125 protein-coding genes, 1 other RNA gene and 4 pseudogenes (2 of these 130 running past the window's edge) are annotated in these 115,343 nt (G+C 40.4%); 43 read left to right on the plus strand and 87 right to left on the minus strand.

Annotated features, from left to right (window positions below; translation table 11 throughout):
* Positions 1-159, plus strand: partial view of a hypothetical protein gene (locus P9989_RS11155; protein WP_283074999.1) — the 3' portion only. It extends 150 nt beyond the left edge of the window; 159 of the gene's 309 nt are visible here — the last part of the coding sequence; the start codon falls outside the window, past its left edge; its stop codon occupies positions 157-159.
* Between the two features lie 24 nt (positions 160-183).
* Here P9989_RS11155 and P9989_RS11160 read toward each other — a convergent pair whose 3' ends face one another.
* The 4 genes from P9989_RS11160 to plsY form a co-directional block, all read right to left on the minus strand.
* Positions 184-474, minus strand: coding sequence for a HesB/YadR/YfhF family protein (locus P9989_RS11160; protein ID WP_283075000.1), 291 nt, complete (start codon positions 472-474; stop codon positions 184-186).
* An 88-nt stretch (positions 475-562) separates the two neighbouring features.
* Positions 563-808 carry a membrane protein insertion efficiency factor YidD gene (gene yidD / locus P9989_RS11165; RefSeq protein WP_283075001.1) on the minus strand — a complete coding sequence of 82 codons (246 nt, stop codon included), beginning with the start codon at positions 806-808 and terminating at the stop codon, positions 563-565.
* Positions 809-822: 14 nt separating this feature from the next.
* Positions 823-1,758 carry a GTP cyclohydrolase FolE2 gene (folE2, locus tag P9989_RS11170; RefSeq protein ID WP_283075002.1) on the minus strand — a complete coding sequence of 312 codons (936 nt, stop codon included), beginning with the start codon at positions 1,756-1,758 and terminating at the stop codon, positions 823-825.
* Between the two features lie 149 nt (positions 1,759-1,907).
* Complete coding sequence (plsY, locus tag P9989_RS11175) at positions 1,908-2,489, minus strand: glycerol-3-phosphate 1-O-acyltransferase PlsY (protein ID WP_283075003.1); 582 nt, start codon at positions 2,487-2,489, stop codon at positions 1,908-1,910.
* A gap of 182 nt (positions 2,490-2,671) precedes the next feature.
* Here plsY and P9989_RS11180 point away from each other — a divergent pair, with 182 nt between their 5' ends.
* The 15 genes from P9989_RS11180 (at position 2,672) to P9989_RS11250 (ending at position 20,291) form a co-directional block, all read left to right on the plus strand.
* On the plus strand, positions 2,672-3,289 hold the full coding sequence (locus tag P9989_RS11180) for a stalk domain-containing protein (protein ID WP_283075004.1): 618 nt from the start codon (positions 2,672-2,674) through the stop codon (positions 3,287-3,289).
* A 38-nt stretch (positions 3,290-3,327) separates the two neighbouring features.
* The gene (locus P9989_RS11185) at positions 3,328-4,008 is read left to right on the plus strand and encodes a glycosyl hydrolase family 18 protein (protein WP_283075005.1); all 681 of its coding nucleotides are present in this window, start codon (positions 3,328-3,330) and stop codon (positions 4,006-4,008) included.
* A 96-nt stretch (positions 4,009-4,104) separates the two neighbouring features.
* Positions 4,105-5,172, plus strand: coding sequence for an ABC transporter ATP-binding protein (locus P9989_RS11190; RefSeq protein WP_283075006.1), 1,068 nt, complete (start codon positions 4,105-4,107; stop codon positions 5,170-5,172).
* Positions 5,169-6,695, plus strand: a complete 1,527-nt coding sequence (locus tag P9989_RS11195) for an ABC transporter permease/substrate-binding protein (protein WP_283075007.1) — start codon at positions 5,169-5,171, stop codon at positions 6,693-6,695. Before P9989_RS11190 ends, P9989_RS11195 begins: the two co-directional genes overlap by 4 nt.
* A 12-nt stretch (positions 6,696-6,707) precedes the next feature.
* Complete coding sequence (locus P9989_RS11200) at positions 6,708-7,124, plus strand: CoA-binding protein (RefSeq protein WP_283075008.1); 417 nt, start codon at positions 6,708-6,710, stop codon at positions 7,122-7,124.
* A 282-nt stretch (positions 7,125-7,406) separates the two neighbouring features.
* On the plus strand, positions 7,407-9,359 hold the full coding sequence (parE, locus tag P9989_RS11205; RefSeq protein ID WP_283075009.1) for a DNA topoisomerase IV subunit B: 1,953 nt from the start codon (positions 7,407-7,409) through the stop codon (positions 9,357-9,359).
* Between the two features lie 15 nt (positions 9,360-9,374).
* Complete coding sequence (gene parC / locus P9989_RS11210; protein ID WP_283075010.1) at positions 9,375-11,828, plus strand: DNA topoisomerase IV subunit A; 2,454 nt, start codon at positions 9,375-9,377, stop codon at positions 11,826-11,828.
* A gap of 100 nt (positions 11,829-11,928) precedes the next feature.
* Entirely contained in the window at positions 11,929-12,561 is a 633-nt protein-coding gene (locus P9989_RS11215; RefSeq protein ID WP_283075011.1) for a TetR/AcrR family transcriptional regulator, read from the plus strand.
* Between the two features lie 70 nt (positions 12,562-12,631).
* Positions 12,632-13,774 (plus strand): acyl-CoA dehydrogenase, encoded by a 1,143-nt coding sequence (locus P9989_RS11220; RefSeq protein ID WP_283075012.1) that lies wholly within the window; start codon positions 12,632-12,634, stop codon positions 13,772-13,774.
* Positions 13,775-13,795: 21 nt separating this feature from the next.
* Positions 13,796-15,439 (plus strand): AMP-binding protein, encoded by a 1,644-nt coding sequence (locus P9989_RS11225; protein WP_283075013.1) that lies wholly within the window; start codon positions 13,796-13,798, stop codon positions 15,437-15,439.
* An 11-nt stretch (positions 15,440-15,450) separates the two neighbouring features.
* The gene (locus P9989_RS11230; RefSeq protein ID WP_283075014.1) at positions 15,451-16,806 is read left to right on the plus strand and encodes an acetyl-CoA carboxylase biotin carboxylase subunit; all 1,356 of its coding nucleotides are present in this window, start codon (positions 15,451-15,453) and stop codon (positions 16,804-16,806) included.
* 12 nt (positions 16,807-16,818) lie between these two features.
* On the plus strand, positions 16,819-17,031 hold the full coding sequence (locus P9989_RS11235) for an acetyl-CoA carboxylase biotin carboxyl carrier protein subunit (protein ID WP_283075015.1): 213 nt from the start codon (positions 16,819-16,821) through the stop codon (positions 17,029-17,031).
* Between the two features lie 15 nt (positions 17,032-17,046).
* Complete coding sequence (locus P9989_RS11240; protein ID WP_283075016.1) at positions 17,047-17,943, plus strand: hydroxymethylglutaryl-CoA lyase; 897 nt, start codon at positions 17,047-17,049, stop codon at positions 17,941-17,943.
* 24 nt (positions 17,944-17,967) lie between these two features.
* Entirely contained in the window at positions 17,968-18,747 is a 780-nt protein-coding gene (locus P9989_RS11245; protein WP_283075017.1) for an enoyl-CoA hydratase-related protein, read from the plus strand.
* A 20-nt stretch (positions 18,748-18,767) separates the two neighbouring features.
* Complete coding sequence (locus P9989_RS11250) at positions 18,768-20,291, plus strand: acyl-CoA carboxylase subunit beta (RefSeq protein ID WP_283075018.1); 1,524 nt, start codon at positions 18,768-18,770, stop codon at positions 20,289-20,291.
* A gap of 49 nt (positions 20,292-20,340) precedes the next feature.
* Here the strand turns inward: P9989_RS11250 and P9989_RS11255 are convergent, their stop codons facing one another.
* Positions 20,341-22,296: an AMP-binding protein gene (locus P9989_RS11255; protein ID WP_283075019.1), complete on the minus strand. Its 1,956-nt coding sequence runs from the start codon at positions 22,294-22,296 to the stop codon at positions 20,341-20,343.
* Positions 22,297-22,613: 317 nt separating this feature from the next.
* Between P9989_RS11255 and P9989_RS11260 the strand changes: the two genes are divergently transcribed.
* From P9989_RS11260 to P9989_RS11270, 3 genes are all read left to right on the plus strand, one after another.
* A complete protein-coding gene (locus P9989_RS11260; protein ID WP_283075020.1) occupies positions 22,614-23,762 on the plus strand; it encodes an NAD-dependent epimerase/dehydratase family protein in 1,149 nt (382 codons plus the stop codon).
* A gap of 13 nt (positions 23,763-23,775) precedes the next feature.
* The gene (locus P9989_RS11265; RefSeq protein WP_283075021.1) at positions 23,776-24,939 is read left to right on the plus strand and encodes a glycosyltransferase family 4 protein; all 1,164 of its coding nucleotides are present in this window, start codon (positions 23,776-23,778) and stop codon (positions 24,937-24,939) included.
* A 411-nt stretch (positions 24,940-25,350) separates the two neighbouring features.
* Entirely contained in the window at positions 25,351-26,571 is a 1,221-nt protein-coding gene (locus P9989_RS11270) for a cytochrome P450 family protein (protein ID WP_283075022.1), read from the plus strand.
* A 65-nt stretch (positions 26,572-26,636) separates the two neighbouring features.
* Here the strand turns inward: P9989_RS11270 and P9989_RS11275 are convergent, their stop codons facing one another.
* Positions 26,637-27,032: a DUF2512 family protein gene (locus tag P9989_RS11275; protein WP_283075023.1), complete on the minus strand. Its 396-nt coding sequence runs from the start codon at positions 27,030-27,032 to the stop codon at positions 26,637-26,639.
* Positions 27,033-27,264: 232 nt separating this feature from the next.
* Between P9989_RS11275 and P9989_RS11280 the strand changes: the two genes are divergently transcribed.
* The 3 genes from P9989_RS11280 (at position 27,265) to P9989_RS11290 (ending at position 29,467) form a co-directional block, all read left to right on the plus strand.
* Positions 27,265-27,495 carry a hypothetical protein gene (locus P9989_RS11280; protein ID WP_283075024.1) on the plus strand — a complete coding sequence of 77 codons (231 nt, stop codon included), beginning with the start codon at positions 27,265-27,267 and terminating at the stop codon, positions 27,493-27,495.
* 315 nt (positions 27,496-27,810) lie between these two features.
* Positions 27,811-28,716 carry an endonuclease I family protein gene (locus P9989_RS11285; RefSeq protein ID WP_283075025.1) on the plus strand — a complete coding sequence of 302 codons (906 nt, stop codon included), beginning with the start codon at positions 27,811-27,813 and terminating at the stop codon, positions 28,714-28,716.
* A gap of 109 nt (positions 28,717-28,825) precedes the next feature.
* Positions 28,826-29,467 (plus strand): DUF3889 domain-containing protein, encoded by a 642-nt coding sequence (locus tag P9989_RS11290; protein WP_283075026.1) that lies wholly within the window; start codon positions 28,826-28,828, stop codon positions 29,465-29,467.
* Positions 29,468-29,556: 89 nt separating this feature from the next.
* On the opposite strand, the gene tlp is transcribed toward P9989_RS11290, so the two are convergent.
* A complete protein-coding gene (tlp, locus tag P9989_RS11295; RefSeq protein WP_283075027.1) occupies positions 29,557-29,772 on the minus strand; it encodes a small acid-soluble spore protein Tlp in 216 nt (71 codons plus the stop codon).
* Positions 29,773-29,903: 131 nt separating this feature from the next.
* Between tlp and P9989_RS11300 the strand changes: the two genes are divergently transcribed.
* From P9989_RS11300 to P9989_RS11325, 6 genes are all read left to right on the plus strand, one after another.
* Positions 29,904-30,263 (plus strand): CHY zinc finger protein, encoded by a 360-nt coding sequence (locus P9989_RS11300; protein ID WP_283075028.1) that lies wholly within the window; start codon positions 29,904-29,906, stop codon positions 30,261-30,263.
* An 86-nt stretch (positions 30,264-30,349) separates the two neighbouring features.
* Positions 30,350-31,165: an RNA polymerase sigma factor gene (locus P9989_RS11305; RefSeq protein ID WP_283075029.1), complete on the plus strand. Its 816-nt coding sequence runs from the start codon at positions 30,350-30,352 to the stop codon at positions 31,163-31,165.
* Positions 31,166-31,177: 12 nt separating this feature from the next.
* Entirely contained in the window at positions 31,178-31,768 is a 591-nt protein-coding gene (clpP, locus tag P9989_RS11310; RefSeq protein ID WP_283075030.1) for an ATP-dependent Clp endopeptidase proteolytic subunit ClpP, read from the plus strand.
* Between the two features lie 222 nt (positions 31,769-31,990).
* On the plus strand, positions 31,991-32,500 hold the full coding sequence (locus P9989_RS11315; RefSeq protein WP_283075031.1) for a hypothetical protein: 510 nt from the start codon (positions 31,991-31,993) through the stop codon (positions 32,498-32,500).
* A gap of 100 nt (positions 32,501-32,600) precedes the next feature.
* Positions 32,601-33,401, plus strand: a complete 801-nt coding sequence (locus P9989_RS11320) for an N-acetyltransferase (protein ID WP_283075032.1) — start codon at positions 32,601-32,603, stop codon at positions 33,399-33,401.
* 152 nt (positions 33,402-33,553) lie between these two features.
* The gene (locus P9989_RS11325) at positions 33,554-34,516 is read left to right on the plus strand and encodes a nucleoside hydrolase (RefSeq protein ID WP_283075033.1); all 963 of its coding nucleotides are present in this window, start codon (positions 33,554-33,556) and stop codon (positions 34,514-34,516) included.
* Here the strand turns inward: P9989_RS11325 and P9989_RS11330 are convergent.
* Complete coding sequence (locus P9989_RS11330; RefSeq protein ID WP_283075034.1) at positions 34,513-35,394, minus strand: LysR family transcriptional regulator; 882 nt, start codon at positions 35,392-35,394, stop codon at positions 34,513-34,515. The genes P9989_RS11325 and P9989_RS11330 overlap by 4 nt on opposite strands.
* Before the next feature lie 99 nt (positions 35,395-35,493).
* Between P9989_RS11330 and P9989_RS21700 the strand changes: the two are divergent.
* A pseudogene (locus P9989_RS21700) lies at positions 35,494-35,832 on the plus strand (citrate/2-methylcitrate synthase); the annotation flags it as partial.
* A 75-nt stretch (positions 35,833-35,907) separates the two neighbouring features.
* Positions 35,908-36,102, plus strand: a pseudogene (locus P9989_RS21705) (citrate/2-methylcitrate synthase); the annotation flags it as partial.
* A 95-nt stretch (positions 36,103-36,197) separates the two neighbouring features.
* On the opposite strand, the gene P9989_RS11340 reads toward P9989_RS21705, so the two are convergent.
* Positions 36,198-36,707, minus strand: coding sequence for a hypothetical protein (locus P9989_RS11340; protein WP_283075036.1), 510 nt, complete (start codon positions 36,705-36,707; stop codon positions 36,198-36,200).
* A gap of 158 nt (positions 36,708-36,865) precedes the next feature.
* Between P9989_RS11340 and P9989_RS11345 the strand changes: the two genes are divergently transcribed.
* Both P9989_RS11345 and P9989_RS11350 read left to right on the plus strand, forming a co-directional pair.
* Positions 36,866-37,357 carry an ABC transporter substrate-binding protein gene (locus P9989_RS11345; RefSeq protein ID WP_283075037.1) on the plus strand — a complete coding sequence of 164 codons (492 nt, stop codon included), beginning with the start codon at positions 36,866-36,868 and terminating at the stop codon, positions 37,355-37,357.
* Between the two features lie 359 nt (positions 37,358-37,716).
* Positions 37,717-38,475 carry an ABC transporter substrate-binding protein gene (locus P9989_RS11350; RefSeq protein WP_283075038.1) on the plus strand — a complete coding sequence of 253 codons (759 nt, stop codon included), beginning with the start codon at positions 37,717-37,719 and terminating at the stop codon, positions 38,473-38,475.
* Between the two features lie 50 nt (positions 38,476-38,525).
* Here the strand turns inward: P9989_RS11350 and P9989_RS11355 are convergent, their stop codons facing one another.
* From P9989_RS11355 to P9989_RS11370, 4 genes are all read right to left on the minus strand, one after another.
* The gene (locus P9989_RS11355) at positions 38,526-39,122 is read right to left on the minus strand and encodes a nitroreductase family protein (RefSeq protein ID WP_283075039.1); all 597 of its coding nucleotides are present in this window, start codon (positions 39,120-39,122) and stop codon (positions 38,526-38,528) included.
* 119 nt (positions 39,123-39,241) lie between these two features.
* Entirely contained in the window at positions 39,242-39,448 is a 207-nt protein-coding gene (gene copZ / locus P9989_RS11360; protein ID WP_283075040.1) for a copper chaperone CopZ, read from the minus strand.
* 26 nt (positions 39,449-39,474) lie between these two features.
* The gene (locus P9989_RS11365) at positions 39,475-41,859 is read right to left on the minus strand and encodes a heavy metal translocating P-type ATPase (RefSeq protein WP_283075041.1); all 2,385 of its coding nucleotides are present in this window, start codon (positions 41,857-41,859) and stop codon (positions 39,475-39,477) included.
* A gap of 14 nt (positions 41,860-41,873) precedes the next feature.
* Positions 41,874-42,191, minus strand: coding sequence for a metal-sensing transcriptional repressor (locus P9989_RS11370; protein WP_079530046.1), 318 nt, complete (start codon positions 42,189-42,191; stop codon positions 41,874-41,876).
* 151 nt (positions 42,192-42,342) lie between these two features.
* Here P9989_RS11370 and P9989_RS11375 point away from each other — a divergent pair, with 151 nt between their 5' ends.
* Positions 42,343-42,999: a DUF4396 domain-containing protein gene (locus P9989_RS11375; protein WP_283075042.1), complete on the plus strand. Its 657-nt coding sequence runs from the start codon at positions 42,343-42,345 to the stop codon at positions 42,997-42,999.
* 58 nt (positions 43,000-43,057) lie between these two features.
* Entirely contained in the window at positions 43,058-43,387 is a 330-nt protein-coding gene (locus tag P9989_RS11380; protein WP_283075043.1) for a four-helix bundle copper-binding protein, read from the plus strand.
* Positions 43,388-43,452: 65 nt separating this feature from the next.
* Here P9989_RS11380 and P9989_RS11385 read toward each other — a convergent pair.
* From P9989_RS11385 to P9989_RS11445, 13 genes and pseudogenes are all read right to left on the minus strand, one after another.
* Positions 43,453-44,645, minus strand: a pseudogene (locus P9989_RS11385) (HAD-IC family P-type ATPase); the annotation flags it as partial.
* 158 nt (positions 44,646-44,803) lie between these two features.
* Positions 44,804-45,160, minus strand: a pseudogene (locus P9989_RS11390) (ArsR/SmtB family transcription factor); the annotation flags it as partial.
* 141 nt (positions 45,161-45,301) lie between these two features.
* Positions 45,302-45,916, minus strand: coding sequence for an NAD(P)H:quinone oxidoreductase (gene wrbA / locus P9989_RS11395; protein ID WP_283078895.1), 615 nt, complete (start codon positions 45,914-45,916; stop codon positions 45,302-45,304).
* Positions 45,917-46,191: 275 nt separating this feature from the next.
* Positions 46,192-47,055 carry a CvfB family protein gene (locus tag P9989_RS11400; protein WP_283075044.1) on the minus strand — a complete coding sequence of 288 codons (864 nt, stop codon included), beginning with the start codon at positions 47,053-47,055 and terminating at the stop codon, positions 46,192-46,194.
* A gap of 59 nt (positions 47,056-47,114) precedes the next feature.
* Positions 47,115-48,119, minus strand: a complete 1,005-nt coding sequence (locus P9989_RS11405) for an LLM class flavin-dependent oxidoreductase (RefSeq protein WP_283075045.1) — start codon at positions 48,117-48,119, stop codon at positions 47,115-47,117.
* Positions 48,120-48,170: 51 nt separating this feature from the next.
* Positions 48,171-48,512, minus strand: a complete 342-nt coding sequence (locus tag P9989_RS11410) for a PadR family transcriptional regulator (protein ID WP_283075046.1) — start codon at positions 48,510-48,512, stop codon at positions 48,171-48,173.
* A gap of 160 nt (positions 48,513-48,672) precedes the next feature.
* On the minus strand, positions 48,673-49,194 hold the full coding sequence (locus P9989_RS11415; RefSeq protein WP_283075047.1) for an NB-ARC domain-containing protein: 522 nt from the start codon (positions 49,192-49,194) through the stop codon (positions 48,673-48,675).
* A gap of 274 nt (positions 49,195-49,468) precedes the next feature.
* Positions 49,469-50,314 carry a 3D domain-containing protein gene (locus tag P9989_RS11420; protein WP_283075048.1) on the minus strand — a complete coding sequence of 282 codons (846 nt, stop codon included), beginning with the start codon at positions 50,312-50,314 and terminating at the stop codon, positions 49,469-49,471.
* A gap of 309 nt (positions 50,315-50,623) precedes the next feature.
* Entirely contained in the window at positions 50,624-52,243 is a 1,620-nt protein-coding gene (locus P9989_RS11425) for an ABC-F family ATP-binding cassette domain-containing protein (protein WP_283075049.1), read from the minus strand.
* Between the two features lie 73 nt (positions 52,244-52,316).
* Positions 52,317-53,654, minus strand: coding sequence for a DUF2252 family protein (locus tag P9989_RS11430; RefSeq protein WP_283075050.1), 1,338 nt, complete (start codon positions 53,652-53,654; stop codon positions 52,317-52,319).
* Between the two features lie 165 nt (positions 53,655-53,819).
* A complete protein-coding gene (locus P9989_RS11435; RefSeq protein WP_283075051.1) occupies positions 53,820-54,026 on the minus strand; it encodes a cold-shock protein in 207 nt (68 codons plus the stop codon).
* 78 nt (positions 54,027-54,104) lie between these two features.
* Positions 54,105-54,305, minus strand: coding sequence for a cold-shock protein (locus P9989_RS11440; RefSeq protein WP_079530056.1), 201 nt, complete (start codon positions 54,303-54,305; stop codon positions 54,105-54,107).
* 244 nt (positions 54,306-54,549) lie between these two features.
* A complete protein-coding gene (locus P9989_RS11445; RefSeq protein ID WP_283075052.1) occupies positions 54,550-55,050 on the minus strand; it encodes a superoxide dismutase family protein in 501 nt (166 codons plus the stop codon).
* Positions 55,051-55,173: 123 nt separating this feature from the next.
* On the opposite strand from P9989_RS11445, the gene P9989_RS11450 reads away from it, so the two are divergent.
* Complete coding sequence (locus tag P9989_RS11450; protein WP_283075053.1) at positions 55,174-55,863, plus strand: SurA N-terminal domain-containing protein; 690 nt, start codon at positions 55,174-55,176, stop codon at positions 55,861-55,863.
* 48 nt (positions 55,864-55,911) lie between these two features.
* Here the strand turns inward: P9989_RS11450 and P9989_RS11455 are convergent, their stop codons facing one another.
* The 3 genes from P9989_RS11455 to P9989_RS11465 all read right to left on the minus strand — a co-directional run bounded on the left by P9989_RS11455 (position 55,912) and on the right by P9989_RS11465 (position 61,502).
* Positions 55,912-59,532, minus strand: a complete 3,621-nt coding sequence (locus P9989_RS11455) for a dynamin family protein (RefSeq protein ID WP_283075054.1) — start codon at positions 59,530-59,532, stop codon at positions 55,912-55,914.
* Positions 59,533-59,649: 117 nt separating this feature from the next.
* Positions 59,650-60,522 (minus strand): gamma-glutamylcyclotransferase family protein, encoded by an 873-nt coding sequence (locus tag P9989_RS11460; protein WP_283075055.1) that lies wholly within the window; start codon positions 60,520-60,522, stop codon positions 59,650-59,652.
* A gap of 2 nt (positions 60,523-60,524) precedes the next feature.
* Positions 60,525-61,502 (minus strand): P1 family peptidase, encoded by a 978-nt coding sequence (locus P9989_RS11465; protein ID WP_283075056.1) that lies wholly within the window; start codon positions 61,500-61,502, stop codon positions 60,525-60,527.
* A 69-nt stretch (positions 61,503-61,571) separates the two neighbouring features.
* Between P9989_RS11465 and P9989_RS11470 the strand changes: the two genes are divergently transcribed.
* Entirely contained in the window at positions 61,572-61,847 is a 276-nt protein-coding gene (locus P9989_RS11470; RefSeq protein ID WP_283075057.1) for an acylphosphatase, read from the plus strand.
* A gap of 104 nt (positions 61,848-61,951) precedes the next feature.
* Here the strand turns inward: P9989_RS11470 and P9989_RS11475 are convergent, their stop codons facing one another.
* The 21 genes from P9989_RS11475 to P9989_RS11575 form a co-directional block, all read right to left on the minus strand.
* Positions 61,952-62,689: an SDR family oxidoreductase gene (locus P9989_RS11475; protein ID WP_283075058.1), complete on the minus strand. Its 738-nt coding sequence runs from the start codon at positions 62,687-62,689 to the stop codon at positions 61,952-61,954.
* 133 nt (positions 62,690-62,822) lie between these two features.
* Positions 62,823-63,062 carry a ferredoxin family protein gene (locus tag P9989_RS11480; RefSeq protein ID WP_079530064.1) on the minus strand — a complete coding sequence of 80 codons (240 nt, stop codon included), beginning with the start codon at positions 63,060-63,062 and terminating at the stop codon, positions 62,823-62,825.
* 156 nt (positions 63,063-63,218) lie between these two features.
* Positions 63,219-63,764, minus strand: a complete 546-nt coding sequence (locus tag P9989_RS11485; protein WP_283075059.1) for a histidine phosphatase family protein — start codon at positions 63,762-63,764, stop codon at positions 63,219-63,221.
* A gap of 154 nt (positions 63,765-63,918) precedes the next feature.
* On the minus strand, positions 63,919-64,131 hold the full coding sequence (locus tag P9989_RS11490) for a DUF6501 family protein (protein ID WP_283075060.1): 213 nt from the start codon (positions 64,129-64,131) through the stop codon (positions 63,919-63,921).
* A gap of 112 nt (positions 64,132-64,243) precedes the next feature.
* A complete protein-coding gene (locus tag P9989_RS11495) occupies positions 64,244-65,368 on the minus strand; it encodes an AbrB family transcriptional regulator (protein WP_283075061.1) in 1,125 nt (374 codons plus the stop codon).
* Positions 65,369-65,405: 37 nt separating this feature from the next.
* Positions 65,406-66,380: a peptide-methionine (R)-S-oxide reductase MsrB gene (gene msrB, locus P9989_RS11500; RefSeq protein ID WP_283075062.1), complete on the minus strand. Its 975-nt coding sequence runs from the start codon at positions 66,378-66,380 to the stop codon at positions 65,406-65,408.
* A gap of 84 nt (positions 66,381-66,464) precedes the next feature.
* Positions 66,465-66,944 carry a VrrA/YqfQ family protein gene (vrrA, locus tag P9989_RS11505; RefSeq protein ID WP_283075063.1) on the minus strand — a complete coding sequence of 160 codons (480 nt, stop codon included), beginning with the start codon at positions 66,942-66,944 and terminating at the stop codon, positions 66,465-66,467.
* A gap of 85 nt (positions 66,945-67,029) precedes the next feature.
* Complete coding sequence (locus P9989_RS11510) at positions 67,030-67,695, minus strand: uracil-DNA glycosylase (protein WP_283075064.1); 666 nt, start codon at positions 67,693-67,695, stop codon at positions 67,030-67,032.
* Between the two features lie 98 nt (positions 67,696-67,793).
* Positions 67,794-68,042, minus strand: coding sequence for a DUF2584 family protein (locus tag P9989_RS11515; RefSeq protein WP_283075065.1), 249 nt, complete (start codon positions 68,040-68,042; stop codon positions 67,794-67,796).
* Between the two features lie 39 nt (positions 68,043-68,081).
* Positions 68,082-71,198, minus strand: a complete 3,117-nt coding sequence (locus P9989_RS11520) for an SbcC/MukB-like Walker B domain-containing protein (protein ID WP_283075066.1) — start codon at positions 71,196-71,198, stop codon at positions 68,082-68,084.
* 3 nt (positions 71,199-71,201) lie between these two features.
* Positions 71,202-72,299, minus strand: coding sequence for an exonuclease SbcCD subunit D (locus P9989_RS11525; RefSeq protein ID WP_346274842.1), 1,098 nt, complete (start codon positions 72,297-72,299; stop codon positions 71,202-71,204).
* A gap of 171 nt (positions 72,300-72,470) precedes the next feature.
* A complete protein-coding gene (locus P9989_RS11530) occupies positions 72,471-72,692 on the minus strand; it encodes a YozE family protein (protein ID WP_283075068.1) in 222 nt (73 codons plus the stop codon).
* A gap of 70 nt (positions 72,693-72,762) precedes the next feature.
* Positions 72,763-73,515: a twin-arginine translocase subunit TatC gene (gene tatC / locus P9989_RS11535; protein WP_283075069.1), complete on the minus strand. Its 753-nt coding sequence runs from the start codon at positions 73,513-73,515 to the stop codon at positions 72,763-72,765.
* Positions 73,516-73,596: 81 nt separating this feature from the next.
* Positions 73,597-73,782, minus strand: a complete 186-nt coding sequence (locus tag P9989_RS11540; protein ID WP_283075070.1) for a twin-arginine translocase TatA/TatE family subunit — start codon at positions 73,780-73,782, stop codon at positions 73,597-73,599.
* A gap of 23 nt (positions 73,783-73,805) precedes the next feature.
* A complete protein-coding gene (gene tatA, locus P9989_RS11545) occupies positions 73,806-74,021 on the minus strand; it encodes a twin-arginine translocase TatA/TatE family subunit (protein ID WP_283078896.1) in 216 nt (71 codons plus the stop codon).
* A gap of 153 nt (positions 74,022-74,174) precedes the next feature.
* A complete protein-coding gene (gene mobA, locus P9989_RS11550) occupies positions 74,175-74,783 on the minus strand; it encodes a molybdenum cofactor guanylyltransferase (RefSeq protein ID WP_283075071.1) in 609 nt (202 codons plus the stop codon).
* Positions 74,783-75,277: a dihydrofolate reductase gene (locus P9989_RS11555; RefSeq protein WP_283075072.1), complete on the minus strand. Its 495-nt coding sequence runs from the start codon at positions 75,275-75,277 to the stop codon at positions 74,783-74,785. Before P9989_RS11555 ends, mobA begins: the two co-directional genes overlap by 1 nt.
* Before the next feature lie 83 nt (positions 75,278-75,360).
* A complete protein-coding gene (locus P9989_RS11560) occupies positions 75,361-76,320 on the minus strand; it encodes a thymidylate synthase (RefSeq protein WP_283075073.1) in 960 nt (319 codons plus the stop codon).
* Positions 76,321-76,331: 11 nt separating this feature from the next.
* The gene (locus P9989_RS11565) at positions 76,332-76,940 is read right to left on the minus strand and encodes an HD domain-containing protein (RefSeq protein ID WP_283075074.1); all 609 of its coding nucleotides are present in this window, start codon (positions 76,938-76,940) and stop codon (positions 76,332-76,334) included.
* A 10-nt stretch (positions 76,941-76,950) separates the two neighbouring features.
* Complete coding sequence (locus tag P9989_RS11570; protein ID WP_283075075.1) at positions 76,951-77,805, minus strand: DUF72 domain-containing protein; 855 nt, start codon at positions 77,803-77,805, stop codon at positions 76,951-76,953.
* Between the two features lie 116 nt (positions 77,806-77,921).
* Entirely contained in the window at positions 77,922-79,592 is a 1,671-nt protein-coding gene (locus P9989_RS11575; RefSeq protein ID WP_283075076.1) for a formate--tetrahydrofolate ligase, read from the minus strand.
* 304 nt (positions 79,593-79,896) lie between these two features.
* Here P9989_RS11575 and cspD point away from each other — a divergent pair, with 304 nt between their 5' ends.
* From cspD to P9989_RS11590, 3 genes are all read left to right on the plus strand, one after another.
* The gene (cspD, locus tag P9989_RS11580) at positions 79,897-80,097 is read left to right on the plus strand and encodes a cold-shock protein CspD (RefSeq protein WP_283075077.1); all 201 of its coding nucleotides are present in this window, start codon (positions 79,897-79,899) and stop codon (positions 80,095-80,097) included.
* Positions 80,098-80,226: 129 nt separating this feature from the next.
* Positions 80,227-80,901, plus strand: a complete 675-nt coding sequence (locus P9989_RS11585) for a queuosine precursor transporter (protein ID WP_283075078.1) — start codon at positions 80,227-80,229, stop codon at positions 80,899-80,901.
* 21 nt (positions 80,902-80,922) lie between these two features.
* The gene (locus P9989_RS11590; RefSeq protein WP_283075079.1) at positions 80,923-81,312 is read left to right on the plus strand and encodes a ribonuclease HI family protein; all 390 of its coding nucleotides are present in this window, start codon (positions 80,923-80,925) and stop codon (positions 81,310-81,312) included.
* 17 nt (positions 81,313-81,329) lie between these two features.
* Here P9989_RS11590 and P9989_RS11595 read toward each other — a convergent pair whose 3' ends face one another.
* From P9989_RS11595 to P9989_RS11610, 4 genes are all read right to left on the minus strand, one after another.
* Positions 81,330-81,617, minus strand: a complete 288-nt coding sequence (locus P9989_RS11595; protein ID WP_283075080.1) for a DUF6123 family protein — start codon at positions 81,615-81,617, stop codon at positions 81,330-81,332.
* Positions 81,618-81,737: 120 nt separating this feature from the next.
* On the minus strand, positions 81,738-81,893 hold the full coding sequence (locus tag P9989_RS11600) for a hypothetical protein (protein WP_283075081.1): 156 nt from the start codon (positions 81,891-81,893) through the stop codon (positions 81,738-81,740).
* 76 nt (positions 81,894-81,969) lie between these two features.
* Positions 81,970-82,482: an isoprenylcysteine carboxyl methyltransferase family protein gene (locus P9989_RS11605; protein ID WP_283075082.1), complete on the minus strand. Its 513-nt coding sequence runs from the start codon at positions 82,480-82,482 to the stop codon at positions 81,970-81,972.
* Positions 82,483-83,568 (minus strand): type III polyketide synthase, encoded by a 1,086-nt coding sequence (locus tag P9989_RS11610; RefSeq protein ID WP_283075083.1) that lies wholly within the window; start codon positions 83,566-83,568, stop codon positions 82,483-82,485. It abuts the gene before it with no gap.
* Positions 83,569-83,791: 223 nt separating this feature from the next.
* Here P9989_RS11610 and P9989_RS11615 point away from each other — a divergent pair, with 223 nt between their 5' ends.
* Entirely contained in the window at positions 83,792-84,337 is a 546-nt protein-coding gene (locus P9989_RS11615) for a hypothetical protein (protein ID WP_283075084.1), read from the plus strand.
* A 42-nt stretch (positions 84,338-84,379) separates the two neighbouring features.
* Here P9989_RS11615 and P9989_RS11620 read toward each other — a convergent pair whose 3' ends face one another.
* The 12 genes from P9989_RS11620 to P9989_RS11675 all read right to left on the minus strand — a co-directional run bounded on the left by P9989_RS11620 (position 84,380) and on the right by P9989_RS11675 (position 92,073).
* A complete protein-coding gene (locus P9989_RS11620) occupies positions 84,380-85,873 on the minus strand; it encodes a carboxypeptidase M32 (RefSeq protein ID WP_283075085.1) in 1,494 nt (497 codons plus the stop codon).
* Between the two features lie 248 nt (positions 85,874-86,121).
* Positions 86,122-86,364, minus strand: coding sequence for a hypothetical protein (locus P9989_RS11625; RefSeq protein WP_283075086.1), 243 nt, complete (start codon positions 86,362-86,364; stop codon positions 86,122-86,124).
* 90 nt (positions 86,365-86,454) lie between these two features.
* Positions 86,455-86,667, minus strand: a complete 213-nt coding sequence (locus P9989_RS11630) for a hypothetical protein (protein ID WP_283075087.1) — start codon at positions 86,665-86,667, stop codon at positions 86,455-86,457.
* A gap of 82 nt (positions 86,668-86,749) precedes the next feature.
* Complete coding sequence (locus P9989_RS11635) at positions 86,750-86,998, minus strand: hypothetical protein (RefSeq protein WP_283075088.1); 249 nt, start codon at positions 86,996-86,998, stop codon at positions 86,750-86,752.
* A gap of 610 nt (positions 86,999-87,608) precedes the next feature.
* Positions 87,609-88,745 carry a THUMP domain-containing class I SAM-dependent RNA methyltransferase gene (locus P9989_RS11640; protein ID WP_283075089.1) on the minus strand — a complete coding sequence of 379 codons (1,137 nt, stop codon included), beginning with the start codon at positions 88,743-88,745 and terminating at the stop codon, positions 87,609-87,611.
* A gap of 98 nt (positions 88,746-88,843) precedes the next feature.
* Positions 88,844-89,226, minus strand: an RNA gene (gene rnpB, locus P9989_RS11645) — RNase P RNA component class B.
* A 96-nt stretch (positions 89,227-89,322) separates the two neighbouring features.
* Positions 89,323-89,640, minus strand: a complete 318-nt coding sequence (gene gpsB / locus P9989_RS11650; RefSeq protein WP_283075090.1) for a cell division regulator GpsB — start codon at positions 89,638-89,640, stop codon at positions 89,323-89,325.
* A gap of 83 nt (positions 89,641-89,723) precedes the next feature.
* Complete coding sequence (locus P9989_RS11655; protein ID WP_283075091.1) at positions 89,724-90,287, minus strand: SLOG family protein; 564 nt, start codon at positions 90,285-90,287, stop codon at positions 89,724-89,726.
* A 140-nt stretch (positions 90,288-90,427) separates the two neighbouring features.
* Entirely contained in the window at positions 90,428-90,787 is a 360-nt protein-coding gene (locus P9989_RS11660; RefSeq protein ID WP_283075092.1) for a CotD family spore coat protein, read from the minus strand.
* Positions 90,788-90,913: 126 nt separating this feature from the next.
* On the minus strand, positions 90,914-91,312 hold the full coding sequence (gene cdd / locus P9989_RS11665; RefSeq protein WP_283075093.1) for a cytidine deaminase: 399 nt from the start codon (positions 91,310-91,312) through the stop codon (positions 90,914-90,916).
* 77 nt (positions 91,313-91,389) lie between these two features.
* Complete coding sequence (locus P9989_RS11670; RefSeq protein WP_283075094.1) at positions 91,390-91,746, minus strand: DUF1798 family protein; 357 nt, start codon at positions 91,744-91,746, stop codon at positions 91,390-91,392.
* A gap of 60 nt (positions 91,747-91,806) precedes the next feature.
* On the minus strand, positions 91,807-92,073 hold the full coding sequence (locus tag P9989_RS11675; protein WP_283075095.1) for a hypothetical protein: 267 nt from the start codon (positions 92,071-92,073) through the stop codon (positions 91,807-91,809).
* A gap of 602 nt (positions 92,074-92,675) precedes the next feature.
* Here P9989_RS11675 and recU point away from each other — a divergent pair.
* Both recU and P9989_RS11685 read left to right on the plus strand, forming a co-directional pair.
* Positions 92,676-93,266 carry a Holliday junction resolvase RecU gene (gene recU, locus P9989_RS11680; protein WP_283075096.1) on the plus strand — a complete coding sequence of 197 codons (591 nt, stop codon included), beginning with the start codon at positions 92,676-92,678 and terminating at the stop codon, positions 93,264-93,266.
* A 17-nt stretch (positions 93,267-93,283) separates the two neighbouring features.
* Positions 93,284-95,959 carry a PBP1A family penicillin-binding protein gene (locus P9989_RS11685; protein WP_283075097.1) on the plus strand — a complete coding sequence of 892 codons (2,676 nt, stop codon included), beginning with the start codon at positions 93,284-93,286 and terminating at the stop codon, positions 95,957-95,959.
* A gap of 45 nt (positions 95,960-96,004) precedes the next feature.
* Here P9989_RS11685 and nth read toward each other — a convergent pair whose 3' ends face one another.
* The 16 genes from nth to P9989_RS11765 form a co-directional block, all read right to left on the minus strand.
* Positions 96,005-96,664, minus strand: coding sequence for an endonuclease III (nth, locus tag P9989_RS11690; protein ID WP_283075098.1), 660 nt, complete (start codon positions 96,662-96,664; stop codon positions 96,005-96,007).
* A 10-nt stretch (positions 96,665-96,674) separates the two neighbouring features.
* Entirely contained in the window at positions 96,675-97,370 is a 696-nt protein-coding gene (locus P9989_RS11695) for a DnaD domain-containing protein (protein WP_283075099.1), read from the minus strand.
* Between the two features lie 85 nt (positions 97,371-97,455).
* Positions 97,456-98,748 carry an asparagine--tRNA ligase gene (asnS, locus tag P9989_RS11700; RefSeq protein WP_283075100.1) on the minus strand — a complete coding sequence of 431 codons (1,293 nt, stop codon included), beginning with the start codon at positions 98,746-98,748 and terminating at the stop codon, positions 97,456-97,458.
* A gap of 19 nt (positions 98,749-98,767) precedes the next feature.
* Positions 98,768-99,958 carry a pyridoxal phosphate-dependent aminotransferase gene (locus P9989_RS11705; RefSeq protein WP_283075101.1) on the minus strand — a complete coding sequence of 397 codons (1,191 nt, stop codon included), beginning with the start codon at positions 99,956-99,958 and terminating at the stop codon, positions 98,768-98,770.
* Positions 99,959-99,975: 17 nt separating this feature from the next.
* On the minus strand, positions 99,976-100,515 hold the full coding sequence (locus P9989_RS11710) for a cell wall elongation regulator TseB-like domain-containing protein (protein ID WP_283075102.1): 540 nt from the start codon (positions 100,513-100,515) through the stop codon (positions 99,976-99,978).
* Positions 100,469-100,639: a YpmA family protein gene (locus P9989_RS11715; protein WP_079530103.1), complete on the minus strand. Its 171-nt coding sequence runs from the start codon at positions 100,637-100,639 to the stop codon at positions 100,469-100,471. Before P9989_RS11715 ends, P9989_RS11710 begins: the two co-directional genes overlap by 47 nt.
* 104 nt (positions 100,640-100,743) lie before the next feature.
* Positions 100,744-103,539 carry an ATP-dependent DNA helicase DinG gene (gene dinG, locus P9989_RS11720; RefSeq protein ID WP_283075103.1) on the minus strand — a complete coding sequence of 932 codons (2,796 nt, stop codon included), beginning with the start codon at positions 103,537-103,539 and terminating at the stop codon, positions 100,744-100,746.
* A 208-nt stretch (positions 103,540-103,747) separates the two neighbouring features.
* Entirely contained in the window at positions 103,748-104,137 is a 390-nt protein-coding gene (panD, locus tag P9989_RS11725) for an aspartate 1-decarboxylase (protein ID WP_283075104.1), read from the minus strand.
* Positions 104,138-104,158: 21 nt separating this feature from the next.
* Entirely contained in the window at positions 104,159-105,025 is an 867-nt protein-coding gene (panC, locus tag P9989_RS11730) for a pantoate--beta-alanine ligase (protein ID WP_283075105.1), read from the minus strand.
* A gap of 11 nt (positions 105,026-105,036) precedes the next feature.
* Positions 105,037-105,858 carry a 3-methyl-2-oxobutanoate hydroxymethyltransferase gene (gene panB / locus P9989_RS11735; protein WP_283075106.1) on the minus strand — a complete coding sequence of 274 codons (822 nt, stop codon included), beginning with the start codon at positions 105,856-105,858 and terminating at the stop codon, positions 105,037-105,039.
* Positions 105,851-106,843: a biotin--[acetyl-CoA-carboxylase] ligase gene (locus P9989_RS11740; RefSeq protein WP_283075107.1), complete on the minus strand. Its 993-nt coding sequence runs from the start codon at positions 106,841-106,843 to the stop codon at positions 105,851-105,853. Before P9989_RS11740 ends, panB begins: the two co-directional genes overlap by 8 nt.
* Entirely contained in the window at positions 106,819-108,018 is a 1,200-nt protein-coding gene (locus tag P9989_RS11745) for a CCA tRNA nucleotidyltransferase (protein WP_283075108.1), read from the minus strand. Before P9989_RS11745 ends, P9989_RS11740 begins: the two co-directional genes overlap by 25 nt.
* Positions 108,011-109,138 (minus strand): N-acetyl-alpha-D-glucosaminyl L-malate synthase BshA, encoded by a 1,128-nt coding sequence (gene bshA, locus P9989_RS11750; protein WP_283075109.1) that lies wholly within the window; start codon positions 109,136-109,138, stop codon positions 108,011-108,013. Before bshA ends, P9989_RS11745 begins: the two co-directional genes overlap by 8 nt.
* Before the next feature lie 4 nt (positions 109,139-109,142).
* Positions 109,143-109,565: a methylglyoxal synthase gene (gene mgsA, locus P9989_RS11755; RefSeq protein WP_283075110.1), complete on the minus strand. Its 423-nt coding sequence runs from the start codon at positions 109,563-109,565 to the stop codon at positions 109,143-109,145.
* 14 nt (positions 109,566-109,579) lie between these two features.
* Positions 109,580-110,380, minus strand: coding sequence for a 4-hydroxy-tetrahydrodipicolinate reductase (gene dapB / locus P9989_RS11760; RefSeq protein WP_283075111.1), 801 nt, complete (start codon positions 110,378-110,380; stop codon positions 109,580-109,582).
* Entirely contained in the window at positions 110,377-110,718 is a 342-nt protein-coding gene (locus P9989_RS11765) for a nucleotide pyrophosphohydrolase (protein ID WP_283075112.1), read from the minus strand. The genes dapB and P9989_RS11765 overlap by 4 nt, the downstream gene beginning before the upstream one ends.
* Before the next feature lie 148 nt (positions 110,719-110,866).
* Here P9989_RS11765 and P9989_RS11770 point away from each other — a divergent pair, with 148 nt between their 5' ends.
* Positions 110,867-111,742 (plus strand): YitT family protein, encoded by an 876-nt coding sequence (locus tag P9989_RS11770; RefSeq protein WP_283075113.1) that lies wholly within the window; start codon positions 110,867-110,869, stop codon positions 111,740-111,742.
* 58 nt (positions 111,743-111,800) lie between these two features.
* Here the strand turns inward: P9989_RS11770 and P9989_RS11775 are convergent, their stop codons facing one another.
* The 5 genes from P9989_RS11775 to qcrB all read right to left on the minus strand — a co-directional run.
* Positions 111,801-112,478 (minus strand): zinc metallopeptidase, encoded by a 678-nt coding sequence (locus P9989_RS11775; protein WP_283075114.1) that lies wholly within the window; start codon positions 112,476-112,478, stop codon positions 111,801-111,803.
* 67 nt (positions 112,479-112,545) lie between these two features.
* The gene (locus P9989_RS11780; protein WP_283075115.1) at positions 112,546-113,259 is read right to left on the minus strand and encodes a sporulation protein YpjB; all 714 of its coding nucleotides are present in this window, start codon (positions 113,257-113,259) and stop codon (positions 112,546-112,548) included.
* Between the two features lie 57 nt (positions 113,260-113,316).
* Entirely contained in the window at positions 113,317-113,907 is a 591-nt protein-coding gene (lhaT, locus tag P9989_RS11785; RefSeq protein WP_283075116.1) for a lipoprotein heptaprenylglyceryl N-acetyltransferase LhaT, read from the minus strand.
* A 65-nt stretch (positions 113,908-113,972) separates the two neighbouring features.
* Positions 113,973-114,776: a menaquinol-cytochrome c reductase cytochrome b/c subunit gene (locus tag P9989_RS11790; RefSeq protein WP_283075117.1), complete on the minus strand. Its 804-nt coding sequence runs from the start codon at positions 114,774-114,776 to the stop codon at positions 113,973-113,975.
* Positions 114,777-114,804: 28 nt separating this feature from the next.
* On the minus strand, positions 114,805-115,343 hold the 3' portion of the coding sequence (gene qcrB, locus P9989_RS11795) for a menaquinol-cytochrome c reductase cytochrome b subunit (protein ID WP_079530118.1). Its footprint extends 136 nt past the window's final position; the window shows 539 of its 675 coding nt (coding positions 137-675); its start codon lies beyond the right edge, outside the window — the gene reads right to left on this strand; its stop codon occupies positions 114,805-114,807.

The raw sequence follows: 115,343 nt of genomic DNA on the forward strand, positions 1-115,343 counted from the left end.
CTGATCGAGTGGGGCAAACAATATAAGCTTCAGAGGGAGTGGATTCATTATGATCTTTCCTATCCGCATTTTGATCTGTTTGGAAGCCGACAATATTCCATTTTAGAAAGTGAACATCAGTGGGAACAAATTAAGAGATTTTCGTTAGATAAAAAGTAAGACGCCGTCATGGGACGGCGTCAATTATTTTTCGTAACTAAATTTAGGTTCATCCCATTTTTCGTCTAAGGAAACTTTTAGTGAATGCTGATCAAAATACCATTCATCATCTTTTTCAATAAAGTATTCAATATGGTTCACTTTCGCCGTGGCGATAGGATCTTTCATGTCATCTTCGCGAATAGCCAATGAAAATCCTGGCTGTAAACCGCCAACTCCACCATAGCGAACATAAAAGCGTATGGATGTTTCCTCATTGATTTCTAATTCATCCTCATACCATTTGGCTGCATCTTCTGTTACAACTAAATTCATAAGCTCATCTCCTCATCAAAGCTTCGTATAATCTTGTCTATCCTTAAACAGGCTCGGATAAACCTCATAACAGAACACACGTCCAGACTTAACGTTCAGACTCTCTCTTACTGCGATGATCTTTGAGTGGAACTGGATCAAAGCCTCCTTTATGAAAGGGGTGGCATTTCAGCAAGCGCCGGAGCGTCAAGTAAGTACCTTTTAACAAACCAAATCGTCTTAGAGACTCAAGACTATATTCTGAACAAGTCGGTTGAAAACGGCAAGTAGGTGGTGTCATCGGACTGATAAACTTGCGGTAAAACGTGATGGGACCGATTAAGATATACTTCATAAAATGATCCTTTACTAACGAGTCTTTTCTTGTTTTTTATCATAACTTAAAGTGGCAACTGCGTCATGTAAATGAATGGATTCTTCATTACGACAGCTCACTTCAAAAGCCTCAACAAAGCTGTACTCATACAAATCAGCGGCAACAAGACGGACGATATCTTCAACAAAGCGAGGGTTCTCATAAGCTTGCTCTGTGACCATTTTCTCGTCCGGTCGTTTTAATACGGGGTGGATCCTCGCACTAGCATTGCTTTCAGCCGCTTCCAGTAAAGCAGCTTTCCAATCGATCTGCTGTTCATCAAAGTCTTCAGTAAGTTTTACACTCATCGACACATTGCCGCGCTGGTTATGAGCACTATATTCACTAATCTCTTTAGAGCAAGGGCATAGCGTAGTTATTTTACCAGTCAGTTCAACCGTCACATCATATCCAGTAGTGTGATCGTAGAGTACTTTGATCGTGGCATCGGCATGGTTCATTCCAGCTAAGTCAGAATAGGGTCCTTTTCTTTCAAAAAACCATGGGAAAGATACCTCAACTTCTGCATCTTCCTGTTTCAAGCGACCAGCCAGTTCTTTTGTAAACTTCTTCAATGTCTCAATATCAATAGCAAATCCTTCATGATGATACTTATCGAGCTGCTCAGTAAAGCGGCTCATATTGGTTCCTTTGCTTCCTTGAGCGATCGATGAGCCAAAGGTGAATGTTCCAATCGTCGTTTGAATTTGCGGGACAAGCTGACTCGGAATTTGAATGGGGTGCTTTACATTGGAAATACCTACCATGTCGATGTTAAATAAGAAATCTTTTTTGGAGTTTTGTAAATCAACCATCTTCTCTTTTTGTTCAGGTTTTGTACGGGGACCTGGATCCACAGAGCCGAAAAGTTTATGTCGTTCCTTCTTTGAAGGGAGTTGTTTGTTTTTATTCAATTCAGTTTGGTTCATAGCGATGACTCCTTTTTTGACCTTCGTTATACGTCAAAGTATACAATATGTAGCAACAATTATACAATTTAATGCTTTTGTGATGTGTGATCATTCTACACTTTTCACAAGAAAGAAGTCTACAACAGTTCACCTGTTATAGACTTCTTTCACATCCAAGTTATTTTTGGTTCTGTTTTGTTTATAATCCGTTTGATGTTTGCCAGGTGGCGATAGATTACGAACAATGTAAATAGAGCAATGAGAATGGTTAACCCATAGTCCTGAAATAAAATAGAAACGACCACCGAGACAATTCCAGTAATCATGGAAGATAGTGACACATACTTGCTAATATACAGGACGAGGAAGAATGTTGCTAACATAATAATAAAAATGAGCGGATTAATTCCTAATATGACTCCACCTGAAGTCGCGACTGCTTTCCCGCCTTTAAATCCTGCAAACAGTGGATACATATGACCTATTACAGCAAATATTCCAATTACCAGAGTGATAATATCGGCGCCCATAATAAAGGGGAGTGCCGTGGCAAATGTTCCTTTTAACATATCCGCACTGGTCACGAGCAAGCCTGCTTTAATGCCTAATACGCGAAAAGTATTAGTTCCTCCAAGATTGCCGCTTCCGTGTTCACGAATATCGATACCGAAGCCTAGTTTACCAACAAGCAGACCTGAGGGTATGGATCCAAGTAAATAGGCTATGATGATGTAAATGACGTACTCCATGCTGTACAACTCCTTAAGTCTTGAAGAATCGGGGTAAGGGAGACTCAGGCGGTACATCCCTTTTTTATATAGTTTATCATTATATACGTCGTGAAAGAACAACAAAATAACCGAGCTAACCTGCTTTTATTTTCTTTGCGATGAACATCCTTTATGATTAATCTAGAAAGGATCGTATAAATATGAATCGCAAAAGGAAAGTATGGCTCTGGTGTTTTGTTGGATGTTTGATGCTGCTCGGTGCCATCATTTGGTTATATCCCTTCCCTTCTCACGAAAAGGTTGAGTTTTCCTCTGATAAGCACTCTTTGTTTTATGAAGGAAAGCGCTCGGAAGTTCATGGGATAATGAAAGATGACCGCCTTTACATCCCTGTTGAATATATCCGGCAGGATTTGAATAAACCTGTCGTTTATGATCAGAAAAGTGAGTCAATGATCATGACCACCGCACAAAATGTTTATCAAATTACCGTTGAGGAGCCGTTTTATAAAAAGAATGATAGATTAATAGAACTTTCTTACCAAGCTGGTCTCGAAACGGATGGAGATCGCTGGATAGCTGCGGAATTTCTTCAAAATATATATGCTTTATCTGTTAGGACATATCCAAATGGCGCTGTCCATATCTTTCCTCAAGGGTTTGAAAAGAAATCTGCAGAGATTAAATCAGGTACAGAAGAGTATGGACTAGCTGTCAGAAGTGAACCTACTGTAACGTCATCCTATTATACCAGTCTGCAAGGATTAGACAAGGTTACCGTTCTCCAGGCTTCTCAAATGGTTTTGATCCTGACCTAACTTCCAAGGTATTGCCTTCATACGAGAAAAGGACGAAGATGATTCACCAGCTGTTGCGTCTGGCAAAAGAGAATAACCTGGATGGGATTAATTTGGATTTTGAAAATGTCTATGAGGAAGATGGGGAATGGTTTACACAATTTGTAAGGGAACTCACACCTCGAGCTCACAATCAAGGATTAGTTATATCAGTAGATATTACGTTCATTTCAAACAGCAATCAATGGTCAGAATTTTATGAGCGCGCTGAGCTCGCAGAAGCAGCTGACTTCTTAATCGTAATGGCTTATGACCAGCACTGGGCTACTTCCCCTCAAGCAGGCAGTGTAGCCAGTCTTCAATGGGTGGAACAAAATTTGCAAGAATTACTTGAGGTCGTGCCAAATGAACACCTTCTCTTAGGTATCCCTTTATATACTCGATTGTGGGAGGAAAACAATGGGGAAGTAAGTTCTACTGCTTTAACAATGGAAGAGGCTGAACGCTGGGTGAAAGAGAAAGGTCTAACACTTGAGTTAGCTGGGTCAACCGGTCAGGAATATGTACAGGCGACAATCGATGGTACCACTTATAAAATGTGGCTGGAGAATGAAACATCCTTGGGAAAACGGATAGGTCTCATGGAAAAATACAAGTTGGCGGGGATTGCCTCATGGAGCATTTATTTTGCTGATCAAGAGGCATGGGAATTTATTAACGAGCAATTATATAAAAAGTGAAGCTTGTTCATCTGTCGCAAAACCCCGAAATGTTTTGAATTATGTAAATGTGGGAAGATATAGTTGATGTTTTATAAAGAAAAGAGGGGGAAGGTCATGATTACGTTTAAGGATGTGACGAAAACATATCCTGATGGCACCACAGCCATTAAATCTATTCAATTAGAAGTACAGGAAGGAGAATTATTAGTCCTGATTGGGCCGAGCGGATGTGGTAAAACAACGACGATGAAAATGGTTAATCGTTTAATAGAACCTACAGAAGGGTCTATCATGATACATAACAAGGATATTAGGGAGTATAGTATTCACGAGCTCCGCTGGAATATTGGTTATGTACTTCAACAGATTGCTCTGTTTCCGCACATGACGATAGAGGAGAATATCTCCATCGTTCCCGAAATGAAAAAATGGAAGAAACAAGCCTTATCGGAGCGAATCGATGAATTATTAAATATGGTAGGATTAGACCCTGCCACCTATAGAAAGCGTAAGCCAAGTGAACTATCCGGCGGGCAGCAGCAGCGGATCGGTGTACTGCGCGCTTTAGCAGCCGATCCTGATATCATTCTGATGGACGAGCCGTTCAGTGCACTCGATCCGATCAGCAGGGAACAGCTGCAGAAAGACATTAGACAATTGCAGCAGGAGATTAAAAAAACGATTATTTTCGTCACCCATGACATTGACGAAGCGATGGCAATCGGGGATCGTGTTTGTTTAATGAGAGAGGGGGAGATCGTTCAGCTTGATCAGCCTCAGAACTTGATTTTACACCCAGCAAATTCGTTCGTTGAGGACTTTATAGGGGAAAAGAAATCTCCCTGGCAAACAGCGATTGATGTCATCATCGACCAAGCAAAGCCACAAGTATACACGGTAGACGACTATGTAACAGGGAAAATTCCGCAAGAAGGAACGTTTGCTATTAAATCCAACAAAGGCCAGTTTACATTTGGGCTTCATCATGGCGAGAAAGTAGATCTCCCTGTGCTAAGTCATGATATGTCACTGCGAGAAGCCACCCAAGCTTTTGAGGACGTGGATTACCCGCTGCTCCCTGTAGTCCAAAACGGGGAATTAATTGGAACGCTTTCTTATAAGGATATGGTGCTTCACCTCAAGAAACAAATTAAAGCAGACAACGGGGTGGTACGCACATGAATACTTTTATCGAAGTGTTTCAACAAAGACAAGATGTTTTATACGAGAAAATTTGGGAGCATTTGCAGATTTCTATTATTGCCCTGGTTATTGCTACTTTAATTTCGGTACCGCTAGGGTTGCTGTTAACAAGAAATCAGCGGGTTGCTGAGCCTATTATAGGGGTCACGGCCATCATGCAGACGATCCCGAGTCTGGCTGTATTAGCTTTTTTGATTCCTTTTTTCGGAATAGGTAAAACGCCAGCGATCATTGCTTTATCAGCTTATGGACTGTTACCGATTATAAGGAATACGTACACAGGAATTAAAGAGGTCAGTCCGGCCTTGAAAGAAGCCGCTACAGGGATGGGAATGAGCTCGTTTAGAAGGCTTTCGAAAGTAGAGCTCCCGTTAGCTATGCCTGTAATTATGGCAGGTATTCGAACATCAATGGTTTTGATTGTCGGAACCACTACGATTGCAGCATTGATCGGAGCTGGCGGATTGGGTGACTTGATTCTGCTCGGCCTTGACCGCGGCGGTGATATCAACTTAATTTTATTAGGTGCGATTCCAGCAGCATTACTTGCCATTTTATTAGATTTTATCCTGCGTTTATTTGAACGAACATCAGCTAAATCTGGCTTTAGGTCACTTGTGAGTTTACTTGTCATTGCAGCTTTAATTGCTGTAGGCCCGTTAGCCTTTGGAGGAAAAGCACAAAATGATTTAGTCGTCGGTGGAAAGCTCGGTTCAGAGCCTGCCATCCTGGCTAATATGTATAAATTATTGATTGAGGAAGAGACGGATTTAAACGTTGGGTTACAGACAAATTTAGGGAAAACGGATTTGGTCTTTAGTGCCTTGCAAGAAGGAAGTATTGATATTTATCCTGAATTTACAGGAACTGCGCTTGTTACTTTATTAGGTCAACAAGCGAAAAGTAATAACCCTGAGGAAGTCTATCAGCAGGCTAAAAAAGGTATGGCTGAAGAATTTAACATGGCCTATTTGAAGCCGATGCAATTTAATAACACGTATGCGGTCGCCACAACTCAAGAATTGGCTGAGCAATATAACCTTGAAACCATAGGTGATCTCAAGCCAATTGAAGAGCAAATCAGCGCTGGCTTTACCCTCGAATTTAAAGATAGGGAGGATGGCTACCAAGGAATGAAAGAAGTTTATAATCTTAACTTTGGCGAAGTGATTACTATGGACCCTGGTTTAAGACAAGGAGCCATTTCCAGCGGAGAAGTAGACATTATCGATGCTTACGCAACCGCTGGATATATGATCGATCTAAACTTAAAAGTCTTAGATGATCCTAAGAACTTATTTCCGCCATATCAAGGTGCGCCACTAATGAGGCAGGAAACACTTGATAAGTACCCACAGCTTGATGAAGTCCTGAACCAGTTAGCCGGTAAGATTACAGGTGATCAGATGCGCCAAATGAACTATGAGGTAAGTTTTGAAGATCGTGAACCTGAACAAGTGGCACGTGAATATCTTATCAGTGAAGGACTATTGGAAGAATAAGGAGGATCAATCATGCTTACAAATCCAGATCAAGAGCAGATTCGAAACCTGTTGGAAGACACCAAAACGATCGCAGTTGTTGGTTTATCTGATAAGCCTCATCGTACATCTTATCAAGTTAGTGAAGCCATGCAGCGTGCTGGATATAAGATCATCCCCGTAAACCCTGCCATAACGGATTCTTTGGGGGAAAAAGCTTACCAGCAACTTAGTGATGTAGAAGGACCGGTTGATATCGTCAACGTGTTCAGAAGATCTGAATTCCTTCTGGGTATCGCGAATGAAGTGGCAGAAATGGATGTTAAAGCTTTATGGGCTCAACAAGGGGTTATCCATCAGGATGCCCCTGAAATTCTAAACGATCATAAAGGGCTGTTGATTATGGATATGTGTATTAAAGTGGCTCATTCAATTCTATCCGTTAAATGAAAATTTTTAGGAAAATCCCTGCTATAGCAGGGATTTTTTCGCGGGGTTTTTGATAAATTTATTTGCGTCTTGAAATAAAACCGCTACAATATAACAAGTGATGTATTTATATAGAGAGTACAAAAGGGTCCTGTGACGATACGGGACGTAGCGTTCGTAGAAGCCCATTTTTATTCGGCAGCATTTTGTATTTTATGCATATGACGTTTACATATACGAACAATTGTTCTAATATGAACCTAGAAGATTGTGTCGTTTTTTTAGAAAGGAGCCGATGGAAAATTGTCGAAGCAAAATCAAACTTATTCAGATGATTCCATACAAGTATTAGAGGGGTTGGAGGCTGTCCGGAAGCGGCCAGGGATGTACATTGGTTCTACGGATCAGCGTGGTCTTCATCATTTAGTTTTTGAAATCGTAGATAATGCTGTGGATGAGGCGTTAGCTGGATTCGGACAGCAAATGACGGTCGTTCTTCATAAAGATGGGAGTGTGTCCGTTAAGGATGAAGCTCGTGGTATGCCTACTGGAATGCATAAGACAGGTAAGCCTACACCTGAGGTCATCCTGACTGTATTGCACGCAGGCGGCAAGTTTGGTCAAGCTGGATATAAATCAAGCGGAGGCTTACACGGTGTCGGTGCTTCGGTTGTTAATGCTTTATCGCAATGGCTGGAAGTCCATATTTGCCGAGATGGAGAGAAGTATTTCCAACGTTTCGAACGTGGCGGGATACCTGTTACGACCCTTGAACATAAAGGGAAAACGCGAAAAACAGGTACCACTATTCGGTTTAAGCCGGATGAAACCATTTTTTCCGTGAAAAAATTCAACTTTGAGACCCTTTCCGAGCGCTTGCGAGAAGCGGCATTTTTATTAAAAGGATTCCGCATTAATTTAGTGGATGAACGTGAAGGAATAGAAGAGTCCTATCAATATGATGATGGGATTGAATCGTTTGTAGCCTATTTGAATGAAGAAAAAGACACACTTCATCCGATCGTTTCTTTCGAAGGAAAACATTCAGAGATTGAAGTGGATTTTGCTTTTCAATTCAACGATGGATTTGCTGAAAGTATTCTTTCCTTCGTCAACAACGTACGAACGAAGGATGGCGGTACACACGAATCAGGTTCGAAATCTGCTATTACCCGGGTGTTTAACGACTATGCAAGACGGGCCCAGTTGTTGAAAGAAAAAGATAAAAATTTAGAAGGAAACGATATCCGCGAAGGATTCACAGCTATTATATCGGTCAGAATTCCGGAAGCCCTTCTCCAATTTGAAGGACAGACGAAGAGTAAGCTGGGTACATCGGAAGCCCGGTCTTCTGTGGATGCGGTTGTTGCTGAACAGCTTTCATACTTCCTTGAAGAAAATCCAGATGTTGCCTCGATGCTTATTAAAAAAGCCATCAGGGCTAAAGAGGCAAGAGAAGCAGCAAGAAAAGCACGTGAAGATGCTAGGTCAGGTAAGAAGCGGAAGCGGAAAGATGCATTGTTAAGTGGCAAGCTCACTCCTGCCCAATCCAAAAATGCAGCCAAAAATGAATTATATCTCGTTGAGGGGGATTCAGCCGGCGGGTCGGCCAAGCAAGGCCGTGACCGTAAATTTCAGGCAGTGCTCCCCTTACGAGGCAAGGTCATCAATACGGAAAAAGCAAAGATTGCCGATATTTTTAAAAATGAAGAAATCTCAACGATTATTAATACTATTGGTGCCGGTGTGGGCGGTGATTTTGCATTAGAGGATTGTAATTATGATAAAATTGTTATTATGACAGATGCCGATACGGACGGCGCCCATATCCAGGTACTGTTGTTAACTTTCTTTTATCGATATATGCGTCCCTTAGTAGAAGCAGGTAAAATATTTATCGCTCTTCCGCCTTTATTTAAAGTTTCAAAAGGAAAAGGGAAGAAAGAGAAAACCGAATATGCCTGGGATGAAGGTGGCATGCAGAAGCTATTGAAAGAATTTAAAAATGGCTACACGATTCAACGATATAAAGGATTAGGTGAGATGAACGCTGGTCAGCTGTGGGAAACGACGATGAATCCGGAGACGAGAACATTGATTCGAGTCACGATCGATGATCTGGCCCGAGTGGAACGTCGGGTCACTACGCTGATGGGGGACAAGGTAGAACCTCGCCGTAAATGGATTGAATCCCACGTTGCTTTTGGTCTTGAAGACGAAGCAAACATTCTAGAAAACGATAAAATCCAGACATAAAAGGGGGATTTTCTGTTGGCTGAGGCAGAAAAGTTTTTAGATTTACCATTAGAAGAAGTATTAGGCGACCGCTTTGGCCGCTATAGTAAGTATATTATTCAAGAACGCGCACTCCCAGATGCCCGTGACGGATTAAAGCCGGTTCAGCGTCGGATTTTGTATGCGATGCATCAAGAGAAAAATACGCATGATAAGCCCTATCGGAAGTCGGCTAAAACCGTTGGTACCGTTATCGGGAACTATCACCCGCACGGGGATTCATCTGTCTATGAGGCGATGGTCCGCCTGAGCCAGGACTGGAAAGTGCGCAAATCGCTGATTGAAATGCATGGGAATAACGGAAGTGTCGATGGAGACCCTCCCGCTGCTATGCGTTATACAGAAGCAAGGTTATCAAGTATCTCTTCAGAATTACTTAGAGACATTGAAAAAGACACGGTGGAACACATTCCAAACTTCGATGACACAATTCAAGAGCCCACTGTATTACCGGCTAAGTTTCCTAATTTATTAGTCAACGGATCGACAGGTATCTCTGCAGGCTACGCAACGGAAATCCCGCCTCATAACATTGGGGAAGTCATCGATGCCGTGATCATGAAGATTGATAAGCCTGATGCTGACGTAGAAAAGTTAATGACAAAGCTAAAAGGACCTGACTTTCCAACGGGTGGAACCATTCAGGGGATTGAGGGGCTAAGGAAAGCTTATGAGACTGGTAAGGGCAAAATTGTTCTGCGTGGGCGTGCAGCGATCCAGTCCTTACGTGGTGGTCGTGAGCAAATTGTCATTGACGAAATCCCTTATGAAGTAAATAAAGCTACTTTAGTGAAGAGGATGGATGAGCTTCGTATTGATCGAAAAGTAGAGGGTATTTCTGAAGTTCGTGATGAAACAGATCGAACTGGTATGAGGATCGTTATCGAACTAAAGAAAGATGCCAATAGTGAAGGCGTCCTCAATTACTTGTATAAGCATACAGATTTGCAAATCACCTACAATTTTAATATGGTTGCTATCCATGATCGCACACCTAAATTGCTAAGCTTACCGCTGATGTTAGATGCATACATTAAGCATCAGCGTGAAGTGGTGACGCGCCAGTCTTTGTATGATTTAAACAAGGCAAAGCGCCGTGCCCATATTGTGGAAGGTCTTATCAAAGCGATTTCGATACTGGATGATGTGATTGCCACGATCCGAAGTTCAAACGACAAACAGGATGCGAAGAAGCAATTGATAGCGGCCTATGACTTTACAGAAGAACAAGCTGAGGCTATTGTAACCTTGCAGCTTTACCGACTAACCAATACAGACATAACAGAGCTGCAAAATGAAGCAGAGGATCTTAGAAAAAGAATCAATTATTTAGAGAAATTGTTAGCGAGTGAACATGAACTCTTTAAAGTCATCAAGGCAGATCTCCGTGCAATGAAAAAGCAGTATAATGATAGTCGCTTGACACAAATCGAAGAAAAAATACAAGAATTGAAGGTCGATCTTGAGGTAACCGTCGCAAGCGAAGATGTGCTTGTTTCTGTTACAAAAGATGGCTATATTAAACGGACAAGCTTACGTTCTTATGCTGCCTCGAATGGCAAAGATTTTGCTATTAAGGATGGAGACCATATTCTCAGATTGTCTGAGGTCAACACGACAGACAACTTGCTGCTGTTTACGAACCTCGGGAAGTATTTATTTATACCTGTCCACAAGCTTCCAGACATTCGATGGAAAGATCTCGGTCAGCATATCGCAAATATTGTTTCGATTGAGAAGGAAGAATATATTGTAGAGGCATTGCCAATCCGGGAATTTAATGATGGCGAATACTTGATTTTCTTTACGAAAAACGGAATGGTCAAGAAAAGCGACCTGAATTTATATCAGGCACAGCGGCATTCCAAGCCATTAGTTGCGGTAAACTTAAAAGGAGCAGATGAAGTTGTAGATGTCCATGCCACTTCTGGAGATGCTCATTTGTTTATCGCCTCAAATAAGGCTTATGGACTCTGGTATCATGAGGAAGAAGTGAATCCGGTCGGACAGCGGGCAGCAGGGGTAAAAGCGATTCAACTTAAAGAAGGTGAACACATCGTTTCCGGACAAGCATTTGATGCTGCAAAAGACCCGTCTGTCGTCATTACCACCCATCGGGCTGCAGTCAAACGAATGCGGTTGAAGGAATTTGAACAAACTTCAAGAGCGAAACGTGGAGTTATTATGCTAAGGGAACTGAAAAAGAACCCGCATAGAGTCATCGATTTGCATGTCGTTTCAGCTCAGGATCAACTCGTTATAAAAACAGAGAAAGAAGAATTGATTACCGTAAACCCTATGGACTTTAAGGCCAATGACCGTTACAGTAATGGTTCGTATGTTTTAGATACGGAACAAAGCGGTCAAGTAACAGAGGCCTGGGTTCAGCCGGAATATGAAACACCTTTTGCTACAGAAGACGAAAAGTAGCCGCAAACCCTTCTCAATTGGAGGAGGGTTTTTTTCTAATATTGTTTTTTCTGAAAAATGTGATAAACTGAATGTATATTCATAAATGAGGGGATGGTGTATGGCTAAATTACGGGATACAATCATAGAAACGTCTCTCATATTATTTGAACAACATGGCTTCCATGGTGTAACGGTCAATCAAATTGTTAGAGCTTCTCATACATCAAAGGGAGGATTTTATCACCATTTCAAGTCTAAAGACGAGCTTCTTTTTGTCATCCACGATACCTTTATTACATATGTCCTGAAAGAGGCAAAAGCCGCCAACCATACACATACTTCACCTGTTGATAAGATCCAGTCGATCGTCCGTGCTTTCGTAAAAGTATTTGATTTATATAAACCGCATATTTCTGTTTTTTATCAGGAAAATCTGTATTTAAAGCCGAAATATGAAAATCAAATCAAGCAGAAACGCGATCAATTTAAGCAAATGGTGTTGCAAGTGGTGGAAGAGGGACAGCAGCTTGGTCACTTTAGAAAAGAATTACCGGCGATCATTACCAGTATGGCGATTTTAGGGATGGTGAACTGGATATATAAGTGGTATAAGGAAGATGGTGATAACAACATTGAGCAGATTGCCGATGTTTATGTGGACTTAATTCTTCATGCATTGCTGCCGACAGCAGAGGAGGAAGGGTATCGACAAACCATGATACAGGTTCCTTTTTTTTACTCTTCAAAGTAACCGCTTACAGGATTATTTTTTTGGCTAATACAGACCAACTGGTCGGTCTTTCACATTAAGGAGGAGCATTATGAATTTCGAATTAACGAAAGAACAGGAAATGACAAGGAAAATGGTCAGGGATTTTGCGGATGGGGTTATTCGGCCGCGAGCAATTGAAATTGATGTAAATGCAGAGTTTCCAAGGGACATTTTTGATGAAATGGGTAATTTGGGACTGCTCGGTATCCCATTCCCGGAAGAATATGGCGGATCCGGGGGGGATACTGTTTCGTATGCGCTTGCTGTGGAGGAAATTGGCAAGGTTTGCGGGTCAACAGGGCTAAGTTATGCAGCAGCTGTATCCCTCGGAGCGAGTCCTCTGTATTATTTCGGGACTGAGGAGCAAAAGCAACAATACTTAACGCCTCTGGCTAAAGGGGAAACACTTGGTTCTTTCGGCTTAACAGAACCAAATGCCGGATCAGATGCTGGTGGAACGAAAACCCGCGCCGTTCTAGAAGGTGATCAGTATGTTATCAACGGGGAAAAATGCTGGATTACGAATGCTGAGTATGCTGACACCATTACCGTGACAGCCGTTTCAGGAAAAAGGGATGACGGTAAAAATATCATCTCTGCCTTCATTATTCCAAGGGATACACCTGGCATGAAGATTTCCAGTCCCTATGAAAAAATGGGCGTTCGCGGCTCCAACACATGTGAAATTATTCTCGAGGATGTAAAAGTACCAAGAGAAAATATTCTTGGCGACCCTCAGGGTGGTTTTAAACAATTTCTTCATACCCTTGATGGAGGAAGGATTTCCATCGCTGCCTTAGCTGTAGGAATTGCGCAAGCATCATTAGATAAGGCGCTCTCTTATGCAAAAGAAAGAAAACAGTTTGGAAAATCAATATCTGATTTTCAAGCCATTCAATTTAAGCTTTCGGATATGGCTATGGAAGTGGAACTTGCACGAAATATGGTATTAAAGGCAGCCTGGCTTAAGGACCAGAAGAAACCATTTACGAAAGAATCGGCTTATGCCAAGCTATTTGCATCGGAAACGGCCTTCCGATCTGCCAACCAGGCGATCCAAATTCACGGTGGCTATGGGTACATGCGCGAGTACGAGGTGGAAAGATACTTAAGAGATGCGAAATTGCTTGAAATTGGGGAAGGTACATCTGAAATCCAACGCTTAGTAATTGCTCGTCAATTAGGCTGTTAATATATTTGAGGAGGTTATTCCATGTCGTCCCTTTTACAAATGACTGTAGGTGAATTGTTAGAGAAACAGGCGGAAATGTATCCGAATCATGAAGCGATGGTGTATCCGGAATTAAAACTGAGGAAAACGTATCGGGAATTTAATGATATGGCAGATAACGCTGCTAAAGGATTAATGGCTCTCGGGGTGGAGAAAGGAGAACATCTGGCTATTTGGTCTGATAATAAGCCCGAGTGGCTTGTCTCTCAATTTGCAACTGGAAAAATGGGAGCTGTACTCGTTACGGTGAATACGAATTACCGAGCACAGGAACTCGAGTACCTGCTGAAACAGTCTGACGCCACCACACTCATTCTGGCCGAAGAATTTAAAGGAACATCCTATGTCGATATTTTAAAAGAAATCTGCCCTGAACTGGATTCCTCGATCAAAGGAGATTTGCAGAGTGACCGGCTGCCACTTTTGAAAAATGTCATTGTCCTAAGTGACAAAGAATATCCAGGTTGCTTTTCCTGGCAGGATATCATTGATATGGGTCGTTCAATCTCCTCTGAACAGTTAGACCAGCGAAAGGCATCCTTATCCTATAAAGACGTTATCAATATGCAATATACCTCAGGAACGACAGGATTCCCTAAAGGGGTAATGCTCAGCCATTACAATATTGTCAATAACGGTAACCAGGTCGCGGATTCTATGAAACTGACAGAGGATGACCGGTTATGTATCCCGGTTCCTTTCTTCCATTGTTTCGGCTGTGTCTTGGGTACAATGGCAGCAGTAGCGAAGGGTACGACAATGGTTATTTTAGAGCAATTCAATGCAGAAAAAGTCTTGAAAGCTGTCAAGGAAGAGCGTTGTACAGGTCTCCATGGGGTACCTACGATGTTCATTGCTGAGTTAAATGATCCTAGTTTTGGAAAGTACAAACCTGACACTTTGAGAACAGGAATCATGGCAGGGTCTACATGTCCGATGGAAGTGATGAAAAATGTGATGAATAATATGGGTGCAGAAGAAATTACCATTGCTTACGGGCAGACAGAATCGTCTCCTGTAATTACTCAGACAAGGACGGATGATCCGATTGAACGCAAGGTAGGTTCCGTCGGGCGAGTTCATCCAAATGTGGAGCTAAAAGTAGTCGATCCAGCTACAGGAGAAGAAATCGAGCAAGGAATTCCTGGAGAATTGTGTACTCGAGGTTACTTAGTTATGGAAGGGTATTACAAAAATGAAGAAGCAACCGCGGCAGCGATTGATCAGGATGGCTGGCTTCATACGGGGGACATTGCTGTGATGGATGCGGAAGGCTATGTGGAAATTACCGGGAGAATGAAAGATATGATCATTCGTGGCGGTGAAAATATCTATCCGCGTGAAATCGAAGAGTTTTTATATCAATATCCAGACGTTCTTGATGTTCAGGTCATTGGCGTGCCTGACCAAAAATATGGTGAAGAAATCATGGCGTTTATCATAACGAAAGACAATTCAGAAGCCAGTGAACAAGACATCCGGACATTCTGTGACGGGCGAATTTCTATGCATAAAATTCCAAAGTATATCAGATTTACAGACGAATACCCGATGACAGCCAGTGGAAAAATCCAAAAGTTCAAACTGAGAGAAGATGCTATGGATTTCATTAATACTCATTCATAGGAGGGATTGTTTTGTTTTCTAAGATATTAATTGCAAACCGCGGTGAAATTGCTTCAAGAGTGATTCGCACTTGTGCCCGGTTAAATATTAAAACGGTAGCTGTTTACTCAGAAGCTGATCAGCACGCACCCTATGTGGAGGAGGCGGATGAGAGTTACTTAATTGGTAAACCGCGAGTGAATGAATCGTATTTGAACATCGATAAAATTTTACAAGTTGCTCAAAAATCAGGAGCTGAGGCTATCCACCCAGGTTACGGACTGTTAAGTGAAAATGCTGATTTCGCCAGAAGGATTCGTGAATCCGGAATCGCTTTTATCGGTCCTTCGGCTGATGTGATGGCTAAAATGGGTGATAAAATTGCTGCTCGAAACGAAATGAAGCAAGCGGGGGTTCCTATCGTTCCAGGCACCGATGAAGCTGTTGCTAATGCTGAAGCAGCGAAAGACATCGCTAAAGACTTTGGCTATCCGCTTATGCTTAAAGCAGCAGCAGGTGGTGGCGGAATCGGTATGCAGACTGTTCAAAGTGATGAAGAACTTGAGAAAGCTTTTGAAAGCAACCAGAAGCGTGCAGAAACGTTTTTCGGCGATGGCAAAATGTTTATCGAAAAGCAGATTATCGACCCAAGACACATCGAAATTCAAGTATTGGCTGATGAGTTCGGCAATGCTGTGCACTTATTTGAGCGGGAATGTTCGATTCAGCGTAGACACCAAAAAGTTGTTGAAGAAGCGCCATCTCCTTTTTTATCGAACGAAACGAGGCAGCGCATGGGAGAAAGTGCACTTAAAGCTGTAAATTCCCTGGGCTATACGAATGCGGGTACGATTGAATTTCTAGTAGATGAAGAAGAAAATTACTATTTTCTAGAAATGAATACACGTCTTCAGGTGGAGCATCCGGTTACGGAGGAAATCACTGGCTTGGACCTTGTAGAACAACAGCTGCGGATTGCTGCAAGAGAGAAGCTCACAATCAAACAGAGCGATCTTTCCATTCAAGGCCATGCGATTGAAGTACGTATCTATGCGGAAGATTCCAATACTTTTTTCCCGTCGCCAGGGCAAATAACCAACTTAGTGTTGCCGCAAGGAGAAGGAATTCGTCATGAATTGGCTGTCCATGGTGATTCACAAGTGACGCCTTTTTATGATCCCATGATTGCAAAGCTCGTCGTAAGAGGACCCTCTCGTGAGGAAGCGATTGATCGGCTGACCAAAGCCCTTCACCAATATGACGTGCAGGGGATTAAAAGTAATGTCATGATGTTAAAACGCATCATCACACATGAGAAATTCAAACAAGGTGACACGAAAACATCCTTTATTGAAAACTACTATTTACCAACACTTACAAATCACTAAGGAGGAAGAACAATGAACGAAGTAAAAGCATCTATGGCAGGTAGCGTATGGAAGATTGTAGCTCAAGCAGGAGATCAAGTGAAAAGCGGGGAAGACATCGCGATTTTAGAATCGATGAAAATGGAAATCCCGATCCCTTCGGAGGCTGATGGAACTGTAAAAGAATTGAAAGTATCTGAAGGCGATTTTGTCAATGAAGGTGACGTTATTGCGATTATCGAATAAATAGGAGCGGGTAAGATGTTAAAGTGGCCGGAAAAAGTCACCGTTAAAGAGGTGGGCCCTCGTGATGGGCTGCAAAACGAAAAGGTGAGTATCGCTACAGAGGACAAGATCGAATGGATCAATCAATTATCTGAGGCAGGCTATGATTATATTGAAATTAGCTCGTTCGTCCATCCGAAATGGATTCCTCAGCTGAAGGATGCAAGAGAAGTTGCGAAAGGAATTACCCGTGAAAAAGGGATTACTTATGCGGCGCTTGTGCCCAACATGAAAGGTCTTGAAACAGCTCTTGCAACCAATGTAGATGAAATATCTGTGTTCATGTCTGCAAGTGAATCTCATAACAAAAACAATATTAATAAATCTATTGAAGAAACATATCCAGTACTTGAAGAAGTCGTCAAAGAAGCTAAGGTGAATAACAAACGAGTACGGGGATATGTATCGACAGTGTTTGGGTGTCCTTATGAAGGGGATATTTCACTAAATCAGGTGTTGAGTGTATCCAACCGGCTGTTTGACATGGGAATTAACGAGCTGTCGCTTGGAGACACGATTGGTGTTGCTAACCCACATCAAGTTGATGAGACACTTCAATTTTTAAATGGAAAACTAGATTTATCAAAGATAGCCATGCATTTTCATAATACGCAAGGTATGGCTTTGGCCAATGTCCTCATTTCCTTACAGCATGATATTCGTATCTTTGACGGCTCCTTAGGAGGGCTAGGCGGCTGTCCATATGCGAAAGGAGCGTCTGGAAATTTAGCGACAGATGATTTAGTTCATATGCTTGAATCGATGGGAATTAAAACGGGAATTGACCAAGCTAATTTGCTGGAAGCGGCGAGCTACATTCAAGATAAACTTGGCAAATCCCTGCCGAGTCATCAGATGCATGTGAATAAATGAATTTAGTAACGGAGGTGTATTTCTTTGAGTTCATTAGTTAATCTTGACATCACGGATGAACGAATTGGATATCTTACGTTAAATAGACCTGGGGCTGCGAATAGTCTGTCTACTGCTTTATTAGACGAGCTTGCCAGCGCCCTGGAAGAAGTAAAACGTTCTGACGCCAATGTATTAGTTGTGACGGGGAGCGGTGAGAAAGCCTTCTGTGCAGGGGCTGACTTAAAGGAAAGGGCTGGGATGTCAGAGTATAAAGTCGTTCGAACCGTGGAGAAAATCGGTGATACGATCCGTAAGCTGGAGCAAGTTGAGATCCCAACCATTGCTATGATTAACGGAGCGGCGTATGGAGGAGGGCTGGAGCTTGCTCTTGCCTGTGACCTTCGAGTGATGACCTCACATGCTAAGATTGGTCTAACCGAAACGTCATTAGCAATTATTCCAGGCGCGGGCGGTACCCAGCGGCTAACTCGCTTAATCGGCTTAGGCAGAGCGAAAGAAATGATTTTTACCGCGAAACCGATCCAGGCTGATAAAGCCCTAACTATTGGTTTAGTTGAGGGAGTTTACACAGGTGGTGAGCTAAGAGATGAAACTTATGCTCTTGCTGCCCAAATAGCCAAAAATGGCCCAATTGCGCTAAAACAAGCTAAGAGAGCGATCCAAAATGGCAGTCAAACGGATCTGGCAACGGGACTTGAAATTGAGCGGATGTGTTACCAGCGAACCATTCCGACTGAAGACAGGATCGAAGGACTGCAAGCTTTTAAAGAGAAACGAAAACCTCAATATACAGGTAAATAATCAATAAGGCGGTGGACAAAATGAGTCAAACATTAGAACATATGAAGGAAAAAGTGTCTTCAGGCGGTTCGCCAAAATATCACGAAAAGAATCATGAAAAGGGAAAGATGTTTGTTCGGGAACGGCTTAGACAATTATTTGATGATAATTTAAATATTGAGGATGCTTTTTTTGCCAATTGTACAGACGGTTCTCTGCCGGCAGACGGTGTCGTAACGGGAATCGGTAAAATCAACGGGGAACAAGTTTGTGTGATGGCCAATGATTCAACTGTGAAGGCGGGTTCTTGGGGAGCTCGCACCGTTGAAAAGATTATCCGTATTCAAGAGACGGCGATGAAACTAGAGGTTCCCATGCTTTACTTAGTGGATTCAGCTGGGGCGAGAATAACTGATCAGGTTGATATGTTCCCTAACCGCAGAGGCGCTGGACGTATTTTCCATAACCAAATCAAACTATCCGGGCGCGTACCGCAAATTTGCTTGCTTTTTGGGCCTTCAGCTGCAGGAGGAGCATACATACCTGCTTTCTGTGACATTGTCGTCATGGTGGATGGCAATGCCTCGATGTATTTAGGTTCACCACGAATGGCAGAGAAAGTTATCGGCGAGAAGGTAACACTTGAGGAAATGGGCGGGGCTAACATGCATTGTTCTATTTCTGGCTGTGGAGATGTGCTCGCTAAAGACGAACCGGAAGCCATTGCTTATGCAAGGAACTATTTATCCTATTTTCCTTCAAATTTCCGCAATTCAGCAAAACGGCAAGAACCTGTTAAACCAGCTTCGTTAGAAAAGACAATTTCAGAAATTATTCCAGAGAATCAAAATGCTCCCTTTAATATGTACGACCTTATCGATCGATTAATTGACGAAGGGTCATTTTGTGAAATTAAAAAGAAATTTGCTCCTGAAATTATTACAGGGTTGTCGCGAATTGACGGGCGCCCTGTCGGAATCATTGCCAATCAGCCGAGAGCAAAAGGCGGGGTTTTATTCCCTGATTCTGCCGACAAATCGGCTAAATTCATGCAGCTTTGCGATGCTTTCAATATTCCGCTGCTCTTCCTTGTAGATATTCCAGGGTTCATGATCGGAACGAAAGTAGAACGGGCAGGCATCATCCGTCATGGGGCAAAAATGTTGTCAGCGATGAGTGAAGCAACGGTACCGAAGATTTCCGTGATTGTGCGGAAAGCATATGGAGCGGGACTTTATGCAATGGCTGGACCAGCCTTTGAACCAGATGCTTGTATAGCACTTCCTTCCGCGCAGATTGCTGTTATGGGGCCGGAGGCAGCTGTTAACGCCGTTTACGCTAATAAAATTGCTGAACTAGATGAAGCAGATCGTCCTGCTTTTATTAAAGAAAAACAAGAGGAATACAAAGAAAATATTGATATCTATCGCTTAGCTTCAGAATTAGTTGTTGATGATATTGTTCAACCGGACCGACTGAGAGATGATTTATCATTAAGGTTTGAAGCCTATTCCAACAAAAACGTTACGTTTACGGAGCGTAAACATGGTGTTTATCCTGTATAAAGAAACAGAAAATCCACTACCCATTGAAGGTAGTGGATTTTTAATGCTGTTATTTTTTTATAGGGTGATTTTGTCCGATTGATCTGATTTTATTTACGGCATCAGGATTCTCAAGAGCACTTAAGTCTCCAGATGGTTCATTTAAATAAGCTGATTTAATCGCCCGTCTCATGACTTTAGCATTTCGGGTTTTAGGTAAGTCCTGCACAGCAAATACTTTTTTCGGTGCAAGAGCTTTTCCCAGCTTATGGGCTAAATAATCTTTGAGTTCGTCGAGCAATGATGTCGTCTGTTCCTGTTTTAATACAACAAAAGCTACTGCTTCTTCGCCTTTGACTTCATGCGGAACGCCAATTACCCCGGCCTCAATTATAGCATCATGGGACACGAGAACGGATTCAACTTCCGCTGGTCCTAAACGCTTTCCCGCTACGTTTAATACGTCATCGGAACGGCCGGTGATCGTGTAGTAACCTTCTTCATCAACTGTGACCCAGTCCCCATGGACCCAAGTGTCTTCAAATCTGTTCCAGTAGGATTGTTCATATCGTTGATTATCTTTATAGAATCCTTTAGTCATTCCCACCCATGGTTGTTTTAAAACGAGCTCGCCAACTTCATTGACAAGCGATTGACCATTGTCGTCATATACATCAACGTCCATGCCTGGCAAAGCTGCATTAAAGGTAACGGGCTGAATAGGCTTAACGAGGACATTTCCAAATATCCCGCCGGAAACCTCAGTTCCACCAGAGTAGTTAAAAATAGGGACATGGGAATGACCAACATTTTTAAATAACCAATGCCACGGTTCAGGATTCCAAGGTTCTCCCGTTGATCCGATTAGCTTTAATGAGGATAAGTCATGTTTTTCTATCCAATCCAGCCCATGCTTGATCATGGATCGAATTAGAGTTGGAGAAATACCAAGATGTGTCACCTGATAACGCTCGACCAGTTCCCACAAACGGTCTGGCTGTGGGTAGTCAGGAGTTCCTTCAAACATAACAATTGAGGCACCATTCATTAAGCCCCCATAGACGAGAAAAGGCCCCATCATCCATCCCATATCGGTATACCAGAAAATCGTATCCTCTGAAGTAACGTCCATACACATCCCTGCATCAAAAGCAGATTTGATGGGGAAACCGGCATGTGTATGAAGCACTCCCTTAGGCTTTCCTGTTGTTCCAGAAGTATAAATGAGCATGTAAGGATCATCAGCTGAGGTTGATTTCGTCTCATAAGTTTTATTGTGATCTTTCACTTGATTAAATGTCAGATCACGCTTGTCCTTCCAGGTAACATTCTGTTGGGTACGCTCAACTACGATTACGTGCTCGAGCGTTTCACAAGCATCGGCAGCCTGGTCAGCTTCGTCTTTCATATTAATAGATTTGCCCCTGCGATAAAAACCGTCGGCAGTAATTAATACTTTTGACTCGGCAGCCTGGATTCGTGTCGCTATAGCTTCAGATTTGTATCCAGAAAAGGTCGGGCAAAATATCGCGCCGATTTTCGAAACCGCCAGCATGGAAATCAGCGTTTCAGGAAGCATTGGCAAGTAGATGGTCACAACATCGCCTTTTCCTAAGCCTAGTTTCTCTAATCCGTTTGAAAACGCATTCACTTCCTCGTAGAGTTCAGCATACGTGAATGAACGTTTTGCCCCATCGTCACCTTCCCAATATAGGGCGATATCATTTTTTTTCTCGTCTTTGCGGGCCCATTTATCCAGGGCATTGTGAACCACATTCATCTTTCCGTTTACAAACCAATCAGGATATTTAATTCCAGAGGAGAGATCAAGTGTTTTTGAATAGTGCTGATCCCACTCGATACCAAGTTCTGATACCGCTTGGTCCCAAAACCATCCTATATCTTCGGTCGATTTTTTTTGAAAAGCATCATAATCTTCATAACCGTGTTTTTTCATCCATTTGTAGAGTCGCGTGTTTCGTATTTGTTCATTTGTAGGAACCCATGCAGCTTCATATGTAGACATAATAAACCTCCTAGTAACATGCTCATTATCAGAAATATCCTAATTATAGTATAACTGAAAACGTTTCATAAATGAATGATACTTCAGGTGATTTTGAAAAATATCTGCTAAGACAGGGATAGATTTCTCCTAACGTGGTATAATTTAATTGTTTTGTCAGTCATTTAGTGATAAAGTCAAAATCGGATGAAAGTCGAGAGGGAATAACGAATATTTCCAAGATCATTAGAAACATTTATTATTACCATCGATTTTAAAAGAATGTTATTCTATAAGTGAAATAGCCACTTGTAGATATGGAATTTAGGAGGTAGATTATGAGAATTATTGTAGCAGGGGGAGATGGGTTCTGTGGTTGGCCAACCGCATTGTACCTATCCAAACAAGGACATGACGTCACCATTGTAGATAACTTGGTACGCAGAAAGATTGATGACGAGTTAAATTCTAATTCTGTAACACCAATTGCAACATTAGAAGAACGAGTAGAAAAGTGGGAAGAGTTGACCGGAAAAGAGATTCAAACGTTCACTGGGGATCTAAATCATTACGATTTTCTACGTGAAGTATTCCGCCAGACAAATCCTGATGCTTTCGTACATTTTGCTGAGCAGCGTTCAGCTCCATACTCTATGATTGATCGCGAACACGCAGTTTACACGCAGTCAAATAATGTGATCGGGAACTTAAACGTCCTTTATGCGATCAAAGAATTTGCTCCGGAATGTCACCTTATTAAATTAGGAACTATGGGAGAATATGGGACACCGAATATTGATATAGAAGAAGGGTATATTGAAATCGAACACAAAGGACGGAAAGATTTGCTTCCTTATCCGAAACAGCCTGGTTCGTTTTATCATTTATCAAAAGTACATGATAGCCATAATATTATGTTTGCATGTAAAATCTGGGGTATCCGTGCAACTGACTTAAATCAAGGTGTTGTTTATGGATTACATACAGAGGAAACGAAAATGGACCCTGTACTCGCAAACCGTGTTGATTACGATGGGGTGTACGGAACTGCCTTGAATCGTTTTATCAATCAAGCTGCAATTGGTCATGATATTACGGTATATGGCAGCGGTGGACAGACACGTGCCTTTTTAAACATTGAAGATACAGTGCGTTGTGTGGAAATTGCCGCAGAAAATCCGGCAGACCAAGGCGAATTTCGCGTGTTCAACCAATTTACGGAGTGGTTCTCCGTAAATGATCTGGCTGAGAGAGTTCAGAAAATCGCTAAAGAAGAGGGACTTGACACACAAGTTAAGAAGATTGAAAACCCTCGCATTGAATCAGAAGAACATTATTATAATGCAGTAAACACGAAACTTCGTGATCTTGGTCTTGAACCACACCTGCTAACAGATGATGTGATTCGGGATATTTTACGGGTAGCTGTAGAGAATAAAGAACGAATTATTGAAGAGAATGTTTTACCATCTATAACTTGGAAGTAAGGGGTTAACTGCTTTGAAGATCGCCATCATAACAGAGACATTTTTGCCATCAACGGATGGAGTCGTAACAAGGCTGAAGGAAGCAATTAAATATTTGCGCAAACAAGATCATGACGTTATTGTTATTGCTCCAGACCTGGGTGTAACAGAATATGAGGGTGCGATTGTCGAAGGCGTGAAGACTACGACAATGCCTTTTTACCGTTCTAAAAAGTTTTCTATGCCTCAGAAAAAGGTGAAAAAGCTGCTTCAAAAGCATAACCCTGACTTGGTTCACGTCGTTAACCCTGCTTTTGTGGGAGCGGCGGGGGTTTATTATGCCAGCAAGCTGAATTTCCCTTTACTTGCTTCTTATCATACACATGTACCTAAATATTTAAATTATTATCGTCTATACCCATTTGTCCCTGCAGTATGGTGGTATTTTCGAAAGCTGCACAACTTCGCAGATCTGAATTTATGTACCTCGAAGGCTATTCAGGGCGAACTATTCGAGAAAAATTTCCACAATGTCCATGTATGGGACAGGGGAGTTGCCATTGATCATTACCATCCTCATCATAAAAATGAGGCAATGCGAGAACGACTTTCTGGTGGTGAACCTGGCAATAAACTTCTTGTTTTTGTTGGGAGACTGGCACCGGAGAAGGAAATTGAAAAGATAAAACCGCTTCTCGAAAAACGTGATGATCTGTCCCTGGCTATTGTAGGAGATGGACCGAATAAGGAAGCACTTGAGAATACATTTGCCGATACAAAGACCATCTTTACCGGTTTACTTCATGGAGATGAATTAGCTCAAGCCTTCGCTTCTTCTGATGCTTTAATTTTCCCGTCTGTAACGGAAACATTAGGACTTGTCATTTTAGAATCAATGGCTTCTGGATTGCCAGTAATTGCGGCGAAGAGCGGACCGACAATGGAACAGGTAGAAGATGGACGTACAGGTCTATTATTTGAAAATGAAAACACGGACAGCATGATTGAGGCTGTCGATCGTTTAGAAGATGAACAGCTATATCAGCACTTAAGCAAAAATGCCAGAGAAGAAGCAGAAAAACACAGTTGGCAGAAACCAGCCAAGCAAATTCTCGATTATTATCATCAAACTTTAGAGGTTTATCAACAAAACCAGGCAAAAACAACAAAAAAATCAAAGATTAAAGTCACAGAGTAAAGGCTCTGTGACTTTTTCTGTTTGCGATATAAACATTCTCACTTGAAACTTAGTAGCAACTCCGAAAGTAAAATAAAACAAACCAAAACATCATCAAGTTTTTTTTTATCTAAATAAATTTCAATAGTTAAAGCAAACAAGCATCATAGTAAAAGAATAGCAAGCGTTTGTACAAATGTACATTAGGTCACGTATCGTCATTTATATTCTGAAGAGTACAGGGTTGACGTGGCTACTTTAGTTGGCAGTAAAAGAAATCAAGTGCATAGAGCAGTGTGAAGTCTTTGTGAATAACCATTTTATTATTTGTATTAAATTAACGAATCAGTTATTTTAAGTAGTGAATGACCGCTCAGTCAACCTTTATTGTCATGGTAACGAAGACGAATGAATTAGAGAGGGGAAGAAAACATGTCATACAAAAATGGAAGCAATGAAACTTATGTAAAGCTATTTTCATCTGAGTTCAACCAAGACCCTTACCCAACTTTCAGTAAACTGAGACAGGAGGATCCAATCCATCAAACGTTATTGCCAAACGGCCAGTATTCTTGGATTATAACGCGCTATGAAGATGCTGTAGCCGTTCTAAAAGATCCCCGATTTATTAAGGACTATACTTCTTTTCCAGGGGAGGAAGAACAAGAGGAAGAGCAGGCAGTTTCGAATATATTTGTCAAAAACATGCTTTTTTCTGATCCACCTGATCACAGACGGCTGCGGGGGCTCGTTCAAAAGGCTTTTACACCCAAAATGATTGAAGGTCTAAGAGGAAGAATTGAAGAAATTACTAATGAATTGCTTAATAAGGTCCAGTCAAAAGGTGAAATGAATTTAATTGATGACTTCGCATTTCCCTTACCGATTATTATCATTTGTGAAATGCTAGGTGTTCCCAGTCAGGACCGTGACAAGTTTCGAACCTGGTCGAATACGCTTGTAGAAGCCTCTAATGATCCAGAAGAAGCTGCGCAACTCCAAACACATATGACAGAATTTGTGATGTATCTCAGACAGTTATGTGCTGCACGACGCCAGGAGCCTGAAGATGATATGATTAGTAAACTAATTCAATCTGAAGAAGAAGGAGACAGCCTTTCTGAGCAGGAACTTTATGGCGTAATCTCTTTATTAATCATAGCTGGACACGAGACAACCGTTAATCTAATTACAAATGGGGTATTTGCATTACTCGAAAATCCTGAACAAAAAGCACAGCTAATAAACGATCCGTCTTTAATAGAGTCCGCTCTGGAAGAATTCCTTCGTTACAATGGTCCAGTTGAATTCAGCACGGACAGATGGGCTGCTGATGCTGTGGAATTACGGGGTAAAACCATTGCAAAAGGAGACCACGTGATCGTCGCACTGGACTCCGCAAATCGCGATCCAGAACAGTTTTCGGATCCAGAAGTTTTTGATATTACCCGCGGTAAAAGCAAACACCTTTCTTTTGGAAAAGGAATTCACTTTTGTCTGGGGGCTCCACTTGCCAGATTAGAAGCAGAAGTGGCTGTGACAAATTTATTAAGACGTATGCCTGATCTCCAAATCAATTCTGCTCCTGAAACATTGGAGTGGCGCCCTGGTATTCTGATGCGTGGTTTAAAAGAATTGCCTGTAGCATTTTGATTGAAAAAACACTGCTGGATAATTGTTAATTGTTCAGCAGTGTTTTTCATTTTGTTATAAAAGGGTTATTTTTCTGCATAGAGATCTGTTGTTGTTTTTTCTCTTGAAGATAAACCTTTCAGAATCATTTTCTTCATGTAACCATGGAATAAAAACTCTCCGATGGTAATGGCTACGGCTAAAAAGAAAGATACGGTTCCTAACGGTACGGATTCTTCAAATAATAAGGATCCTAAAAGCCAGATCCCGAGAGACGCTACCCCCATATCAGCTATTGTCGCTATCATATTCCCTAACTTAGGTAAGATTAACAAATCACCTACTATAAACGAAACAATTGTTAAACCTATGCTTGTAATTAGGATATCCGCCAAGGAGATTCCAAAGAAGACCCCTAAAAAAAACCATAATATTGCCGTCATCATCACAAGTTTTATGAAAAATGCTTTAATATACCTCATGATTTCCTCCTTCGATTAACTTTAAATTATTTTGTCCTGTTTCTTAAGCTTTAATCGCATGAATAACTTGAATAAAATGCGCTTATTTATAGTTGTTTCCAGGAAGTCCGTAAATGTCATGTTCCAAGATAAGGTAATAAATCCTTCTCAACAAGACTGAATACAAGGCGAATGAAATGACAATACATACACACACTACTATGGATGTTTTAATTAGAAAGGAGAAATGAACATGGCACAGCAACAAGCTCAACAATCTCTTCAACAAATTGCTCAAATCGCTCAGCAACTTCAACAGCAAGAACAGCAAAATGCTCAACAGCTTCAGCAATCACAACAGCAAGGTGGAGCTAACATGAGCTCTCAACAGCCAATGGCTCAGCGCGAACAAAATGCTGCCCAGCAGCTTCAGCAAATTCAACAACTTGCACAGCAATGTCAGCAGCAAATGAACCAACAATAAGTAGTAAATACAGGTAAATAACTGTCATCTAGTCCCGTATCACTGTGATACGGGACTATTTATTTAGCTAAATAGGAGTTTCTCACACGATAAGTCATTTACTTTAGATAAACAACATAACCTAACTAAATCCAGGTTAAAGAGCTTACGGTCTTAAATAGAAAAAGTAACTGCAGTATTTTTATAGGTTTGGGCTATGGCAAATGGGGTAAAAAGTTAGCATAAGTATGAAATGTAAAATAAAAAGAGCAGGAAAGCTTTTTCTAAAGACCATTGGCTATGTGTTACACCCTTAATCATTGAGGAGGAATAACGGTGAACTTAACACCCGAACAAAAGAAAAAGATTCTCCCTGTGACCACTGATCAACATCGTATGAAAGAACTTATTTCTGAATTGACCAGGGATAAAGAGAAAATTAAAAAAGATGATAAGGTCTATTACGATGAGAAAAAGGATAAGAAAGTCATCGAGCAGTATTATAGCAAGATCGATTTTGACAATGAAGACGAAAATAAATTCATGCAGTCTTTAGGGATGCTCCTTAAGGAAACCCATACGAATCCTTTGTCATATGACCCAAGCGAGTATGTTTATCCGTGGGTAGATTTGAGACCAGATGGTGATCTGATTAGTATTTATTCCGGGAAACAAAGAAGGCCCGAGGATGTTATGCGTGAGGATCATGAAACTTCCTTACGACGCCAACAAGAAGTAAAAAACATAACTGAAACAGACGATGATCAGATGAAATCAGAACTTCACCGAATGGAAAAAGAGTTCAAATATAATTGTGAGCATGCTGTTCCCCAATCCTGGTTTAATGAACAGGAACCGATGCGTGGTGACCTGCACCACTTATTTACCTGTGAACCTGTATGCAATTCAATTAGATCTAATTATCCTTATTATGATTTTACAAATTATAATCCAGGAAATATAAGTGTGGAGCGCATAGAGGAGTCATGCGGGAAAGCAGAGGAGGAATTATTCGAACCAGAATTCGCAAAAGGAACTGTAGCCAGAGCAATGCTGTATTTCCTTTTAAGATACCCTAGCCAAATTGAGCAGAAATATCAGAAGAGGATTGATTCAGAACTGTTGCTAGATTGGCATCAAAAATTTCAGCCCTCTCTTTATGAAAAACACCGAAACCAGGCGATTTATCAGCTGCAGGGGAACCGCAATCCATATATTGATTTTCCTGACATGTTTGTATAGTCAGAGAAATAATAGGTAATCAAATTATAAATACTGGATTCCTGTCACGAGTCAACCTCCCAAAAACATATGCTACCAATGAGGTTTATGTTAAGACAGGAGGAAAACAATGTATTCTCATTACTCGAATAGGCACTGGGCCAATCCAATGGTATACACTCCATTTATAGCCTATCCTTTCCATAACTACAGAGGCTATGTGCCGTATTATTATCGTCAACAGACGGTGAGAGGCCAAGCGACTTGGACAGAAGGAGGACAGGTTACGCAGTGCGGGATTCCGTGGTCAGAAAATCAGTATATGACGGCAGCCATCGGAGAAAATTCTCCCTATCAATGTGGGCAGACTCTTAAGATTAAAAACTTAGCTTCACAGAGAGAAATAGTGGTAACCATCGTGGACAGAGTGCCAGGATATCCTCCAAATAAAATTAATCTGCATCGTCAAGCTTTTCAAACACTAGGGGGGAATTTAGACGCGGGTGTCATGAATATTGAAATTACCCCATCCCCTGAATTAGAGGAAGAGAAATGGGGGAAGTATTTATTAGAAGTTACCCAAGCTGCCTATCCAAGCTATAATGTAATTGAATATAATTCAATTGAAAAAACGCAACTATCTGCTACACAAGTGCAAGAAACATATGAATATATTTTAACGTCACCACAGGAGCGAATTAAGGTCCGGGGAAATGTTATTTATAATCCTGAGACAGACAGAGTAATTTCATTTGATATTAAGGAAGTGTGATCAGCATCATATCTTATCCAGTAAATAATGATTATAAAGCAGGCATGGAGCTTTTATGGAAGCATACCATGCCTGCTTTATGTGGGTAATTACCTTTTACCTTCATCCTTAAGTTCTTCGCGTAAACCTTCAATACTTTCTTCGCGTCGTTGATTCTTCTCCTGAATTTGATCCATTTCGTCTTTGCTCATTTCTTCAGAATGCGCTTTAACATAATCATTTGCTTCATCCATATTTTGCAAAGTGTGACCGATGTTTTTTTCAATTCTCTCTTTATTATTAGAACGATCGTCTGGTTTTGCCATGATTTATACCTCCTTTTTTGCCGGTATAAATAGTATGCACGGGAACAAGGAGGCTATGTAACCAATTACGGATGATAAAGGTGTGTTACTATAAGTTAAAGAATAAATCAATGGAACAGGAGGAAATTAGCATGTGCAAACGTCATCCTTTTGTCAAAGGAGTAAATGTTGATCATCATACAAGATGTGCTCATTACCATACCGAGGTAGATATTATCGCGATTAAATTTTACTGCTGCAATGAATATTATGCTTGCTATTTTTGCCATCAGGAGGTTTCAAACCACGCTGTCTCAAAGTGGCCTCGAAACCGCTGGAATGAACGAGCTATTCTTTGTGGAAACTGTGAAAATGACCTAACCATTTCTGAATATATGGCTTCATCATATTGTCCTCATTGCAAAAGCCGCTTTAATGAAAAATGCAGTAACCACTTCCATCTTTACTTTGACATGACTGATCCATCTTCAGACATCACTTGCAATTCGTAAAATAATTTAAAATTTAAGAAGTCCGTATCTTTTAGCAGTCTTTTTTCGTTTATACATATGAAAGACATTTTAAAGGAGGTAAAAACATGCGGCCGCTTGTTCATAACACTCCAATTGCAAAGGAAACAGATTTTGAGGCAGCTATAAAGAACTATATACCTGATTTACAGAAATATTGTCTCTCCCTGACTAAATCAAAGTGGGATGGGGGAGATCTTATGCAGGATACGTTAGCAAAGGCTTATAAAGACTGGATCAGGAGCCAGAAACCGATAGTTAAGGCATATTTATTTCGAATCGCTTCAAACACCTGGATTGACGGCCACCGTAAAACCAAAATTAAAGAGGAATTGGGCAAAGACTTATCAGTGTTTAGCCAAAAGGAGACCTCAATCTCTGATCCTGTTTACCGAGCCATAGAACTGCTTCTTAGAGAATTATCGCCTAAACAGCGAGTGGTCATGTTATTGGTAGAAGGACTTGGGCTTACTGCAAAAGAAACTGCTGAAATGCTCTCTGCTAGTGAAGGTTCAATTAAAGCTACCCTCCATCGCGCTCGTAAAAAGGTAAAAAAGATAAATTACTCTTACGAAAATTCAGACCGTGGGGGAGAGGATCCAATTCTTTATGTAACGGCGCTTCGCAATGGAAATCCGTCCACTTTTGTACAGTTTTATCACCAAGAAACACAAGGTTTACGCATGATAATGGGGGACCTTGAGTCAAGGCTTGCTACCTTGCCTGCAGCTCATACGATTAAAGGAGAAGCCTGTGCTTACCTGTTACTTTCCTTCGCCACAAAAAAAGGAGATATCTTGTTTATTCCTTTTTATCAAGAAGAGTTATTTGCTTTGTTGTTACAAATTAAAGAAGGAAGTAAAGGATTACTACTTGCGAGTTAGGAAGGTGTATACATGTCTAATGTGATTCCTTATGTAGTGGAGCAAACAACCAGAGGAGAACGCTCTTACGATATCTATTCCCGTTTATTAAAGGACCGAATAATTATTTTAGGGACACAAATTGATGATGCCGTTGCAAATTCAGTTGTTGCTCAGCTCCTATTCTTAACGGCGGAAGATAGTGAAAAGGATATTCATTTATATATTAACTCTCCAGGCGGATCGATTTCTGCTGGAATGGCGATTTATGATACCATGCAATTTATTAAGCCAGATGTGTCGACAATTTGCACAGGGTTAGCCGCATCCATGGGCGCATTCCTGCTTTTAGCAGGGGAAAAAGGGAAACGATACGCTCTTCCGAACGCTGAGATGATGTTACATCAGCCTTTAGGAGGAACAAAGGGGCAGGCAGCTGATATTAAAATTCATGCTGATCATATTATTAAAACGAGAAAAACCATTAACCATATAATCTCAGATCGTACAGGTCAGCCGCTTGAAAAAGTAGAAAAGGATACAGACCGTGATTATTTTCTTACCGCTGAGGAAGCAAAAGAATATGGAATGATCGACAAACTGATGGTCAACGGGGGTTCATAATTATTTACTGTAAATGATTTATGTTAACAATAAATAAATGTGCAAGCGCAAAACCGGTGTACCGGTTTTGCGCTTGGTTTTTGTGAAGAGCCACACTATTCATATGATTTTGGTACTTTTGTAGTTATTATTAAATAGTATGACTACTAAATAGAAACGTACATATTTATGTACTAGAGCAGTGAAAGTGAAAAGGGTAGTTGGTTAGCTGTGATAGTGTGTATGAACAAACTATTTGGAGTGGTTATGATGAAATTAATAAGAGAGGAAGTTAATAATAAAATAAGCAGAATTTTGAAGTTGGATGACACAGAAAAGTTTCTCCATGAGCTTCAAACTTACCTTTCCAGCAAATCTATAGAAAAGATAGATTTGAGTTTCTATAAAGATATACGAATGCTCAATATGGAGTTAAGCAAGTTAAGTCCAGACGAGAAAAGGTTATTACAAATTAAAGTAACCGCATTAATTACATATCTCGATGAAGTCAACAAAATTCATTTCCCATCACCTTTTATCATAGGGGTATTCACGGCTGTTATTTCTTTACTGCTCGGAGTTATGATCAAGGACATCGCAGCCTTTCCTGTGTGGACGGTTTCCTCAGTTGTCATTTGTTTCGTTTTGTTTATCCCTGGAATCTCCTGGATTAATTTGATTCAATCAGGAAAAGATGCAGAAATTAAACAAGTTCTTACAACGCTCTATAGTTTATTAGACATACAAAACTAAATTAAATGGATCGTATATTGTTTAAGAAAAAGTTGGATGAATAGTAGTGTTAACTACAGTTAAACGATTATTAGAGTAATGGAGGAAAGAGGGGAAACGTGTGAAAAGTAACCACGAAGAAATGAAGGAGAACCAGCTATTAGCCCTTTTTCAACGTGAGCTGCGTCTAGAAGCCAACACACCTGGTTATGTGAGGGAAGCTACAGATCACGTAGTGCGTCATGTCAGCAAACAAAAAAATGAAAAAGGATTCATTATATGCTCCCATTTAAACGAGGAAAATGCTTCTGAAATTATAGATTCTGAAATGTGTTATTTTAATAATCTTGGCCAGGAATTCGAATGGAAGGTTTATAGCTATGATCAACCGCATAACCTAAAGGCTCTTCTTATGCAAAAGGGATTTGATATGGAAGAAGAGGAGGCCCTTATGGTGTTGGAACTTAATGAGCAGCACCACCTGATAAATAGACCAGCTTCAGCTATTGTAAAAGAAATTAGAGATAAGGAAGGAATTGAAGACATCATTGCATTAGAGAACACGATTTGGGGAGAATCTCATACTGAATTAGGGGAAAGGCTCTGGAGAGATAAACAAAATAATCCAGATTCTTTATTCCTATATGGAATATATCAGGAAGGACTCCTTGTTAGCGCTGCCTGGATGTATATCGAATCAAATTCCTCATTTGCGAGTTTGTGGGGCGGATCTACATTGTCTTCTGAGCGTGGAAAAGGTTATTATACCGAACTATTAGCTGACAGGGCCAAAAAGGCATATGAATATGGGCGAAAACACCTTACCGTGGATGCTCGTCCGATGAGCCGCCCGATTCTTGAAAAGTATAGGTTTACTTGCCTGGCTTATACTTACGGCTGCCACTCTCCTTCATTTAAATAGAGCAATGTAAGGGATTACTAATAGACGGCTTAGTAATCCCTTTTGTTATCTGTAACCCCTTTCAGTTATATTGTTAAATAAAACACATAAAATCAATTGAGATAACATCAATAGTTAAAGGGGTTGTTAAAACTTAATCAGAGGTGGTCTAAATGGCACAAAAAGTTTTGCTTTTTGGAGATATAGGGATTGATGATGCTATTGCAATTATCTATTCGTTTTTTAACAAAGATATTGACATAGTAGGCATTGTTGCTGATTATGGGAATGTATCCAGAGAAACAGCTGTCAATAACGTTTATTATTTATATGATCTGCTTGGGATTGAAGATGGGCCTCCAATCATTGGCGGTGCTGAAGTACCTATGACTGCAGAGTATCCAATATATGCCCCCGAAGTACATGGTGAGTCTGGTCTAGGTCCGATTATACCGGATGATTATGGTGGAGAGAGTGAAAACTTTTTTGAAATTGTAAAGCTAATTGAAAAATATCAGGATGATCTCATTATCGTTAACATCGGAAGACTTACTTCTCTTGCAACGATGTTCATTTTGTACCGATCCCTTATGGAAAAAGTGGATGGGTTTTATATTATGGGCGGGGCCTTCTGGGTACCTGGAAATGTAACAGCTGTTTCTGAAGCTAATTTTTATTCAGACCCCGTTGCTGTTCAAATTGTACTCAGGTACGCTCATAACACAACTATAATCCCGTTAAACGTAACGCGACAAGCAATTGTAACCCCGGAAATGGTAGAGTATATTGACTATAAAGGTAAAACAAAGATAATAAAACCGATGTTAGATTACTACTATGATTTCTATAAAGAAAAAAATCCAGATATTCAGGGTAGTCCGGTTCATGATGTTCTTACTGTAATGGCATCAATTCGGGATAATATGTTCACATACCAAACTTTCCCAATCCATATCGTAGAAGCAACCGAACATGTACAGAGAGGGCAAAGCATTGCGAAATTTATGGCCAGTGAGATGTCTGAGTATGAAGAGACAGATAAACCCCACCGGATAGCTTTCGGGTTTGATTACTCCATATTTTTTAACGATTTTATGAGCATCATGACCGGCGAACCATTTAACTCGAGGACTTAAGTTAATAAAAAGTCGGTCACAAAGGCAGTGAATTCTTTTTCATATGAATGATCATATTTATGCAATGAATAAATGCTACACGATGGTAGGTCCAGAAATGGTGTATCAACTACAAGCATTCGCCCTTCTTGTATTTCCCTGTTAATGGCGAAAGTGGGAAGGAAAGAGATACCCATACCTTCCTGGATGAATCTTTTAGCAGCATGTGACTGAGAAACCTTAAGAAATCGAGGGGAGGGGACATGCCTTTGAATTTCACTTTTTAACCGTTCCCAGTACCCAGGATGATGATCTGTGAAAATAATGGATTGGCTCATAATTTCATAAGGGTCGAAAGCTGGAGCAGTTTCTAAATCGTATCCATCGTGAGGAATCGCCAATGTGATTGAATCACTAAACAGCTTTTCGCAAAATAAACCTTCACTGATACTGGGTAAACAAGAAAAACCAATATCAATTTGATCATCTTCAATCAATCCTTGTAATTGCGAGGATTCGGTAACTTGGATAGACAGTTCTACGCTCTGGTTTTTCTCTTGAAACCTACGAATTATACTTGGAAAAATACTATCAATTAGTAGTGGCGTCATCCCAATCATAAATGTTTGACGATAGCCTTGTTTAACACTTCTAACCTTTTTCAGCACATTCTCGTAATATTCCAAAAGGCCTGCTGCCTCACTGCGAAACATCCTGCCAAACTCCGTGAGCTGTATGTTTCTGCCTTGTTTCACAAATAATTCCTTCTGTAATTCCTCTTCTAGCTGCCTGATATGGAGGCTTACGGCAGGTTGAGTGATAAATAATTTCTCAGCAGTTTTCCTGTAATTCAGCTCTTCTGCAGCTATGGAAAAAGTTTTTACCCATTTTATTTCCATTTGATCCCTCCTATAAGTAATGCTTATTAAATCAATCATTATTACTTACTTTTTATTATGATACTACTATCTTACAATAAAAAGTAAGGAGGGAGTATCATGTTCAATCCTGGTTTAAAAGGTGTAACTGCTGTGGAAACGTGTTTGAGTCAAATTGATGGTAAAAAGGGAGATTTATATTATCGTGATCATTCTGTTCATGATTTAGCAGGGAGGTATAGCTTTGAAGAAGTTAGTTACTTCTTAATAAAAGGGGAGATGCCAGATGCAAACGAGTTGCGGTCGCTGAAAAAGTTCCTGTTAAAGGAACGCAGCATCAGTAGTGAAATAAAGCAATGGATTGAACACTTAGTAAAAAAACAATCGATTACAGCAACCATTCGTTCAGCCGTATCTTTCTTAGATGAATCAGAAGATCAATGGCCGATTCAAACTTATGAAGCTTTTCGACTGCTGGCTAAACTACCAACAATCGTTGCCTATAGTTATCGAAAGAAGTGGTTAAATGATTTAAAACCTGGCCGTAAACTATATGCGAACGTCGAATATTATGCTGCATCGCTAATGAAAGCAGTCAGAATTCCAGCAGAATTATTCACACCGATTTTTTGTTGCAGCCGAATCGTTGGATGGACAGCGCACATTATAGAACAGTCAAAAAATAATACGATATTCAGACCTGAAGCTAAATACTTGAATAACAGCTAATTTATTTCATTCTGTCTCACTATCATAAGTTTACTTAGATAATGAGACAGAAACTGTTTTAAATTATCGACTACCTATAATATATATTATGTCTACTAGTAAAAAATACTAAATAAGGGATATAACCATTTACTTTCCTTTTCTAAAAGTCTATTTTCAGTAAACCGGTTATATTTTCTTTTTAAATAAAGTCCTTTATCGTCGTATATCCATTGGTTAACAAGAATATCGAAAAGAGATTCCATGAAATTTAATGATCCCCCTACTATATTTACGAACTCTTTATGTTCATAAATACAGCCATCCCCAACGATATAACCCCTAACGAAATGTGAAAGGTATTGCTCCGGGACATGAGGAAACTTTAAGTCTAATGACTTCTTTGGTTTTATATTGGGTAATTCCATAACCATATAGCGGCGTTTCCAACTCCCATGAGGTCTCTTCAATATATTTTCCTTTTTTAGGATCATTCTAATGTATCTAGCGGAAACATTGGCTTTTTTTGCAATATCCTCCGTTCTTTCACCCGCATTATAAAGCCTTATAATCTCTTCATTAGACAATGTTCTTTTTGTTCTAGGCCTTTTAGACCGTTCGCTCATGAACTTCAGCTCCCTCCTTTGATTAATTATATTATACCGAATATATGTTCCCTTTGGAATATTAATATAAAACTTCTGAAAACTACCTTTAATACGATCACTACTTGAGGTATAACCATTAGCATATCGAGTATATATGGTAAACAGAGGTGATATTTATGGAAGAAGTCCAGAAAGATCGAGCCACGTCTAAAACACCTGAAGGTATGATTTATGTAGTTGATCCATCACCATTGAATTGGTTGTATGTCCTATTCAATACAATGGAAGAAGCAGTCAGAGCAGATCGTTCCGGCGCCATAATCCCTTCTCTTGCTACTTATCAGTGGGTTAGTGAAACCATTCTGGAACTAGAACTTAAACAAGGTGTTACGTTTCAGAATGGTGAAAAATTTTCGGCAGACATCGTGAATAAGAGCATCCACGAACTGCTGCGCTGGTTAGTCCCCCACCCTCCTGGATCCTTCCTTAATTTTTTCAAGCCTGCTTCTGTAGACATCATTGATTCTCACACTGTACAAATTAATTTTCCAAAACGGGATGGTCTAGCTGTTGCAAAGTTAAGAGCCACTCATTTCGCAAATTTCCTATTTTGGAATAAGATTGGATTCGGATATCAAAAGCTTGGTACAGGGGAAGGACACTGGTGAGTACTTGATGCTGCCGGCCCGTGGGGTACCGGCCCATTTGTTTTATCAGAAGGTCATTCCTCCATCGAAAATACGATTGCGTTTATTAATAAAGAGCCATTTGCCGCAACATGGCTCACTGAAAAAGAGTTGCGAACACCCTACGTCACTTTAGATGCTAACGTAAATTATCGTAATCCAAGCCGAGGACCACGATTAGACAGAGTCGTTTTTCGCAATCATCTTTCCAAAGCAGAGGCATTATACTTCTGTACAACAACTGAGGGATACGTAGATTTAGTAACTGAACTGACCCCTAAAGATATACAGCAAGTTGAACTTCTCCCTATGCTAAATTAGTCACTTCAGAAGGAAATGAAGTGGTTACAGGAATCTTTAATCGATTTCAATCTGATGTCGATTTTGACGAATACAATCTACGGATTTCCCTAAACAAAGCCATACGTCGGGATGAAATTGTCCAACAGGTTTACAGAGGTCATGCGAATCTCACTCCTGCGTTGATACCACCATGGGCCTATGATTTCCCTGAGGGGTTAGAGCCGATTATGTATAACAGAGACCAATCCCAAAAGTTATTCAGAAGCTCAGGTTATCCAAGAACAAGACCCTTAAAAATAGTCGCTTTCCAAAAACATGCAAGTCTATTGAAGGCTATAGCTGCACAAATAGAGGAGACTTTATCCATCAAGGTTGAAACAACGGTTATTCCAAAACAAGAGGAAACAAAATGGAAACGCGTGGTGGCTGAAAAGAAACTGATTCCTGGATGGGATATTTTAATAGCCAGTACTTCAACGCAATTCTATGAAGGAACCCCGGCTTTTTTTCATAGAGAATTTTTTGGTTTTGACGGAGCCCTCAGAACAGGACCAGAGCTGCCGGAGTTTGATCAGGTCTATAAAAAGATGGTAAATCAGATTCAGCGTAGGGAGCTGCTGGAGGCGGCAAAAGATGTGGATCGATTTGTATATAAAAACGCTTTATCCCTGTTTTTATGTGTGCCGCAAAAACTTTACGCAGTAAATAGACATGTTGATTTCAATCCTTATCGAACCACTTTTGAGCTGGCAGAAACAGAAGTCGAAGAAAGACATTGGTCTCGAAGATTGAGATAACAAATAACAAGGAGGCTGCCACTCTAAAGTAACAGCCTCCTTTTGTAAACTTACATTTTTCCTTTCAAACCATCTTCCGTTGAAATCCACTTCGTTACATCATTAAAATGTTTTCTAGCTCCAGCTGGTACTTCCTTCTCAGGAAATCCAATGTAAAGAAAGCCTAATACTTCTCCGTCTTCAGGTAATCCGAACAAGTCTTTCATCAGTGGATCATAGGTTGGCTTGCCGGTTCTCCAAAATCCGCCCAAATTTAATGAATGGGCAGTTAGAAGCATATTCTGTATGGATGAATACACGGCCCCATACTCTTCTTTAGCAATTACTTTCGGATCATCCGTCGGCTCAGCGGCTACCACGATCACGGCAGGTGCGCGGAATGGCTTCTTCAATCTTTTGGCTAATTTCTTTTGATTGGTCTCCGATGAAGGATCATCCATATCTTTTTCGGCAATTTTTGCTAACACTTCGCCTAATGGCTTTCTGCCTTCACCGGTTAAGACAAAAAAGCGCCAGGGCTCTGTTCTATGATGACATGGTGCCCAAGTCCCAGCCTCAAGAATTTGTTCTAATAGTTCTTGAGGAACAGGTTTATCTGACACAAGACCCACACTTCTTCTCGTTTTGATTGCTTCTAATACGTCCATTATGATATCCCCCTTAGAAGATAATTCTGTAAATTCCTACTGTATGATTAATTCAAATAAAAAAGGATCCACATATAGTTTACTATACATGAATCCTTTCAACTACTAATATTCATTTTTTAAGAAACGACATCGTAACCTTGCTCCTCAATCGCTTCATTCATTTCAGATTCACTGATCTCGCCTTCATACGTGATAGTCACTTTGCCTGTTTCAAGATTAACCTCAACACGATCGACCCCATTTAATTCTTGAAGTGCCCCTTTTACAGCTTTTTCACAATGACCGCACGTCATCCCCTCAACATGTATCGTTTTAGTTTGCATGATAAACTCCTTCTTTCTTGAAAGATTTAAATTTTCACTCGTTTTAAACGAAGTGAATTGCTGACAACACTCACAGAACTAAAAGCCATTGCTGCCCCTGCTAACCATGGAGCTAGTAAGCCGGCAGCTGCTATTGGGATACCAGCTGAATTATAGAACAAGGCCCAAAATAAGTTTTGCCTAATATTCTTCATTGTTTTCATGCTAAGCTCTATGGCTTTCGCAATTAAGTTTAGATCACCGCCTAAAATGGTGAGATCAGCTGTTTCAATAGCTACATCAGTTCCTGTTCCGATTGCGATTCCAATATCAGCAGTGGCTAACGCCGGTGCATCATTAATGCCATCCCCGACCATCGCTACACGCTTACCTTGTTGCTTAATTTGATCAATGTGATCAGCCTTTTCTTCCGGGATGACCCCAGCTATCACGCGGTCAATGCCCACTTCCGCGGCAATTGCCTGGGCTGTTCTCTTATTGTCACCAGTTAACATAATTAATTCCATCCCTAAGGCTTTTAAGGTAGCCAAGGCTTCTCTAGACTCTGGTTTAACTTGATCTGCAACAGCGATTACACCGGCTATTTCATCATTAACAGCAATCAACATAGCCGTTTTTCCTTGTGATTCCCATTCTTCCATGGTTATTTCATACTTGGAAAAATCAATACCTTCTTTCTCCAGTAATTTTCTTGTCCCTACGAGAATCCGTTCGTTTTGAATGTCAGCTTCAATACCATATCCAGGGATAGCTTCAAAATGATCTACTTGGAGCAGTTCACCATGTTTTGTTCGACCATATTTCACAATAGCATCTGCAAGCGGATGTTCTGATTGAGCTTCAGCACTCATTAACAAGTTAAGAACTCGTTCATTTTCCCCGAGAAACTCCGTTACTTCTGGTTCTCCTTTTGTAATGGTTCCCGTTTTATCAAAAACAATCGTATCCAACTTATGGGTCGTCTCGAGATACTCCCCGCCTTTATATAGGATTCCCATTTCAGCACCTTTGCCTGTACCTACCATGACAGAAGTTGGCGTGGCTAAGCCAAGAGCGCACGGACAAGCGATTACTAACACAGCAATGGAAGCTTCCAGAGCAAGAGCTAATTCACCCGAGTTGATCACAGTGATCCAAAGAAGAAATGTCACCACAGCAATTCCAACTACAATCGGGACAAAATACCCTGAAATGATATCAGCTAATCGCTGAATTGGCGCTTTAGAGCCCTGGGCCTCCTCCACAACTTTAATAATGTGGGACAGTGCCGTATCTTTACCTACCTTGGTCGCCCTCATCCTGACCGATCCATTTTTGTTAATGGTTGATCCGATAACCTGGTCATGTAATGACTTTTCTACGGGAAGAGATTCCCCCGTAATCATAGATTCATCTGCAGTAGTACGCCCTTCCGTAATCACTCCGTCAACAGGGAACTTCTCTCCTGGTTTAACGAGTACAAGATCGTCAACCTCAACTTGATCAACTGGAATCCTAGTTTCTTCTCCATTTTTTAGTACCGTGGCTTCCTTAGCCTGAAGATTTAATAATCCTGAAATTGCCTGGGTAGTTCGCCCTTTTGCTACCGTTTCAAAATATTTACCTAACAAGATTAATGTAATTAAGACAGCACTTGTTTCAAAGTAAAGATTAGGTACAACAGGCTGAATTATGGATCTAATCAACTCAGCTACGCTGTAGAAATAAGCAGCGCTTGTACCTAGGGCAACTAGAACGTCCATATTGGCTGTCTTGTTGGTAAGGTTTTTATACGCCCCTTCATAAAACTGCCAGCCGATGACAAATTGTACGGGTGTAGCTAATGTCAGCTGAATCCAAGGATTCATTAAAATGTGTGGCAATGGCAATCCGAACAAGTGATTCGCCATCATGATTAAGAGCGGAAATGAGAGTACCGCCGATATCAGCAGTTTCACTCTTTGTTGTTTGATCTGCTGGTCTTTCTGTGATTGTTTATTTTCACGATCTCCCCTAAGCTCCGCATCATATCCTAACTTTTGAATTCGTGCAATAATTTCTTCTACCTCTAATAGTCCTGGGCGGTATTCCACTTGCCCTGTTTCATTAGCCAAGTTAACAGAAGCCTGCTCGACTCCATCCATTTTGTTTAAAACTTTCTCAATTCTTGTGGAACATGCCGCACAGGTCATGCCAAGAATATCGAGTTCAGCGGTTTCTTTCTCCACACCATAACCTAGTTTATTTATTCGTTCTTCAATTCCTTCAGTATTAATCTTCATGGGGTCATATTGAATGCGAGCACTTTCCATTGCTAAATTGACTTGCGCCTCGACCCCATCTATTTTGTTAAGTACCTTTTCGATTCTTGTAGAACAGGCAGCACAGGTCATGCCAGTAATACCAAGATTGATTTTCTTTTGTTCACTCACAAGCCACCCTCCTTTTATTTGGAGAACTGCTGAATAACTTTCATTAATTCATCAATAGCCTCTTCGCCTTCCCCTTTTTTTATGGCACCGGCAACGCAGTGATGGGTATGTCTTTCTAACAAAGAATACCCTACTTTATTTAATGCATTATTTATAGCTGAAATTTGTACAAGGACATCTACACAATAGCGATCATTTTCTACCATCTTTTGAATTCCCCGTACTTGACCTTCAATACGTTTTAGACGATTGATAACGGCTTGCTTTTCATCATCCGTCCTTGGTGTTAATGGTTGTTTTCCACTGTTTTCAGGTAATGTATGCTCATCCATTTATGACACTCCTTTCTTCCCTGTCTATAATATACCCCGTATAGGTATTTAAAGTCAATAAATAAAGATGTATATATTAATAACTACTAACGTTTATCCTAATACTTATACGGGGTATATATAACCGTGAAGTCAGATGAGAGGTGGTCAGATGTTAGAGATTGTTTCTTGGATCGCATTAGGAGTAGGAGTCGTAAGTTCCTTAATCATTATCGTTGATATCATTAAACATCCGCAAATGATGACGATCATGAATGTGGTATGGCCGATCAATGGTTTATTCTTTGGCCCATTCGCTTTATGGACATATTTTAAATGGGGCCGGATACATGCTAAACACCTAAAACTTGAGGATAATCGTGGCAGGCCGGCAAAGGTATTCGTATCCACAAGTCATTGTTCAGCCGGCTGTACATTAGGTGATGCTGTTGGTGTTCCTCTTGTTGCTTTAACCGCCATGACGATTGCGGGGTCAACTTTATTTGCTCACTACACAGTAGAATTTATTTTAGCCTATGTGTTCGGTATTATTTTTCAATTTTATGCGATCTATCCAATGAATAAAAAGCAGGGAATTATGGGATCGATCAAAGAAGCTATTAAGGCTGACTCCTTTTCTTTACTTGCATTTGAAATAGGAATGTTCGGTTGGATGGCCATTGTTCATTTCTTACTTTTTACGGAACCTCCAAAGCCAACTCAACCTACTTATTGGTTCATGATGCAAATTGCGATGATTTTAGGGTTTCTAACTAGCTACCCTGCCAATTGGTTATTAGTTAAACGAGGAATTAAAGAAGAAATGTAGTTTTAATTTTGCTAAAAAGGAAATAGTAATATAGAACATACTATAGGAGGGTATCTTAATGAGTCATCAACAATATCAAAGTGTAATTGAAGTACTTCATGAATGTATGGAAGCCTGTAATCATTGTTTTAGCTCATGCCTTCAGGAAGATCATGTAAAAGACATGAGTGAGTGTATTCGAAAAGATCGCGAATGCGCAGATATTTGCGCATTTTTTGAACAGTCGCTTACACGAAATACACCTTACGTAAAAGAGATCGCACAACTATGTATATCAGCTTGCCGTGATTGTGGTGAGGAATGTGCTAAACACGACCATGACCATTGCCAGGCGTGTGCAGAGGCATGTAGAAAGTGCGCGGATGAGTGTGAGAAACTAGTTTCCTAATAAGTAACATTGAAAAAGGGTAAAATAACTTAAAAGCTCCCACCTTCGAGTAGGTGGGAGCTTTCTTAACCATCATAGTTCGTTTTCATTAATCGTAACGAATTTAAGACTACTATTAACGTTGCTCCCATATCAGCGAAGATTGCGAGCCATAAGGTTAACCATCCAGGGATAATTAAAAGCAGTGCTACTATTTTTAATCCAAGAGCAAATGCTACATTCTGTTTGATAATCGAGAGTGTTTTACGGCTTAAAGCGATCGTATATGGCAATTTATCTAAATCCTCCGCCATCAAGGCAACATCAGCGGTTTCAAGTGCAGTATCTGTGCCAGCTCCACCCATTGCAATACCGACGGTGGCGGTGGCTAAAGCAAGGGCATCATTGATCCCATCCCCAACCATCGCAATATTTCCGTGTTGTTCTCTAAGCTGTTTGATAGCATCGAGCTTATCTTTTGGTAAAAGACCTGCTTTAATGTCACTTACACCGAGTTGATTCCCAATAGTACGACCTGTAGCTTCATTATCTCCAGTCAGCATAACGGTTTTCTTTATCCCTAATTTATGAAGCTTTTGCAGAATGGAAAGACTACTCTTTCGCACATGATCAGCTACAGCGATATATCCAATTAGGTTATACTCATCTCCTATGAGCATAACGGTTTTACCTTCCATTTGTAAGTCTTTCATTTGTTCTAATACACTTGATGGGACAGTCAGGAATTCTTCAAATAAAGCATGATTGCCAATGTAATACGTTTTCTGATCGACGGTCGCCTTTGCCCCCGGTTATGGCTGATTGGTTAACAGAAGACTGACCACTGATAACTTCCCCGTCCATTGCAATCTTTTGACCTGGCTTAATGACCATTATGTCATCAATTTGAACGTCTTCTACATCTATTTCCACTACTTCATCGCCACGTCTAATCGTAGCTCGATTCGGTGCAATATCCATCAGTGAACGTATAGACTGGCGAGCTTTGTCCATTGAATAGCTTTCCAAAGCTTCGCTTAATGCAAATAAGAAAACAACAACAGCGCCTTCTCCCCACTCCCCAATAAGCGCCGCCCCCGATGATGGCGATCGTCATTAATGTTTTCATATCGAATTGAAGCTTAATTAAGTTCTTAATTCCAACTTTAAAAAGTACCAGCCCCCCAATTAAAATCGATACCGCAAATGTGGAGATGGTGACTACACTTTCTTCACCGAATACAATAGAAGATATATAGCCGGTAATAAGGAACAGCAGGGGAAGCATGGTGTTAAGGTTTTCACAATTTTCCAGAAAGGAGGTTTTTGTCCTGTTTGCCGCTGACGTTCAGGATAAACTTTGTTGCCATCAAAAGAACCAGCTTGTTCTAATTGTTCAATAGAAGCTTCACCATATACGGTTATTTTGGAGGCACCATGGAGTAACGCAATAGAGATCAGCTGGTGTACATGTTCATCGGCTAAAGAATAGAAAACCAACTTCCCTTCCTTACGATACTTCGCTAATTTCATATTTCGTAATAACCGTAAATGATGAGAAGCTGTGGCTTTAGTTGAACCGATGATGTTTGCTACATCACACACACATAGTTCTTTCTCTAACGTTAGAGCATAGGCGACTTTTAATCGGGTTGAATCTGACAATGCTTTAAAAAGTAGCTCTACCCCTTGAACATTATCTATTTGAGATTGAATACGGTTCACCTTTTCTTCATCAAAGCAAAATGTATCACAAGTATCAGGCGTACCTTTAACTACTGGTTCTTTTTTCATTCTCCACCTTCATTCTAATGATTGTTTGACTGTTTGTTTATAGTATATGAAGAGTATTTGAAAATGTCAATCAAATATGTATTTGATTAATACACAAAAAAGGAACCATGTCCAAGTAAGAACATGGTTCCTTTAAGATACTTATTTCTGCTGTCCCTCCTTTACCCATGAAGCGACAGTAACTGTACGTTTCGCTTGATGTTTGACAGCTTCCTCTACATCTTCTTGCATATTCCCTTCTTGGTCAACTGTAACACTAGTTCCATAAGGATTACCGCCCGAAGAAAATGTCACTGGATCTGTGTATCCCGGTGCCGCAATAATCGCGCCCCAGTGCATCATTGTTGTATAAAGGGCCTTGACGGTAGCCTCCTGACCGCCATGTGGGTTGTTGGCAGAGGACATGCCACTGACCACTTTGTTGATCAGTTTTCCGTTAAACCAGAGCCCTCCTGTTGTGTCCAGGAACTGCTTCATTTGAGCAGGTAGGTTACCAAAACGAGTCGGTGTACTGAAGATATAGGCATCAGCCCATTCAAGATCATCTAACGTTACTTCCGGTACATCTTTTGCAGCGTCGTGATGGGCCTTCCATGCTGGGTTTGCTTCGATCGCTGCCTCTGGAGCAAGCTCAGCAACTTTAACTAGTTTGACTTCTGCCCCTGCTTGCTTTGCACCTTCTTCTGCCCACTTGGCCATTTGGTAGTTAGTCCCTGTTGAACTGTAATAAATAATTGCCAACTTTACTTTTTCCATCATGATTCGCTCCTTTTACTACTTTTATAAAAATCCAAGATGCCTATATGCTTATCACGCCATTTGTTTCTAAACTTACTTTGTCCGAAATGACGAATTTAATGAAAGATTCTCTGATTGTTTATAAAAATTACTCTGCCATCCATGTTCGATTTGTTTGACAAATTGCTCACACTAAAAAAAGAAGCAAGTTGAGCACAACTTTGCTTCTTTTCATCGTTTCCTTAACGGATTGATATAGTTTAGTCATTTAACCAAAACTTTTCTCCACTAAATTATTCGTGCTTTATGACCGTTTGACCATCTGATTGCACAACTTTACCTTCTTTCATGAGCTTCCCCAGGGCCCGTTTAAAAGCCGATTTACTAATATTGAAAGATTCTCTGATTTCATCTGGTTGGCTTTTATCGGTAAAAGGCATTACGCCGTCATGATCAACTAAATAATTGTAAATTTGGTCCGCATCAGGGTCCATACTATACTGTTTTAATGGCCGTAATGAAAGATTCAAAGTACCATCATCTTTCACATCGATCACTCGTCCTTCTATGGTCTCCCCTAGTCGAGGCTCGACTTTCCGTTCAAAAGGGTGAATAAATCCACGATAACCTTCTTCTGTTAAAATAAAAGAACCAGCTTTGGTAGATCGATAAACACGACCTACAATGGTTTCATTTAATAAGGTTTTCGGCGCAATCGTAAGGTCCTCTAAAACTTCACCTTCTGAGATGGGTTCTGCGAAGATCCTTCCTTTTTTATCCTTTTCTAAACTTACAAATAACCAGTCTCCATTTTCAGGCCATACATCTTTTAGCGCCGGCAGGTGGTCTTTTGATACGAGGAATTCTTTATCCACTCCGATGTCCACGAATGCCCCCAAGTTTTGCACCACTTCCTCTACTTCTGCCCAGCCATAGGAGTCTAAACGGACTTCAGGCAAAAACATAGTTGCCGTGGGAGACTTATTCCTGTTGACATAAACAAAAACGTTCACACTTTCCCCCACTTTTTCAATTTCTTTATTTACTTGATCATGCGGAAGCAAAATTTCTTCCTCATCATTGCTGATTATGAACCCTTCTGCCACTCTTTTTGTTACATTCATAGACTGGATCGTACCAATTATAGATTCTTTCATATTCACACCTGCTTTTCCATTCTGTTTTAGTTCAAACTTATCTGTGTACATCAACAGAGTTAGTTCTCTATTTCAGCCATATAGTCTGCCAGTAGTTGGTAAGACCTTTTTTTGTCATTAAAATCAAAGATATTTGTAATAATAAGAAACTCATCGGTTTGATAAATTTTTCTCAAATTTAAAAGCTGTTGATAAACTTTCTCAGGTGTGCCAATAATCGCTCTTTTCCGATTACGTTGTATTTTTTCAAGTTCTCTGGTTGTAAAAGTGTGACTCTTTACTTCCTCTACGGATGGAACTCGCGTTTCTAGTCCTTTCTCTATTTGGAGAAGCCACATATCCTGACTTAATGCGATTTCCTCTGCTTCCTCCATGGACTCGGCACAAACGACAAATACACACGCATTGACATTTGGTTCTTGTAACCCTGCAGAAGGTTTGAATTTTTCACGATAGGCAGTCAGAGACTCGACTGCATGTGCAGGATTAATAAAATGCCCAAATGTAAAACCTGTCCCGTTTATAGCAGCATGTCTTGCTCCGCGTTCAGAGAGACCCAATATCCAGACATCCGGATTTCCAGTCGTATGAGGTCTAGCTGAAATTCCATAATAATCGTGTTCTTTTGGTATGGTTCCATTTAAAAACCACTGTAATTCCTTCACCTGTCTTGAAAAAGAACTTAGTGGTTTATTCGTTCCATCCGTTAACGCTGCTCTTGTTCTCTGACCTCCCCCTGGTGACCGGCCTAACCCTAAATCAATCCGGTTTGGAAATAAAGCTTCCAATACTTTAAAAGATTCAGCTACCTTAAGCGGACTGTATTGGGGTAATAGAACGCCGCCAGAACCGACACGGATTCTAGAGGTCTGGGAAGCAATTCTGGTTATTAATATTTCAGGAGAACTGCCGGCTAAACCGTTCGTGTTGTGATGTTCAGCGACCCAGTACCTATGGAACCCCAGTGACTCCACCCATTGAGCTAATTCGATGGAATGCTGCAGTGCATCCTCAGCTGCTTGTCCCTTTGAAATTGGACTCTGGTCTAGCACACTTAACTTCATAGTGATTCTCCTTTTGTTCCTTTACACTAGTATGTACGGGCAAAGATCATTCTACTGATACACCTCGTTCATTATCTGATGTAAAATAGCCAATTGTTCTTCGAATAAAATTTTATATCGCTTCTTTAACACATCAAATTCTTCCTTGCCTTGATCGGTTAAGGAGTACCAATAGACTTTTTGTCGTTTTTTCTCGTATGATTTATAACCATCTTTCCTATGAAGGAGGCCTTCTTCCGTCATGTCATGCAAAGTATCAAGTAAAGTTGACGGTGCCGGAATCCAATTGTTTGTCAGCTTATGAAATTCTTCCTTAAAATGCTCGCTAATCATTGGTTGACGAACTTGCAGCAAATGCATAATATAAAACTTAGTGAATTGAGCTGCACTCATATTTAAGGCAAATTTTTTCGGGTTATTTTTATGCGACAATGCAACCTCACCCCTTTTTTGTTATAAGTTCATTTTATAATAAAAAGGAGAGGGTTTGTCTACTAATAAGGACATTTGTTCGGTTATTGTTGTGTTCTTTTTTTATGGTTCGGAGTTGCTACTAAGTATTAATCAAGAGTGATAATTTGTTCATAAAAGAATGGACTGCTTTCCGATCCTGCAAAATAATAATTTGAGCGTGATGACAATGCTGTTCAATGGCCGTTATGGCTTTGGCCTTTTTCGTTTTAGGATAATCCCATACATATTTAAGAAATGATAGCTCCATCCGTTCAGGGCATCCTGGCGCCAGATCAACCCGCGTTTTTCCCATATGTTTCAACCATCGTTTTAGGACACTGCGCAAACAAACATATCGATTAAGATTTAGAAAAATAATGGTATCAGCCAGTTGCAATCTCGGCTCCCAGACACCACTATAGTTACCTTCAATCACCCATTCCTCCCTTCGCAGGTAAACGGCTTGTTTCTCAGCTAATTCTTCCTGCGTAGATTCTTGCCATCCAGGTTTCCAGAATAGCTGATCCATATGTACAATCTCGTAATGAAATGCATTACCGATCTGTCTGGCTAATGTGGATTTCCCTGATCCAGCTGAACCAATGATAGCTACTCGTTTCATTTCGCTTCCCTCCGTACACTAAGGCTGGCAAGTTGCTTCACTTATACATATTCTTCTCTATAAAGTTGTGTTTTCACAAAATCATATACTCTTACATAGTTTATCAGTATCCACATGGCAATAAAAGAAATGTCGTTTTTTGAAACTTTTGACAAGAGTCATTCGTCTATATTATTGAACCTACTAATTTATGCAAGAAAAAAGCCCACCATTGTGGGGGCAATAGTGAGCTTTTCTTCTTGACCTTCTATTTAGTTTAGATTGATTCTTTTACTTATTCACTTAAAACTTTAACAGTTACTTCTTGTCTTCCAAAGTTTAATGCATCTTGACGGTTTGGCATATATACATCAATGCGATTTCCATCAATTGCTCCGCCAGTATCACCGGCAATAGCCACTCCGTAGCCTTCTACATATACTTTAGAACCTAATGGAATGACATCCGGATCTACAGCGATTACTTTCTGGTTAGGGTTTGCATTAAGATCAATCCCTGTTGCCGTTACACCACTGCAGCCTGTGCAATTAGCCGTATAGGCTGTTGCCTCTGCCGTGAATTCTTTGACAACATCATTGCTTGAAGACTGTTCACTGGACTGCTCTGCTTCAGTTGTAGTGTTTACCGGCTCAGCTTCTGGAGCCTCTTTCTTTTCTGGTTCAGGCGCTGGTGCTTCTTCCTGTGCTGGTTCAGGTGCAGGAGCCGGTGCTTCTGCTTTTTCAGGAGCTGGGGCTGAAGCAGCCTGAGCTTTCACAGCGAATTGGTCACCAGGGTGAATCAGTGTGCTTGAAAGATTATTCCAAGCCATTAATTGGTCTACAGTTATGTTATATTTTTGAGAAATACCATAGAGGGTGTCTCCTGATTTAACTGTGTACGTCTTGGATGTTTCTACTGTAGACTCACTATTACCAGTTACGGTTAGTTTTTGGTTCGGTACAATTAAATTTGAGTTTAAATTGTTCCACTTCTTAAGTTGATCAACTGTTACGTTTTTATCATTAGAGATACCCCAGAGTGTATCACCTTTATCGACTGTATATTCTTCAGCACTAACGGAAGTAGCGAATGCCCCTGTTAATGCAGCAGTAGCAGCTAGAGAGAAAACTGATTTTTTCATAGTTTTGTGTCCTCCTCTTAATTGATGTGTTGTTTTAACCACAATTAAGATACTACCAGATATATAGATTTTTTTAAGAACAAACAGCTAACAGTTTCTTTTCAACTGTGACACTTTTTTTGCACTGAAGTTACAATGTGGGCATATAAACCTATGAAAGCGCTGCATTTTATATCTATTAGTCTTAAAAAGTCGAATAATGTATATCATTTTATATTTTTCAATAGGAAAAATTAAATAATATTTGGGGATAAATCCCTTGAAATAAAAAAACCTGCTCATCAGAGCAGGTTTTTTTATACAAATCACTTATTCTGATAAAGCAGTAATCTGTTTCTGAACTGCAGGGTCTTGTAAATACTCATCATAGGACATTTCCTTATCAACTATACCTTGAGGTGTAAGCTCAATAATGCGGTTTGCAATGGTCTGAATAAATTCATGGTCATGAGAAGCAAATAAGATCGATCCTTTAAAATTAATTAACCCTTTGTTTAAGGAAGTAATCGATTCAAGATCCAGGTGGTTTGTCGGCTCATCGAGCAGAAGCACGTTTGCTCCTGACAGCATCATTTTAGATAGCATGCACCGGACTTTCTCTCCCCCTGAAAGGACATCCGGGTGTTTCAAGGCTTCTTCACCGGAGAATAGCATACGGCCTAAAAAGCCTCTAAGGAATGTTTCTGTTTCATCCTCGGGAGAATACTGGCGCAGCCATTCTACTAAGTTAATATCAGACCGCTCAAAGAATGAGGAATTATCTTTAGGGAAATAGCTCTGTGAAGTCGTTATCCCCCATTTGAATGTTCCTTCATCAGGTTCAACTTCTCCCATAAGGATTTGGAAGAGCGTTGTCTTTGCTACTTCATTACTCCCTACGAAAGCTATTTTATCATCTTTATTCATTGTAAAACTTACATTATTTAAAACTTTAACTCCATCAACCGTTTTAGATAAATTTTCTACCGTCAATAAGTCATTTCCAATTTCCCGATCTGCTTTAAAAGCAATATAAGGATATTTTCTTGAAGAAGGCTGAATATCATCCAGACTTATCTTTTCAAGCAATTTCTTTCGTGAAGTAGCTTGTTTAGATTTCGACGCATTCGCACTGAATCGAGCGATAAATTCTTTAAGGTCTTTAATTTTTTCTTCTTTTTTCTTATTTTGTTCCTCAGCCATTTTTTGCGCAAGCTGGCTTGATTCATACCAAAAATCATAGTTCCCAACATAAACTTGAATTTTACCAAAGTCTAAGTCAGCAATGTGTGTACAGACATTATTTAAAAAGTGTCGGTCGTGGGAAACAACAATAACCGTATTCTCAAAATCAATAAGGAAATCTTCGAGCCATTGGATCGCCTTAATGTCCAGGTGGTTTGTCGGCTCATCCAGCAGAAGCACATCTGGATTGCCAAACAAAGCCTGAGCAAGAAGAACCTTGACCTTTTCAGAGCCCGCTAAATCTTTCATTTCTTTATCATGCAAGTCTTCACCAATACCAAGTCCGGTTAATAAACGGGCAGCTTCAGATTCCGCTTCCCAACCGTTCATTTCAGCAAATTCACCTTCGAGTTCAGCCGCTCTCATCCCGTCCTCTTCCGTGAATTCCCCTTTCATATAGATTGCATCTTTTTCCTGCATGACTTCATACAGTCTTGTATGCCCCATAATAACTGTCTCAAGTACCTTGTACTCGTCGTACTCAAAATGGTTCTGCTTAAGGACAGCAAGTCGCTGGTCGCTTTTTAAGGAAACATCACCAGTTTGCGGTTCTAGTTCACCGCTTAAAATTTTTAAAAATGTAGATTTACCGGCACCATTTGCACCAATTAATCCATAGCAATTTCCAGGCGTAAATTTTATATTGACATCCTCGAATAACTTCTGATCGCCAAAACGAAGACTAACATTAGTTACATTTAACATACAGAATCCTCCAGTTTCTAAGTGTATAGCATTCAAATTATATCATTCATTATAATGATCGAATAGGCTTTTGTTAGTTTTGTTCCGTAATTTCAGGATTTTCACTTCTCCATTCATTAAAAAGATGGAAGTCCGACTCTACTACTTTTTGGTAATACGCAGACCACAATGTGAGCTGCTGAATAAATTCATTCCTATTCGATTCAATCTCATGAAGTATCGCTTCTTCACTATGATGGTTCATCAAGCCGTCTTCAATATCCACATCAGCCCGAGCATGAATCTTCGCTGTGATTTTAGCCATCGTCTTAACCGTTTCAAGCATGGAATCTAACTCCTGTAGATCATCAGTGTTTAGTTCATTGGTAAAAGGTGATCGCTCTCTGACGTAAAAATCATGCCCGTTGATGGTCATATAACCTAAATAAGGATCCGCTTTGTGGTGCATCGCCTGCTGGGTATGGACAACTCTTCGTCCCTGGTGCTGATGGTCCTTCCAAAACGTCTCATCATAAGGAAAAAAGTAAGCAGGAATAGGCGTTCTTGCTTCTTTTGCTTCCAGAATAATATTCTTATTTCCCTCACCTGCAATCATAATATAATACCTCATAAGTCCTGTAGACCCAATACCCGCTCCTGCTTTTTTCATGACATCCTTAACAGAATAGACCTGTGAATGTTTTTTGATGGACACGGGAATAGATTCGATATAATCTTCCCAAACACGGAGAAACTCCTCTTTCTCCTGATGTGATAAATCAACTAAGTTTCCATCATCAAGAACAGACTGAATGGAATCGAATTGTGATGTTGGAGATTCCAATCCGGATGATGTCCACTCCCCTTCAAGGTCATGAAGAACGTTCTGGATCGGTCCCGTTGTGTTAGCTTTAGTAAACTGTAAATAAACTGGATCTTCTTCCCCGCTATGGAACCTTTGCAATTGTCCGATATAGTCATTGAGGAAAGATTTCACAAAATCGTCCGTATCATCACCAGTATAGCCGTGCTGACTACTCATTAAACGAATGCTGACAACCAAGCGCAACACATCATATAAATACGAACCAAAATACCCTTCATCAAAATCATCTACATCAAATACTACGTCTCCCTTTTCGTTTAGAAAGGCACTGATATTATCAAAATGAAGATCCCCTAGTAACCAGGTAGGTTTATCCTCCGGTGTATGAAATGTAAAGGGCAGACCTGTAACATCATAATAGAATAAGTAAGCACTGCCCCTGAAAAAACTGTAAGGGTCCTTACTCATTTTCTTGTACTTTTTCACTCTATCTTCATGGGATAGCCCCATTAGCTTGCCGTCAAACTGGTTGAAAATAGTAGCTAGCAGCTGTTTTCTCAAATATCTTTTTGTCTCCATTATTTCGTTTCGGATGTCAATACTCATTGATTCACTTCCTTTTCCAATAAATCCGAACCATCCCCCAGTATAAAAGCACAATTCACTGATGTACAAAAAATGCACCTTCTGACTAAAGTAATCAAGGTTAAAACATGCTGCGCTGTCATCGAATGCATAAAAAAAGACCCTCAAATGAGAGTCTTACCTATCCTATGACTTGTAGTATAAGCTGTTATTCTCTACCACCTGAAGCACTTTGCTGCTTGCTTCCATTTCGTTTTTACAAATCGGACAAATTGCTTCTTCATTTGTTCTGAAGTTATCTCTCATCCAGCAGTTGCAGTCATCTGATTTACATACCCAAATTTTTGTTTCTTCTTCAACTATTTCAGCCTGGTTCTTTTTACCGAATGCCATACGCTTCGAAACCTCCTCTGGACATGAAAGAATTATGTAAAAGAGACTGACTACCTCTCGAGTCAGTCTCTTTCCACCTTATAATTTAGTTACATTAGCAGCCTGTGGTCCACGGTTGCCTTCAGTAATCTCAAATTCAACAGCTTGGCCTTCTTCTAGGGATTTAAATCCCTCTTCTTGAATCGCGCTGAAGTGTACGAATACATCGTCTTCTCCTTCAACTTCGATAAATCCAAAGCCTTTTTCAGCGTTAAACCATTTTACTGTACCAGTTTTCATAAAAATGGGTCCTCCAATGTTTCAAAAAATTAATATGCGTTCCATAAGAAATGAAAAAAATCACATATTATAAAAAGTACCAATGGGCATTGATCACTCTTTATAATAGGTGATTCATTTTATGTTTGGCACAAAATTAATATTAACTATTATCATACTATAGTTCACCGGTGAAGTCAACTTCAGGTGCATACACCTGCTCTATTCATTTTATACAGCCAGCCAGATTTTTATACGTACTTTTTTAAACTTTTTCAATCACGCCACAGGCAATTCTTTTGCCAGCGTCGCCGCTAGGTTGGGATTGGTAATCATCAGGACCCTGATGGATAATAACAGCTTTTCCTATAATATCCTCAACTTGAAATCTATCCGTGAAGAATATCATTCTAGAGCGGCCTTGGTTTGAAAATAACACAGGAAAATCTCCAGCATGATTGCCATGAGGCTGATCATCAGGATTCCAGTGTCCTCCAGCGGACTGAAAGGGATTTTCACCATCTCCTATTTCACATGCTCCGTGTTCATGAATATGAAATCCGTGTGGCCCAATCTGAATACCATTTTTTACTTGAAAATCAGGCAGGCCCTCCACCTGAACAAAAACCTCCACCCCGTATGGCCGTTGATAAAATTGTACGACGCCCTTTAGATCAGGAGCAAGCGGACTGCTTTTAAAACTTACGCGAGCTTGCTCAGACTGATAAGTAGGTCTGATGGGTGGATATGGATAATGATAATACATGGCTTCTCCTCCTTTTATACCAATATATGCAGCGAACTTTTAAAACATGTCCTTTCAAATTTACATCGATATCACGATGTGCTACACTCCATTTAATGTCTCACAAGTAAAAGGAGAGATGACATGAAGAAAATATGGATCACATCACTGATTGCTGTACTTGCTTTATTTAGTTTGGCTGCCTGCTCAGGGGGAGACAATACAGAAAGCAGTAAAAAGGAAGAAACCACTGAGAGTAAGAAGAGTGAGGATAACACTGGACCCGTCGCAACTGTAAATGGACAAGAAATTCCACGTGAAAAGTTTAATCAACAGTTGGAAGGAACCAAACAGCGATACAAGAAGATGGGTATGAAAATCGAAGGTAAAGAAAAACAAATGGAGCAAGGCGTTGTCAACCAACTCATTGGCATTGAGTTATTGAATCAAAAAGCAACGGAAGCAAATATTAAAGTATCCAAAGATGAAGTAGAGAAAAAATATGAACAATTTGCCTCCCAATTTCCTTCCGAGGAAGAACGTAAGAAAGCTCTTAAAGAAAGCGGTATGACCGAGGATAAAGTGAAACAGCAATTAGAGGAAAATATAAAAATTCAAAAATATGTAGCAGAAAATACAGAAGAAGTTACCGTAAGTGACGAGGAAGCCAAGAAGCAGTATGAGACTATGGTAAAAGGACAAAAGAACGCCCCTAGCTTCGAGGAAGCTAAAAAACAAATTAAGCAGCAAATACAGAAGCAAAAGCAAGGTCAGCAAGTGACTAAGCTTGTCGAAAAACTTCGTAAAGAAGCTGATGTAAAGGTAACACTATAATAAGAAATACAAAGATCCTGGACATGTTTGTGCCAGGATCTTTTTGCGTTACAATATATTATTCTTAAGTTTCTCATACTGTTCCTTTAAATAGATCACGTCGACAGGATGCTTCAGACTATACGTGAACCTGTTGAAACTCTGATCTAATTGTTTAAGCCAGTTGTCTCTGGCCTCATGTAAAGACTGCAGACACTGCTCTATATAGTACTGTTCTATAGTAGGCTTTACCTTGTAAATCGCATCGTAGAGCGGTGTGGTTACCCGCTCACTTAACTGCTCCTTCATTCGCTCCTTCTCGTTGTGCTCAAAGAATGATTTTGTTCCTTTAAACAGTTGTAATACATCAGCAAGGTCCTTTTCATTTATCAGTAGTCTTTGATCTATAGCAGGTGGGGCAATCGAATTCCATTCAAAACTGCTCAGTGAAAGCGAACGATTAATCCTTCTCAATTCTGCTTCGTAATTTTTTTTATGCTGTTCCACTACATCTTTAATAAAGACTTCTATTCTTAGGGTGACAGCCTTGATCTCCTGGTTCATTTCAAATTCAACTTCATTCAACAGCTCTCCTGCTGACTCCTCAATTTGTTCTTTTGCTTCTGATCGAGCTCCTTTAATGACAGCAGGATTAAAATGGTTCTTAAAATATGAGTTAAAGTTTAACATCATACGCTGGTGAACAAAATGCAGTTGTTTATTCACCTTTTGGGCGATTGCTTTTTCACTCCGCGCTTCTGCAAATTGAGCGAGCACTTGCTGAGCCCGGCTTTGTTCGTCCTCTAACATGGCGAGCTTCTCTTCTCTATCCTGCTCGCTGAGCCTGGCGTGGTCGATGATGGTTTGTAAGGAAGCTACCGCTTCGTTTAGATCATGTTCAATCGAATGGTGGAGTACTTCTGTCAATTCCTCTTGCAAGAAACGTTCAAACCGCTCTTCAAAAGCAGGTAACCCGCTACCGATTCTGTCATGGGTTTGCTTCTCCTTTAACCCCTGTATGCTCGATAACGAATAGATACGCGGATTGCGAATTTGAAACTGAAGAAGCTGTTCCTGTAAATAATGTTCAACTTGTTGTTTTTCCTCGTCATTTTCAGCTAAATCTGCGGCATTGATAATGAAAAACATTTTATCCATGGAGAAAGCATCCTTCACTCTTCCAAGCTGAGTTAAAAAGGATTGATCTGCCTTCGAGAACGGATGGTTATAATAAGTTACAAAAAGAATGGCATCAGCATTTTTAATATACTCAAATGATACATTGGTATGTCGGGCATTGACAGAATCCGCTCCTGGTGTATCAACAAGTGTGATCCCTGCACGTGTCCATTCACAATCATAATAAAGCTCCATCCACTCAATAAAACATGATTTTTTCTCTTCCGAAACAAATGCTGCAAACCGGTCAAGCGTTATGGTCATTTCCTGATTAAGATGAGGAGCCATTTCTTCATACCCATCAACAAAAGCTTGAAGAAATGTACGTTTCTTGTGATCCAGCTTCTGCAACTTTTTTTCTTCTAAAGAAACGATGTGTTGATAGGCTGATTCTATGTTCGTGTAGCGTTCAAGAACTTTCTTTCCGGCAAAGGCGAGATCTTCTAATAATTGCTCTTCACCCTTAACTCTAACCGTCACCGTCCCATGAGGATGCTGCTGGGAGGAGGCAGTAATTTTGTTGATTGTTGCTGTGGTTGGATTAGGAGAGACAGGTAAGACTTGTTCTCCTAACAATGCATTGGCAAATGATGATTTCCCCGCACTAAAGGCTCCAAACAACGCGATCGTATATTGCTGGTGCTGTAATCTATGCTGTTTCCCGCGGAGCTGAGTGAGTAAATGGTCAAAGCCATCGATGTTCCCCAACACATCCTGTGCTTCTACAAGTTTTTGATGAATATCTGTCTTTTTCGCAGCAGCTCTTTCACGAACACCATTATCTTCAGTTTCCTCCTGCTTCATTGCATTTGATTTTACTTCCGAATATACCATGTCTTGACTCGACTTAACTGTAATCAGAGATTGCTGTTTCTGCAGGGCGAGTGCAACTTGTTCTTCGACCTCGTTTGAAAGATTTTGCTCAGCGAATGCACGCAGCAGCTGTTGCTTCACCTCTTCAATAGCAGCTTTCAGGCTGAAAAGCTCTTCCTCTGCTTGTGATTTATGATCATACGCCTTAAATAACTGCTGATGAGCTGTCGTTTCAGCTTCATTTCTTTGTTCGAGCATGCTCTCTACCCGTTCCCACCATTGATTCAATTGATTGCGGCCATGGCGTTGAATATCTTTAGCCAATTGATCGGTGTAACGAAGTACATATTCCCCTGTGACTGAAGCACCAGTTTCAATTAATTGCTGTAACCGGGATGACGGATATTCAATATCAAAGGATTGTGTGTCATGAATGATAGCACTGTCCGTAATCGCATTATCCTCCAACAATTGCATCATCCGTTCACGTAATGGCCAAGCTACATTTTTCTCAATCGTCTGCTTCAACTGATCATAGTATTTTTCAAATCGAACGGCTCGTTCTTCTTCTGTTTTCTTCTTCGTAAGAATAAAACCTACTTTAAAGCCCGGCTGCATGGACTCTAAATATAAACGAGCATGCTCTCGTAATTCACTTGGCATTAAATAAGCATTAGATAAAAATGTAAGCACTCTGTTTTCGAAATGTTCTCTAGCCGCAGGGATTCTTTCCTTCTGGGCGTCTAGTAAAGACCCTGCCTCATCAACATCCTGTTCCGTAATGATTTGATCAGCATGTCTGATTTGTTGATGAAGGGTCTCCATTTGCTCTTCATAAGTCGCACAGTAATCACTAATGCTCTCATTTATAATGGCTGCAGCATGATGTAAAGCGGTTTGACTGATTGAGATGTTATCATACATCGTATGGAAAGCAGAGCTGACTTGCTCAATTTGATTAGCTGAATGCATGGGCTCTTTTAAAGAAGTATAGTAAATGTGCTGGGGCTCAATCCCCCATAAGTGTAAGGAATGCTCAACACTTTGCTGAAATTGGCCAAAAGTTAACTCCGTTTCGTTATGTTTGTCCACTTGATTAATAATGATTGAAAACGTGATCTGACGCTGCTGCATTTCCAGTAAAAAATTAAGATTGACTTCAGATTGTACGTGATTATAATCCATCACATAAAACATATAATCCATTAAATGCAGGGAGGATTCGGTAATTAACCGATCAGCATCCCGTGTTGAATCAACACCTGGTGTATCTAATATTTTCACATGCGAAGGGAGCTCAGCTAATGGGCGCTGAATATCAAGGCCGGTTATTCTTTCTCCTTCTCGGCACATCGCCTGGATGGTTTGAATATCAATAGATCCTTCATATTTGACCGGATCATGCTCGCTGAAATAAGCGATGGTCGCTTCAGGTCCGTTCGATAATTTTACAATGTTCGCACTTGTTGGAATCGGACTGGAAGGCAGGATGGAATGGTCGACAAGGTGGTTGATCATCGTTGACTTCCCCGCAGAAAAGTGGCCGGCGAAGCCGATCATCATTTCCTGTCTGTTGACCTTCTCAATTAGTTCCAGTACTTTATTTGCCTGGTGCTGGTTATATTTCTCAAGCTCACTGTATAAGGATTCTAACCTAGCGAGCGTCTTCGTATGGGCTTCTACGGTGGAAACAGACATTGTTTTTAATCTCCTTTATGTCTTGTGCATTACTTTCTAGTTTACTCAACATAGATAAAACCTCTCAAGTTTAGCATCTTTTCTTACACATAATGGACCGTTTTGATTATAAAATAACTAACGATCTATTTCTAGTTCTTCCATATAAGCTGGCATCCCTTGAACGGAGAATGAAGTGGTGAACAATTCTCGAAGTTGACATCTATAACGTCTTGATACATAAGGAAATGCCCCCCGATAAATTTCTTTTGCATAATGAAAAGGGGGAACTTTATCTTCCCGCTTATTGATGACCGTAAAAGTCAGCGCACGATAGGTGCTGCCATGAGAAGTGACTTCGACAATGGTTGGCCTGTAGTGTCCTTCATAAACCCCTTCACGATCATATAGGTAATCGACAGCCGAGGGTGTGATTTTATAGAGGACACCTTCCACAAAAGTGGAGTGATGTTCTTCAATATCAGCCCTGCCACCATCGTGAACATGGTGAGAGAATCGTAAACGATAATTAGCTAAACTAGCTCTGCCAACAACATCTTCAAATAACGATTCCACTCCAGCTAGTTTAAATCGCTCAAGATCCATGCAGGATCCATACGCAAAGTAAAACATATCATCTGCGTGAGGATAGCGTGCCAGTTTCCAATCACCGTGAGGCAGGACTTGCTCGCCTTCCATTCCACTTACACCTTCATATACAACGGCCTCGTAGTTTTCGTGATCAGTATGTACTGTAACTTGCTTTCGATCAAATAATGCTGCTGTTTCCCTATTATTGTGCTCATCGATATTTCTCATGATATGGTCAGATACTTCGTATAGTTCACCATACACCGTTCCTGTTTGGGTAAGCTTTACATATGCATTGTTGTCATGACTTTTAAATAAAGTTGCGTTTATTCGGGCTTGTTCAAATAAAAGCGAAGAATCAGCTAACCAATCATGATCTTTTTCCCCTTTACAAAATGATCCATACACAAATAAATGCATCCTTATCCCTCCTTTGTTACCGTTGAATAAGCAGGAAGCTGATAAGCACTTGTTGCAGACTTTACGGCCTGGATTACTGCTTGCTCAACGACGTGAGCTGCTAAATAGCTCAATCCATTTAAGTCGACCGTTACTTCATTAGTTGTCATTGCAAATAATGTATCTCCATCTACAAATGTATGAGAAGGTCTGATCGTTCGGGCCAGGCCGTCATGAGCAATAGAAGCCAGTTTATTAGCTTCAGACTTAGATAATGCAGCATTACAGGTAATAATGCCAATAGTCGTATTCCCGCTAAATCGATTAGTACTTGCTGTATTCATTTGTTTCAGCAGCACCTGTTCGCTTCCCAAGAAACATTGTCGATGACGATCATATGCGCCCGCTAAACAGTTTCCCGTTGCTGGATCAACTACATCTCCGAAGCTGTTCACAGCTACAACCGCTCCAATCTTTAACTCACCAACTTCAATCGCGTAATGGCCCACTCCGCCCTTCATAGCGTATACCGGTCCTAACAATTTTCCTACAGATGCTCCCGTGCCCGCTCCCACGTTTCCTTTTAAAAAAGGTCTATTAAGAAAAGCATTTTGAGTTGCCTGCTTCCCCATATTCCTGTCCGGCCGTACTTGTTCATCACCAACCATAAGGTCAAATAAAATGGCTCCGGGAACGATCGGAACTTTCGTGATCTGTACGTCAAAACCAACTCCTCTTCCCTCAAGCTCATTCATAACCCCTGTTCCTGCATCTAAGCCGAAGGCACTTCCTCCTGCTAAAAATATTCCATGTACTTGTTCAACCAAATTCTCAGGGTTCAAGGCATCCGTCTCCCGGGTCCCCGGTGAGCCGCCACGTACAGACACGCCTGCTTTCGCACCATGCTCCGAGACTACAACTGTACAACCTGTAGCCGCTTCTTTATTATCTGCATGACCAAAAGCAAACCCCTCGATAGATGTAATCGGAATTTCATTCATGGCAAACTATCCTTCCTTATGTTTTCTTTTTTACAAAAAAGGTAATTTTAAATCTATGGAGGTGTATATATGCCACGTAAACAGATAGTTGTTCACGGTAGAGTTCAAGGAGTTGGTTTTCGCGCTGCCACAGAACAGGTCGCATCTCAGTACAGTCTCACTGGCTGGGTAAAAAATAATCCTGACGGCACAGTAGAAATAGAAGCAGAGGGGAACGAACATGAACTCGCCTCGTTTATAAAGGTGATAAAAAAAGGGCCTAATCCATTCGCTAAAGTCCAGTCACTCGATATCACTAACTTAAAAAGTGAAAAAGGCTCCAAAGACTTCCGGACGCTACATTAAGAGTGACCGCAGAAACCTTTTCTGCGGTCCTCTTTTTAGTATTTCTCGCTTGGTATAGAAACTAAAGGTCATCGTTGATTGCCAACATGTGCCCCTCCCCTACTTTACTTGTGCATGGGTCTTACAATAACCTCATTCACATTCACATAGGAAGGCTGTGTAACAGCATAAGCAACTGCTTTTGCGATATCTTCTGAATTCAGCGGAGTCATTTCCTGCTTCTCAAACATGTCAAGCACGTCTCCGTCTGTAATATGATCCGTTAACTCTGTATCTACGGCTCCCGGAGAAATGTTGGTTACTCTGACACCGGAGCGTGATAGTTCTTTCTCCATACCCATAGATAGAGCTTTTACTGCATATTTCGTCGCACTGTACACCGTACTTGACGGAAATACTTCATGGCCCGCAACAGAGGAAACATTTACAATATGTCCACCCTCCTGCTTTAACATCTCAGGCAATGATGCATGAACACCATAAAGGACTCCTTTAATGTTTACATCAACCATTTGCTCCCATTCATCTACGTGATCATTTTTTAAGAATGATAACAGCATAACCCCTGCGTTATTGATATAAATATCAATACTGCCAAAATCATCTTTAGTTTCTTTGACCAGGTTTTCCACATCAGACCGTTTCGTAACATCTGTTTCAACTACTTTGGCTCTTACATTATATTGCCTCTCTACGTCATCAGCAAGCTGTTGCAAACGCTCAGATCTTCTGGCGGCAAGAACGACATGAGCTCCTTCTTCCGCTAAATGTTTAGCGATGGACTTGCCAATCCCGCTGCTTGCCCCTGTAATAATGGCTGTTTTATTTGTTAATTTCCCCATTATCATAACCTCCTTTATGACTCCACCTCTTATTTACCCTTTTTGTTAACGAACTATTCAGAGGTAAAGAAGTTCTATGTATGAAAAAGTCACCTCTACAGTATAGAGGTGACGGCACTGGTATGTGTGTGTACTACTGTTCTTCAAAAAACTTGCGGTTTAATTCAATGTATTTATTTTCCTCTTCAGGAACTTCGTCTTCAATGTAAATGGCCTCAACAGGGCAAACCGCTTCGCAAGCCCCGCAGTCGATACAGATCGCAGGATCAATGTAAAACATATCTTTCCCTTCCTCGATACAATCGACCGGGCATACGTCAACACATTCTCCTGCTTTTTCATCTTTACAAGGTGAAGTTATAACAAATGCCAACGGAATCTCCTCCTTCTTTTATAAATAAAAAAGTGCTTCTATTAATTTCGCACTATTCACGGAAGTGATTTAAAACACCACTTTTTTTATGATAACGGTTATCGTTGAAAAGTGCAATTTCTGCGACAATTTTTGTTGAAAAAAATCGGTTCGTGTTTAGTCTTTCCAAATTCGTTCGACGGTATATTCGCCGCCCTGCTTTTGAATTAAAAAGATATCTGGTCTGGAAAGCCGCTTCCAATCCATAAACCCGATTTCACGATTATATTTTTGCAGGAGCAGTGCTAATAAATTGCCATGAGTGACCAGCAACACGTTTCCTTTAGAGGATTCTAATTCATCGATAAGCGATAGTACTCTCTCTTTTGCTTCTAAAGAGGATTCTCCACCAGCCATCTTCAGTTCGGGGTCTTTGAAGGTATCATGAAGAACTTCTTCCCAGTCATCAAGTGGATCACGGCTCAGGATCCGTTCTTCTAGACGTTCATCTTTCTCGATGGTCATCTCGTTATTCTCAGCAAATGGTTTTATCGTTTCGATCGCACGTAAAAACGGACTTGAGATGATTCGATCAATCTCATAACCTGAATGCTCGAGAAATGAAGCTAGAACTTGAGCTTGACGTATTCCTAATTTCGTCAAAGGTGAGTCTTCATGCTGGCCTTCTGTTTCACTATGACGGACTAATATTAATTTGTCCATGAGTGGACCATCCCCCTTATTGCTTATCATATCCCTATTATCGCTGATGTCATACGTATTGACAAGGATAGACAGAGCATTTGTTCTTTTTCTATCGAACAAACATTTTAATAATGATGTTTTTATCAAAAATAAAACAGCTGAGCCAACATACTCAGCTGTTTGTTATTTCCTTAAAGTAGTGTTTGTAAAACCCTCCAACTCGGCCGGAGTTATCAACAATAAAATAAAATTCTTCACTTTCATTTTTTACATCGTATGTTTGTCCAGGTGCCAGTACATTGTTAACGACAAATTTCTCAGCATCGTTATGTACACACTCAATTTGTTTTATGGTTTTATGGTTTTCCCAATTTTTATGAATCATCGTTATCCTCCTTGTCCCTTTCTATCATACATTGATTTTTATCGTGAAACAATCACTCTTGTGATTTAGAGTAAGTCAGACAGTAGCGGAATAAACTCCGCTATAATGGTCGTTAGTTTTTAATGTTCATCCTTTTCGGTTTGTTGAAGAACCATTCCAATAAAAATGGCATAACCAGAACAATAATCAGCAGACGTATCGTTTGTAATGAACTTACAATGGCTGGGTTTGCACCCGCATCCTGAGCTGTTAGCGCCATTTCAATTAACCCTCCGGGAGCTAAACTTAAAATGGCTGTAGTCAATCCCATTTCGGTCCACTCCGATAATAGAAAGCCTAACAAAAACGAAAGGGATATTAAGAGCAGGGCGAGCGCAAAAAAATATCCGCAGAATCGCCCTGCACGAATCACGTCTTTTAACACAATTTTATGACCTAAATGGACTCCGATCATAAGCTGGGCCCCGATAAACAAGACACTCGGCAATGGGTAAAGAGCGATGCCTGCAGTCTGACATGCTCCAATGAGCAGCATAGGTATAATAATAAGTGAAGCAGGGATTCTTTTCTTTACTACATACCCCGCTGTAAGACTAAGGAAATAAATCAACAATGTCCAGTAGCCGCTCGGTTCGACATGCGTTTCAACAGCTGCAGCTGCTGGTTCATCCATATACAACCAATGTGTTGCTGCAAACGGAATAATAAAAAGGACCGACACCAGGCGGATAGTATGAAAAATGGTGACTAGTACAGTATTTCCTTGTAAAGACTCGCTTACAGCAATCATAGCCGATAATCCTCCGGGCACGCTACCAATCAAAGTGGTTTTTGTTTCCATAGCGGAACGTTTTGAAAGAACAAAAGCAAACAGAAGGCTTGTAGCTATAATAGCAAAGGAAAAGAGGGCATACGGCAGTAAATAAGGGCCAATATTTGTCCATGTATCTGGTTGAAAGGTCAATCCGATTTGAATTCCAAGCAGCCAGAAGGCAAGGTCTCTCAACAATAAACTGGATTGTGTTTGATGATCCCCCTTTATTTTATATAAAATTAATAACGTCACAGGACCAAGAATCCATGGAAGCGGCAAAGCTAAAAACGCAAAGCACAAACCGCCAATAAGAGCAATTAAATACGTAAGGATATAATTTTTCCTCAAAATACTACCTTCTTCCATTGGCAGGATGATTGGACCGCTATCAACATAAGAATAGCCGCTTCCCTTGTCCGTCACGAGGGGAAGCAGTTATCTTCAATTCACTTTGTACAGATTAATCCTGATTGTGAGCAGTAAATAAATGGGTCAAATAACCATAGCCCTCTTCGTCCATGCTTTCTACAGGGATGAATTTCAGAGCAGCAGAATTAATGCAATAACGTAAGCCACCCGCAGCTTTAGGACCATCTTCAAAAATATGACCGAGATGTGAGTCAGCCTTGTCGCTTCTCACCTCTGTGCGAATCATACCGTGCGACTGATCCAAATGTTCATTAACCTGTTGCTTTTCAATCGGCTTCGTAAAACTTGGCCATCCACAGCCGGCATCATATTTATCTTCTGAACTAAATAAAGGTTCTCCAGAGACAATATCAACGTAAATTCCTTTTTGTTCATTATCATTGTATTCATTCTGGAAAGGGCGTTCAGTCCCATTTTCCTGCGTGACTGCATATTGAATATCCGTCAATCTGTTTTTTAACTCTACAGGATTCTTTTGGTAGCTCCAATGGTCTTTAATAAAATCGGCTCTGCCGGAACCCTTTTTATAACGCTTATAATGATAGGAATTTTTCCTGTGATAATCCTGGTGCTTGTCCTCTGCCGGGTAGAATGTTTCCGCTCGTACTACTTCCGTAACAATTGGCTTGTTAAATTTACCTGAAGCCTGGAGCCGCTCCTTGCTCGATTCAGCCTCTTGTTTTTGTTCTTCATTATGATAATAAATGGCAGTTGTATACGAATATCCTCTATCAGCAAATTGTCCATTTGCATCTGTCGGATCGATTTGCTGCCAAAATATTTCAAGCAGACGTTCGTAAGGGAATATCTCAGGGTTGTACACAATTTGCACAGCTTCACGATGACCAGTTGATTCGGTAATGACTTCCATATATGTTGGATTTGCCGTGTGCCCTCCTGTATAACCAGAAGTGACAGACTCAATGCCAGGTCGTTCCTCAAAGGGTTCCACCATGCACCAGAAACACCCTCCGGCAAATGTAGCTTTTTGTAGTTGTTGATTCATCATCCAGCCTCCTTTAATAAATTCATTGGGTTTCTTCTATTTTTTCTAATTCCACAAAAAAAATCAAGAAACATGCCCAGCCGTTTAAATATATAACTTAGGCTGGGATGTTCCTTGGCGTTTTCGCGTTTGAGTTTCTTCCTTTTCTTCATCTACGCTGACATCTTTACTTTTACTGGCTAAATCCTTACTGTCTTCGTTATCATCCGTTTCCTCATCTGATTCATTCATTAACTTCATCATATTAATCATGGCTGGAATGTTTTTAACCATTGGTCCGTATTGCTGCACCATAGGAGCTGCTGACTGTACTGCTTTTAAAGCTCCCTGGAGATGCCCAAGCCAGTTTCCGCCGCCAGCAGCTGTCTGCGCTGCAGCAGTTGGAGGAAATGCATTCATGAAGGAACCGCCGCCAAACCTTGAGGCCCCACCATAAGACCTTGCACCGCCACGATTCAAAAAGGGAGCAAGAAATTTCTGCATACCCTGTGGCTGCTGATAACCAGGATTATATCCTCTTCCCCAGCCCATAGGGCCATGAGGCGGTGGATTTCTATAAAACATACTAGACCCCTCCGTCACTTGTTTTAACATAGCCTATGCGGAATGACACGAGACTGAGTGGGCTACCTTCATTACAGTCGTATCCTTACGATACCCAATTAATAGGCTGTTCACCAATAGACTGGAGAAATCTGTTACTCCTTGAAAATGGGCGGCTGCCAAAGAACCCTCGATGAGCGGATAATGGGCTCGGGTGCACAGATTCAATAACAGCATGTTTACTTCGATCCACAGATTTTGCTTTATTTTGGGCATGCTTTCCCCACAATATAAACACCAAAGGCTTCTCCCTCTCGTTTAACGCTTCGATGACACGATCGGTAAACCTTTCCCATCCGATCCCTTTGTGCGAATGAGCCTGATGAGCTCGGACGGTAAGGACAGTGTTTAGCAGCAAGACACCTTGCTCTGCCCATGCCTCTAAATTACCATGATCAGGTGGTGACACTCCTAAATCGTCCGCTAATTCCTTATAAATATTTCGAAGCGATGGCGGAATCGAAACACCTTTCTTAACAGAGAAACTAAAACCATGTGCCTGCCCCACTCCGTGGTAAGGGTCCTGTCCAATGATAACCACCTTCGTGTGCTGAAAAGAAGTTAGATGAAAGGCTGCATAAATGTCATTCATGTGGGGAAATACCTTCTGTGCTTGATATTCTTTTTTTAAACGTTCTCTTAATTTTAAATAGTAGGGCTTATGAAGCTCCTCACCTAAGATGTTCGCCCAATCATTCTGAAAGATTTTCATGCTCATCCCTTTCTTTTGACCATTATTTTCTGCCCACCCCTTAAAATATTTCCCGGGCAAGCGCAGGAAGTGACAATAGCCGAAATGACTATCCTTTATCAGTTGACGGAATAAAGTGAAATTAATCGGTATTTGCAAATCGTTGTGTTGTTTTTTAAGATAAGTTCTTCAATAATGCCCGTGCCGATTTGGTCAGCCTTCTGATTTCTCCTTACTTCTAACTTTTCATTCATCGGAAATAGTTTGTAGCCATCGAATACGATTTGGAACAAATTATCATCTGAATGAACTCTTTGTTCTTTCCCTTCTGTAATTAACGACCATTCCATTGATAGCGGTGTAGACATATAGCACCCTCCCCTATTCATCCTTGTAAGTTTTAAACTCTATTGAAACGTAAACTGTACAGTGGATCCTTCCTGACCTGAATGGATGTGAAGTTTAGCAGGAATCTCCTCTTTCAGCTGTGATACATGGGAAATAATACCGAGCATCCGATTGCCATCTTGTAAACCTCTTAAACAATCAATAGCCTGTTCCAGAGATAATTCATCTAATGTTCCAAATCCTTCATCGATAAAGAGCGTGTCAAGTTGGACACCGCCAGCATGGGATTGAACCACATCAGCCATGCCAAGAGCTAAACTTAAACTTGCTTTAAACCCTTCCCCGCCTGACAATGTCCTAACTGAGCGCTGCTGCCCGGTATGGTGGTCAATTACTTCTAAATCCAATCCACTCTGGGCACCTTTTTTGGCAATTTCCTGGCTTCTAACCAATTGATAACGATGATCTGTCATTTGATCCAGCCGAATATTAGCCTGTATTAAGATCTCATCAAGATAGGATGCAAGCACATATCGCTCTAGAGATAGACGCAACGGGTTATTACCTTTTGCTAGATTGGCAAGTTCTGCTAAGTCATAGTATTGTTTCGCTTTATCACGCTGATGTTCAAGTAATGATTGCATAGTAAACTGGACATCTTTATTTTGGTTATAATTAATTTCTAATTCATTGATGTACCGTTGTTTAACTTGGACTTGCTGTTTCTTATACTGCCACGTTTGCTCTAACTCCTCAAGCTTAGGCCTTTCTTGAACAGCCAGTCGAGCAGATATTTCTTTGATTCTTTCTTGCACGATGGCCTTCCGATTATGATACTTCTCTAGTTTCTCATTAAGCGAATGAACTTCCTCTTTAGGAAGTAACGCACTTTGGTACTGTTCCACTGACTGAAAGTGAAATTGGTCAAGCGTTTGATTAAATTCGTTTTCTTTATCCGAGAGTATAGACTCAGCTTTTTGGAGGAAATGTAGAACTTGTGTTTCTTCGGTTTGAGCCTCTTTAAACATTTGATCAACTTTATTGAAATGCTCGTGGACCATTTCCCATTCTTGTAAAGCCTCACGAAATTGTTTTTCACTGGCTGCCACAAGTTGATTCATTTGCTTACGGTCTGTTGTTTCAAAGGAATAGGTTTGTTTCATTTCATCCCTTTGAGTTGAAAAACGAATCTTTTCCTGCTGGAGAAAGTGATATTGCTGAGTATGTTCTTCTTCCTCCTTTTCCACCTGATCAAGTTGTTCTTCAAGCTTAGTTAGTTGTTTAGCAGCCTCTTGAATCGATACTAGCTGTTTATCAAGTTCATTTAACTTACGTTCTTTCGATTGCAAGTGCTTGCAGATGTCGGTATAGAACTTGTCCAATGCTTCAGTGGACCGGCCATCTACTTTCTGATCATATGGAGAGAATAAACCTTCGACAAGCTGCTTTTGAGATTCACCCTCTGCCTTGACCATTAATAGTTGCTCTTGATGTTTTTGAAAAATGTGATCTTGCTGTTCAAATGTTGCTTTTAGATGATCCATCACCTCAACACTTTGAACTCCAGGCGGCTTAACTGCCAGAGCAGGATGCTCATGCGCCCCACAGACGGGACAGGGCACATTTTCTTGTAACTCACTTGCCAGATGATAAGCATGATGCTGTTTCAATTGTTCAACAGCAGCTTCATATTCATCACGGGCCTTTTCCCGTTCCACTTTCATTTCGTTAAAAGTTTTGACTAGAGATTGATAGTGTGATCGCAACTCAAGAAGCTTGTTCCACTCTTTTTTGAGGGAGGACGCGTCCCTCTTCTGTCTTTTCAAATCATCCAGCTGTTCTTTATAGTGGTATCTTTCAGCAGTGATTTCTCTTTCATTAGCGGACTTTTCCACAAGTCTCTGCTTTTGCTTGATACTATTTTCTTTATTCTCTCTTATTTCTTTCAATTTAATTTCTTCTTGTTTCAATGCTTCATCATATTCTTTCAGTTTATTTTCTAATGTAACGAGCTTATCTAATTTTTCTCCCATTTCTCTCTTGCGTTTCCACTGTTCCTTCAAATGCTCCCGGTAAGATTCGTTCTCTGCCTGCTGTTCATAGCTGGCTGCCACTTCCTTGAAGCTCTGTTCAATTTCAAGCTTTCTTTGCTTTTTGTGCTGCTGATCCTGCATGAGATTTGTTAACTCTTTCTGTCTGTCCTTCACTTGCCGCTCGTAAGGAAGTACTTCCTGAGCTTGTTTTGCCGCTGTCACCCTTTGCTCCACAGCTTGGATATACTGATCTTGGTCTGCCAGCTCCGTTGCTTCTTTTTGCAGTGCTTCCTGTTCTTTAAATAATCCCTCTACAGCCTTCGCATCATAATATAGTTCTTGAGCACGATCGGTTTCCTTCATGAGCGACGTCAATTGCGAGGTTTGTGCGTTTTTTTGCTCGAGTTGGCTCGACAAGTGATTGTTCAGCCGTTCAAGAATATGATCAGGATTTTCGTCATTTGTATTCGCGACCTTCTCTTCCCCCCAGTAAATCCGATTGACAGCCTGCTCAATTTTCCATTGAAACTGCTCCATTTCCTCCTGCAAAGATTTTGAAGATTGCTTGAAATAATCCGTAAGTTCTGAATAAAAGTGCGTTCTGAAAATACGCTGTAAAATTTCTTCCCGTTCTTTACTATTTTCTGAGATTAGCTTTCTGAATTCACCCTGGGGAATCATGATCATCTTCCGGAACTGTTCATAATCCAGACTCAGCAATTGTTCAACGTAATCATTCACTTCTTTAATCTTAGAGACGAGTAATTGGGCACCTTCTGGTTGAATCATATAAAACTCGGCCCTTGTCGGCTCCTCTTTAAAGCCGTCCCCACGTTCTTTCTTTTTCAGTTGTTTTGGCATACGGACAATTCTGTATTCTTTACCTCGCAAGCTAAAATGAAAATCAACAAAAGTGGTGTCCTCCGGTTCAGAAAAGTGACTGCGTAACGTATCCTGGTCACGGTCTGTACCACTGGCTCTGCCATATAAAGCAAAACATATGGCATCGAAAATGGTAGTTTTACCCGCGCCGGTTGGACCAGTAATCAAGAAAATAGATTCTTCACCTAACTCGGTAAAATCAATGATTTGCCGCGTTTTATAAGGCCCGAAGGCATTCATTGTGAGCGATAATGCTTTCATTTGCTACTGCCCCCTCTCTTGTTGTTTTAACGTTTCTATCGTTTCTTCCACAAGCTTTTTACGATGATTTGGGATCGTCTCACCCTTTATTTCTTGATAAAAAGAGGCGAATAAAGTAGCTGGAGACAGACGCTGCCGTTCTTTCATTTTCTGAATGTCTTCTGACTGCTTAGGTTGCGAGGAAATTTTTCGCTCCAAGTGCAGGATGTTAGGATACAGCTTTCTCAATTTCCCCATTGGGTCTATCAACTGGCCATCATCAAGTAACCGAACATGTAAATAACTATCAGGATGATCTGCAGCATCCCCCCGCATCAGTTCGTCGAAATAACCTTCTATTCGTTCAAAATCGCGAATTGGCCGAAGCGGCACCTTATCTATTCCAAGCTCTCCCTTCTCGTCCATATCAACGATCGTCACGGATTTCTTATGAGTCACTTCGGAAAAAGAGTATTTTAAAATCGAACCGCTATAACGAACCTTTTCCGCACCAACCTTTTGGGACTGATGTAAATGACCCAGAGCTACATAGGTGAAAGGCTTAAACAGTTCTGTATCAATGTATGGACTACCACCAATCATTGACAATCTTTCTTCCGATTCAGATTCCATACCTCCCGCCAGAAAAGCATGGCCGATCCAAACATGACGCTCTTCCATATCGTACCGTTCCGTAATATATTTAATAAGCTTTTCAGCAGCTTGCTGATGTGAACGTACTTCGTCATCATCAAATTGATAAGCCACTTCTGCTGGTTCCACGTACGGAACAAGGTGGAAATGAACCGGGCCACTTTCATCATAGAGAGTCACCGCTTGATATTCCTCTGATAACTTGGTGTCGAGGTAAAGCTGTTGTTTTCTAAACAGTTGCGATCCAAATTCCAGGCGATCCGGACTGTCATGGTTCCCGGAAATAGCAAGAACCGGGATATTGAAGTCATTGATGAGTGTTGTTAACGTATCATTCAATAGTTCGACAGCTTGCTTGGGCGGAATAGCACGATCGTATAAATCGCCCGCAATAATGATCACATCAGGCTGTTGCTCTTCAACGACCGTCAGAAATTGCTTCAGAATAAAGCGTTGATCTTCAGTCATATACACATTATTGACGATTTTCCCCAAGTGCCAATCTGCAGTATGTAAGATTTTCAAAAGGAATCCCAACTTTCTTCATCATAACTTAATAGATTATAGCTTCTATTATACAAGATATGGTCTAAGCTTGAAAAAATAAAAGATATCCACTGAAGGGATATCTTTAAAAGCTCATTCCTTTTCTTCTAATTGGTAGTTTTCATACAGGCGGTCAAATACAGCTAAGGCGTTGGTAAAGGGAATATTCCACTCTAAATAGCTGCTTAATTCATGATACGAGGTAGCTTGTTTAGGAAAACTGTGATCTTTAAACATCCAATCAGCCAGCTGTCTCTCCTCGTCCGCCTGTTTGTTTCCACGATAACGCATCATATAATGATAAAACGATCGCATATCCTCTCTCCTTTATTTTTGTACTCCTGCGAGTAATAGTTTATTTCGCAGTATCGTAATCTGCACGCTTTTAGTCTTCCATAAATTCCTGATGAGCCTTGAGTTTTTTTCTGTAAACGATTCGAGACAGAATAATGCTTATTTCATACAAAATAATCAAAGGAATCGCCACAACAATTTGCAGCACAAAATCAGGAGGCGTAATCATCGTCCCAATGATGGCCAGAACGAAATAAGCATACTTTCTGATTTTAATGAGAAGTTCTGGATTGACTAGACCAAGACTTGTTAAAAACATGACGACAATCGGGATTTCAAAGAGCAGGGCAAATGGAATTGTAACTCGGAAGACAAACTTAAAGTAACGTTCAACCGTAAACAATTCATTAAACATTCCATCATTTAATGACAGTAAAAAAGGTAAAATCAGTTGTACAAATACTGTGTAGCCAAAACTTAAACCAGCTACAAACAGTAAGAAAACAGCAGGTATGTAAGCTAAAGAGATCTTCCGTTCTTTAGGCGTAAGAGCCGGTTTTACGAATAGCCAGAGCTGTAAACTCAGCATAGGCAATGTGGCAACTAACGCGACAAGACTTGCCATCGAGAAAAAGATCCAAATAATTTCCCCAGGACTTGTCATATTGAGTTCAAACGGAATATCTCGTTCAAAAAAACTATAAATTTCCCTAACATAAATAAATCCTAAAATAAAAAAGATAATAAACGTAGCCAGTGTCCATATAATCCGCTTCCGAAGTTCACTTAGATGGTCGGTTACGTTCATCTCTATATCGTTATGATTATATTGTTCATCAGACATTTCTGCACCTCCAGGCGATTTAGGGCCTGACACAAAGAAGATGTAAGAGCTGAAATTCCCCCTTACATCTTGCCGTGTTATTTACTTATTTTTGTTCTCTTTCTTTGAATCCTGATCATCAGACATCATATCACCGGTAGCTTTCTTAAATTCTTTAAGAGAACTTCCAAAGGCCTTTCCGATCTCAGGCAATTTGGATGGGCCAAAGATGACTAATGCAATAATTAAAATCAAAATCAGACCCGGCACACCAATATTAGATAACATCTAGATCACTCCTGGTATGGTAATTAATTCTGTTTGTTAGAATCTTTATCATTGATCATTTGTTTAGCATCAGATATTTCTTTCTGAGCATCTCCCGTCAAATCCCGGGCGGAGTTTTTAAATTCCTTCAATGTTTGTCCAGTTGCTTTTCCGATCTCAGGCAGTTTCTTCGGCCCAAAGACAACTAGTGCAACAAGTAAAATAAGTATTAATCCAGGAATTCCTATACTTGACAGCATACGATTCACCGTCCTTTTAAAAAGAAGTTAATCTTTTTCGTTACGTTTATCCTATGAAATAAATTGCATAAGCCTGTTATCAGTCACAAACCTGCTATAGTCGTAAGAAAGCTTGCCCTAATCATATCATGTTCTAAATGAAATGTCTTTTAGTTACCGATATTTTCTCAAAAGAGTGCGGGCAGTATCATACTCCTCTTGTGTATTCATATTAAAAAAATGATCGGCTGCCGCTTCTTCAGAAATGGAGCGAAAATCTGACATGTATTGCACATTGATTTGATCAAGCAATGAGCGCATACTTCGCTGTCCCTCCTGCAATAATCGCTCAACAACTGGAAGCAGACTTCTTCTGTAAATCCCTGAAAGTGGTTGAATCCTGTTTTCATAGATGGGCACAATAGCATGTTTTTCTTTTGAGAATGCTTGAAACATTTCATGGAAAACTTCTTTTTGAATAAACGGCGTGTCACAGGCTGACAGCAAGACGAAAGATTCGCTCCCATTTTTCAGAACGGCATGTAAGCCAGCTAGCGGCCCGGCGTCGAGAAAGGTATCATGGACCACATCTATAGTCAGGGCAGTTGTTGGAAACGGCTGATCCCGATTGATGACTACGCGATCACAACAATGGGATAGTTCATTAGTAATTCTCTCGAGTACTGTTTGATCCCCTAAAGGCAGAACTGCTTTATCCGTCCCCATCCTTGTAGAACCGCCACCAGCCAGTACGGCTCCACAAATTTCCCTCGGTTCAATCATCAAGCTCTCACCCGGTCATAGATTCTAAAATAATAATCATAGGGGTTTTTTTCATCCTTAGCACCTTTCGTTTCCTCAACCAGCCGCCAATCCGCTTCTTCATAGGATGGAAAGTACGCATCTCCCTTGAAGGCATGATCTATATACGTCATGTACATTCGATCTGCGTAAGGCAGCATTGCTTCAAACAGAACACCCCCGCCAATCACAAACCATTCTTTTTCAGGATAGGTTTGATTTAGCTTAATAATCTCATCAATCGAATGGATGACTTCACACCCGTCCACTTCATATTCTTCCCTTGAAGTCAGAATGATATGTTTTCGATTAGGCAGGGGCTTACCGAAAGATTCGAATGTTTTTCTTCCCATAATGATTGTTTCATCCCATGTGGTTTCTTTAAAAAATTTGAAGTCGTTAGGAATATACCATGGCAAGTCATTATCTTTACCAATTAATTGATTCTTATCCATTGCAAACACAAAAGAAATCATTTATCTGCTCCTCAAGTAATAAGTAATAGTCAAGCCTTTACTGTCGTCTTGTTTAAACGCATGTGCGCATAGTAAGTTGAAAATCAGACAGCGACGGGGGCTTTAATCCCTGAATGAGGATCATATCCTTCTAGATGAATATCCTCAATCGTAAAGTCAAACAGACTGGACTTATCCTGATTAAGAAGAAGTTCAGGCAGCGTGCGCGGCTCCCTCTTAAGTTGGATATGAATCTGGTCTAAATGATTGCCGTAAATATGTGCATCCCCAAGTGTGTGAATAAACTCTCCAACTTCCAGATTACATTCATGGGCAATTAAATGTGTCAATAAAGCATAGCTCGCAATATTAAAAGGAACCCCTAGGAAAATATCTCCGCTTCTTTGATAAAGCTGACAAGATAGGCGACCATCGGCAACATAAAATTGGAACATCGTATGACATGGCGGCAATGCCATATTTGATGGTACGTCTTCAGGATTCCACGCCGTCACAATATGCCTTCTTGAATCAGGGTTAGTTTTTATACTGTTGATGACATTAGCCAATTGGTCAATCGTTTCTCCTCTTGATGTTTTCCAGTCACGCCATTGCTTCCCGTAAACGGAGCCAAGATTTCCAAATCGCTCGCTAAAATCGTTTTCTTCAAGAATTCGTTGTTTGAACACGCTCATTTCTTTATCATACACTTTTTTAAATTCCGGGTCATGTTGAACGCGTCTTCCAAAGTCTGACATGTCCGGCCCATTATACTCTTCACTATTAATGTAAGATTCAAAGGCCCATTCGTTCCAAATATTATTGTTATGCTGTAACAAATAACGAATATTCGTATCTCCCTGTATAAACCAGAGCAGTTCACTTACGATCAGCCGAAAAGGAACCCTTTTAGTTGTCAGAAGCGGGAAGCCTTTCTGTAAATTAAATCGCATTTGATAGCCGAAAGCAGAGTAGGTACCAGTTCCTGTTCTGTCTTCTTTTTTAGTACCGTTTTCTAATACATGTTTACATAAATCTAAATAACTCATTTCGTTCTGACTCATCACTGTTCCTCCTATTGTTCATTGACGACTTCCCATTCATACAGAAAGCGCTGTAAATAATCCACCATATATTGATGGCGTATTTGCGCTTCTTCCTTTGCACTCTTTGTATGGATCAAATCAGATAGTTTTAGCAGTTTATCATAGAAATGCTGAATAGATGTGGATGAGCCCTGCTCGTCGTGGTGAATTAGTTGGCTATGGGCTCCTCCGAAGGCGAAGGTCCTGGCAATTCCAATGGCGCCGATGGCATCAAGTCGATCAGCATCCTGAACGATTTTCCCCTCCAGCGTCTGCGGCGTCCTGCCTTTAGAAAACGACACATCCGCCATAGCCATTTTAATTTGCTGGCAGTCTTGTTCTAAGATTCCTTGCTTGGAAAGTAACCTCAGGGCCTGTTCACTGGCTTGCGCAGGATCTTGAAACAATTTGGCATCCCCTACATCATGAAGCCAACCTGCAATTTCACAAATAAACGGGTCTGCTCCCTCTTTTTCAGCAAGTACTTTTGACCAATGCGCCACCCTTTTCATGTGGTAATAGTCATGGCCAGTCGGGTCGTGATCAAACAGCTCGTGTAGATAGTTTTCTATAGTAGTTATTAGTGACTCTTTTAACACACAAACACCTCTAAAACTGAAATAAATCCATTTGTCTCGGATTTAAATCTGCATAGTTAATAGCGAGTAACTCCTGAAATTGCTTGGCATTATCCGCAGCATCTCCTCCAGAATTATTATTAAACAATGTAGTAATATGAGGAGTTTGCTTTTCAAGCATCCGGATTCGCTCCGCCCATTCAGTTAATTCCTGCTTGTTATATCGATAGAGAAAACGAACTTTTCTCCAGTCTTTTCGTCCATTTTTATTCCAGCCATGTACATTCCTTCCGTGGAAGCGAATTAATGTTTTAGTCGGATGAGTTGGTTCAGCAACTAACGGAACCGAACCTTCCCCTGCCTGGGGCTCGTCACAGATGGTATGAATCCATTCATGGGCTTTCATAAATGCTAAGGTCTGCTCTTTATATTGTGGTTCAAACCATGTACGGTTTCTAAACTCCAGTGCTAACGGGTAGGGTTCGAGCCACTCTTTAAGCAGACGCAATTTCTTTATATGTTCCTTTTTCACATCAAACCAGGGAGGAAACTGAAATAACAATGCATTTATCTTGCCAGCCTCAAACACCGGCTGAATAGACTCTTCATAACGCTTCACTAAATCCCGGGCCGCTTGCACAGATCGCATTTCTCTGTCATGACCAGTAAGTTGCTGAAAGGCTTTAATGACAAAAGAGAATCGGTCTGGCGTTTGCTTAAGCCATTTCTGATAGTGGGTTATTGGCTGGATAGCATAGAAGGCAGTATCGACTTCAACGACAGGAAAATGTGAAGCATAACTTGCCAGCTTCTCCTCAGGTCTAGTATGGTCCTGATACAAGGTAGGATGATCCCCCCATCCTGTCAAACCGATTTCAATGCTCAAAAGCTACTCCCCCTCCCTAAATACACTTCTGACATGATTCGCCTATTTTCACTAAATTGATTGTATCAAAAAACTACCCCCTCTGACGATAAAATTTATCCAGAGAGGGTAGTTGCTTAAAACAACCCAGTTATCAAACCGGCGTCTGTTACATCCATATTTAAAGCGGCAGGTTTCTTAGGGAGCCCTGGCATCGTCATGACATCACCAGTTAATGCTACGATAAATCCAGCCCCTACCGAGGCTCGCAATTCACGTACCGTTACTGTAAATCCTTCAGGCCGTCCCAATAATTCAGGATCATCCGATAGTGAATATTGAGTCTTTGCCATACAAATAGGCAGCTTGTTATGACCTTCCTTATGTAATTGCAGCAGTTGTTTTTTAGCTTTTTGAGAAAAGTCCACTTTGCTTCCACCATAGATTTTAGTAACGATCTTATGAATTTTCTCTTCGATAGTGTCCTCGAGCTCATAGGTATAAGCCAAGGGACTGGTTTTCTTTTCACAGCTCTCTATGACTTTCCTAGCTAACTCTATTCCGCCTTCTCCGCCTTTAGAGAAAACATCTGCCACCGCGGCCTCCACATGATTAGCGTTGCACCACTCCAGAAGAAAGCCGAGCTCAGCCTCTGTATCTGTCGGAAACTTGTTAATGGCCACTACGAATGGCAAATTGAATTGATCAATGGTCTCAATATGCTTCTTTAAATTAGAAATCCCCTGTTTAAGTGCTTCCACATTTTCTTCTATAAGACCATTCTTATCTACACCGCCATGCATTTTTAGCGCTCTTATAGTTGCGACAATTACTACAGCAGCTGGTTCAAATTCCCCCGCCCGTGTCTTAATATCTAAAAACTTCTCCGCGCCTAAGTCGGCACCAAACCCTGCCTCCGTCACCACATAGTCCGCAAGCTTAGCGGCAATTTTCGTTGCCATTACACTATTACAGCCATGGGCGATGTTAGCAAAAGGGCCGCCGTGAATAATCGCAGGAGTATTTTCTAACGTCTGCACGAGGTTGGGTTTCAGTGCATCCTTCAGCAGCAAGGTTAAAGCCCCTTCAAATCCCAGTTGATGCACAGTGACAGGTTCTTTATTATATGTATATCCAACAACAATCCGCGCCAGCCTCTCCTTTAAATCCTGAAGGTCATTCGCTAAGCAAAGAATAGCCATGATCTCAGAAGCTACTGTAATCGTAAACCCATCTTCACGCGGCACACCTTGGGTCGGTCCTCCCAAGCCGATATTTACTTGTCTAAGAGCACGATCATTAATGTCGAGGACGCGTTTCCATTCCACCCTTCTTGGATCAATCTGCAATTGATTACCATGGTGGATATGGTTATCAATGAATGCGGCTAAAGCATTATTTGCAGTCGTAATGGCATGAATATCTCCAGTAAAGTGAAGATTTATCTCCTGCATGGGGACAACTTGCGAATATCCTCCTCCAGCAGCGCCTCCTTTTATCCCCATAGTAGGTCCAAGCGAAGGTTCCCTTAATGCGATCATTGCTTGATGATGTAAACGATTCAATGCCTGACCCAAACCAACAGTTACCGTTGATTTCCCTTCACCTGCAGGGGTCGGGTTTATGGAAGTGGTTAAAATGACTTTGCCAGTAGGTCTTGCAGATAGCTTATTCAGTAAACCGTCCGACAATTTCGCTTTATAATGACCATAAGGCTCAAAATCATCGGTTGCTAATGACAGCTTTGAAGCAATATCACGAATAGAGTGCATTTCAGCCTCTAAGGCAATTTCTATATCTGATTTCATTTGTTATTCCCCTTCCTCTCCCTTGTTATTTATAGTATAACTTACATTCAGAAAGACCTTTAGGGTATTTTCAAAATAAAGAAAATTAAATTTTCATACAATTAACATCATACATATTGACTACAAATTCAAGATACGATATATTATTTTATAAGCAAATAAGATGAACGGAATGATAAAGGACAAGTCACCTCCCATAGAGACACATTGGATTTTATTATTCCATGTGTTCTATGGGTTTTTTTTGTTTATCTTACTTGTAATTCCCACGTTTTACGTGCAAGATTTTAGGAGGATATGTGTTATGCAAAATGGTACAGTAAAATGGTTTAACGCCGAGAAAGGCTACGGATTCATTCAAGTAGAAGGCGGAGATGATGTATTCGTCCACTTTTCTGCTATTCAGGAAGAAGGTTTCAAATCCCTGGAAGAAGGTCAGCAAGTAACATTCGAAATTGTTGAAGGGGACCGAGGCCCTCAAGCTTCTAACGTTGTTAAACAATAAATACGGACTGTAAGCGCCATACTAAAAAAGTTGGCGCTTTTTTAATTGAAATAAGCGAGAAATCACCGTATAATCAGTGGCTGTTGCAAATCAGCAACTTTATCTTAGAAAAAATAGGAGGAACTACCGGTGAGCAATGAATGGTTATGGCTCTTATTTGCCCTATTAAATTTCTCTCTGTTACTTGCAGTCTACAGGCTGTTTGGTAAACCCGGACTTTTCGTGTGGATCGGCATGTCAACAGTCATCGCGAATATACAAGTCGTTAAAACAATTGAATTATTTGGCTTAACCGCAACATTAGGCAATATTTTGTATGGGACAGCCTTTCTGGCCACAGATATTTTAAACGAAAAATATGGAAAACAGGATGCGAAAAAGGCTGTTTGGATGGGATTCTCCACCTTAATCATAATGACAATTGTGATGCAGCTGTCTATCCAGTTTACCCCTGCCGAAAGTGATATGGCCCAGCCGGCTTTAAAAACGTTATTTGGCATTGTACCTCAAATTGCTGCAGGCAGTTTATTAGCCTTTATTGCCAGTCAATATTTTGACGTCTGGTTTTATGACAGGCTGAAAAAGCTTTTTCCAGGTGATCGGGCACTGTGGATTAGGAACAATGGGAGTACGATGCTCAGTCAGCTCTTGGACACTGCTATTTTTTGCGGGGTCGCATTTTACGGTCTGTATCCGCTAGATGTATGGATTGAGATCTTTCTTACGACGTACTTCATTAAATTTATTGTGGCAGCGATGGACACTCCGTTTATGTATGCAGCCAAAAAAATAAATAATAAGTAATCGCGATTAGGAGGTTTTTCAGTGATTGAAGTGTACACGGACGCATCTACCATAGGAAATCCTGGTCCGAGCGCTGCCGGGATTTATATTAAGCAGAATAAACAACAGTACGAATATGGAGTATATCTCGGAGAGTATACGAATCACGAAGCGGAATTTCTAGCCGTCATTAAAGCCTTGGAAATTTGCCAGAAATCTTTTGCAGGAGAAATTCTTTCAATAAGATCGGATTCGCAAGTCGTTGTAGCTACTGTTGACAAAGGACATACGAATAATCTTGCGTTTGAGCCGCTGCTCAAACACATCATTAGGTTGCAGGAATCTTTTCCGTTTGTGTTTTATAAATGGATCCCGGATAAAAACAATAAAAATGCGGACCGTCTCGCACGAACTGCACTTAAGAGAAGCTAACCTTGTTCAACGCCTGGTTAGTTTTTTGATGTAGAATCCAATCCTCGCTCCTCTAATGCTACATAAGCTGTCTTCTTTGACGTGATCGCAGGTGATGATAAGTGTTCCAGTACACTTATAAAAAAACTAGGATCAAATGTATGTTGAAATTTGAGTGTTTCTTTTAAAGCAAGCATCACTTTCCATTCCTCGACATTTGTCGAGTTTTTCCCGAAGTAAATGAAATGCACATCTTCATCTGAAAGCTTAAAACCTTTTGACCACAAGTCTTCCAGGTAATAAGCCAATGATTCTTTTTGCCTCATGGTATGCTCCTTGTAACAAAATTATCTCATCAATTGACATTCATCGACAAAGTTCCGCCTCATCTGCATTTCATTATAACAAATAAAGCCAGGTTTTGGTTACCTGACTTAAATGGAATATTAATAGGATGGTGAACGTTGAATCATTCTATTCTTCTTTTGAACTTTCAATACTTCTAACACAGATTGCGCAGAAGGCAATCCTAACTTTGCTAATATCCATACCATCAACCCTGTATAGACACATACGATTCCCAATATATATAAAATCATCATATTACCCACCCCTAATTGATAATGATTTTCATTAATAATTAGAAGTATATCAAATAGTAATTGAGATAGCAATCATTTAATTTAAATTTTCAGAACCTTTGCGAAGCACCCTCTCTTCTGCAGGGATTCGTACAGATAATACGAGAAGATGAAGCACCGGAAAAATTAATGCGGTGAGATAAGCATGAAACATAAGAGGAATGAAAAACAATTCCAGAAATACAACAATATAGTTCGGATGTTTTACATATTTATAGGGTCCTCTAAAAACAAGTGGTTCATCTGGAATCACGATAATCCTCGTGTTCCAGCGCCTTCCTAAACTTGTTATACACCACACCCTGAGAAGCTGCAGGACGAGGAAAAATATAAAAGCAACAGGAAACAGCCATACTATCTTATATTCTACTACTTGCCACTCCAAAATAATGGATAGAAAGAACAACGTATGCAGGCCAATAAATAAAGGATAATGCCCAGATTCAAATTCCACTCCTCCACGCTTCAACATCCAGGATTTGTTCATACGGGCTATAACTAATTCCGCCAATCTTTGTAATACAATCAACCCAAATAGCAATCCTAGCATTTAGCTCCACTCCAGACTTACGAGCTCAGATGTAAAGCCGGGGCCTAATGAAGCCATAAAGGAGCGCGTTCTTCTATCAGGTTTACTTTTCATAGCTTGCTCAAGAACAAAATGGACGGTTGGGGACGACATATTCCCATGGTCCTTGAGAATTTTTTGGGAAAAGGCTAATGCCCTATTTGGCACATTCAATACTTCCTCATAAGCTTCTAGAACTTTTTTTCCACCAGGATGTGCAACGAGAAAAGGGATTTCCTCTATCCCCCAATCCGTTTGCTGGAGAAACTCTTGAACATGGTCAAGCCAAAAATTTCGCACGAGGTTTGGAATGCTCTTGTTAAATACGACTTCAAACCCAGTATCCACAACGTTCCACCCCATTACAGACTGACTGTGAGGCTTTGTTTTGGTGCTAACTTGCTCTACTTTAGGAACAGTAGCAGTTTGCTGCCCTATCAGAGGGGAAGACTCTCCTGCCATCAAAACTGCGGAGGCACCGTCCCCAAATAGTGCCGTGCCCACGAAATTACTTACGCTCTTGTCATTTGACTGAAATGTTAAGCTGCAAAGTTCTACACAAACGACCAACACGTTACTTTTCTTAGCTCCCTGCAAGTATTCATGGGCTTTAGCTACAGCGCTAGTGCCTCCCGCACAACCAAGTCCAAAAATTGGTGTTCGTTTGATTGATTGTTTGCACCCTAACTGGTCAATCAGATAGGCATCGAGCGTAGGTGTCGAAATCCCTGTAGAGGAAACGAGGATAATATGGTCGATCAAATTTGGAGCTACAGATTGCTTAAGAAAATCTCGACTGCTCAAGCATTTTCTGATCGCCTGTTCACAATAACGGAGCGCACTAGCTTGGTAGAGGTCATTACTTTCTTTCAGCGAATGTCCTTTTTCGTACCAAGACAACTGGGCTGATAATTGACGAGTTTCTATATTAGCATTCTCAAAAATCGGCATTAACCTGTTTTTCTCATGGTTTGTCATAGGAAATACACGATGAACAAGCTCTTGAATTTCTGATTGTGTATAATGATGGTCTGCCGTTTGAATACCTGCTGAAAGTATGTATGACATTAGAGCACCTCTTTTATTCTTAAGGTGTCCAATTTAGTGGTGTTTTATAATCTCGTTAAGGTTGTCATAAAGCATTTGTTATCTAACTTAAAATTTAGGAAGTACATAGAATAACTCTCTAAACTGAATATTCTGTATATTTTAACTTTTTTCAAATTCTTTACAATTGAAAATATTTCCATTAAACTACAGTTTGTGAAAATTAATAAAAGGGGGAAGAAAAATGAAGAAATTTTTATTTGCGATCGGGTTGATTTCTGTACTAGTGCTGGCTGGTTGCGGAAGTTCATCTTCTGAAGAGAAAAGTACATCAGGATCTGAAGAAACGAGCAGCAAGGAAAAGAAAAGCGATAAGAATGCTGTAAAGGAAGAAATACTTAATGTACAAATGAATATGGCAAACACTTTTAGACCACAACATTCCAAAATTGCCAGCTACCAAACGCTTGTCGCTGATGGAGAGTCTACTTCAGAAGCTATAAAAACTGCAGGCAAAGAAGCCTTAGCAGCATCAGAAAAAGCAGCGGACTTAGCTGAATCCTACAAAATCAAATCGGATCTTCCAAAAGAGATTAAAGCTCAATATGAGGAAGCACTGCCCTCACTTCAAGCTTACTATGCAGAAGTGGGTAAGGCTCTCAATAAGAACATAGAGAATGCTGACTTTACTACGGCCAACGAAAAGTTCAATACGTTTCAACAAAAACTTGATGCTGTTTATAAAGATGCTGGACTCCTGGCAACGGATTTAATGGCAGAATTTTCATAATGAGTATAAACCCAGCTGTTACTGAACAGCTGGGTTGCTTTCCTAAAACTTATAAATTTCTTGGTACTTGTCAGTTAAATAGGTAACTAAATAATTCGGATTTAAGTCCTCGCCAGTCACATCATGAATTATCTCCAGCGGTTTTTTCATCTTACCGAACTTGTGGATGCGATCTGTCAGCCATTGTTGAATTTGTTTAAAATCCCCTTTTCGAATCACATCGTTAAAGACTATTTCCTGTTTGAGCGTATGATGAAGCTGAGCTGCATACATATATCCTAATGCATACGAAGGAAAATAACCAAAATCTCCCCCGGACCAATGAATGTCCTGCAAAACCCCTGCTGAATCATTCTGAGGTATAATGCCAAGATAATCTCGCATTTTCTCATTCCATAAACCTGGCAAATCCTTGACTTCGATTTCACCGCCGATTAACGCTTTTTCCAGCTCATAACGAATCATAATATGAAGAGAATAAGTAAGCTCATCAGCTTCGATTCGGATCAAGGAAGGTTTCACTTCATTTACTGCTTTGTAGAAATCTTCCAAGTTAATTGAAGAAAATCGTTCGGGTGCATGACTCTTAAACAAATCATAATGATTTTGCCAAAAAGGCTTACTTCTCGCAACGAAATTTTCCCAAAATAGTGATTGAGATTCATGAATCCCCATAGAAGTTCCGGTCGCAAGCGGAGTAAACGCTAAAGATGGATCAATATTCTGCTCATAAAGGGCGTGGCCCCCTTCGTGAATCGTACCGAACACAGCCGTGCGAAAATCTTTTTCATCATATTTAGTGGTTACTCTAACGTCATTTGAATTCAGACCAATCGCAAAAGGATGAACCGTTTCATCTAAACGTCCAGCATCAAAATCATAACCCATCCGTTTCAAGATTTCATAACTGAACGCTTCTTGGCTTTCCTTTGGAAAATGCCCCCCTAGCAGTGAGGGATCAGGTTGCTCTGGGGCACCTTTTATTTGTTCCAACAATCCGGTTAGTGCTTTGCGAACCTTAGGAAATACTTCATCGAGTACTTTAACCGTAACTCCTGGTTCGTAATTGTGAAGCAAGGCGTCATATTTATGATTATCATATCCCCAGTAGTCTGCAAAACGACGGTTATAGGAGACAAGCTCTTCTAAATATGGCTGGAAACCTTTGAAATCATTATTTTCTTTTGCTTCAGCCCACATGGATTCTGCTTTTGATTGTAACGTTACATATTCTCTGTATTCTTCTTTAGGAATTTTCACGGTTCGTTCATAGGTCTCCCTGGCTTCTTCAACTGCTTTGATTACCATCGGAGCGGTTGAAGTACCAGTCAGGGCAGCTAAGTACTCTTTCATTTTTTCCGATGTTTGTATTTCATGAACTTTTTGTGATAACACACCGATCACCTCTGACCTTGGATCGATCGCTTTCTTAGGTGCTTTCGTCCTCATATCCCAAGCCATTAGTCCAATTGCCTCTTCATAAGAAGCTTGTTCTTTAAGCAGATTCATAAACTTCTGTTCAGTTGACTGGCTCATCCCTCTCCCCCTTATTTACTTGCCGGGCTTCAAACAGTCCTAACCTTTATGCTTTGTGTTGAATAGGCTGCCTGCCCTCACTTTTTTAACGCTGAGGTTTTACTTTTTTCCGAAATACTCGTAATAATCTGTTTTAATAAATATTTATCCATTCTGGTATGACTTCTCACCTCCTGCACCTAATTCGACAAAAGTATTTAGATTCCTGCAAAATAAAAAAAAGCACCCCAATTTAGAGTGCGGAGGTACTACTCCAGACTTTTAGCTTTTGCCTCTCCTAGGTTCGTAAGAGTTGCGTACAGATAATTAGTATTACGTGATATTGTAATATCCTGAATTAAGCCATGATCTTTTAAATAACTAGAAGTATTATCCCATACCATGCTTCCTACATTGTAATCTTTTATCCTAGGTTGACCATCTTCCATCATCTGAACCAATATTTTTCTAGCTAAATCTTCATTAAAGTATTCATATTTTGTTACTGACATTTAAAATCCCCCCTTCTAGTTCAACAATTCGACCAAGATGTAAGAGGTTCTCCTGAAAAAAGCACCTCCAAATTTGGCATGCTTTCTCCACTATTTATTAATACCTTCATTGATTTCTTGTCTAATATCCTCGAGTTCCTTTAGATGTCTATCAAACATTTCCCTAATCTCGTGATCTTGTATGGTTGCCCAAAAGTCCGAGTCAATCTCATGCAGTCTTTCATCTACCCTATCGTTAACTTTCTTAGCATTCTCGATAGCCCCTTCTAATTGGAAGATAATATGTTCTCCGATTTTAGACATTATTTAACCTCCTTCATCGAACTTATTCGAAAAAAGGTAGGGCTATGCAGAAAAGCTATACTTTATAATCTTTATTAGAGGATTACTTTACAACTCTAACTGCATTTAATGCTTTCATTTTGCTATTGCATTCTGGACAGGTAATAACTACTTCAACTTCAATTCTTTTACCATCTGCAGAATAATGTGATCCCGTTACGATAACAGATTCAGCAGCTACCTTAGAAGTTTCCATAGTCTTTCCCCTGCCATCTAACAAGCCAACATAACTGATTTTATGATTACAAACTGCGCAACTGATATTGCCATCGATATTATTTGTAACTGACATACTTATAGCTCCCTCCATCTGTAGTCTATTTTACCATAAACAGAGAAAGATTCCTTTAATATGTAATGATTATGTACATCCTTAAATATTTTGTATTAAATTCATTCGTCAGTTATATATTTGTAAGGCCGACATTTAAGCAAATAATAAATTATGTTGTAATGATTATCGAATGCTTCTGCTACTGGATCTACAAACTTACTAAACTTAAAGTCCTCATTATCTTTAAGCTCTAAGTACTGTTCTGTAATTACAAAAACATCTTCATTATTTTAACTTTATTATCATATTTTGCTCTGCTAAGGCTGTACCAAATAAATTGACAAATATTTAGATCATAGAGAGACCTCATGGTGTAATATCTTCTGAAGGAAAGGACATCCATTCCTACTATTAACGCCCTGGAGGCGAATATATGGCGGAATCACTAGGCAAATCTTGAAATTCCCTGTCCTCTAAAAATTCTTTACCACAAAATTTGAGCAACAAAAAAACCAGACCTCCTATTAAAATTAATTAATAGGAATGATCTGGACGGAAATTTTGTACTTGAGTACAGCATGGATTACTTTTTTGGCTATACCCCTTGGTATAATGTATAACGGGATTTTTAATTTACCTTTCTCCCGAAATATTGATAGTAATCTGTTTTAATGAAACCATTAAAAAGCTTGCGTTTCTTCGTGGATTTCTTTCCATATATCGATTCAAAGTTCTCATGAGAAGTGAGAATATAGGTGCTCCAAGATGGATAGTCTCTCATGATCATACCTAGGTCACGATACATTTCTTCAACTTCTGGCCGTTCGCCCATTCGTTCGCCATAAGGAGGATTTGAAACTACGTAACCGTTTTCCTGTTTCGGGCGAAAATCTTTTACTTGCATCTGCTTCCACTCCACAAGGTCCCCAAGCCCTGCTTCGATGGCATTGTTTTGAGATATTTGAATCATGTCATGGCTAATATCTGATCCCGTAATATCTAACGGCTGATCATATTTTGCAAAATCTTCTGCTTCCTCGAACGCTTGATCCCAGTGTCTTTGGGGTATAAAGTCCCAGTTTTCTGAGGCAAATTCTCGATTGAATCCCGGAGCAATATTCTGGCCAATGAGCGCCGCCTCTATCGCAATCGTACCTGACCCGCAAAAAGGATCCACAAATGGCTCATTGGGATGCCAATTGGTAATTTGAATGAGCGCCGCTGCCAATGTCTCCTTTAAAGGAGCCTCTCCCTGACCGACACGGTAGCCTCGTTTGTGTAAGCCACTTCCTGAGGTATCAAGAGTAAGCAAGGCTTCATCTTTATGTATAGCGATTTCAACCCGGTAAAAGTCTCCTGTTTCTTTTAAAATAGAAGCTACCCCATATTTTTGCTTTAGTCTCTCAACAATTGCCTTTTTAACGATCGATTGACAATCAGGCACACTATATAGTTTAGATTTAACCGATTTACCGACAACTGGGAACTCCCCATCCTCAGATATAAACGCCTCCCAGGGAAGGGCTTTCGTTTTTTCAAACAATTCATCAAAGCTGAAGACTTTAAATCTGCCTACTAGCAGTTTTACCCGATCAGCTGTCCGAAGCCATAAATTAGCACGAGGAATCGCTGATTCGGGGGCAGTGAATACGACACGCCCATTCTCTACTTGTACCTCTTCATACCCTAAAGCACGAACTTCCCGTGCAACAATTGCTTCAAGCCCCATTGCAGCTGTTGCAATCAAGGTTACATTTTGTGACATGATGATCCTCCTAATACGTAAAAATAAAACCCTTCCTCCTAGCATGCTGGCTTAAGAAGAAGGGTGTTATTTCATGTTGATTCATAGACCTTTGAATACTCTGTAAGCCATGTTCTGTTCCATCGTACTGCAAACGGCGGTCAACCTCGTACTCCGGTGGTAACCATCTATCTGCCGCTGATCGCGACCTTTCATCAGGTTAAATTCCCTTCAAAAAGTGCCCCTACCTTAATTTGGGTTGCTCGCTCGCGGGGTTTACCTCGTTCCACCCAAAATATTTCTATTCTGGCTCCGTCACTGTGGCACTTTAAAGGTAGCAATACCCTATCCTATAAGGACGTAGGTATCTTCCCTGCCGTTAACTTAAAAAGTTACCCTGACTTATGGTTTCGTCAGGCACGAACACTACAAACATCTCAGTTTGTGCGAGCATGGACTTTCCTCTGCATCACTTGATGTAATACAGCGATTACCCGAGTATTCAAATGTGCATCATTCTTATCCGTGGCTCGTTAATAGTCACGTTCTCACATTATAGCAAATAGAACTTGTACTGTCACCCGGTAATTATAGGAATTTATTCTTCCGCATACTTTTTGCCAAAAACCGCCTTTTCCAAATTGGACACTCGCTTTAAGATATCATAATTGACTTGATGGTTATTATTCATTGTCTGCCTTGATCGCTGCGGTGGCGCCGCTTCTCTCGTCGGTGTTTTCTTTAAGCGGTCATTTTCCTGCATCAGCCGGTCAATCTCTTTATTAAATGCTTCATAATCCTGAATAACTTGATCCAGGAATTCATCCACTTCTTCCTGATTGTACCCACGCATAGATGTCTTAAAGTCTTTTTCTAATATCGTTTTCCCATCCAAATTAAACTTTTCATCACTCATTACTCTCACCTCTGTTCAACACATTACTTATATTTTTTCAAAAGCTGGCGTGAATGTCAATTTAATCAACGTTAATTTTACAGTTACTGACTCCAATATTCTGGGTTTGCCATACGTAACTCTTCAACTGTTTCTTCTAAGTCATCTGGAGTTATGTAGGTCAAACTATAGGAATGATGTTCCGAATAAGCATGTACAAGTTTCAGGAAATACTTCGGGGTTCCCGGCGTATCTTCATCGTAAAGGATTAGACAACCATCTGAATGTTCGATAAGAAATTGATCCCTCGCACGAAATTGATAAGGTCCTTCATATTCCTTCTCATAGATTGGCTTATAAAAATCAGCCAGCTCCGTTATTCTTTCATAAACAAGTTTGAGTTGATCAGGCCATTTGGAATGTTGATTTTGAAAAGGAGGGATGACACCAAGCTTAATAGGATAATCTTCTCTAAGATCTAAAATGATCTCGGCTGCCCAAAGCTCCACACCCATCTGACCGGAAATAATTACCCACTCAAGACCTTCTTCTATAAATTGAATCAGGCTTTTCCTGATTGTTTCCTTTACAAAGTCTATTTTAGGATCATCATGTTTAAAAATACCCATTTCCATAGGCTTGTACCCAGTTACGGCCACAGTTCTCATATCATCACTCTCCCTTCCTATTGTATGATAATTTTTCCTATTATTACACCATTAATTTTCTTTGGACAAACTAAACCTTTAAAATACCAGCGAAAATCTTGAGCAAAAATAAGCCACTAAACAAATTAGTGGCTGAAGCTTTATTCCTCGGGCATGTTAAACGGTTGAAGCGGCATAGGAAAAGATGGAGCAGAACCCATTTGTCCTTGCGGCATCTCCATGAATCCTTGTTCTTGTTGCATTTGGGCATCCATCCAGTTATATCCCTGTGGTTCCATTCCTTGTGGCATATAATAATTTTCCTCATTATAACCGTTCGTCTGTGAAACAGTCTGCGGGAAGTAATGATAATTATTTAATAAATGATGATTTTGGATTGTCAAATGGGTCGGGTGGATATGGTCGATATTTTCTACGAAGTAATTGTCTTGAACACAGTGATGTACCGGATAGACAACCGGACGGCACTGTCTAACATGAGGGCAATGACGATAGTTCATTCGTAACCACTTCCTTTCACCTTTTCTTAACAGCCTATGTCACATATGCTGTGTTTGTACTAGGCGAAAACCCGATTATTTAAAATTAACTAAAAAGACTGTCCATTTATAGACAGTCTCTTAGGTTTATTTGGATAAATCATTAGCCGAAAATGAGAAAGGCAGTAACTCCTCCATTGACATCGTTTTAGTATCTCCATGAAGGTTCGTTATGTGAATCTCTCCATCAGGATTAAAAAATTCACTCATCACTTGACGACAAGAGCCACACGGCGGGACCGGACGTTCTGTATCCGCAACGACGGCTATCTCCTTAAAATCATGATAGCCGTCAGCTATAGCTTTAAATATGGCCACACGTTCGGCACAACAAGTGACAGGATAGGCTGCATTCTCTATATTACAACCTGTATATAAGGTGCCATCCATCGTAAGTAATGATGCTCCCACCTTAAACTTGGAATAAGGAACATAGGCTCGCTCTCTTATTGTTTTCGCTTCTTGTATTAATTTTTCTTTGTTCAATCAGGTTCCCTCCCTCATATTGGGAAGACTATTATAAAAGATTGCATGCATTTTGTAAAGCGGTTTCATACAGTGCTTCATTGCTTCTCCAAATCATTCAGTACCATATCCAGAACATAATGGGAAGATTGATGCAGCTCCTTAAAACGTTTCCGTTCTACATCGTGATAATAACTGTGTAAGATCAACATTTCCATATTCTCATGAGTTGATTTTACCTGGTTGGGGTGCACAGACACCCCACGGCTTTTAACAAATTCCTCAGCCTCTTCTAGCCATTGACTAGTCAGTTCAAACATAGGAGCTGTTTCGCTTTTAACTTTATGAAAAAATTCCAGGCTTTTTGTATCAGCTGGATCCTCTGTTTTCACAAATTGCTCGTGAAGATCATCAATCATCTGTTTACACTTTATTGTTGTTTCTTTAAGTGACATATCTCTTCAACACACCTTTTTCTCCAACCATACCATTATTAAGCTACTCTAATCAAAAGCTTACCCTACAGATCTACGTCTGGCAGATGCAGCATACTTTTTCACGAATAATTGCTGTTGCTCTTTTTTCGCCACCTTTAACTGACCACGCAGGTGCAGTACCTCCTCTTTAAGGAAATCGATTTCTTTACGGTGTGACACTGCCATCGTAAACACCACTTCATCCGTTTTAAGGGAGATTCGATTTTCCATTTGGGAAAATTTATCCCTTAACAATTCCAACTGCTCTTCGTACATGGCCATGGAAACGACAGATTGTTTGTCCATTTATTTTCCTCCTCAAAAAGCTGTTAAGGTTAAAATTCTCCGCCGACTGCATAACTCCTTTACACATGACAAGACTAGAACTAATGCTACAAAACAACCTAGCTTATGTAAGGTATCGACAATAAGAATACTTTGATTGCGAGTCGTTAGCCTTCACAAATTACACAAGATGATAAAGTGTCGATTTATTGTCAAATACTATTTTCAGGACACGTCACATATTGAAAGGAGGTCATATTCCATGCCGAAGAAAAAGCCAAAAGAAAAGAAGAAACCTACACCGGCTAAAACTGATAACCCTAAGTTATCAGGTGAGGATCGCCCATCCACTTAACCAAAAATGGAGGCGTGGTGTTTTCTGAATCCCGCCTCCCCTTCCCCCATAAAACTCTTCTTCCGTTCGAATTTATGTGTTTGGTGTAGAAAAAGGTGTAAAAATAATGGATTATTTGTTGTTATTTGCGGGAAAAAGTATAATAGAGTGAAACTTCTTCGTGCTCTAAAACGTTTAATAGGATATGAAGATGCTTCCCCATATTTCTGTTACACTTGGCGGCTTTTTTTTGGTATGATACCCTCATGGCATTAGGGAGGGAAGTACTGTGAATTATCCCAATGGGAGAAAAGGTGTAAGTCAGAGATCGTCAAAACAAGGGAAGACACAGGCCACTTTTAGTAATAGAGGTATGACCTTAGAAGAAGATATTGCATTAACCAATGATTATTATAGACACGCAAATATTGCAATTGTTCACAAAAATCCTACACCTATTCAAATTGTAAATGTAGATTATCCAAAAAGAAGTGCAGCAGTCATTAAAGAAGCATACTTCAAACAGGCTTCAACAACGGATTTTAATGGAGTTTATCGAGGTCGTTATATTGACTTTGAGGCAAAGGAAACGAAGAATAAGACATCGTTCCCCTTAAGCAACATACACCAGCATCAAATTGATCATATGCGGGCATGTGAGGCACACGGAGGCATATGCTTTATTATTGTCAAATTTGCCATACATGAAGAAGTTTACTTTTTACCCGCAGCTAAACTTTTTTGGTATTGGAATGATCAATTTCAAGGCGGGCGAAAATCAATTCCTTATGATCATATGAAAGTTGAAGGAGAGCTCCTCCCCTTTCATTATCAAGCAAGAGTTGATTATGCTGCCGCTTTAGATAAGCTCTATTTTTGAATTGGAGGAAGAGCAACATGGCCAACGAAAGCCAATCAAGAAGTGCAAGACGTAAGCAATTAAAGTCAAATAAAAAGGGGACGAAAAAACCAACCTTCAAACGAATCGTTATGACTCTTTTAACGTTAGGTATCGTTCTCATGTTAGCCGTAGGCGGCTTATTCACCTATTACATTTTAACAGCACCTGAATTAAATGAAGAGCAATTATCTGATCCTATCTCATCTAAGTTGTATGATAAAAACGGTGATTTCATTACGGACTTAGCCGGAAAGCAAAGAAGGACTAAAGTTAGTTATAATGATCTGCCTCCCAAGCTTATTGATGCGGTTCTAGCTACCGAGGACGTCCGATTCTTTGAACATATTGGAATAGATTTCAGGCGTATTGCTGCAGCTATTATCGCTAACATTAAGGAAGGGTTCGGAGCTGAAGGTGCCAGCACCATAACCCAGCAAGTTGTTAAACGTTCCTTTTTGTCGAGTGATAAAACATTAAAGCGTAAAGTACAAGAACAGTATTTAGCTATCAAACTAGATCAGGAATACTCGAAAGAGAAGATTTTAGAAATGTATCTGAATAAAATTTATTATGGAAGAGGCGCCTATGGCGTAGCAGAGGCAGCTCAAACTTATTTTGGCAAAAATGAATTAAGTAAACTGACATTGCCAGAAATAGCTTTACTTGCAGGACTACCACAACGTCCTTCAGCCTATAATCCATATGAAAATCCTGAACTTGCGAAACAACGAATGAGTGTTGTACTCAGCTTGATGGTCCAGCACGGGAAAATCAGTGAAGAAGAGGCTGAGAAGGCAAGACAAACAAATGTAGAAGATTTACTAGCTGAACAAACTGAAAGAGAATCACCATATAAGGCATTTATCGACCAGGTTCGAGAAGAAGTAGAGGCAAAAATGGATGGTGCCAATATATACAAAGATGGTTTAAAAATCTATACAACGCTAGACCCTGAGGCACAGCAATATGTTGAGCAAATGCTCGGTAAAGAGAGTACAATTAATTGGCCAGGTGACAAGGTTGAAACCGGGGTCGCTGTGACCGATACCCAAACAGGTGCAGTTCGAGCTATCGGCGGCGGTCGCAGCTATAAAGAAGGTAATTTTAACTATGCTACAGACACACAAAGGCATCCAGGATCAACCTTAAAGCCAATATCAGCTTATGGTCCAGCTATTCAATATAATAAATTGTCAACTTATCATCAGATTAAAGACGAACCGATTGATATTAATGGCTACTCCCCTAATAACTATGATGACAGGTTCCGTGGCTGGGTAAGTATGCGTTACGCTCTCAGTCGTTCCTTAAATATTCCAGCTGTGAAAACGTTGCATGAAACAGGTCTTAATAAAGCGCAGAAATTTGCGGAAGGACTAGGCATTAACTTCGAGGATGATCAGATGTACTTAAGTGATGCCATCGGTGGGGGAAATGCAGCGGTCAGTCCTCTACAGCTAAGCGGCGCATATGCAGCCTTTGGAAATGAAGGGGTTTATAACGAACCATATACAGTCAGAAAAGTAGAGGTCCCGGGTCAAGGAACGGTTGATTTAAAACCTGAGCCTAAATCGGCTATGAACAGTTACACAGCTTACATGATCACATCCATGCTACAAACTGTAATGTCGGAAGGTACAGGAACAGCAGCAAACGTTCCAGGACTTCCTGAAGCAGGTAAGACAGGTACAACGAACAGTGAACTCAAAAATGGTAATGACATCGTTCCTGATTCCTGGTTCAGCGGTTACACGACAAATTATTCGATATCGATATGGACTGGTTATCCAGATGAATACAAGAATCTATCTGAAGCAACTCAAGATATTCCTAAACAGATGTTTAAGTCAATCATGAGTCATATTTCGGAAGGGAAAGAAACAAGCGACTTTCAGAAACCGGGATCCGTTGAAAGGGTTGAAGTAGAGGAAGGCTCACGCCCTGCTAAATTACCGAGCCCATATACTCCGGAAAGTCGTATTATAACGGAATTGTTCCACGTTGATAATACGCCGTCTCAAGTTTCTCAAGTCTTCCAGAAGCTGGATCCGGTTCAAGATCTGTCAGCTTCCTATGATACTGAAGCACAGGCCATAAACCTTGAATGGGGCTATGAAGAACCTGAAGGGGTTTCATTTGAAGTAACTGTTTCCATTGATGGCGGAGAATCGAGACAACTTACGAGAACGAAAGATAGTACAGTGGAGATCACGAATGCTCAGCCTGGTTCTTCCTACGAATTTACGGTAACTGCCGTAAGTGATAATGAGAATGCGGAAGCCAGTGATCCAGCCTCTGCCAGCGTAGAAGTTCCTGCAGAGGAAGGAGCTGAGGAAAATCCTGAGGGTGAAACTCCTGAAGAGGAGAACCCTGAAGGTGAAACTCCTGAAGATGAACAGAACAACGAAGGCAACGGAAATCAGAACGGTAACAATGGAAATAATGGTAACGAAAATGGTAATGAAAGCGGCAATGGTCAAGGTAACGACGGTCAAGGAAATGGAAATCAGAACGAAAACCCTGACAGAGATAATACAGAGAATGAAGAACAACCCCCACCAGAAGATGGAGGACAGCCACCCGAGGAGCCTCAGCCTCCTCAAGATCCTCAAGAGGGTGGTGAACAACAACAGCCGCCTGAGCAACCTGAGGGGCAAGGTGAAGCTGCATAAGCATAAAATAAATCCCACTATCAACTCGATAGTGGGATTTATTTATTATAAAGTTTTTTCTTTTTTCCGCATCCGCTTCTGCCCTTCCCTGCAAAGATGCAGCAATGGACATTCCTCACATTGAGGACGTTGCGCCTTACAATGGTAACGCCCGAAGAAAATCATCCGGTGATGGGTGTCACTCCACTCTTCTTTTGGAATTTTACGCATCAACGTTTTTTCAACCTCTAAAACCGAGTCCTTATATCTGCAAATACCTAAACGCTTGGACACCCGTTCAACATGCGTGTCTACCGCAATAGCTGGTTCCTCAAAAGCTACGGAAGCTACTACATTCGCTGTTTTTCTTCCCACACCAGCTAGACTTTCTAGCTCTTGTTTCGTCGATGGCACACTGCCATCAAATTTTTCAATGATGGTGTGGGAAAGCTTTTGAATGTTTTTAGCTTTGTTTCTATACAATCCAATGGATTTAATGTCATGCTGTAACTCTTCTAGAGGCACAGCAAGGTAATCTTCAGGACTTCTATACTTTTGAAATAAGTTTGGAGTCACCTTATTAACTAATGCGTCTGTAGCCTGAGCTGACAATACGACCGCCACAAGCAGCTCAAAAGCATTGCTGTGAGTAAGCTCACATTCAGCATCAGGGAACATTTCTTCAAATGCATCGAGGCATTCTCTTACTTGACTTTTATTAAGCATAACGTTTCTCCTATAAATCCTCCTCTAACCAATTATAGTATAACGATACATCTCTCTTTGGCTTTGTTTTAGTGGAGGAAGAATTTTTTACTTGTCCTTGTCTGAATTGCTTTCCATGCTGACGAGCTTGATCAACAGTTTGGATTCCTTTTCGCTTCCACTCTCTTAAAATACGGTCAATGTATTTAAAATTGAGTTTCCCCATTAACACGGCTTCTCTTAATGCTGCTTTTATGAGAGAAGGTGCTTGTTCTTCCTGATCAAGCCAGATATTGATATTCTCTATTTCAAAAGGAGACAATGGCCGGCCGAACTCTTGCTCAAATAAAGGGAATAAATTTTCTGTATGCTTTTTATCATCAGAATAGGAAATTGTACGTTCCGCAAATAATTTTTCCCATAACGGCTCTAACGAATAAGATTCATTTATTACTAATTGCTCACTATGTTTCTGCTCTATAGTGACGAATTGTTTTTGCATCAATTTTCTTAATACCTTTGAACAGTCCTGGCTTGAAAACGAAAGATATTCAGCCAATTGTTCAGGAGTTGGAAAAGGATTCCCATCCAGATAAAAACGGTGAATTTGTAACAAGACAGCAAGCTCTTGCTCATCCATTCCTAATTGTCGATATTGTAGTAATAACTGTTTCGGAATCATCATTTGTTGATTTATGATCTCCTCGAAACTTTGATATTTCGCCAAGGTGTTCACCTCATTCTGTGGTGGTTATAAGCAGGAAAAACACCGATAGCTAAAAAAACAATAACGTATCGGTGCCTTTCCCTTATTAAGGATATAATCGATTCAACAAGCGTGGGAACGGGATCGTCTCGCGAACATGCTCAACACCCGAGATCCATGCTACCGTCCTTTCCAGTCCTAACCCGAAGCCTGAGTGTGGAACACTTCCATATTCACGAAGCTGCAGATACCATTTGTAAGCATCCCCCGTAAGTTCATGCTCTTCATAACGTTGACGCATGAGCTCAAGGTCATCAATTCGCTGGGAACCTCCGATAATTTCTCCATATCCTTCCGGTGCAATTAAGTCAGCACATAAAACAACATCAGGACGATTCGGATCCGGTTTCATGTAAAAAGCCTTAATTTCGGCAGGATAGTTCGTAATAAATACCGGCTTTTCGTAACTTTCAGCTATTGCTGTCTCATGAGGGGCACCGAAGTCTTCTCCCCATTCAATGTCCTCAAACCCCTTCTCCTTCAAAAGTTCAATAGCTTCATCATAGCTTATTCTAGGAAATGGAGCTTTAATTTTTTCAAGAACGCTTGTATCGCGGCCGAGTGTTTCCAATTCTAACTTACAATTTTCAATAACCGCTTCCACCACGTGAGTCACATATTGCTCCTGTACTTCCAAACTGTCATTATGATCCATAAAGGCCATCTCCGGCTCAATCATCCAGAACTCAATAAGGTGACGGCGGGTTTTGGACTTTTCTGCTCTGAACGTTGGTCCAAAACTAAATACTTTCCCAAATGCCATAGCTGCTGCTTCAAGGTATAGCTGACCACTTTGAGACAGGTATGCATCTTCGTCGAAATACTTTGTATGAAAAAGTTCTGTTGTCCCTTCTGCGGAAGATCCAGTTAAAATCGGCGTATCAATTTTGACATAACCATTCATATTGAAAAATTCATAGGTTGCTCGAATAATTTCGTTTCTAACTTTCATTACAGCATGCTGTTTCTTAGAGCGTAACCACAAATGCCTATGGTCCATTAAAAACTCTGTTCCGTGTTCCTTAGGTGTAATCGGATAATCAACAGCTTCATGAATCAATTCAAAATCTTTCACCTGAATCTCATACCCGAAAGAAGAACGAGAATCTTCTACAATTTCCCCTGTGACATAGAGAGAGGACTCCTGGGTCAGAGCTTTAGCGTCTTGAAATTTTTCTTCTCCAATATCATTTTTCACTACAATACCTTGCATAAATCCAGTACCATCACGTAGTTGTAAAAAAGCGATTTTTCCGCTAGATCGCTTATTATGGAGCCATGCCCCAATGGTTACTTCTTTGCCCACATGCTTTGATACTTCTGCAATTGTTGTTTTCATGTGATACCCTCCAAGCTTGTTAACTATTTGATTGATGATTTTCGACAAACCGCTTTATGCGTTTAGCAGCTTCCTCTAATTGTTCGATCGATGTTGCATAGGAAAGTCTTACATTCTCAGGTGATCCAAAGCCGGATCCTGGTACGAGTGCCACCTTTTCTTCTTCAAGCAATGCAGTTACCCAATCATCTACGGTTTCAAACCCGCAATTTCTTGCTGTTTCCAATACGTTAGGAAACAGATAGAAAGCTCCCTTTGGCTTCTCACAGGATACCCCTGGGATTTCTAACAGCCAGCTATGTAATGCATCCAGCCGTTTATGAAAAGCCTGGCGCATCTTATCAACTTCTTCGTTTGATCCCCTGTAGGCTGCTAAGGCTGCATATTGAGATATTGAGGTAGGATTGGATGTTGAGTGTGAAGCCATATTGGTCATGGCCTTAATGATCTCAGCTCGTCCTAAAGCGTAGCCAATTCTCCAGCCCGTCATAGAGTGTGATTTCGATACACCGTTTATAATAATTGTTTGATTGAATAACGCCTCTGACAATTGAGCCATAGAGATATGTTGATCGTCAGAATAGATCAGTTTTTCGTAAATTTCATCGGAAACAACTAAAATATCATGCTTTACACACACTTCACCAATCGCCCGGAGTTCATCCTCTGAATAGATCATACCAGTCGGATTACTAGGGGAATTGATTATAACAGCTTTTGTATGTTTAGTAATTGATTCCTCAAGCTGTGCAGGTGTAATTTTGAACTGATTTTCTTCTTTTGCTTTAACGATAACGGGGGTACCCTCTGCCAGCTTAATTTGCTCAGGATAACTTACCCAATAAGGGGCTGGAACAATGACCTCATCTCCTTTATTTAACAACACTTGAAATAAAGTAAATAACGCATGTTTTGCACCCGTTGTGACAATGACTTCATCTGTAGAATAACTCAGATTGTGATCTTCTTTCATTTTTGACACAATCGCATCTTTTAAATCAAGAATTCCTCCTGAAGGTGTATATTTTGTCAAGCCTTCCTCCATAGCATTTGATGCAGCAGTAATTATATGGTCAGGAGTATTAAAATCTGGCTCACCTGCCCCCAAACCTATCACATCATGTCCTTCTGTCTTTAATTCTTTGGCTTTGGCGGTTATAGCCAAAGTAGAAGATGGTGTAAGTGTTTGTACGCGCTTAGCTAATTCCATGTAACTCATCCCTTCCTTTACGTTTGGGGCTGGCGAAATGCAAATCTTTGGATCGGCTCGCCATTTGTGACCCTCACATATTCTAATACATATCTTTTATTTTCATCGATATACGTAAGTTCCCATGCAGGGCTATTCTCTTCATAAGCAAGTTGTATATTTATGAAGGAACAACCAGAGCAGTTATCCTGCAGCTCTTCTCTTAATTGATCGGAGGAGATCATAGTGCTTGTGTTGAGGGTGGTAAGCACCTTGTTATTATCTAGGTTAATAAAGGCAGCCAATTTCTCTTCACTTCCGGTTTTGCCGCGAACGATATGGATAGGTTGTTCGCCATTGTAACTTGTTACCTCTGAAACATTCTCAATATTCGTCTCGGATAAAACCAGACTTTTTGCTTCACTAAACCCTTCAGTGCGATTACTTTCTATTTGTACATACATCCATGTAAGTAAACATCCTGAAAGTAAGATCAATAGACCGATGATTAAGAGAACCCATTTCAGCCATCTAGGTGCGGTATATCGTGAAGACTGCTGTTTCGTTATCATCTTCATCTAGGGCCAGTCCAAACATTAAATTTTGTTCTTTCAGTGTACGGTTAAGTGTATCAACAACCTTATACAGATCGTCTGATTTCTGAATCCTTACAGTTGAAAGGGTTTCAATCTTGTTTTCCATAATTACATCCCCCATCATCTATTTCCCAGGTTCTTCATCGGTACATACGTAAAATATTATAACAGGAATTAAACTCAAATAAGATAAAGATTTGGTATTTTCCCTCATATCCACTTTTCCATATCCTGGACCAGCTTGGATGTCGATTGATAGGTAAGTGGAATATCTGGGATTGAGGAAATGAAGTATTTCCCATATTTTGCTTCAATTAATCGCTGGTCACATACAAAAACTACCCCGCGGTCCGTAGTTGAACGAATTAAGCGTCCAAACCCTTGTTTAAATCTTAATATTGCCTGAGGCAGAGACTGTTCCATAAAAGGATTGAGTCCCTTGCTTTTCAGTCTGCTGTCCCGCATGATCTGGGCAGGCTGATCAGGGGGATCAAAAGGCAGGCGGGCGATAACTAAACACGATAGGTCATCGCCGGGAATATCGACTCCTTCCCAAAAAGAACTGGTTCCTAATAAAATAGACTGATCAAAAGTTTGAAAATTCTTTTTTAAGCGATCTCTGCTGCCACTTGAGATTCCTTGAGCAAATATCATAAATTCCTCAGGCGCAGCGACCTCTTTGAGTAAATAATATGTTTTTTTTAACATCTCATAAGACGTGAATAATACAAGCATCCGGCCGTTTGTAACATGGGCTATTGAATAAATCGCTTCGCTGATAGAATAGATAAATTCTTCTGTCTGTGTCCTAATATTAGGAAAATCATCTGGGACCATCAGCCTGACATGCCGTTCATAATCGTACGGTGAAGGTATCGACAGTTCATGAAGGCTGCTGTTGTTCAACCTTTCTAATCCTAAAAGCCGCTTCATGTAGCTGAAGGACCCGTTCGTGGTTAAAGTAGCACTAGTTAAAACTACACTCTTTTTCGTTGAATATAGCTTTTTATTTAATTGCTCAGCTATATCTAAGGGCTCACTATATAAATAGATCGAGTTAGACGCCCCTTCTGCATCAATTTCAATCCATTTGACCGTTTCTCCGTCCAAGTTGAAAAAGGTTTCCAATTGACGAATTACGGATGAACACATCTCTGCATGATTAATCAGCCGCTGCCATAAAACCCGGACTCCCTCGCTATGGTCACTCGTTACTATCGATTCGACAGCCCTGATTAAACCAGCCGTCTCTCTTTTAATGGAATGTATGGGTGCCAGAAACCTCTGAGTCATTTCAAAACTAGTGTTGACAAACTTTTCGTCACTATCTTCTTTTAGTAAGTATTGCGCCCGGCCAACATCGCTTTTTGATTGTATCCGATTGCGAATAGATTTCACCTTTTGGAAGAGATATCTCGATAAATGGTTTAACTCCTCTTTTGCTTCTTCTACGTAGTGACTGCAGCGATCGAGTTGTTTTCTTACATCTACATGGAAGGGTTTAAATACAGCAGGATGGAAGAATTCATTAAATTGAGTTAACTGCTGCTGCAGCTCCTTGTAGTTCAGTCTAATACCAAAGTAACGACTGGCTGTAGATTCTAAATGATGAGCCTCATCAACTACTAACCGATCAAAATCAGGAAGTCTTTGTTCATTACTAATGAGGTCAAGGCAAAGCAGGGAATGATTAGTAATGATAAGGTCAGCCCGTGCTGCCCTCTCTTCTGCCCACTGCCAATAAGAGGCATGGTCTGTTTTGTCGGATATCGTGTTTTTCGAGGCCTCAGAGGAAATTTTACGCCAAAACTGCTCCCCGCTTGATGGCAATTGAATTTCATCAATATCCCCGGTCGTCGTATGGGTTAACCATACCAATATCATAGACTTTGTTAAGGAAATATCATAATTATCATGATAGGACCTCTCTAACTCATAACTAAAATGAAGCAAACTGATATAATGACTTTTTCCTTTATATAAGACTGCTTGGAGCGGGCGTCCTAGCAATGTCTCCAGTCTCGGAATTTCCTCTTCTAACAACTGATTCTGTAAGGAGGTTGTGTGGGTAGAAATCATTATCCTCTCTTTATGATTAATTGCATAATGTACGGCGGACAGCAGATAGGCAAGAGACTTCCCTATCCCAGCACCTCCTTCAATTAAGGCATGCTTCCCTTTACTTAAAGCCTGGTAGACAGCTTCTGACATCCTTTTTTGCCCATCTCTCGTTTCATAGCCGCTTATAACTTGCTGTAAGCCTTCCTTACCTTCATAGGCATGTCGAATCCATTCATTAAAGGGAGGCTGTTTCTCCCGTGAAACTTTGAAATCAATCTGTCTTCTCTTAACTGGAATCCCATAGTGAATATCAAATTTGTCTGTAACTTGATGATTATATCTGTTTTTATCAATAGCTTTTTCTATTAATGGTCTCATGTCACTCTTGAGTTTATCCGATAATTTCAACAGGTACACCAGCGTCCGTTCTGGCAATCTCTCTAATTCAGTTAACAATATTGTGAGCAAGTCAGCTGTTACTGCCGCATCCGATAACGCCCGGTGTGGATTATCATGCCCTATGTGCAATAGCTGTGCCAGTTGGCCCAATTTAAAACTCGGTGATTCAGGTAGAAAAATGCGGGAAAGTTCAACCGTATCTATTAATTTATTATGTAACACAGGAAACCCGCACCGCTTGAATTCGTTGTTAAGAAAACTAAGATCAAATTCAATATTATGGGCAACGATATAACAGTCTTTTAACAAATGATATACGTCTTCAGCAATTTCCGAGAACAAGGGAGCATCGATCAGATCTTCATCTTTAATACCTGTTAAGGAGGTAATAAATGGAGGAATCTCACGTTCAGGAAAGATTAGGCTTGAAAATTCTTTGAGCGTCTTTCCCTTTCTCATAATTACGATACCAATTTCTATCATACGGTCCTGTTTTGATAATGCATTTCCAGTGGTCTCCAGATCAACTATTGCGAAGGTAGACAAGTTAGGTCCCCCCTTTCTGAACGTCTTATTATGGATTCTAGCCCTGTGTTACTCCAGTACTCACTAAGCGTAAAACTAACGTAGATTGCAACTGCTTTTTTCTCTGCTTCCAAACGGCATTTCGTCGCTGGCTGGCTCAAAAAAGTAAGGACCTGAACCCCTGATAGGAGCTAAGATCCTTCCATACCATTCATACGCACTCCTATTTTCACAAAGGCATTGCTGTAAGCGGAGGCTCCTCTTCTAGAAGTTCATGCAATTCATTTCCTTCTCCTATAATCGCAATCTTAGGTTTAAAATCAGCCAATTCCTCTTCACTCAATAACGCATAGGAGACAATAATAACGATATCTTCCGGTTGAACTAACCGTGCTGCCGCCCCATTCAGGCAAACGACTCCACTTCCTCTTTCACCGGCAATAACATATGTTTCTAGCCGTGCACCATTATTATTATTAACGATTTGAACTTTCTCATGCGGAAGAATACCCACACTGTCTAATAGATCCTGATCAATGGTAATACTGCCTACATAATTCAAATTTGCTTCCGTGACCCGTGCACGATGGATCTTAGCTTTCATCATAGTGCGAAACATGATGAGCCCCCTCCTTGCTCTTTACCCTAACGTCTTTATCCCATACTCGTTAAAAATTACGTTATCAATAAGTCTTGCATTTTGAAATTGTACCGCTGCAGCAAGGATCACTTGCTGATTTATCGTTTCAACTCGCTGTAAGTCCGGATAGGATAATAATTCAATATAATCTATTTTACCATGAGTTTTTCTTTCTAGAAACTGTCGAACTTTTTCGATCACTTCCTTTGAATTATTCTCCCCATTCCCTACATACTCCCTTCCATGCTGTAACGCTTGTTGAATATAAGGTGCCTCACTTCTTTCCTGTTCAAGCAAATTCACATTCCGACTGCTCTTCGCTAATCCGTCCTCTTCACGAACTGTGGGTACAGCGATCAGTTCGATGGGAAAATTAAAATCTTCAATTAAAGCATCAACGACAGCAATCTGCTGAGCGTCCTTCAATCCAAAATAAACCTTAGAAGGACGAGTTATATTAAACAATTTCGTCAAAACGGTCGCTACCCCATCAAAATGACCTGGACGGCTTCTTCCACATAATACATCTGTTCTCCTAACCACAGATAAGTTAATGGAAAGCGGCCCTGGGTACATGGTCTGCTCATCTGGAAGAAAAATTACGTCGATCCCATGTTTCTCAGCTATTTTTTTGTCATGCTCTTGATCCCGAGGGTAAGAATCTAAATCTTCATTTGCTCCGAATTGAAGCGGGTTAACAAAAATACTTAAAACGACTAGATCATTTTCGAGTCGTGCTTTTTTTAAAAGTGCCTGGTGGCCATCATGTAGAAAGCCCATGGTAGGTACAAAGCCAATTTTTTTCCCTTGAGCGGACCACTCAGTTATTATTTGTTGCATTTCTTTTATATTTGCAGTGATCTTCATAACTATTCTCCTTAGCCTTCTGGCAGCAAGGTCGTATCCATGGTAAAGCTGTGTTGGTTTTCAGGGAAATCCCCACTTTTCACTTCTGACACGTATTGACTTACAGCATCAGTCATTTGTACATTACTATTTAGGTATGGCTTTACAAACTTAGGTAATCGATCTACACCATACTTCAGGAGATCATGATAAACGAGTACCTGTCCATCACAATCAATACCTGCCCCAATTCCAATCGTAGGAATAGACAGATTCTCAGAAATCCGTTCCGCTAGTTGTTTTGGTACACATTCTAAGACAAGTGCCATAGCTCCTGCTTGCTCGACTTCCTTAGCCTCGTCCAACAACTTCCTAGCAGCCATTTCGTCTTTTCCTTGTACCTTATATCCTCCAAGGACGTGAACAGACTGAGGAGTCAGCCCTAAATGTCCAACCACAGGAATCCCTCCTTCGGCCAAACGACGGATCACTGTCAGTATTTCACCAGCTCCCTCAAGTTTCAGTGCTTGTGCGCCCGTTTCCTGAAAAAGCTTCTTTCCATTTTTCAGAGACTCTTCTATTGAGATATGATATGACATAAAAGGCATATCGACGACAACAAATGTTTCTGTCGCCCCTCTCCTAGCCGCTTTCCCATGATGAATCATGTCCTCAAGCGTAACCGGAATTGTGGAGTCATAGCCTAATACAACCATACCAAGACTGTCACCAACCAGTATCATATCTATTCCTGCTGACTGGGCAATTTTAGCAGACGGATAATCATATGCAGTAATCATAGTTATTTTTTCTTGATCCTGTTTCATTTTAAGCAGGCTGTTCTTATTAAGCATTATATCCACCCTCTCCCCAATGAATTTCCGCTGAATACAGTTTTTCGACATTTCCCATTTCATCCCGTGCCAGCAAGGCTCCATCTGGCTCAATCCCAACTAATGTGGCCTGCCAGGATTTTTTCATCGTGGAAATGGTCACTTTTTCACCAATTTTGTAACCGTATTCCTCCCACTTCGGTTTCACTTCAGAAAACCCATTTTGTATAAACTGGTCATATGTACGTTCAAATTGGCGTAATATTCGCTGAATCGTTTGCTGAATGGACCATTCTTGTTGTGACTCAATCCGAAGAGAGGTAGCTTTATGCTGTAATCCTTCCGGAATATCAGCTGTATCTTGATTCACATTTATTCCGATGCCTAGAACGACATACTGAATTTGATCCTGTTCAGCCTGCATTTCTGTTAAGATACCAGAGACTTTTTTATGATGGACCAATAAGTCATTTGGCCACTTAATATAAGGGGTTATTGATGACTGATCAGCAATAACCTCTGCTAAAACAGTAGCCGTAAGTAAAGTAAGTTGAGGGGCTTGATAAGGAAGCAATTCAGGACGTAACAAAATACTCATCCAGATCCCCTTGCCTTTAGGAGAGTCCCAGTTCCGGGACATTCTTCCTTTTCCCTGAACCTGTTGATCGGCTATCACTACAGTTCCATGAGGTTTTCCTTGTTTGGCTAATTGATGAACCACTTCCTGTGTGGAAGCCACTTCAGCGTAATGATGAAGATTATGACCAAGCCAATCTGTATTTAGCCCCCACTGAAGAGTGTTTTCACTTACTTTATTAGGAAAAGAAACGATTTTATAGCCCTTTCTTTGCACCGCTTCAATTTCATAGCCATCTCTTTCTAGCTCCTTCATATGTTTCCAAACAGCCGTTCTTGAAATATCCAGGCTCTGCGATAAAGCTTGGCCGGAGATATGGCCTTGTTGTTCACTTAACAATTCAATTAATTGTTTACGGGTGGATTCCATTGATCGACCCACTCCTTTATTTGTTCATATTTGTTTGGCAATTGTTTATTGACGACAGCATATTCTATTTTTTCAACACCTGATTTAATCCAAGGTCCTTTTGGCTTTTGAGGAAATAACTGAATCAAATCCTTAGCTCCAAATGCCAGGTCGTTACGTGACTGAATCGGAAGCTTGGCTGCAACATTAGTAAGACACTGTTCTTCGATACGATACCCTAATGCTCTTAACAATTGGACAAAAGAGATTAGCAGGTGTTCCGGCAATTGATAAACAAGCCAATGAGTAACTTCATCCTTTTTCCGAAACTCACGTAACGCTTGGGCAAGCGAAAAAGAATCCCTTTTGACTTTATTAGATTGTTTCCAACTTTTCACCCACTGAAGTATATCTATGTTATTGTCTTGCTCGTAATAATAAGTGATCAAAACAGCAAACCCTTCTAAGCGATCTGCTGGTACAACCTTTTGCAAGTGATGGTATTTTGAAAAAATTGGAAGATGCGAAAAGACGCCAAGTTGGCTGCATAATTGCAGACCTTCCTTGTAGTTTACACCTGCTGTCAGTTTTGCAAATTCGATTGCAACGCGCTCTGTAGCAATATGCCCAAGTTTAGCTGCCTGATCTTCTATAGCAGTTCGTACTTCTGATTCGACTTCAAATTGAAGCTGACTGGCAAACCTCAAGGCCCTCATCATTCTTAACGGATCTTCACTGAAACGCGTCTGAGCGTCGCCAACTGCTCGAATCCGCCCATTTGCAAGATCATCTTTCCCTCCGTATGGGTCAATGATTTTTTCATTAGCATCCATGGCCATAGCGTTAATGGTAAAGTCTCGTCTTGATAAATCATCCTGTATTGATTGCACAAACGATACTTGGTCAGGATGCCTGAAATCGGTATACCCTTGCTCTGTCCGATACGTTGTCACTTCAAACGATTGAGATTGGTAACGGACAAGCACTGTCCCGTGTTCTACCCCAATAGGGATGACTTGATCAAAAACCTGGTTTACTTGATCAGGAGTAGCTGACGTAGCAATATCTATGTCACCGACAGGTCTGCCTAATACAAGGTCACGTACGGCCCCTCCCACTATATGACCCTCAAACCCTTTACGATGAAGTTGTGTTAATAAGCTGAAGGACGTTTGAAATAGCGGATCATTATACATCATTTAACACCTGACGATAAAGTTGTTCATATTGTTCAACAATAGCCGTCGAAGCAAACTTATCCCTTACAAATTGCTTCGCATGTTCCGAAAAGCGATGATGCGCAGCAGTATCCTGTAATATTTTTTCTGCAAAATGAACAACTTGTTCCGTATTACCTAGCTCGGTAATAAATCCAGTTTCTCCATGATCGATGACTTCAGGTATCCCGCCGATATTTGTGCCGATGCACGGCACACCGCACGCCATGGCCTCTAATAACACAAGGCCAAAACTCTCTTTTTCTGATAAAAGGAGCTTTAAGTCGGAAATGGAAAGCAATTCGCTTACATTTTCCTGTTTACCGAGGAAAAGTACTGCATCTGCTATTCCTAATTCCTCGACTAACTGATAGCAGGCAGCATACTCTGGACCATCCCCTACGAGAAGCAGTTTGGATGGAATGTTTTTTTGAATTTGAGCGAATGCCTGAATGACGTCCGGGACTCGTTTCACTTTCCTGAAATTTGAAATGTGGATCAACACTTTTTCACCTTTATCGATATGATATTGAGCCTTTAATTCATCATTCGGCTGTCTGTAATATTCTCGTTCATCTACAAAGTTATAGATGACGTCCATAGTCTTTTCTGTTTTGAGCATCTCCTGCGTTTGCTTCACTAAACTTTCTGATACAGCCGTGACACGATCCGATTGTTCAATTCCGAATTTAATCATCTGTTTTAAACTTGAGTCAATTGCCAGTACAGTAATATCTGTTCCGTGCAGAGTAGTGACAATTTTAACATCATGTTCAGCCATTTGCTTAGCCAGGATCGCTAATACAGCATGTGGCATTGCATAATGAACATGCAGAATATCAAGATTTTCACGATTAATTACCTCAGCCATTTTATTAGCAAGTGCTAAATCATAGGGGGGATGCTGGAAAACGGGATAGCTGCTTACCTCTACTTCATGGTAATAAATGTTTGGATAGACTCGATTTAACCGAAACGGGACTTGTGAAGTAATAAAGTGTATTTCATGCCCTCTTTCAGCTAATATTTTTCCTAATTCAGTTGCAATTACCCCTGAGCCCCCAACAGTGGGGTAACAGGTTATTCCTATTTTCGACATACCATTACACCTGATCTTTCTTCTCAAACTTCTCTTTCACAATGTTTCGCCACTGAAAATCTCCACGGTCTAATCCACGAATGAAAATTTCGGCGCTGGCTAAATTAGTAGCCAACGGAACACGATGTACATCACAAATACGCAACAGTGCACTCACATCAGGCTCATGGGGCTGAGCTGTAAGAGGATCACGAAAGAAAATGACCATATCTATTTCTTCCTGTGCAATTTTGGCACCAATTTGCTGATCGCCTCCGACAGGGCCAGATTGAAACCTGTAAACATCCAATCCTGAGGCCTCAGAAATTTTTTTCCCTGTTGTACCAGTAGCAAATAATTGATGGTCCTGAAAAATATGCTTGTATGCTGTTGCAAATTGGATGATTTCCTGCTTTTTCTCATCATGCGCAATTAATGCTATATTCATGCCATATCCCCCTATTAATCGAGTAAATGTTCTAGACCATATACAAGCGTATCAATATTCATTACTTCAGTAGCTGCCAGTTTAACGCCTGACATAAAAGATTCACGATGGAGGGAATCATGCTTGATCGTCAGTGTTTGTCCAAGACCGCCAAATATCACCTCTTGGTGGGCCACAAGTCCAGGGAGTCTGACACTGTGTATTTTCATTCCATCTACATCTGCTCCGCGTGCACTTTGTAATGTTTCTTTTTCATCTGGATGGCCTTGGTGATGTGATTCACGTTCTTCTTTAATTAGATCAGCTGTCTTTATTGCGGTACCTGACGGTGCATCAAGTTTCTGATCATGATGCTTTTCAATAATTTCAACATCAGGAAAATGTTTGGCAGCCCATTTAGAGAATTGCATCATTAAGACAGCACCCACTGCGAAATTTGGAGCAATAACCGCTCCAAGTTGTTTGGATTCACTCAGATTCGTTACTTCTTCTAGTTGATCTGGAGTAAAACCTGTGGTTCCTACCACTGGACGAATACCATTTTCAAGGGCTAGTTTCGTATGCTTATAGCCAAATTCGGGTGTAGTTAAATCGATGAGTACATCAGCATCTACTTCATTAAGGCAAACCTCAGCATCTGTATAGATTATAGCATCTAAATCCCGCAATCCAGTCACTTCACTAATTTTTTCTCCTTCATGCTTGCGGTCGATGCAAGCCACTAGTTGAAACTGCTCTTCATTTGCGATCATTTTTAGTGCTTCTTGTCCCATTTTCCCTCTAGGACCAGCAACAACTACATTAATCTGTTTCATTTTATATTTTCTCCATCCTTTCTAGTCCAGCGGTTTTTATCTCTTGTTTCAATTTTGCTCATTGAGCTTTCGAATGCTTGAGACAGATCGATATCAAGTGAATTGGCAAAGCATGTAAGCACGAAAATGACATCTCCCATTTCCTCTTCTAATGCCTTTTCGCCTTCTGACGACTTTTTTTTCTTCTCACCATATCGATGATTGATTTCTCTGGCCATTTCTCCTACTTCTTCAGTCAATCTTGCCTGCAAGGCCAGAGGGGAGAAGTATCCCTCTTTAAATTGTGATATGTATTGATCTACACGTTTTTGTATGTCTTCAGTTGTGTACTTCATCATCCACGCCCCCTTTTTCAGTTCTAACATTCCTTCTTAAATGTTAGCCAAAAGCAGAGCTTTTGACAAATTATTAAACTTTCAACCATTGTAGCTTGCAAATCACTTCTTTATAATATAAGTCATGTAACTTTAATTGGAGGTGTTGGATATGCATGTATTTGGCTTAAAGATGAAAAATATTTTGTTTATAATAGTTGGAGCGGCCATATTTTCATTTGGATTGGTCCATTTCAACATTCAAAACGAATTAGGAGAAGGTGGATTTACCGGCATTACCCTATTACTTCTCTACCTTTTTAATTGGGATCCTGCATTAATGAATATTCTCTTAAATATTCCTGTCCTCATAATCGGATGGCGTATTCTCGGGCGCAATACTTTTTATTATTCGTTATTAGGTATCGTGGCTGTATCTCTATTTATCCGTTTATCGCAAATGTATCTTATTGAAATTGATCTGGCTTCTGATTTAACATTAGCCTCCTTGTTTGCAGGAGTTTTCGCAGGGGTGGGTCTAGGCATCATCTTCCGTTACGGTGGAACGACCGGAGGTGTCGACATCATCGCAAGACTCATCCATAAATACTTAGGATGGAGTATGGGCCGCGCTATGTTTGTCTTTGATGCCATCGTCATCTTTATCTCTATTGTTACATATTTGAATCCTATAAAGGGGATGTACACCCTTGTAGCTGTTTTCGTCGGTGCAAAAGTAATCGACTTTATTCAAGAAGGGGCTTATGCTGCAAGGGGCGCGACTATTATTTCTCAACAGAGCGATCAAATTTCGAACAAGATCAATAAAGAGATGGATCGAGGAGTTACCGTACTACAGGGAAAAGGCTCTTTCACAGGCTCAAACCGAGACGTTCTATACTGTGTGATTGGAAAGAATGAAATCGTACGATTAAAGACAATCATTCATAATATTGACCCTCATGCCTTTGTGGCAATGAGTCATGTCCATGATGTATTAGGGGAAGGATTTACCCTGGACGAAAATAAGAACCCTATAGAAGATTAAAAAATAAAAAAACCCATTGTTCTGTTGAACAATGGGTTTCATAACCGAATTTTGAGGACTACTCTTCATTCATCCCGACGAACATAAATACGAATCTTAATAATTCAGCTAAAGCCACAAGTGCTCCAGCTACATATGTCATAGCTGCTGCATTGAGAACCTTCTTGGTCTTTCTCTCTTCATCATTCCGGATAATACCCGTAGATACCAGCTGGCTCATCGCCCTGCTTGAAGCATCAAATTCTACAGGTAAAGTAATAAGCTGGAACAAGACTGCAGCAGCAAAGAAGATAATTCCTGCTAAGGCAAGACCTGTCATGCCTAGTAAAAATCCACCAATAATTAAAAAGATGGAGATGTTTGAGCCAAAACTTGCCACTGGGACTAATGCACTTCGGAAACGTAAAAACGCATACTCTTGAGCATCCTGAATGGCATGCCCAACTTCGTGGGCAGAAACAGCTGATGCCGCCATCGACCGGCCATGATAGTTACCTGAAGATAACCGGATCACTTTAGAACGCGGGTCATAATGATCGGATAACATTCCTTTTACTTCTTCAATTCGAACATTAAACAAACCATTGTCATCAAGGATTTTTCGTGCCACTTCTGCCCCAGTCATTGAAGAAGAGGTCGAGACTTTAGAATACTTTTTATATGTGCTCTTCACTCGGGAAGAAGCCCAAATGGGTACAATTAACAGAATCGCAAAGTAGATTAGAAAACCAGCCATGTTCATTCCTCCATCTTGGATGTAAACTACATTTATAGGTCAATTTTAGTCAAAAACCACTGAAAAATCAACTATTAAGTTTGTCACGCGCATGTTTTTCTCGCTTCTCCGCGACATATTTTCTCGCCCCCACATAGATAAGTGTAATGAGTATTGTAGCCCCAATAACGGCTGCTGTCCATAGAAAGGCATCAAAGCCTATAAGAGAAGACTTATCATCGAGCAGCTTGTCCAATTGTTTAGCAATTTCTTGCTTGGCCACTAATGTACCGCTGCTAGTATAATCTTCTATGGCCTGTGAGACAGGGTCTAATCCCTCTTGTTCAATGTACAACTTTAATGTTGGCAGAAGTGACTGCCAATGAGACACTACTTCTGTCGCTGGCACATCCGCTTGACTCAAATGCTCGCGTAATGAGTGAAGCTCATTACGGATGAAATCCTCAGGACGGTGATTTCCTACTGTCTCTACATAGAATAGAAACTTATCCACTTCCATCTCACTTATATCTCTTTGTTCCCTGGCAATAGGTTGAATGAGTTCATAGAATGTTTCCTGGTGCTGCTTTGATAAAGTATTTATATATTGTTCCATTTCTGCACGGCGATTATTCAGCATCCGATTGGCAAGCCCGTATTTCTCATCCTCCATTAAATGATAGTATTGTTCCGAAAATACACTCCACGAATGATGATCAGCGTTAATGTACTTTGATTCATTAATGTTTGGAACAAACAGGCTTAAACAGACAACGAAACAAAGCATAAGAGCCCGTCCCATCACACTCGCCCCCTCATATTCTATCTTATTCAAATGTATATGAGAGAGGAAGAAGAATTAGACCGATTCGATTTGTCGATTTCTATGGGTCATAAGATAACAAACCGCAATACAAAAGATACTTAACCAAAATGTAAAGTATCCAATTTTATCCATATGATCCATGATAGAAGGATAAACCGGCATCTGTTCAAAAACATAGTCAATCACATCATTATGTAATGTCCAAATAGCCGCAACTATAATATGTCGCAATTGAATTTTATAATAAGGTGTATAAAGCAGCCCCTGTACGGCCATGGCACCATGTGAAACGATTAGCATATAACTCGTCCAGGGAAGAGTGCCATACTCCAAAAAGGTCAAACCATTCATGACAACAGCCCAAACCCCATATTTTAATAACGTAATGACGGCTAGGGCCTCTATGTAAGGGACATTTTTATTGACTAAATAAAAGCCTAAAAATATAGTAAAGAACAAGCTTGCCGTGGGACTATCCGGCACGAAGATCAGAAATATTGGCTTAGTGACTGCCAGCTGGCTTTCATACCAGATGTAGCCGTAGATTGTGCCAGATAAATTAATGATAAATAATAAAATAAGGAAAACTCGGTTAGTTAATATGTATGAAAGAATCGATTGCATAAGTTTTACCACTCCTGTAATAAATGAACCGCGCTCGATCCTTGAGCGCGGTTCATGTCACTTCATTATAAATTATCTCCGGTTCCAGACTCTTTTTGACCACTGCCTTGAGCCTTAATGAATTCTGCTAATTGCTGAAGCTCTTCATCAGTCCCTTTAAAGACACCCGCCGGCATTTCACCAATACCATTTCGTGCAATGTCTTTAATTTGTTCGACAGACATCTTTGTATCAAGTAAGGATGGATAGTTACCTTGTCCCTGGAGCTGATCTCCGTGACAACTCATACAGTTTTGTTCATAAATTGCATAACCTGGGGCGTCAGTGTTAACTTCTGCCTCCACAGCTTCCACATTTACAGCATACTTTTCTGAGCGTTCAGCATAGTCGGCATGTTCAACAGCCTCATATGTCAGCCAAAAAGTTGCAATGAACCCTAGCATCATAAGTCCAACCGAAATAGGACGCTTCGATGGACGACGATTCGGTCCACGATCAAGGAATGGAGCTAACAGCAATGCTCCGAATGCTAGTGAAGGTACAATAATGGCGCCGATAACAATAAAGTTTCCTCCAGCATATTGATACTTTAGGAATTGATATAAGAATAAGAAATACCAGTCAGGCAACGGAATATAACCAGCGTTGGTTGGATCAGCCTGTTGCTCAAGCGGTGATGGATGAGCAGCAGTCAAGATTAAAAATCCAATCAGGAATACCGAACCAACTAACCATTCTTTTAGAAGGAAGTTTGGCCAAAATGCTTCCGTACGCCCAGGGTATTCTGAGTAATCTTTTGGTAAATTGGCTTTTTGTTCAGCGGGAATTCTTGAATCCCCGACGAACTTCATCCCTTTTCCCCTATGCACAGCGTTCCCTCCTTAAATTCACTTCATTTTATAGTGGACCGGAAATACCTTGCTTACGGATTAACATAAAGTGAACAGCCATTAATCCGAATAGTGCAGCTGGCAAGAAAAATACGTGAATCGCAAAGAAACGAGTTAACGTTTGCGCCCCAACGATAGTTGGGTCCCCGGCAAGCAGCGTTCGTATTTCATCACCGATAAACGGTGTGGCTGCGGCTATTTCCAAGCCTACTTGTGTTGCAAAATAGGCTTTGTTATCCCATGGGAGCAGGTAGCCAGTAAACCCTAGTCCAAGCATAACGAAAAATAATAAAACACCAACAACCCAGTTCAATTCACGCGGCTTCTTGTAAGCCCCCTGGAAGAATACCCGTAATGTATGTAGAAATAACATTACAATAACAAGACTCGCACCCCAGTGGTGCATCCCACGTACAATTTGTCCGTAAGCTACTTCTTTTTGTAAATAATAAACGGACTTCCAGGCATTTTCGATATCAGGCACATAATACATGGTTAAAAACATACCCGACAAAATTTGAATTACTGTAATAAAGAATGTCAATC

Origin of the sequence: Halobacillus naozhouensis, assembly GCF_029714185.1 — a bacterium.
GTDB lineage: Bacteria > Bacillota > Bacilli > Bacillales > Halobacillaceae > Halobacillus_A > Halobacillus_A naozhouensis.

Coding starts and splice junctions, on each gene's coding strand:
- P9989_RS11595 (WP_283075080.1), bottom strand. CDS start 81,617: ATGAGGCAAAAAGAATCATTGGCTTATTACCTGGAAGACTTGTGGTCA.
- mobA (WP_283075071.1), bottom strand. CDS start 74,783: ATGATTGAACCGAGGGAAATTTGTGGAGCCGTACTGGCTGGTGGCGGT.
- P9989_RS11765 (WP_283075112.1), bottom strand. CDS start 110,718: ATGATGAAGTACACAACTGAAGACATACAAAAACGTGTAGATCAATAC.
- P9989_RS11185 (WP_283075005.1), top strand. CDS start 3,328: ATGATTCACCAGCTGTTGCGTCTGGCAAAAGAGAATAACCTGGATGGG.
- P9989_RS11250 (WP_283075018.1), top strand. CDS start 18,768: ATGAGTCAAACATTAGAACATATGAAGGAAAAAGTGTCTTCAGGCGGT.
- P9989_RS11625 (WP_283075086.1), bottom strand. CDS start 86,364: ATGTCAGTAACAAAATATGAATACTTTAATGAAGATTTAGCTAGAAAA.
- P9989_RS11530 (WP_283075068.1), bottom strand. CDS start 72,692: ATGCGATCGTTTTATCATTATATGATGCGTTATCGTGGAAACAAACAG.
- P9989_RS11275 (WP_283075023.1), bottom strand. CDS start 27,032: ATGAGGTATATTAAAGCATTTTTCATAAAACTTGTGATGATGACGGCA.
- P9989_RS11270 (WP_283075022.1), top strand. CDS start 25,351: ATGTCATACAAAAATGGAAGCAATGAAACTTATGTAAAGCTATTTTCA.
- P9989_RS11400 (WP_283075044.1), bottom strand. CDS start 47,055: ATGAAAGAATCTATAATTGGTACGATCCAGTCTATGAATGTAACAAAA.
- P9989_RS11435 (WP_283075051.1), bottom strand. CDS start 54,026: ATGGCATTCGGTAAAAAGAACCAGGCTGAAATAGTTGAAGAAGAAACA.
- P9989_RS11305 (WP_283075029.1), top strand. CDS start 30,350: ATGCGGCCGCTTGTTCATAACACTCCAATTGCAAAGGAAACAGATTTT.
- P9989_RS11160 (WP_283075000.1), bottom strand. CDS start 474: ATGAATTTAGTTGTAACAGAAGATGCAGCCAAATGGTATGAGGATGAA.
- P9989_RS11420 (WP_283075048.1), bottom strand. CDS start 50,314: ATGAAAAAATCAGTTTTCTCTCTAGCTGCTACTGCTGCATTAACAGGG.
- P9989_RS11655 (WP_283075091.1), bottom strand. CDS start 90,287: ATGAGAACTGTGGCCGTAACTGGGTACAAGCCTATGGAAATGGGTATT.
- P9989_RS11510 (WP_283075064.1), bottom strand. CDS start 67,695: ATGAAAATCTTTCAGAATGATTGGGCGAACATCTTAGGTGAGGAGCTT.
- P9989_RS11605 (WP_283075082.1), bottom strand. CDS start 82,482: ATGCTAGGATTGCTATTTGGGTTGATTGTATTACAAAGATTGGCGGAA.
- P9989_RS11715 (WP_079530103.1), bottom strand. CDS start 100,639: ATGGAAAACAAGATTGAAACCCTTTCAACTGTAAGGATTCAGAAATCA.
- P9989_RS11290 (WP_283075026.1), top strand. CDS start 28,826: ATGTATTCTCATTACTCGAATAGGCACTGGGCCAATCCAATGGTATAC.
- gpsB (WP_283075090.1), bottom strand. CDS start 89,640: ATGAGTGATGAAAAGTTTAATTTGGATGGGAAAACGATATTAGAAAAA.
- asnS (WP_283075100.1), bottom strand. CDS start 98,748: ATGAAAACAACAATTGCAGAAGTATCAAAGCATGTGGGCAAAGAAGTA.
- P9989_RS11430 (WP_283075050.1), bottom strand. CDS start 53,654: ATGAGTATTGACATCCGAAACGAAATAATGGAGACAAAAAGATATTTG.
- P9989_RS11355 (WP_283075039.1), bottom strand. CDS start 39,122: ATGGACGTATTAGAAGCAATCAAAACGAGAAGAAGTGTGGGTCTTGTG.
- P9989_RS11345 (WP_283075037.1), top strand. CDS start 36,866: ATGGAAGAAGTCCAGAAAGATCGAGCCACGTCTAAAACACCTGAAGGT.
- P9989_RS11490 (WP_283075060.1), bottom strand. CDS start 64,131: ATGATTCATAAAAATTGGGAAAACCATAAAACCATAAAACAAATTGAG.
- P9989_RS11465 (WP_283075056.1), bottom strand. CDS start 61,502: ATGAATGAAATTCCGATTACATCTATCGAGGGGTTTGCTTTTGGTCAT.
- P9989_RS11740 (WP_283075107.1), bottom strand. CDS start 106,843: ATGGAATCCACCCGTAAACAATTAATTGAATTGTTAAGTGAACAACAA.
- P9989_RS11410 (WP_283075046.1), bottom strand. CDS start 48,512: ATGAGTGCAGCTCAATTCACTAAGTTTTATATTATGCATTTGCTGCAA.
- P9989_RS11220 (WP_283075012.1), top strand. CDS start 12,632: ATGAATTTCGAATTAACGAAAGAACAGGAAATGACAAGGAAAATGGTC.
- copZ (WP_283075040.1), bottom strand. CDS start 39,448: ATGCAAACTAAAACGATACATGTTGAGGGGATGACGTGCGGTCATTGT.
- P9989_RS11600 (WP_283075081.1), bottom strand. CDS start 81,893: ATGATGATTTTATATATATTGGGAATCGTATGTGTCTATACAGGGTTG.
- P9989_RS11460 (WP_283075055.1), bottom strand. CDS start 60,522: ATGCATTTATTTGTGTATGGATCATTTTGTAAAGGGGAAAAAGATCAT.
- P9989_RS11280 (WP_283075024.1), top strand. CDS start 27,265: ATGGCACAGCAACAAGCTCAACAATCTCTTCAACAAATTGCTCAAATC.
- P9989_RS11195 (WP_283075007.1), top strand. CDS start 5,169: ATGAATACTTTTATCGAAGTGTTTCAACAAAGACAAGATGTTTTATAC.
- P9989_RS11705 (WP_283075101.1), bottom strand. CDS start 99,958: ATGGAATTAGCTAAGCGCGTACAAACACTTACACCATCTTCTACTTTG.
- P9989_RS11375 (WP_283075042.1), top strand. CDS start 42,343: ATGTTAGAGATTGTTTCTTGGATCGCATTAGGAGTAGGAGTCGTAAGT.
- tlp (WP_283075027.1), bottom strand. CDS start 29,772: ATGGCAAAACCAGACGATCGTTCTAATAATAAAGAGAGAATTGAAAAA.
- P9989_RS11560 (WP_283075073.1), bottom strand. CDS start 76,320: ATGAGTCAGAACGAAATGAGTTATTTAGATTTATGTAAACATGTATTA.
- P9989_RS11470 (WP_283075057.1), top strand. CDS start 61,572: ATGCCACGTAAACAGATAGTTGTTCACGGTAGAGTTCAAGGAGTTGGT.
- dapB (WP_283075111.1), bottom strand. CDS start 110,380: ATGAAACAGATTAATGTAGTTGTTGCTGGTCCTAGAGGGAAAATGGGA.
- nth (WP_283075098.1), bottom strand. CDS start 96,664: ATGCTTAATAAAAGTCAAGTAAGAGAATGCCTCGATGCATTTGAAGAA.
- P9989_RS11255 (WP_283075019.1), bottom strand. CDS start 22,296: ATGTCTACATATGAAGCTGCATGGGTTCCTACAAATGAACAAATACGA.
- P9989_RS11190 (WP_283075006.1), top strand. CDS start 4,105: ATGATTACGTTTAAGGATGTGACGAAAACATATCCTGATGGCACCACA.
- P9989_RS11630 (WP_283075087.1), bottom strand. CDS start 86,667: ATGTCTAAAATCGGAGAACATATTATCTTCCAATTAGAAGGGGCTATC.
- tatC (WP_283075069.1), bottom strand. CDS start 73,515: ATGTCTGATGAACAATATAATCATAACGATATAGAGATGAACGTAACC.
- P9989_RS11415 (WP_283075047.1), bottom strand. CDS start 49,194: ATGAAACGAGTAGCTATCATTGGTTCAGCTGGATCAGGGAAATCCACA.
- P9989_RS11670 (WP_283075094.1), bottom strand. CDS start 91,746: ATGTCACTTAAAGAAACAACAATAAAGTGTAAACAGATGATTGATGAT.
- msrB (WP_283075062.1), bottom strand. CDS start 66,380: ATGAATCAACAACTACAAAAAGCTACATTTGCCGGAGGGTGTTTCTGG.
- P9989_RS11610 (WP_283075083.1), bottom strand. CDS start 83,568: ATGTCATACATACTTTCAGCAGGTATTCAAACGGCAGACCATCATTAT.
- P9989_RS11380 (WP_283075043.1), top strand. CDS start 43,058: ATGAGTCATCAACAATATCAAAGTGTAATTGAAGTACTTCATGAATGT.
- P9989_RS11515 (WP_283075065.1), bottom strand. CDS start 68,042: ATGTCTACACCGCTATCAATGGAATGGTCGTTAATTACAGAAGGGAAA.
- vrrA (WP_283075063.1), bottom strand. CDS start 66,944: ATGTTTTATAGAAATCCACCGCCTCATGGCCCTATGGGCTGGGGAAGA.
- P9989_RS11780 (WP_283075115.1), bottom strand. CDS start 113,259: ATGGGACGGGCTCTTATGCTTTGTTTCGTTGTCTGTTTAAGCCTGTTT.
- clpP (WP_283075030.1), top strand. CDS start 31,178: ATGTCTAATGTGATTCCTTATGTAGTGGAGCAAACAACCAGAGGAGAA.
- P9989_RS11685 (WP_283075097.1), top strand. CDS start 93,284: ATGGCCAACGAAAGCCAATCAAGAAGTGCAAGACGTAAGCAATTAAAG.
- tatA (WP_283078896.1), bottom strand. CDS start 74,021: ATGCTGTCAAGTATAGGAATTCCTGGATTAATACTTATTTTACTTGTT.
- P9989_RS11485 (WP_283075059.1), bottom strand. CDS start 63,764: ATGGACAAATTAATATTAGTCCGTCATAGTGAAACAGAAGGCCAGCAT.
- P9989_RS11520 (WP_283075066.1), bottom strand. CDS start 71,198: ATGAAAGCATTATCGCTCACAATGAATGCCTTCGGGCCTTATAAAACG.
- P9989_RS11450 (WP_283075053.1), top strand. CDS start 55,174: ATGAAGAAAATATGGATCACATCACTGATTGCTGTACTTGCTTTATTT.
- P9989_RS11675 (WP_283075095.1), bottom strand. CDS start 92,073: ATGGACAAACAATCTGTCGTTTCCATGGCCATGTACGAAGAGCAGTTG.
- bshA (WP_283075109.1), bottom strand. CDS start 109,138: ATGTCGAAAATAGGAATAACCTGTTACCCCACTGTTGGGGGCTCAGGG.
- P9989_RS11620 (WP_283075085.1), bottom strand. CDS start 85,873: ATGAGCCAGTCAACTGAACAGAAGTTTATGAATCTGCTTAAAGAACAA.
- P9989_RS11445 (WP_283075052.1), bottom strand. CDS start 55,050: ATGTATTATCATTATCCATATCCACCCATCAGACCTACTTATCAGTCT.
- cspD (WP_283075077.1), top strand. CDS start 79,897: ATGCAAAATGGTACAGTAAAATGGTTTAACGCCGAGAAAGGCTACGGA.
- panC (WP_283075105.1), bottom strand. CDS start 105,025: ATGAAGATCACTGCAAATATAAAAGAAATGCAACAAATAATAACTGAG.
- P9989_RS11640 (WP_283075089.1), bottom strand. CDS start 88,745: ATGTCACAAAATGTAACCTTGATTGCAACAGCTGCAATGGGGCTTGAA.
- P9989_RS11300 (WP_283075028.1), top strand. CDS start 29,904: ATGTGCAAACGTCATCCTTTTGTCAAAGGAGTAAATGTTGATCATCAT.
- P9989_RS11405 (WP_283075045.1), bottom strand. CDS start 48,119: ATGAAGTTAAGTGTGCTAGACCAGAGTCCAATTTCAAAGGGACAAGCA.
- P9989_RS11325 (WP_283075033.1), top strand. CDS start 33,554: ATGGCACAAAAAGTTTTGCTTTTTGGAGATATAGGGATTGATGATGCT.
- P9989_RS11425 (WP_283075049.1), bottom strand. CDS start 52,243: ATGTTAAATGTAACTAATGTTAGTCTTCGTTTTGGCGATCAGAAGTTA.
- mgsA (WP_283075110.1), bottom strand. CDS start 109,565: ATGAATATAGCATTAATTGCGCATGATGAGAAAAAGCAGGAAATCATC.
- plsY (WP_283075003.1), bottom strand. CDS start 2,489: ATGGAGTACGTCATTTACATCATCATAGCCTATTTACTTGGATCCATA.
- wrbA (WP_283078895.1), bottom strand. CDS start 45,916: ATGGAAAAAGTAAAGTTGGCAATTATTTATTACAGTTCAACAGGGACT.
- P9989_RS11440 (WP_079530056.1), bottom strand. CDS start 54,305: ATGAAAACTGGTACAGTAAAATGGTTTAACGCTGAAAAAGGCTTTGGA.
- P9989_RS11225 (WP_283075013.1), top strand. CDS start 13,796: ATGTCGTCCCTTTTACAAATGACTGTAGGTGAATTGTTAGAGAAACAG.
- P9989_RS11775 (WP_283075114.1), bottom strand. CDS start 112,478: ATGGCTGGTTTTCTAATCTACTTTGCGATTCTGTTAATTGTACCCATT.
- P9989_RS11555 (WP_283075072.1), bottom strand. CDS start 75,277: ATGATTTCTTTTGTGTTTGCAATGGATAAGAATCAATTAATTGGTAAA.
- yidD (WP_283075001.1), bottom strand. CDS start 808: ATGAAGTATATCTTAATCGGTCCCATCACGTTTTACCGCAAGTTTATC.
- P9989_RS11330 (WP_283075034.1), bottom strand. CDS start 35,394: ATGGAAATAAAATGGGTAAAAACTTTTTCCATAGCTGCAGAAGAGCTG.
- P9989_RS11540 (WP_283075070.1), bottom strand. CDS start 73,782: ATGTTATCTAATATTGGTGTGCCGGGTCTGATTTTGATTTTAATTATT.
- P9989_RS11215 (WP_283075011.1), top strand. CDS start 11,929: ATGGCTAAATTACGGGATACAATCATAGAAACGTCTCTCATATTATTT.
- P9989_RS11660 (WP_283075092.1), bottom strand. CDS start 90,787: ATGAACTATCGTCATTGCCCTCATGTTAGACAGTGCCGTCCGGTTGTC.
- P9989_RS11370 (WP_079530046.1), bottom strand. CDS start 42,191: ATGGATGAGCATACATTACCTGAAAACAGTGGAAAACAACCATTAACA.
- panD (WP_283075104.1), bottom strand. CDS start 104,137: ATGTTTCGCACTATGATGAAAGCTAAGATCCATCGTGCACGGGTCACG.
- P9989_RS11745 (WP_283075108.1), bottom strand. CDS start 108,018: ATGTATAATGATCCGCTATTTCAAACGTCCTTCAGCTTATTAACACAA.
- lhaT (WP_283075116.1), bottom strand. CDS start 113,907: ATGCAATCGATTCTTTCATACATATTAACTAACCGAGTTTTCCTTATT.
- P9989_RS11180 (WP_283075004.1), top strand. CDS start 2,672: ATGAATCGCAAAAGGAAAGTATGGCTCTGGTGTTTTGTTGGATGTTTG.
- P9989_RS11260 (WP_283075020.1), top strand. CDS start 22,614: ATGAGAATTATTGTAGCAGGGGGAGATGGGTTCTGTGGTTGGCCAACC.
- P9989_RS11475 (WP_283075058.1), bottom strand. CDS start 62,689: ATGGGGAAATTAACAAATAAAACAGCCATTATTACAGGGGCAAGCAGC.
- P9989_RS11575 (WP_283075076.1), bottom strand. CDS start 79,592: ATGAAATCAGATATAGAAATTGCCTTAGAGGCTGAAATGCACTCTATT.
- P9989_RS11340 (WP_283075036.1), bottom strand. CDS start 36,707: ATGAGCGAACGGTCTAAAAGGCCTAGAACAAAAAGAACATTGTCTAAT.
- folE2 (WP_283075002.1), bottom strand. CDS start 1,758: ATGAACCAAACTGAATTGAATAAAAACAAACAACTCCCTTCAAAGAAG.
- P9989_RS11525 (WP_346274842.1), bottom strand. CDS start 72,299: ATGACTGAAGATCAACGCTTTATTCTGAAGCAATTTCTGACGGTCGTT.
- panB (WP_283075106.1), bottom strand. CDS start 105,858: ATGCTTAATAAGAACAGCCTGCTTAAAATGAAACAGGATCAAGAAAAA.
- P9989_RS11235 (WP_283075015.1), top strand. CDS start 16,819: ATGAACGAAGTAAAAGCATCTATGGCAGGTAGCGTATGGAAGATTGTA.
- P9989_RS11615 (WP_283075084.1), top strand. CDS start 83,792: ATGAAGAAATTTTTATTTGCGATCGGGTTGATTTCTGTACTAGTGCTG.
- P9989_RS11455 (WP_283075054.1), bottom strand. CDS start 59,532: ATGTCTGTTTCCACCGTAGAAGCCCATACGAAGACGCTCGCTAGGTTA.
- P9989_RS11200 (WP_283075008.1), top strand. CDS start 6,708: ATGCTTACAAATCCAGATCAAGAGCAGATTCGAAACCTGTTGGAAGAC.
- P9989_RS11710 (WP_283075102.1), bottom strand. CDS start 100,515: ATGAAGATGATAACGAAACAGCAGTCTTCACGATATACCGCACCTAGA.
- P9989_RS11635 (WP_283075088.1), bottom strand. CDS start 86,998: ATGTCAGTTACAAATAATATCGATGGCAATATCAGTTGCGCAGTTTGT.
- P9989_RS11240 (WP_283075016.1), top strand. CDS start 17,047: ATGTTAAAGTGGCCGGAAAAAGTCACCGTTAAAGAGGTGGGCCCTCGT.
- P9989_RS11315 (WP_283075031.1), top strand. CDS start 31,991: ATGAACAAACTATTTGGAGTGGTTATGATGAAATTAATAAGAGAGGAA.
- P9989_RS11770 (WP_283075113.1), top strand. CDS start 110,867: ATGCATGTATTTGGCTTAAAGATGAAAAATATTTTGTTTATAATAGTT.